General features: G+C 28.0%; 90 protein-coding genes, 8 tRNA genes, 2 pseudogenes and 2 riboswitches. Of the genes and pseudogenes, 7 read left to right on the top strand and 93 right to left on the bottom strand.

The genetic code is table 11. The features are described 5' to 3' along the window. The 3 genes from BUA19_RS05995 to BUA19_RS05985 form a co-directional block, all read right to left on the bottom strand. Nucleotides 1-1,001, bottom strand: a 1,001-nt coding sequence (locus tag BUA19_RS05995) for a flagellin N-terminal helical domain-containing protein (RefSeq protein ID WP_334292378.1), incomplete at its 3' end; no start/stop codon positions are given. Nucleotides 1,002-1,053: 52 nt separating this feature from the next. Continuing rightward, nucleotides 1,054-1,233 carry a hypothetical protein gene (locus tag BUA19_RS05990; protein WP_072724682.1) on the bottom strand — a complete coding sequence of 60 codons (180 nt, stop codon included), beginning with the start codon at nucleotides 1,231-1,233 and terminating at the stop codon, nucleotides 1,054-1,056. Nucleotides 1,234-1,243: 10 nt separating this feature from the next. Next, nucleotides 1,244-4,171 (bottom strand): DUF6240 domain-containing protein, encoded by a 2,928-nt coding sequence (locus BUA19_RS05985; protein ID WP_072724679.1) that lies wholly within the window; start codon nucleotides 4,169-4,171, stop codon nucleotides 1,244-1,246. A gap of 155 nt (nucleotides 4,172-4,326) precedes the next feature. Here BUA19_RS05985 and BUA19_RS11935 point away from each other — a divergent pair, with 155 nt between their 5' ends. Further along, nucleotides 4,327-4,734, top strand: a complete 408-nt coding sequence (locus BUA19_RS11935; protein ID WP_072724677.1) for a hypothetical protein — start codon at nucleotides 4,327-4,329, stop codon at nucleotides 4,732-4,734. 78 nt (nucleotides 4,735-4,812) lie between these two features. Next, a complete protein-coding gene (locus tag BUA19_RS05975; RefSeq protein WP_072724675.1) occupies nucleotides 4,813-5,256 on the top strand; it encodes a YaaR family protein in 444 nt (147 codons plus the stop codon). A gap of 28 nt (nucleotides 5,257-5,284) precedes the next feature. Here BUA19_RS05975 and prfB read toward each other — a convergent pair. The 47 genes from prfB to BUA19_RS05740 form a co-directional block, all read right to left on the bottom strand. Next, nucleotides 5,285-6,389, bottom strand: a protein-coding gene (prfB, locus tag BUA19_RS05970; protein ID WP_143145383.1) for a peptide chain release factor 2 whose coding sequence is annotated in 2 segments (ribosomal slippage) — nucleotides 5,285-6,313 and nucleotides 6,315-6,389 — 1,104 coding nt in all. Because the reading frame shifts where the segments join, the coding sequence is not laid out codon by codon here. A 9-nt stretch (nucleotides 6,390-6,398) separates the two neighbouring features. Continuing rightward, on the bottom strand, nucleotides 6,399-9,071 hold the full coding sequence (gene secA, locus BUA19_RS05965; protein ID WP_072724671.1) for a preprotein translocase subunit SecA: 2,673 nt from the start codon (nucleotides 9,069-9,071) through the stop codon (nucleotides 6,399-6,401). 127 nt (nucleotides 9,072-9,198) lie between these two features. After that, nucleotides 9,199-9,729 (bottom strand): ribosome hibernation-promoting factor, HPF/YfiA family, encoded by a 531-nt coding sequence (gene hpf, locus BUA19_RS05960; protein WP_072724669.1) that lies wholly within the window; start codon nucleotides 9,727-9,729, stop codon nucleotides 9,199-9,201. Nucleotides 9,730-10,327: 598 nt separating this feature from the next. Continuing rightward, on the bottom strand, nucleotides 10,328-10,525 hold the full coding sequence (locus BUA19_RS05955) for a YjfB family protein (protein WP_072724667.1): 198 nt from the start codon (nucleotides 10,523-10,525) through the stop codon (nucleotides 10,328-10,330). Between the two features lie 26 nt (nucleotides 10,526-10,551). After that, nucleotides 10,552-11,052, bottom strand: a complete 501-nt coding sequence (gene flgN / locus BUA19_RS05950) for a flagellar export chaperone FlgN (RefSeq protein WP_072724666.1) — start codon at nucleotides 11,050-11,052, stop codon at nucleotides 10,552-10,554. 8 nt (nucleotides 11,053-11,060) lie between these two features. Continuing rightward, on the bottom strand, nucleotides 11,061-11,441 hold the full coding sequence (gene fliS / locus BUA19_RS05945) for a flagellar export chaperone FliS (protein ID WP_072724664.1): 381 nt from the start codon (nucleotides 11,439-11,441) through the stop codon (nucleotides 11,061-11,063). 30 nt (nucleotides 11,442-11,471) lie between these two features. Beyond that, a complete protein-coding gene (gene fliD, locus BUA19_RS05940; RefSeq protein ID WP_072724663.1) occupies nucleotides 11,472-13,079 on the bottom strand; it encodes a flagellar filament capping protein FliD in 1,608 nt (535 codons plus the stop codon). Nucleotides 13,080-13,091: 12 nt separating this feature from the next. Then, the gene (locus BUA19_RS05935; RefSeq protein WP_072724716.1) at nucleotides 13,092-13,454 is read right to left on the bottom strand and encodes a flagellar protein FlaG; all 363 of its coding nucleotides are present in this window, start codon (nucleotides 13,452-13,454) and stop codon (nucleotides 13,092-13,094) included. Between the two features lie 188 nt (nucleotides 13,455-13,642). Beyond that, entirely contained in the window at nucleotides 13,643-14,665 is a 1,023-nt protein-coding gene (pseG, locus tag BUA19_RS05930) for a UDP-2,4-diacetamido-2,4,6-trideoxy-beta-L-altropyranose hydrolase (RefSeq protein WP_072724661.1), read from the bottom strand. Nucleotides 14,666-14,861: 196 nt separating this feature from the next. Further along, on the bottom strand, nucleotides 14,862-15,911 hold the full coding sequence (gene pseI, locus BUA19_RS05925; protein WP_072724659.1) for a pseudaminic acid synthase: 1,050 nt from the start codon (nucleotides 15,909-15,911) through the stop codon (nucleotides 14,862-14,864). Beyond that, complete coding sequence (locus BUA19_RS05920; RefSeq protein ID WP_072724658.1) at nucleotides 15,904-16,353, bottom strand: GNAT family N-acetyltransferase; 450 nt, start codon at nucleotides 16,351-16,353, stop codon at nucleotides 15,904-15,906. Before BUA19_RS05920 ends, pseI begins: the two co-directional genes overlap by 8 nt. A gap of 12 nt (nucleotides 16,354-16,365) precedes the next feature. Further along, nucleotides 16,366-17,103 (bottom strand): cytidylyltransferase domain-containing protein, encoded by a 738-nt coding sequence (locus tag BUA19_RS05915; protein WP_207645974.1) that lies wholly within the window; start codon nucleotides 17,101-17,103, stop codon nucleotides 16,366-16,368. 9 nt (nucleotides 17,104-17,112) lie between these two features. Beyond that, nucleotides 17,113-18,309 carry a UDP-4-amino-4,6-dideoxy-N-acetyl-beta-L-altrosamine transaminase gene (pseC, locus tag BUA19_RS05910; RefSeq protein WP_072724657.1) on the bottom strand — a complete coding sequence of 399 codons (1,197 nt, stop codon included), beginning with the start codon at nucleotides 18,307-18,309 and terminating at the stop codon, nucleotides 17,113-17,115. Nucleotides 18,310-18,322: 13 nt separating this feature from the next. Then, nucleotides 18,323-19,330 carry a dTDP-glucose 4,6-dehydratase gene (locus BUA19_RS05905; protein ID WP_072724655.1) on the bottom strand — a complete coding sequence of 336 codons (1,008 nt, stop codon included), beginning with the start codon at nucleotides 19,328-19,330 and terminating at the stop codon, nucleotides 18,323-18,325. A gap of 10 nt (nucleotides 19,331-19,340) precedes the next feature. Next, nucleotides 19,341-20,366, bottom strand: a complete 1,026-nt coding sequence (locus BUA19_RS05900) for an SDR family NAD(P)-dependent oxidoreductase (protein WP_072724653.1) — start codon at nucleotides 20,364-20,366, stop codon at nucleotides 19,341-19,343. A gap of 59 nt (nucleotides 20,367-20,425) precedes the next feature. Further along, a complete protein-coding gene (locus tag BUA19_RS05895; protein WP_072724651.1) occupies nucleotides 20,426-22,174 on the bottom strand; it encodes a motility associated factor glycosyltransferase family protein in 1,749 nt (582 codons plus the stop codon). Nucleotides 22,175-22,178: 4 nt separating this feature from the next. Beyond that, on the bottom strand, nucleotides 22,179-23,534 hold the full coding sequence (locus BUA19_RS05890) for a motility associated factor glycosyltransferase family protein (RefSeq protein ID WP_072724649.1): 1,356 nt from the start codon (nucleotides 23,532-23,534) through the stop codon (nucleotides 22,179-22,181). A 3-nt stretch (nucleotides 23,535-23,537) separates the two neighbouring features. Then, entirely contained in the window at nucleotides 23,538-23,891 is a 354-nt protein-coding gene (locus BUA19_RS05885) for a hypothetical protein (protein WP_084601965.1), read from the bottom strand. Further along, the gene (locus BUA19_RS05880; protein WP_072724647.1) at nucleotides 23,881-25,746 is read right to left on the bottom strand and encodes a motility associated factor glycosyltransferase family protein; all 1,866 of its coding nucleotides are present in this window, start codon (nucleotides 25,744-25,746) and stop codon (nucleotides 23,881-23,883) included. The genes BUA19_RS05885 and BUA19_RS05880 overlap by 11 nt, the downstream gene beginning before the upstream one ends. 97 nt (nucleotides 25,747-25,843) lie before the next feature. Then, entirely contained in the window at nucleotides 25,844-26,656 is an 813-nt protein-coding gene (locus BUA19_RS05875; protein ID WP_072724642.1) for a flagellin N-terminal helical domain-containing protein, read from the bottom strand. Between the two features lie 80 nt (nucleotides 26,657-26,736). After that, complete coding sequence (locus BUA19_RS05870; protein ID WP_072724640.1) at nucleotides 26,737-26,913, bottom strand: carbon storage regulator; 177 nt, start codon at nucleotides 26,911-26,913, stop codon at nucleotides 26,737-26,739. 241 nt (nucleotides 26,914-27,154) lie between these two features. Further along, nucleotides 27,155-27,325 carry a carbon storage regulator gene (locus tag BUA19_RS05865; protein ID WP_072724638.1) on the bottom strand — a complete coding sequence of 57 codons (171 nt, stop codon included), beginning with the start codon at nucleotides 27,323-27,325 and terminating at the stop codon, nucleotides 27,155-27,157. A 30-nt stretch (nucleotides 27,326-27,355) separates the two neighbouring features. Next, a riboswitch (cyclic di-GMP riboswitch) is annotated at nucleotides 27,356-27,440 on the bottom strand. Nucleotides 27,441-27,613: 173 nt separating this feature from the next. Beyond that, nucleotides 27,614-28,342, bottom strand: coding sequence for a LytR/AlgR family response regulator transcription factor (locus BUA19_RS05860; protein WP_072724636.1), 729 nt, complete (start codon nucleotides 28,340-28,342; stop codon nucleotides 27,614-27,616). 113 nt (nucleotides 28,343-28,455) lie between these two features. Then, on the bottom strand, nucleotides 28,456-29,550 hold the full coding sequence (locus BUA19_RS05855; RefSeq protein WP_072724634.1) for a LegC family aminotransferase: 1,095 nt from the start codon (nucleotides 29,548-29,550) through the stop codon (nucleotides 28,456-28,458). A gap of 271 nt (nucleotides 29,551-29,821) precedes the next feature. Further along, nucleotides 29,822-30,814, bottom strand: coding sequence for an NAD-dependent 4,6-dehydratase LegB (locus tag BUA19_RS05850; RefSeq protein ID WP_072724632.1), 993 nt, complete (start codon nucleotides 30,812-30,814; stop codon nucleotides 29,822-29,824). A 5-nt stretch (nucleotides 30,815-30,819) separates the two neighbouring features. Then, nucleotides 30,820-31,872: a nucleotidyltransferase family protein gene (locus BUA19_RS05845; RefSeq protein ID WP_072724630.1), complete on the bottom strand. Its 1,053-nt coding sequence runs from the start codon at nucleotides 31,870-31,872 to the stop codon at nucleotides 30,820-30,822. 4 nt (nucleotides 31,873-31,876) lie between these two features. Then, nucleotides 31,877-32,575 carry an acylneuraminate cytidylyltransferase family protein gene (locus BUA19_RS05840; RefSeq protein WP_072724628.1) on the bottom strand — a complete coding sequence of 233 codons (699 nt, stop codon included), beginning with the start codon at nucleotides 32,573-32,575 and terminating at the stop codon, nucleotides 31,877-31,879. Nucleotides 32,576-32,581: 6 nt separating this feature from the next. Further along, a complete protein-coding gene (locus tag BUA19_RS05835) occupies nucleotides 32,582-33,613 on the bottom strand; it encodes a lipid II:glycine glycyltransferase FemX (protein ID WP_072724626.1) in 1,032 nt (343 codons plus the stop codon). After that, on the bottom strand, nucleotides 33,606-34,664 hold the full coding sequence (locus BUA19_RS05830) for a DegT/DnrJ/EryC1/StrS family aminotransferase (RefSeq protein ID WP_072724624.1): 1,059 nt from the start codon (nucleotides 34,662-34,664) through the stop codon (nucleotides 33,606-33,608). The genes BUA19_RS05835 and BUA19_RS05830 overlap by 8 nt, the downstream gene beginning before the upstream one ends. 9 nt (nucleotides 34,665-34,673) lie before the next feature. Beyond that, nucleotides 34,674-35,339 (bottom strand): class I SAM-dependent methyltransferase, encoded by a 666-nt coding sequence (locus BUA19_RS05825; RefSeq protein WP_072724621.1) that lies wholly within the window; start codon nucleotides 35,337-35,339, stop codon nucleotides 34,674-34,676. Between the two features lie 2 nt (nucleotides 35,340-35,341). Then, nucleotides 35,342-36,346 (bottom strand): N-acetylneuraminate synthase, encoded by a 1,005-nt coding sequence (neuB, locus tag BUA19_RS05820; protein WP_072724619.1) that lies wholly within the window; start codon nucleotides 36,344-36,346, stop codon nucleotides 35,342-35,344. A 1-nt stretch (nucleotide 36,347) separates the two neighbouring features. Continuing rightward, a complete protein-coding gene (gene neuC, locus BUA19_RS05815) occupies nucleotides 36,348-37,502 on the bottom strand; it encodes a UDP-N-acetylglucosamine 2-epimerase (protein ID WP_072724617.1) in 1,155 nt (384 codons plus the stop codon). A gap of 19 nt (nucleotides 37,503-37,521) precedes the next feature. Beyond that, entirely contained in the window at nucleotides 37,522-39,330 is a 1,809-nt protein-coding gene (locus BUA19_RS05810; protein ID WP_072724615.1) for a motility associated factor glycosyltransferase family protein, read from the bottom strand. Nucleotides 39,331-39,353: 23 nt separating this feature from the next. Further along, nucleotides 39,354-39,599, bottom strand: a complete 246-nt coding sequence (locus BUA19_RS05805; RefSeq protein WP_072724613.1) for a hypothetical protein — start codon at nucleotides 39,597-39,599, stop codon at nucleotides 39,354-39,356. A gap of 108 nt (nucleotides 39,600-39,707) precedes the next feature. After that, nucleotides 39,708-40,526 carry a flagellin N-terminal helical domain-containing protein gene (locus BUA19_RS05800; protein ID WP_072724611.1) on the bottom strand — a complete coding sequence of 273 codons (819 nt, stop codon included), beginning with the start codon at nucleotides 40,524-40,526 and terminating at the stop codon, nucleotides 39,708-39,710. 62 nt (nucleotides 40,527-40,588) lie between these two features. Beyond that, nucleotides 40,589-41,419: a flagellin N-terminal helical domain-containing protein gene (locus BUA19_RS05795; protein ID WP_072724609.1), complete on the bottom strand. Its 831-nt coding sequence runs from the start codon at nucleotides 41,417-41,419 to the stop codon at nucleotides 40,589-40,591. A gap of 108 nt (nucleotides 41,420-41,527) precedes the next feature. Then, on the bottom strand, nucleotides 41,528-41,749 hold the full coding sequence (csrA, locus tag BUA19_RS05790; RefSeq protein WP_072724606.1) for a carbon storage regulator CsrA: 222 nt from the start codon (nucleotides 41,747-41,749) through the stop codon (nucleotides 41,528-41,530). A 1-nt stretch (nucleotide 41,750) separates the two neighbouring features. After that, nucleotides 41,751-42,170: a flagellar assembly protein FliW gene (gene fliW / locus BUA19_RS05785; RefSeq protein ID WP_242939251.1), complete on the bottom strand. Its 420-nt coding sequence runs from the start codon at nucleotides 42,168-42,170 to the stop codon at nucleotides 41,751-41,753. 82 nt (nucleotides 42,171-42,252) lie between these two features. Then, on the bottom strand, nucleotides 42,253-43,533 hold the full coding sequence (gene flgL / locus BUA19_RS05780; RefSeq protein WP_072724602.1) for a flagellar hook-associated protein FlgL: 1,281 nt from the start codon (nucleotides 43,531-43,533) through the stop codon (nucleotides 42,253-42,255). 16 nt (nucleotides 43,534-43,549) lie between these two features. Further along, complete coding sequence (flgK, locus tag BUA19_RS05775) at nucleotides 43,550-45,208, bottom strand: flagellar hook-associated protein FlgK (RefSeq protein ID WP_072724600.1); 1,659 nt, start codon at nucleotides 45,206-45,208, stop codon at nucleotides 43,550-43,552. A gap of 15 nt (nucleotides 45,209-45,223) precedes the next feature. Further along, the gene (flgN, locus tag BUA19_RS05770) at nucleotides 45,224-45,712 is read right to left on the bottom strand and encodes a flagellar export chaperone FlgN (RefSeq protein WP_072724598.1); all 489 of its coding nucleotides are present in this window, start codon (nucleotides 45,710-45,712) and stop codon (nucleotides 45,224-45,226) included. Between the two features lies 1 nt (nucleotide 45,713). After that, a complete protein-coding gene (flgM, locus tag BUA19_RS05765; RefSeq protein ID WP_072724596.1) occupies nucleotides 45,714-45,998 on the bottom strand; it encodes a flagellar biosynthesis anti-sigma factor FlgM in 285 nt (94 codons plus the stop codon). 74 nt (nucleotides 45,999-46,072) lie between these two features. Continuing rightward, nucleotides 46,073-46,471: a flagellar protein gene (locus BUA19_RS05760; RefSeq protein ID WP_072724703.1), complete on the bottom strand. Its 399-nt coding sequence runs from the start codon at nucleotides 46,469-46,471 to the stop codon at nucleotides 46,073-46,075. A 13-nt stretch (nucleotides 46,472-46,484) separates the two neighbouring features. Continuing rightward, nucleotides 46,485-47,201: a ComF family protein gene (locus tag BUA19_RS05755; protein WP_072724594.1), complete on the bottom strand. Its 717-nt coding sequence runs from the start codon at nucleotides 47,199-47,201 to the stop codon at nucleotides 46,485-46,487. Then, nucleotides 47,198-49,420: an SF1B family DNA helicase RecD2 gene (gene recD2 / locus BUA19_RS05750; protein WP_072724592.1), complete on the bottom strand. Its 2,223-nt coding sequence runs from the start codon at nucleotides 49,418-49,420 to the stop codon at nucleotides 47,198-47,200. The genes BUA19_RS05755 and recD2 overlap by 4 nt, the downstream gene beginning before the upstream one ends. Nucleotides 49,421-49,497: 77 nt before the next feature. After that, nucleotides 49,498-50,685 (bottom strand): methionine adenosyltransferase, encoded by a 1,188-nt coding sequence (gene metK, locus BUA19_RS05745; RefSeq protein ID WP_072724590.1) that lies wholly within the window; start codon nucleotides 50,683-50,685, stop codon nucleotides 49,498-49,500. Nucleotides 50,686-50,785: 100 nt separating this feature from the next. Then, nucleotides 50,786-50,890: riboswitch (SAM riboswitch) on the bottom strand. Nucleotides 50,891-50,948: 58 nt separating this feature from the next. Beyond that, nucleotides 50,949-51,398 carry a COG2426 family protein gene (locus BUA19_RS05740; RefSeq protein ID WP_072724588.1) on the bottom strand — a complete coding sequence of 150 codons (450 nt, stop codon included), beginning with the start codon at nucleotides 51,396-51,398 and terminating at the stop codon, nucleotides 50,949-50,951. 138 nt (nucleotides 51,399-51,536) lie between these two features. Here BUA19_RS05740 and BUA19_RS05735 point away from each other — a divergent pair, with 138 nt between their 5' ends. Further along, nucleotides 51,537-52,253, top strand: coding sequence for an ATP-binding protein (locus BUA19_RS05735; RefSeq protein ID WP_072724586.1), 717 nt, complete (start codon nucleotides 51,537-51,539; stop codon nucleotides 52,251-52,253). Between the two features lie 68 nt (nucleotides 52,254-52,321). Then, complete coding sequence (gene yyaC / locus BUA19_RS05730; protein WP_072724584.1) at nucleotides 52,322-52,831, top strand: spore protease YyaC; 510 nt, start codon at nucleotides 52,322-52,324, stop codon at nucleotides 52,829-52,831. On the opposite strand, the gene BUA19_RS05725 is transcribed toward yyaC, so the two are convergent. The 4 genes and pseudogenes from BUA19_RS05725 to BUA19_RS05710 form a co-directional block, all read right to left on the bottom strand. Next, nucleotides 52,815-53,747, bottom strand: a complete 933-nt coding sequence (locus BUA19_RS05725) for an AEC family transporter (RefSeq protein WP_072724582.1) — start codon at nucleotides 53,745-53,747, stop codon at nucleotides 52,815-52,817. The genes yyaC and BUA19_RS05725 overlap by 17 nt on opposite strands. Before the next feature lie 38 nt (nucleotides 53,748-53,785). Then, nucleotides 53,786-54,214: a 3-hydroxyacyl-ACP dehydratase FabZ gene (gene fabZ, locus BUA19_RS05720; protein WP_072724580.1), complete on the bottom strand. Its 429-nt coding sequence runs from the start codon at nucleotides 54,212-54,214 to the stop codon at nucleotides 53,786-53,788. A 113-nt stretch (nucleotides 54,215-54,327) separates the two neighbouring features. Continuing rightward, nucleotides 54,328-55,539: an RNA-guided endonuclease InsQ/TnpB family protein gene (locus BUA19_RS05715; RefSeq protein WP_072724578.1), complete on the bottom strand. Its 1,212-nt coding sequence runs from the start codon at nucleotides 55,537-55,539 to the stop codon at nucleotides 54,328-54,330. A gap of 95 nt (nucleotides 55,540-55,634) precedes the next feature. After that, a pseudogene (locus BUA19_RS05710) lies at nucleotides 55,635-55,786 on the bottom strand (helix-turn-helix domain-containing protein); the annotation flags it as partial. A 309-nt stretch (nucleotides 55,787-56,095) separates the two neighbouring features. Between BUA19_RS05710 and BUA19_RS05705 the strand changes: the two are divergent. Together BUA19_RS05705 and BUA19_RS05700 are read left to right on the top strand one after the other, a co-directional pair. Then, complete coding sequence (locus BUA19_RS05705; RefSeq protein WP_072724576.1) at nucleotides 56,096-56,905, top strand: M48 family metallopeptidase; 810 nt, start codon at nucleotides 56,096-56,098, stop codon at nucleotides 56,903-56,905. 145 nt (nucleotides 56,906-57,050) lie between these two features. Further along, the gene (locus BUA19_RS05700; protein ID WP_072724575.1) at nucleotides 57,051-58,085 is read left to right on the top strand and encodes a hypothetical protein; all 1,035 of its coding nucleotides are present in this window, start codon (nucleotides 57,051-57,053) and stop codon (nucleotides 58,083-58,085) included. A gap of 86 nt (nucleotides 58,086-58,171) precedes the next feature. Here the strand turns inward: BUA19_RS05700 and BUA19_RS05695 are convergent, their stop codons facing one another. The 18 genes and pseudogenes from BUA19_RS05695 to BUA19_RS05610 all read right to left on the bottom strand — a co-directional run bounded on the left by BUA19_RS05695 (nucleotide 58,172) and on the right by BUA19_RS05610 (nucleotide 74,822). Further along, nucleotides 58,172-58,483: a rod-binding protein gene (locus BUA19_RS05695; RefSeq protein ID WP_072724573.1), complete on the bottom strand. Its 312-nt coding sequence runs from the start codon at nucleotides 58,481-58,483 to the stop codon at nucleotides 58,172-58,174. A gap of 13 nt (nucleotides 58,484-58,496) precedes the next feature. Then, nucleotides 58,497-59,294, bottom strand: coding sequence for a flagellar basal-body rod protein FlgG (gene flgG, locus BUA19_RS05690; protein ID WP_178137458.1), 798 nt, complete (start codon nucleotides 59,292-59,294; stop codon nucleotides 58,497-58,499). A gap of 15 nt (nucleotides 59,295-59,309) precedes the next feature. Beyond that, the gene (locus tag BUA19_RS05685; protein WP_072724571.1) at nucleotides 59,310-60,383 is read right to left on the bottom strand and encodes a flagellar hook-basal body protein; all 1,074 of its coding nucleotides are present in this window, start codon (nucleotides 60,381-60,383) and stop codon (nucleotides 59,310-59,312) included. Nucleotides 60,384-60,475: 92 nt separating this feature from the next. Then, the gene (gene mreB, locus BUA19_RS05680) at nucleotides 60,476-61,498 is read right to left on the bottom strand and encodes a rod shape-determining protein (protein WP_072724569.1); all 1,023 of its coding nucleotides are present in this window, start codon (nucleotides 61,496-61,498) and stop codon (nucleotides 60,476-60,478) included. A gap of 99 nt (nucleotides 61,499-61,597) precedes the next feature. After that, entirely contained in the window at nucleotides 61,598-61,861 is a 264-nt protein-coding gene (gene spoIIID / locus BUA19_RS05675) for a sporulation transcriptional regulator SpoIIID (protein WP_072724567.1), read from the bottom strand. 104 nt (nucleotides 61,862-61,965) lie between these two features. Continuing rightward, entirely contained in the window at nucleotides 61,966-62,712 is a 747-nt protein-coding gene (locus tag BUA19_RS05670; RefSeq protein WP_072724564.1) for a M23 family metallopeptidase, read from the bottom strand. A gap of 78 nt (nucleotides 62,713-62,790) precedes the next feature. Then, nucleotides 62,791-63,768 (bottom strand): stage II sporulation protein D, encoded by a 978-nt coding sequence (spoIID, locus tag BUA19_RS05665; RefSeq protein ID WP_072724560.1) that lies wholly within the window; start codon nucleotides 63,766-63,768, stop codon nucleotides 62,791-62,793. Nucleotides 63,769-63,830: 62 nt separating this feature from the next. Further along, a complete protein-coding gene (gene murA, locus BUA19_RS05660; RefSeq protein WP_072724558.1) occupies nucleotides 63,831-65,084 on the bottom strand; it encodes a UDP-N-acetylglucosamine 1-carboxyvinyltransferase in 1,254 nt (417 codons plus the stop codon). Between the two features lie 17 nt (nucleotides 65,085-65,101). Beyond that, on the bottom strand, nucleotides 65,102-65,845 hold the full coding sequence (locus BUA19_RS05655; RefSeq protein ID WP_084601964.1) for a YwmB family TATA-box binding protein: 744 nt from the start codon (nucleotides 65,843-65,845) through the stop codon (nucleotides 65,102-65,104). A gap of 92 nt (nucleotides 65,846-65,937) precedes the next feature. Continuing rightward, nucleotides 65,938-67,644, bottom strand: a complete 1,707-nt coding sequence (locus BUA19_RS05650; RefSeq protein WP_072724556.1) for a methyl-accepting chemotaxis protein — start codon at nucleotides 67,642-67,644, stop codon at nucleotides 65,938-65,940. 121 nt (nucleotides 67,645-67,765) lie between these two features. Further along, nucleotides 67,766-68,725, bottom strand: a complete 960-nt coding sequence (locus BUA19_RS05645) for an arsenic resistance protein (RefSeq protein ID WP_072724554.1) — start codon at nucleotides 68,723-68,725, stop codon at nucleotides 67,766-67,768. A gap of 59 nt (nucleotides 68,726-68,784) precedes the next feature. Further along, nucleotides 68,785-69,675 (bottom strand): damage-control phosphatase ARMT1 family protein, encoded by an 891-nt coding sequence (locus BUA19_RS05640; RefSeq protein ID WP_072724552.1) that lies wholly within the window; start codon nucleotides 69,673-69,675, stop codon nucleotides 68,785-68,787. Nucleotides 69,676-69,812: 137 nt separating this feature from the next. After that, nucleotides 69,813-70,346: pseudogene (locus BUA19_RS12125) on the bottom strand (methyl-accepting chemotaxis protein); the annotation flags it as partial. Nucleotides 70,347-71,057: 711 nt separating this feature from the next. Then, complete coding sequence (locus BUA19_RS05630; RefSeq protein WP_072724549.1) at nucleotides 71,058-71,519, bottom strand: DUF134 domain-containing protein; 462 nt, start codon at nucleotides 71,517-71,519, stop codon at nucleotides 71,058-71,060. A gap of 85 nt (nucleotides 71,520-71,604) precedes the next feature. Then, nucleotides 71,605-71,838, bottom strand: a complete 234-nt coding sequence (locus tag BUA19_RS05625) for a DUF5320 domain-containing protein (RefSeq protein ID WP_072724546.1) — start codon at nucleotides 71,836-71,838, stop codon at nucleotides 71,605-71,607. 142 nt (nucleotides 71,839-71,980) lie between these two features. Further along, nucleotides 71,981-72,988, bottom strand: a complete 1,008-nt coding sequence (locus tag BUA19_RS05620) for a lysylphosphatidylglycerol synthase transmembrane domain-containing protein (protein ID WP_072724544.1) — start codon at nucleotides 72,986-72,988, stop codon at nucleotides 71,981-71,983. Continuing rightward, nucleotides 72,972-73,685: a polysaccharide deacetylase family protein gene (locus BUA19_RS05615; RefSeq protein WP_072724542.1), complete on the bottom strand. Its 714-nt coding sequence runs from the start codon at nucleotides 73,683-73,685 to the stop codon at nucleotides 72,972-72,974. The genes BUA19_RS05620 and BUA19_RS05615 overlap by 17 nt, the downstream gene beginning before the upstream one ends. 18 nt (nucleotides 73,686-73,703) lie before the next feature. After that, nucleotides 73,704-74,822: an MGDG synthase family glycosyltransferase gene (locus BUA19_RS05610; RefSeq protein WP_072724540.1), complete on the bottom strand. Its 1,119-nt coding sequence runs from the start codon at nucleotides 74,820-74,822 to the stop codon at nucleotides 73,704-73,706. A 250-nt stretch (nucleotides 74,823-75,072) separates the two neighbouring features. Here BUA19_RS05610 and BUA19_RS05605 point away from each other — a divergent pair, with 250 nt between their 5' ends. Next, complete coding sequence (locus tag BUA19_RS05605) at nucleotides 75,073-75,717, top strand: lipase family alpha/beta hydrolase (protein WP_072724538.1); 645 nt, start codon at nucleotides 75,073-75,075, stop codon at nucleotides 75,715-75,717. 120 nt (nucleotides 75,718-75,837) lie between these two features. Here BUA19_RS05605 and glmS read toward each other — a convergent pair whose 3' ends face one another. From glmS to BUA19_RS05500, 21 genes are all read right to left on the bottom strand, one after another. Continuing rightward, a complete protein-coding gene (gene glmS, locus BUA19_RS05600; RefSeq protein WP_072724537.1) occupies nucleotides 75,838-77,664 on the bottom strand; it encodes a glutamine--fructose-6-phosphate transaminase (isomerizing) in 1,827 nt (608 codons plus the stop codon). Nucleotides 77,665-77,884: 220 nt separating this feature from the next. Then, nucleotides 77,885-79,231 carry a phosphoglucosamine mutase gene (gene glmM, locus BUA19_RS05595; RefSeq protein ID WP_072724535.1) on the bottom strand — a complete coding sequence of 449 codons (1,347 nt, stop codon included), beginning with the start codon at nucleotides 79,229-79,231 and terminating at the stop codon, nucleotides 77,885-77,887. 95 nt (nucleotides 79,232-79,326) lie between these two features. Further along, nucleotides 79,327-80,166: a YitT family protein gene (locus BUA19_RS05590; protein WP_072724533.1), complete on the bottom strand. Its 840-nt coding sequence runs from the start codon at nucleotides 80,164-80,166 to the stop codon at nucleotides 79,327-79,329. A 269-nt stretch (nucleotides 80,167-80,435) separates the two neighbouring features. Then, entirely contained in the window at nucleotides 80,436-80,981 is a 546-nt protein-coding gene (locus BUA19_RS05585; protein WP_072724531.1) for a 2-oxoacid:acceptor oxidoreductase family protein, read from the bottom strand. A 1-nt stretch (nucleotide 80,982) separates the two neighbouring features. Further along, nucleotides 80,983-81,729: a thiamine pyrophosphate-dependent enzyme gene (locus BUA19_RS05580; RefSeq protein ID WP_072724529.1), complete on the bottom strand. Its 747-nt coding sequence runs from the start codon at nucleotides 81,727-81,729 to the stop codon at nucleotides 80,983-80,985. Next, entirely contained in the window at nucleotides 81,729-82,787 is a 1,059-nt protein-coding gene (locus BUA19_RS05575) for a 3-methyl-2-oxobutanoate dehydrogenase subunit VorB (protein WP_072724527.1), read from the bottom strand. Before BUA19_RS05575 ends, BUA19_RS05580 begins: the two co-directional genes overlap by 1 nt. A gap of 28 nt (nucleotides 82,788-82,815) precedes the next feature. Continuing rightward, nucleotides 82,816-83,031 (bottom strand): 4Fe-4S dicluster domain-containing protein, encoded by a 216-nt coding sequence (locus BUA19_RS05570; protein WP_072724525.1) that lies wholly within the window; start codon nucleotides 83,029-83,031, stop codon nucleotides 82,816-82,818. Between the two features lie 82 nt (nucleotides 83,032-83,113). Continuing rightward, complete coding sequence (locus BUA19_RS05565; RefSeq protein WP_072724523.1) at nucleotides 83,114-83,791, bottom strand: ATP-binding protein; 678 nt, start codon at nucleotides 83,789-83,791, stop codon at nucleotides 83,114-83,116. Nucleotides 83,792-83,802: 11 nt separating this feature from the next. Continuing rightward, a complete protein-coding gene (buk, locus tag BUA19_RS05560) occupies nucleotides 83,803-84,876 on the bottom strand; it encodes a butyrate kinase (protein WP_072724521.1) in 1,074 nt (357 codons plus the stop codon). Between the two features lie 18 nt (nucleotides 84,877-84,894). After that, nucleotides 84,895-85,809 (bottom strand): phosphate butyryltransferase, encoded by a 915-nt coding sequence (gene ptb, locus BUA19_RS05555; protein ID WP_072724519.1) that lies wholly within the window; start codon nucleotides 85,807-85,809, stop codon nucleotides 84,895-84,897. Then, on the bottom strand, nucleotides 85,809-86,894 hold the full coding sequence (gene buk, locus BUA19_RS05550; protein ID WP_072724517.1) for a butyrate kinase: 1,086 nt from the start codon (nucleotides 86,892-86,894) through the stop codon (nucleotides 85,809-85,811). The genes ptb and buk (BUA19_RS05550) overlap by 1 nt, the downstream gene beginning before the upstream one ends. A 358-nt stretch (nucleotides 86,895-87,252) precedes the next feature. Continuing rightward, entirely contained in the window at nucleotides 87,253-88,446 is a 1,194-nt protein-coding gene (locus BUA19_RS05545) for a CdaR family protein (RefSeq protein WP_072724515.1), read from the bottom strand. Further along, entirely contained in the window at nucleotides 88,443-89,237 is a 795-nt protein-coding gene (gene cdaA / locus BUA19_RS05540) for a diadenylate cyclase CdaA (RefSeq protein ID WP_072724684.1), read from the bottom strand. The genes BUA19_RS05545 and cdaA overlap by 4 nt, the downstream gene beginning before the upstream one ends. 203 nt (nucleotides 89,238-89,440) lie before the next feature. After that, nucleotides 89,441-89,517, bottom strand: a tRNA-Arg gene (locus BUA19_RS05535). Between the two features lie 4 nt (nucleotides 89,518-89,521). After that, nucleotides 89,522-89,595 (bottom strand) — tRNA-Gly (locus BUA19_RS05530). A 10-nt stretch (nucleotides 89,596-89,605) separates the two neighbouring features. Next, nucleotides 89,606-89,680 (bottom strand) — tRNA-Gly (locus tag BUA19_RS05525). 8 nt (nucleotides 89,681-89,688) lie between these two features. Continuing rightward, nucleotides 89,689-89,772, bottom strand: a tRNA-Leu gene (locus BUA19_RS05520). Nucleotides 89,773-89,787: 15 nt separating this feature from the next. Further along, nucleotides 89,788-89,872, bottom strand: a tRNA-Tyr gene (locus BUA19_RS05515). 5 nt (nucleotides 89,873-89,877) lie between these two features. Next, nucleotides 89,878-89,953, bottom strand: a tRNA-Thr gene (locus BUA19_RS05510). Between the two features lie 9 nt (nucleotides 89,954-89,962). Then, a tRNA-Asp gene (locus BUA19_RS05505) sits at nucleotides 89,963-90,039 on the bottom strand. A 6-nt stretch (nucleotides 90,040-90,045) separates the two neighbouring features. After that, a tRNA-Val gene (locus BUA19_RS05500) sits at nucleotides 90,046-90,121 on the bottom strand. Nucleotides 90,122-90,180: the final 59 nt, after the last annotated feature.

Below are 90,180 nucleotides of genomic sequence, written 5' to 3'. Positions count from 1 at the left end.
TTTGAAATTATTTCATCTACTACATCTTCAGCGTTAGCTTTCCCATTTATATCAATAGGTCTATTTGAGCCTACATAAGGTGCTACACTACTGTCAAAAAATTCTATTGTCTCATTCCCTATTTTAATAGTTGAACCTACTTCTGGTATAGAATCAAAATAAAAATATCCTTTTGCTGATGATGTCGCACTTTCTGCAGTCCCTGTAGCAGATGGATTAGGATTTCCTGTACTCCATCCAGACTTAAATAATCTAACCGCATTTTGGCTTCCATTTATTTCTATTTTACTCGAGCCACCAATAGATAATGTTGTTATTTCTATATGACCATCTTTATCTAAAACAGCTTTTGCAGAATCTCCCAAAGCATCATTTACAAGTTCCATAAAATTATCTAATGTAGTAGAATTATCAGTTCCAGTTAAATTAACTACTTTTTCTTCTCCATCCACCCATATAGATAACTGATCTGAAGATAAATTAAATCCACCTGCACCTACTGCTGTTAAATCCACATTTCCTCTGTACTGTGCAGACTCTCCTGTAGACATCCTATGAACCAAAGTATGACTATTTGGTCCTTCATTTCCTTTTAATATATTTCTAGTATTATATTCTGTTCCATTTGCAATTCTATTTACTTCTGAAGTTAATTGATTTATTTCATCTTGTATTGCCTGTCTATCTGAAGATGACATAGTTCCATTTGCAGCTTGAACACAAAGTTCTCTCATTCTCTGAAGCATCGAATGAATTTCACTCATGGCTCCTTCTGCTGTTTGAACAAGTGATACTCCATCTAGTGAGTTTCTAGATGCCATTTTAAGTCCATTTATTTGAGCTCTCATTTTTTCTGTTATTGCCATTCCCGCAGCATCATCACCTGCTCTATTTATTCTCTTTCCCGAAGATAATTTCTCAAGTGATTTTGATGCAAAAGCATTATTAATATTTAAAAGCCTATGTGCATTCATAGCAGATATATTATGATTTATTCGCATTAAAAACTCCTCCCTGAATTAAGTTAAATCGTCCCTGTTAGAACTCAATATTTTACTTTTTTTCATCTACCGTTTCAACAAATACTAAAACTTTAGCAACTATTTCAAAAAGCTCTTTAGGTATTTCACTTCCTAAATCTAAATTTATAAAAGATTTATCTTCCTCAATCATTTTTTCGGCTATAATTCTCCCACTTATAGCGGTAATTTTTGGAGATACTGCTCTTTTCATCAAATCACCTCTAAATTTTAACGTCTAAAAATCCTCTACTTATAATGTCTTTCTCTTTTTCTTTTGATATATCAATTATATTTTCATTATCTACTTCAAACGAAATATCATCTAAATTATATCCTGTATCCTCTAAAAGATTTTTTAATAATTCTATATGATTTTCTATATGATTTTTATTTTCAATATTATTTACTGACATTTTTATACTTAAATTATTTTTATTAACTCCTAAATAAATATTTATATTCCCCAAATTGGCTGTATCAAGGCTTAAAATTACATCCATATTGTCCTTGTTCATTTTTTTGCCTGATTTTTTTCTATCTCTAAAATACATATTGAGATTTGAAAATTGTTCATTAATAAAAATTGGAAATTGAAGTATTTTTTCATCTTTGTTAAATACATAACTTTTTTCTAATGTTTCCATTAAATCCTCGCACTTTTTATTAATAGTTTTGCTTATTTCATCATCCGATTTAACATTATGTTGTATATCTTTTAAGGTATTTGATATATCTTCATATACTTTTTTAGGCTCTAAATTTCCTTTTTTAATATGTTTTGAAATTTTTTTTACTGTTTGTTTTAATTTAAATATATTTTCTTTTGATATTCGATCATCTCTATCTTCTAAGAATTTTATAACATCTGCTATTTTATGTCCTATTTGATTTTTGTTTTTAAAAAATAACGAGGTTTTTTCAATTTCTTTTAAAGACATATTTCTATTGTTTTTCATTATAAAAGCTATAGAAGATTCTTTTTCTCTATTTATAGAATTAATATTATCAATAAATATTTTTAAAGAATTGTTTATTTTCACTTGAGATTTATCTATATCATTTTTAAATTCCTTTATATATTTAGACAAATTATCCAATTTCATATCTTCTATTTTTAATCCTTTAACTATACTATCCTTTACAATTTTACTAGTTAAATTATCTTTTATATACTTAAATTGACCATAAGCTTCATATACTCTTTGTATGTTTATTTTGCTTAAATTCAAACTATTTTGAATAAGCGCTTTTGCAACGCTAACAGCTTGATTAAATTCTTTTATATTTTCTTTTTTTACATCAAATGCACTTATATTATCTTTTACATATTTTTTTACTATACTTTCATGTTTAGAATCAAAATTTTTTGGCATTTCAATTTTTTTATTTGTATTTTTAATATTATCAGTTTTATTATTTAATAATAAATAACTGTTGTGTATATTATTTAATGTCATAGGTATTTTATTTTTAATCTGAAATGATATTATATTAAAATCCAAATTTTTGATTTCGCTAAATATTTTAGTGAGCTTATTTATAGAGCTAATTGAAGAATTTAACAAATCACTATTTTGATTTTGTTCATTATTAAGCATATTTTCATTTGTTGAATTTATAATTACTTCTTTATTGTTCTTTAGTATTTCTACCAAATATTTATTTTCTGATTTTTGTAATGTATTTGAGTTTTCTAAGATACTTTGTATTTTACCATTTAGTATATTTCTATTTTGCTCCACATGTTTAGGTTCATAAATTATATCATTAATATTACTTATTGTCTTTTGTTCTGTTTTTAGTATAACTTTTTCTATTTTACTTATTTTAAAATCTATATTTTTTTTAAGAAGAGTTAATAAGTCTTTCTCACTTACTTTTTTAAGAGTATCTATTTTTTTTAGTATATCTTCTACTTCTTTATCTTCCGTATTTACTTCAATTTTAATATTTTCAATATTTTTTATTTCATTTGCCAATTCTCTTATATCCACCTTTTCCACATCAATTTTAGATTTAATGAGAACTGCCACTTTATCACAATCTAAATTTTTAATTATATAGTTTAAAGCTTCCTTCATTTCTTTAATATTTTGTATATTTTCTTTTGTTACTTCTAATCCATTTTTTATGAATTTTTTAGCTAATGTTATATTTTCATCGACATTGATATCCATATCTTTCAAAAGAGATTTTATATCTTCTTCTAAAAGTTTAAGGTCTTTTTCTGTAACTCTATTAACTTTAGGCAAAAATTTTTCATACGCTTTAGTTGATATATCACTTACTTTATCAACTACTTGAACTACTCCTTTTTTAATAAAACTTTTTATTTTATAAAGATTATCTATTGTAACATCTACTTTGTTTTTTACTGTATCTATAAATGTTTCATCTTTTATATCCGAAAGCTTATCCAACTTATAAAATATATCATTTACTCTTTCTATGTTCTTTTTTGTAATGCTTACATTTCTTTTATACAGCACTTTTATAATATCAGTTATATCTTTTCCCATTTTACTTCCATATATCTTTTCAGCAATTTGTTCAGCTTCATCTGTTGTTAATTCTTTTTTCTTTTTAAAAATATTTAAAAAAGAAAATCCTTCTTTTTCATTTTTTATCTCATCAAGTACAGATGATATTTTCTGAAGAGAATCATTTTCAATATCTACATTTCTATCCAAAAGTTTAACTGCACTATCATAATCTAAATTTCCTATTATTTCATCTAAATAATTTTTGCTATAAACAAATGACATTATATTTTCTCTAGTAAGTTTTATGCCATGGATATTAAGTGCTTTCACAGCATTTAAATTTTCTTCATTCACTTCAACATCTAATTTTTTCAATATATCTGAGTATTTCACTATCTCATCTTTATCTACTTTTATTTCTCTAGATGTATCGACAATTTTAGAACTTATTATATTCTTTTTATCTATTACAACCGTATCTCCAACTTTTGCATCAATTTTTTCTTTAAGCTTAGCTTCAATAACTTTATTATCACCAACATCAATCTTTACTTCATCTTCATTATTTTCAATCAATGTCCCTCTTATTTTAAATGATGCATTAAAAGCAGTATACTTATCAGATACCGTATTATAAGCTATTTCTCTCGAAACTTTATCAAGCATGTATTCCACCCTTTTTTTAATTTATTTATACTTTCATATCGACATTTTTCACTTATCGCTTTAGCCAAGTAAGATTTTCCCATTTAAAAAATCTATTTTTTAAATAAATCCTATGATAAAATATAAGCATAAAAAAACAAGAGGAGTTGAATATAATGGAAAATCAAATAATCGAATTTTTAAGAGAAATAAAAAATGATATTAATGCTATAAAAAATGACGTTAATACCCTTAAAAGCGATGTTAATACTCTTAAAAGCGATGTTAATACTTTAAAAAATGATGTTAATACTCTTAAAAGCGATGTTAACTCTTTAAAGAACGATGTTAATATTCTTAAAAATGACATCGAATTAATAAAAATTCAACAAAAAGAAGACCACGAAATTCTTAAAGCTCTCGAACATAGAACTAACGAACACAAAGCTTTACTTGATCAATTAAATTATAGGGTTTCTAACGTTGAAGGAGATATAAAATCAATAAAAAATGATATTGTATACTTAGAAACTATAAGTATTCACAACGCAAATGATATAATAAAATTAAAAATAGCAAAATAATCAACAATCATTATAAAAGTTATATTTCTTTTGCCGATAAATTATAATGTAAGTCGGTAAAAGAGAGGAGCTGAAAATTTGAATAGAATCAACCAAGTAAATAATATAAATAAAACAAATAATATAAATGCTATAAAACCTAAAGAATTAAGACGTGCAGAATTTAAATCCAAATTTGAAAAAATAAAATCTGAACAAGTAAGAGAACACCTTAAAAATATATATGATAAAATAGTAGAACAATCTGATAAAATTGGTGAAAAACTTTATCTAAAAGATTTAATAGAATATAAAAAGTTAGTTAGAGAATTTTTAAATGTAGCAGTAAATAATTCTCATGTCTTTTCTCAACAAAACTTTTTAGATAGACGAGGTCGTCATAGAGTGTACGGAATTGTAAAAAATGTAGATAGAGAATTAAGTGCTCTTACTAGAGAATTTTTAAACGAAGAAGTCGATAGACTTTCAATTATTAAAAAACTTGATGGAATTAAAGGAATGCTTCTCGATGTATTCATGTAAAAGATAAGGAAGGGATATTATCCCTTCCTTATCTTTTTCTATATTTTAAATATTCATTTATAAATACATCTATATTCCCATCCATTACTCCTTGTACATTTCCAACTTCTGCATTAGTTCTATGATCTTTAACCAAAGTATACGGCTGAAATACATACGATCTTATTTGACTTCCCCAAGTAATTTGAGAATACTCTCCCTGTAAATCTTCTATTTTTTCTTTTTGCTCAAGTTCTTTTAATTCTATTAATTTAGCCATCAACATCTTCATAGCTTTATCTTTATTTAAATGTTGAGATCTTTGATTTTGACATTGTACTACTATGCCTGTAGGTAAATGAGTAATTCTCACAGCAGATTCTGTTTTGTTTACATGCTGTCCTCCTGCTCCCGAAGCTCTATAAGTATCTATTTTAAGATCATTAGGATTTATATCTACTTCAATGTCATCATCTAGTTCAGGTAGAACATCTACCGAAGCAAACGAAGTATGTCTTTTACCCGAAGTATCAAAAGGAGAAATTCTAACTATTCTATGAACTCCTTTTTCTCCTTTTAAATATCCATATGCATTTATCCCTTCTACTAATACAGTTGCACTTTTTATTCCCGCTTCAGGATCAGATAAAATATCTAATATACTAACCTTATATCCTTTGCTTTCAGCCCATCTAGTATACATTCTTAAAAGCATTTTAGCCCAATCTTGAGCATCTAGCCCTCCACTTCCCGCATGTATGGAAAGTATAGCATTATTTTTATCATATTCTCCATTTAAAAGAGTTTTTATCTTCATTTCTTCTATGTCAGAATATAAAGACTCTATTAGATTATTAACCTCTTTTTCAATAGATAAATCATCTTCTTCTAAAGATAACTCCATTAACACACCAATATCTTCCAAAGAATTTTCTAAATTTTCAAACTCAGAAACAGTTTCCTTTAAAGATTTATTTTTTTGAAGTAATTTTTGAGCTTTTTCATTATCTTCCCAAAAATCAGCTTTAGACATTTCTTCTTCTTGAGATTTTATCTCTTCTTTCATTTTAGCAATGTCAAAGAGAAACCCTCAATTCTTCTATAGATTTTCTCATACTTTCTATTTTTTGATTATATTCTTGAATGTTTAACATTTCTACCTCCTATGCATTTTTTCCGCAACATTTTTTATATTTCTTACCGCTTCCACAAGGACAAGGTTGATTTCTTCCGATATCTTCACCCTTTATTACAGTTTTTTGTTCTCCCTCATCTGTAGATAAATTATCTAAATCTACCACTTGCTTTCTTTCAATTCTTTCTTCTATAGCAAAATTATACAAATACTTAATAGTTTCTTCTTGTATAGATTTTATCATATCTTCAAACATATCAAATCCTTCAAATTGATACGCCCTTACAGGATCTTCTTGTCCTATAGCTCTAAGCCCTATACCTTGACGAAGCTGCTCCATGGCATCTATATGATCCATCCACTTAGTATCTACAACTTGAAGAAGAATTACCCTTTCTATTTCTCTCATTCTTTCTTTACCTATTTCATTTTCTCTTTGATCATATAATTTAACAGCAACATCCATTATTATACTTTTTATCTTATCTCTATCAAGTTCTTCTACATTTTCAAATACTATAGAACCTTTAGGGAGAAATACCGAATATAAATATTCTTTTAACCCTTCTAAATCCCATTCTTCTGGATAAGTCCCATCAGCAGTGTAAATATCTATAGCATTTTGAATTACTTTTTCTACCATACTCATTATATGATCTTTAATATTTTCTCCTTCAAGAACACTTCTTCTTTCTTTATATATAATTTCTCTTTGCTTGTTCATAACATCATCATATTGAAGAACATGCTTTCTTATAGAGAAATTTTTGCCCTCTACTTTCTTTTGAGCTCCTTCTATTGATTTTGAAAGTATTTTATGTTCTATAGGCATATCATCTTCCATACCTAACTTATCAACAATACCCATTATCCTTTCACTTCCAAATAACCTCATTAAATCATCTTCAAGACTTATATAAAATCTTGAAACTCCAGGATCTCCTTGACGACCAGCACGACCTCTTAACTGATTATCTATCCTTCTAGATTCATGTCTTTCAGTACCTATTATACAAAGACCACCAGCTTCTAAAACCTGCTTTTGTTCCTCATCTGTAACCTTTTTAATTTCACTATATATCTTGTTATATTCTTCTTTAGCTCGTCTTACTTCTTCATCGTCTATATCTATAGGAGATGTAACTAATGATAAAATATAATCACTATATCCTTTTTTCTTAAGCTCTTTCTTTGCTAAAAACTCTGGATTTCCTCCTAAAATTATATCTGTACCACGACCTGCCATATTAGTAGCTATAGTTACAGCTCCAAGTCTACCCGCTTGCGATACAATTTCTGCTTCTTTTTCATGATGCTTTGCATTTAAAACAGCATGACGTATTCCTTTTTTCTTCAACATAGCTGAAATTTTTTCCGAATTTTCTATAGATATAGTACCAACAAGTACAGGTTGTTTATTCTTATGTCTTTCTTCAATTTCTTTCACTACTGCCTTAAATTTACCCTCTACAGTTCTGTATATAGCATCAGGTAAATCTTGTCTTTTAATAGGCTTATTAGTAGGTATTTGAACTACATCCATACCATATATAGACCTAAATTCTTCTTCTTCAGTTTTAGCTGTACCTGTCATACCAGATAATTTTTTATACATTCTAAAATAATTTTGGAAGGTAATTGTAGCAAGTGTTTTTGACTCCCTTTGAACCTTTAACCCTTCTTTAGCCTCTATAGCTTGATGAAGTCCATCTGAATATCTTCTACCAAACATAAGTCTTCCTGTAAATTCATCAACTATTACTACTTCTCCATCCTTAACTACATAATCTACATCTCTTTTCATTTGATTATGAGCTTTTAAGGCTTGATTTATATGATGATAAATTTCTATGTTAGATATATCTGTTAAATTTTCTACTCCAAAAAACTTTTCAGCCTTAGTTATACCTTCTTCAGTCAATGCTACTGAATTCGCCTTTTCATCTATTGTAAAATCAACTTCATTTTTTAACATTCTTACAAATTGATCTGCTTCAAAATAAAGACTAGTAGATTTATTTCCAGCTCCAGATATTATAAGAGGAGTTCTAGCCTCATCAATAAGTATTGAGTCGACTTCATCTACTATAGCAAAATTCAATTCTCTTTGAACCATCTGATCTTTATATATAACCATATTATCTTTTAAATAATCAAATCCAAATTCATTATTTGTACCATAAGTTATATCACAATCATATTGCTTTTTTCTCTCTTGTGGACTTTGTCCATGAACTATAACACCAACAGAAAGTCCCAAAAACTCATATAATTTTCCCATCCATTCTTTATCACGTTTTGCAAGATAATCATTTACAGTTACTACATGAACTCCCTTTCCCGTTAATGCATTTAAATAAACCGGAGCTGTTGCAACTAAAGTTTTACCTTCCCCTGTCTTCATCTCAGCAATTCTTCCTTGATGAAGAACTATACCACCTATAAGCTGAACTCTATAATGCCTCATTCCAAGAACCCTCTTTGAAGCTTCTCTAACAACAGCAAAAGCTTCAACGAGTATATCATCTAATGTTTCTCCACCTTTTAATCTTTCCTTAAAAACATTTGTCATATTTTTAAGTTCATCATCGCTCATACTTTCAAATTTAGATTCTAACGCATCTATTTTATTAACAATTTTTTCTAATTTCTTTATTTCTCGCTTTCCTCCAAACCCAAATATATCTTCCAAAAATCCCATTCATTTTACCTCTTTTCTATTAAATTCATTAATATATATTTTAACACAGGTTCTAAAAATAACAAAGACCAGAAAATACTCTAGATTATATACAACAAAAAAAGTGGGACTAGTCCCACTTTTTTCACTATTCTTGTTCTATTATACCGTAACCCCCAGATTTACGCTTATAAACTACATTCATTTCATCAGTTTCTGAGTTTGTAAATACAAAGAAGTTATGTCCAAGTAATTCCATTTGAAGTATTGCTTCTTCTTCATTCATCGGTTTAAATCCAAATTTCTTTCTTCTCACTATTTTTATTTCATCGTCTTTATTATCATATATTCCATCTATATTTTCAAATCTTATACTACCATTGTCATGATGTTTATTTATTAACTTAGTTTTGTATTTTCTAAGTTGCTTACTCAACTTATCTACAACCACATCTATAGCTGCATATAAATTTTCTTCAGAATCTTCTGCTCTTATTATATTACCACTAATAGGAATAATAGTAACCTCTATAGTTTGTCTGTTTTTCTTAGCTCTAACAGTCGCCCTAACATCTATATCATCATTAAAATACTTTTCGATTTTTGAAAGCTTCTCCTCAATCGCCGCCTTTATCCCTTCTGTTAATTCCATATTTTTTCCCACTATAGTCAATTTCATAAAGCCATCCCCTTTCACACTAGAAAGTAATTAAACTTATTTTAATTATATTTTACCCACAAACAATTTATTAAAACAATTTTTTTGTAATTAAAATATTTAAATTTTAATTATTATTTTATTTTTAGTATATATTATACAAGGTAAATTTTTCAATATTTAATGTAAATATCCGTTGAAAATATCAGTGGATAATTTCAACATGCGCCTGTGGATAATGTGGATAAATCTGTGAATAAAGTTCATTACTGCATTTTGTTTGTGGATTTATATCCACAATAATCCACAAACCTGTTAGTTTTTTAATATTAAAAATTGTCGTAATTTATAGAATTACATAAAAAAAGAGCACCCTTCTGATGCTCTGCATAATATTATAGCTGACCTGGTCTTTGCCCCCACACTCGCCTGCTGGAGATTTCGCTTGGGTTTGCCGCACTACTATCCCTCTCGATGATTCCATCGGCAGGACTTACTTCTAAGCCGCACCATGATCGTTAATTCGTTTTTGAATTAACTTACGTGGATCCTTTTGCCTGCGACTGGCTTGGATTTTCAACCACAGACCTATAATATTGACCAGTTTATTTTATCAAATTTATAATCTTATGTCAATTACATTTCCCAAATGATGGTTTACTGATTTTTCCATGGCTTTAACATTATTATTAACCATTTCATTTATAAAACTTGCCTGTTGCTGTGATGTATCCATTACTTTTTTCATCACAGAAACACTTACTTGCTGAGCAAGTTTTGCTTGATTTAACCCAATCGACATAGCTGCTATATCCATAATTTTTCTCTCCTTAAATAATTAATTTATTTTTTATAATCAACAAAAACTCCTTGAGCATGATTATACCTACTATTATATCCCTTATAAGCTCTTGCTCCATTTTTTAAATTTTTCTTATTATTTCTGACTTTATTCAATTCCTCTTTTACCTTATCTAATTCTTCCTTTACTTTGTTGTTGTTAATTTTATCCAATTCATCTATTTTCTTAATTACATCTAATATATTTCCTACTTGATTTTTTAACTCTTTTATCTCAGGATATTTTTTAGTATCTATATTTTCAATATCAATTATCCCTAATTCTTCTTTTAGCTTTATATATATACTGTAAAACTTTTTATCTAATTCATTTACTTCTTCTATTTTTTCCTGTTTCTCCTCTACATGTCTAAGTAATAAATCCACATTATTATTTTCTAGCTCTATTTTTTGCATTTTACTTATCTCGTATATTTCATTCATCAAATTATATTTTTTTTGAGTAATTTGAATCAAAAAATTTATCAACTCTCTTATATTCATCAAACTACCTACTTTCCTCTGCGAGCTATTGCCATGGCTTGCTTCCAAGCATCTCTAAATTCAACTACAAACTCTTTTACTTCTTCCAATATCGCCTTATCTTTCTTAATATTAGCTTCAATAAGCCTTCTATGAAGATAATCATAAAGAGATCTTAAATTCTCCGATATTTCATATTTCATATCCAAAGTTATATTAAGCTCATTTATTATATTTTGTGCTTTTATTATATTACTATTAGCTTTTTCTATATTTTTTTCATCTACAGCTATCATCGCTAAATTTATAAATTTTATACATCCTTCATAAAGCTTTAAAGTAAGTTCTTCTGGTGTTGCAGTATTTATAGATTGTGTTTTATACTTTGCATAAGGATTTGCCATTGCCATATTTACTTCCCCCTATATAAGATTAATCATTTACATACCCATGCCCATTTGAGACATAAGCCATGAACTTTGAGAATTCATTTTACTCATTGCCTTTTCAAGAGCTGTAAATTGTCTCCAATATCTATTTTCAACTCTATTTAATCTATCATTTTCTCTAGATATTTGCTTTTCAATATTAATTACATCTTTATCTAATAAACTTATAGAACCACTCTTAGTTACAAAATCTATAAGTATAGTAGATTTTACTTGTCTATATAAAGATGCATTATCTCCTGTTCCAGATTTATCTATTATACTTTTCATACCAGATATAAGATCATCATAAAGCCTATTTATAAGTCCTGTTTCGGCTCTTCTTTCTTTTGCTTTATCTGGATCACTTTTAGCTTCACTTTCAGTTACATCTGAAGTATTAAATAATAGATTTATTACACCATCAACATCTTCTCTAATCGCATCTTTCAATTTCGTTTCATCAATTTTAAGTTTTCCTTTTTCTTGATAAGTTCCTGTAGTTATACCTATCTCTGTTAAAAAAGAAAAACCTGATAATTTTCCTGAATCTCCTGCATCATAATCACTATATACAGGTTCATACAATCCAGATCTTGTATTGCTCAAAATTCTAGTTATATGTTCATCATTTCTCAAAAGTCCCGATTTAGCTTTTTCTTCCCAAAGCTTTACAGTATCTTCATCCATGGCCTTTTTTTGCTCATCAGTTAAAGGTTGATAATCTCTATATCTTTTTTCCGATATTTTTTTATTTAATTTATCTATAAGTTCGTTATACTTGTCTATAAATCCTTTTATTTTATCATATACTCCGTCTACATCAGTATCAACTTTTATAGTATGAACAGTTCCTGCATCAGCTGATTTTAAGTCTATATTTATTCCATTTATAGTAAACTGATTTTTAGTGGTAGTTATAACAGCTCCATCAAAAACAACTTCTCCATTTGTTCCTTTATACTGCTCATTTAGAGTTAAATCAGTTTTTAATATACTCGAAGCACCAGTAAATATATTTCCATTATCTTCTGATATTTGAATTATATTTTCTTCTCCACCTTCTGTAGTAGATAAGAAAAATCTTTTAAAATTAGAATCATAACTAGCTTTAATTTTCAATTCATCACTATGTTCATTTATTTTATTTACCAATTCATTAATATTGCTAAAACCATCTATTGTTATTTCTGTCCCCGAACTAGTCTTAAATTTTACAACCTTCCCCGAAAGGTCAACATTCGGATCGTCAATTTCACTTAAACTTGCTTTATTGACATTTGAAGCTATTTGTCTTACTTCTATACTATGTGTTCCAGATACTGCACTAGACGTAGCAGTAGCATCAAATACATTTGTATCAGATGAAGTAGCTTTTTTCATCCACGATGCACTACTTATAGATCCACCAAATCCTACTCCAAGTTCTTTTTTAGTATCTAATATAAAATTTGCTATGTCTTTATTTATATTGTTGTAGGCTTCTTGAGTCCACTTTTTTATTTGCTTTTGCTGATTATACTTATTAAGTCTAATCTTTTCAGCATCCATAAGCTGTTTGATCATACTTTCAGTATCCATCCCTGTAGCCATACCACTTATTCTCATTATGTTTGACATACACTCTCACCCCTATCCTCTTTTGTCTACAAAAATGCCTGCTCTTTCACACATATCAGCTACCATATCTAATATTTTTTCTGGTGGTATTTCTTTTATTACTTCTTTAGTTTCATTATCTATTATTTTCACAACTATTTGTTTTGTTTTTTCATGTACAGAAAACTTTAAATGAGTATTAACCCCTATAAGTTCCTTATTTGCTTTTTCTATTGCTTCTATTAATTTTTTTTCTCCTGGAAAAGCCACATTTTCCTCTTTTTTCTCAGATTGTTTAACCATATCCTCTTTATTTTTAGGTACGTTTCTGTCATTTACAATTTCTGATTTAGATGGATTAATTTGATTACTGAACATAGAAGAATCTACTCGCATCACATACACTCCCCTTATTTTTTCTAACATTAATATCGGCAATAAATATATTTATGTTTATACTATTTCTCTCTTAATATTACACATTATTATACGTATATTAATTACATTTCTATTCATTACAAAAAAATGACTAATTAACCCTTTATATTTTTGAAGTTAATTAATCACATCTAGTATATAATACTTTAACCTATACATTTTTTCACATACTCACCTATATGTATCCTTATATTTTCTACACCAAAAGAAGATATCAATTTACTCAACTTATTATTAAAGTATTTTCTCAAACTATAATTTTTTATTAAATAATTAACACTATCTAACAATTGTATACCTTTTATATCTTCAAACCAACCTAAATTTACCATCCCATTCAATTCACTCATTTTTTCAGCTATCTTAATTTGATTATCAGCTTGCACTATCAAAATAGTAGGTATTCCCAGTACTGCTAATTCATAAGTTGTACTTCCTGCAGCAGATATAGCTATATCATTTTCAACCATTATATCTTTCATATTTGTAGGATTATAAATTAAATTAACGTTATTATTTTTATTCGCAATACACTTTAACTCACGTATACATTTAAATCCAGGACCTACAATTACATTTAATTTTACATCTAAATTTTTTAAAGAATCTAATATAAATGGAGTATAATTATTTATATCCACGCCTCCCATTGTAATTAAAATATTTCTAACTTCTTTATTAATATTAACAGGAGACACATTTCTAAATTCTTCTCTTAATAAAGTATAGTTACCACCTAACAAAAACTTAGTATTGTCAAATATTTTTTTATATTTCAAATCTTCAGCATATACATTCCCATTTATAACAATATGACTTGGATATTTATATAAATTATTATCATCTATAGAAATAAGTAACTTAACTAATTTTCTAAGTTTATGTAAATAATTATCGCTTAGCCAATAAGAATCAGTTATAATTATTTCCACACGTTCCTCATTAACAATACTTTCCACTTCTATAAGTTCCTCTTCTAAACTATTAGAACTTATATTTATATACTTAAACCCATTAGTTTCTATCATTTCTATTACTTTCTCATCTTTTTTAGTTAAAAAAACTATATCAAAATCATAATTCTTTAATTCTTTAGCGAGGGCCATACACCTCATAATATGACCCATTCCTATTTTTTGTCCCCCATCAGCTCTTATAGCTATTTTCATAACTTAATCTACCTTTCTAACCAATTCAAAAGCTTCTACATAATTCTTTCCCACTACAGTTCCCCATTTTTGAGCTATTATCTTCAATTACTGAATATTTGCCAACTAATCTACAATCTGTTATTCCAACTTCAAAAGTTATTCTATGATATTTAAGTCTCCATAATAATATATATTATTATATAACTATATTCATTTATTCAATCATCTCCCACGTTAAAGGAGTTCCTCTTTCTAAATCTTTAGAAGCTTTTTTCCCTAATACATATTCATAATATTTAGGTTCTAATCCATAAGCAGGTCTAATAACTCGTATATTATTTTCTGTTAACACTTCTCCTTTTTTTATATCTTTTACAATAAATACAGATCTTCTAAACTTTAAATTATTTCGCTCTCTTTCAGACATATTATAACTAATTTTTCCTATTGCTTTTTCTGCACTTCTAATATCTTCCACCATTTTTTTAAATTCATCCGGTTCCATAGAAAAAGAAGAATCTGGATTTACTATGCTTCTGCTTAAACAAAAATGTTTTTCCACTACTTTAGCTCCTAAAGCTACTGCACAAACAGCTCCAACAGAACCCATGGAATGGTCTGATAATCCAACTACTACATCAAATGTTTCCTGTAAATGTTGTATTGTCTTAAGATTCATATCATCAGAAATAGCTGGATAAGAACTTGAACATTTTAATAAACATAAATCATTATTTCCTTGTTCTCTTATTACTTTTACAGCTTCTTCTATTTCTCCCAAAGTAGCATTTCCTGTTGACATTATAATAGGTTTTCCTTTTGAAGCTATATATTTCAGAAGAGGTATATCAGTTACTTCAAAAGAAGCTATTTTATAAAATTTCACTCCCAAATTTTCTAGAAAATCTACAGAAGTTTTATCAAAAGGAGTAGATAAAAAATCTAATCCGAGTTTTTCTGCTTCTTTCTTCAAATCCACTTGCCATTCCCAAGGTGTATATGCTTTTTTATATAAATTATATAAAATTTCTCCTTTCCAAGTCCCTTTTTTTATTTTAAAATATTCTTTATCACAATCTATAGTCATAGTATCAGGAGTATAAGTCTGTATCTTTATACAATCTGCTCCTGATTCTTTAGCTGCATGAATTATTTCTATAGCTCTATTAAAGTCCCCAGCATGATTAGCTGACATTTCAGCTATTATATACGTAGGTTGATTTTTTCCTATTGTCTTATTTCCTATATTTATAATCTTATTCATATTCATCACCTAAATTTGCAATAAATTCTATATAATTTTCCTTTTCAAATTTAATATAACCGGCTTTTTCAAAAGCTTTAATCGAAGGTATATTTCCATATTTTACCCTTCCAATCAAAATCAAATTTGAAAATTGTGATTTTATTAATTTTAAAATTTCTGTTCCAATCCCTAAACCTCTATAATCTTTGTCTATGCTATAATTAATCATACCAGTATGCTCTTCTATATCAATTCTAACTTGCCCTATATTTTTATTGTTTAAAATACATATATATATTTTTGAATTATTTGATTCTATTTTTGATCTAAACCACTTTCTATGCTCAGAATAATCTATTTTTGATGAATTAAAAGAATTTTTTCTAACTAAATCATCATTTGCCCAATTAAATAATAAATCACAATCTTTATAATTAGCTAATCTAAGTTGTATATCCATAATATCAACCCTTTATTTAATCTTTTTTTGCTCTATATGTTCATTTATTTTAGATATTTCTGGATTTTTATTCATAAACTCAATTATTTCATCTAAATAAAAATCATGATCACCAGTATAAAATTCATCATATATCCTACTTATTAATTTAAAATCTTCTATTGTATCTAATGTCCATCTATATTTAGAATAATCTTTTTTATTTAAGTAATAATATATATTGTCTATATTTTCATATATGTATGGGGTAACATGTTCTCTTTGATAATTTCGATTTGCATTATTGTAAACTTTTTCTAAAACGTTAAAAGAAAACACCTCTACATCTAATCCTCTAGGATAAGTTCTTTTAGATAAATCCATACCTGCATTAGTTACTAATTCATAATTATTATCTAAATAAAATTTTATTATATCATCTACAACTTTAGAATCTATTAAAGGACAATCAGATGTTATTCTTACAATAATATCTGCATTGTTTTCTTTAGCAGCATAATAATATCTACTCAACACATCCCATTCACTACCTCTAAAATATTTAATTCCCATTTTTTTTATCTCTTCAATTAATACATTATCTTTTTGTAAATTTGTAGTTGCTATCACTATATCATTTACATATTTGCTTTGTCTTACTCTATCTACAACATGTGCAAGTACAGACCTTCCTTTTAGTGTTTTGAGAACTTTCCCCGGAAGTCTTGTTGAACCCATTCTAGCTTGAATAATAGCTACAACCCTTTTCAATCTAACCCCCTACTTTCTATAATAACTTATAACTTTTTTTACTGCTTCTATAACATCATCAACATCTTCACCACTCATAGCAGGAAATAAAGGTAGTGTAATCATACACTCATACAGCTTTTCAGCATTTGGACACAATCCTTTTTTATAACCTAATTTTCTATAATAAGGATGTAAATATACTGGCAGATAATGTACATTCACTCCTATATTTTCAAACCTCAAAGCTTCAAATATTTCTTTTCTAGTACAGTTTAATTTATCTAAATTAAACTTTAATATATATAAATGCCAACCTGAATTTGAATAATCTGGCTCAAACGGAATAGTTACTTCTTCCATATCATTAAAAGCTTCATTATATCTTTTTACTATCTCTCTTCTCCTATCTACAAAATCATCCAATTTATCCATCTGACTTATTCCAAGAGCGCATTGAATATCCGTTATTCTATAATTATATCCTAATTCTAATTGCTCATAATACCATGGCCCTTCTTCATAACTATTTAACAATTCCCTATCTCTAGTTATGCCATGGCTTCTAAATAAAATCATTTTTTTATATAATTCTTCATCATTAGTTACGACAATTCCACCTTCTCCAGTAGTTATCGGCTTTACTGGATGAAAACTAAAAGTAGTTAAATCTGCTAAAGAACCAACTTTTTTCCCTTTATATTCACTACCTAACGAGTGAGCTCCATCTTCTATAATCACAATATTATATTTATCAGCAATTCTTCTTATTTCATCCATATCAACAGCTTGTCCTGTAAAGTCCACTGCTATTATAGCTTTAGTTTTATCAGTTATTTTTTTTTCAATTTCCTCAGGATTAATATTATATGTACAAGGATCAATATCGACAAATACAGGCTTTCCCCCACAATAAAGTACGCAATTTGCAGACGCTGCAAATGTTATTGAAGATACTATTACCTCATCACCTTCTTTTATTCCCACAGCAAGACACGCTATATGAAGAGCTGCTGTTCCATTAGATACTGCTACTGCATACTTAGCTCCTACATAATCAGCAACTTTCTTTTCGAATTCTCTTACTATTGGACCAGTAGTCAAATAATTTGATTTTAAAACATCTACAACCAAATTTATATCTTTCTTATCTACACATTGTTTTCCATATGGTAAATATGTATCTCTAACAGGTTTTCCACCATATATAGCTAACCCTTGTTTCATTTTATTCTCTCCCTTATATTAAATCAGTTGATTTTATCCATTCCTCAGTTTCTTTTATTCCCTCTTCCAATGTATACTCAGGTTGCCATCCTAAGATATTTTTAGCCTTATCATAATTACACTTTAACTTCATAATTTCACTTTGAGGATGAATATGTTTTACATGTTCTATATTTACCCTTTCATTAGATATTAATTTTGCCAACTCATTTATAGTAACATCTCGACCAGTTCCTGCATTCAACACTTCTCCATTCACTTTATCGCTATATCCAGATTCAACAACAAATCTAGCACAATCTTTTACATATAATAAATCCCTCGTTTGTTCTCCACTTCCATATACTTTCAAAGTCTTTCCTTCTAAAGCATTTTTAATAAATATAGCTACAACTCCACCTTCTCCACCTGTCTTTTGAAAAGGACCATAAGTATTAAAAGGTCTAATAACCACTGTAGGCATTTTATAAGAATAATAATATGAAAGCACCATATTTTCAGCCGCTATTTTACTGCCACCATACGGCGAAATAGGTTTTATAGAATGAAATTCATCTATTCCTTTATCTTCGCATTTATCATAAACCATACACGTACTCATAAAAACAACTTTACACGGATGAGTAATTTCGCTTTTATCTAAAATCCAATTATCTCCATCCATTTTTGAATTCTTGCCAAACATCTGAATTTTAGCTCTTTCTAATATATTAAAAGTTCCTACCGTATCATTATAAAATGTAGTCTTAGGATCATCTATACTATCTTGTACATTTATTGAAGCAGCTAAATGATATACTATATCAAATTTATTTTCATCAAACACTTTATCTAAAATTTCTTCATCTTTTATATCTCCTTTAACAAATTCAAATTTTTCATTATCTATAAATTCGTTTATATTCTCAATCCTTCCATTAGATAAATTATCTAAAGCAACAACAGCATGTCCATCATCAAGTAATCTCTTTACAACCCATCTTCCTATAAATCCAGCTCCTCCAGTTACTAATATATTCATTTTATTCCTCCTATATCAAATTTTCACTAATTATTAATTTTCTAACTTCTTCTTTATGTATAGGCTCTTTGCCATGAGAACTATAGCTTTCTCTTTTGGCTTTATCAAATTCACAATAGTTCTTTTCATATATCCCTCTTTCAACTGAAATAGGAATTACAGCATACATATCTCCTAAATCATATGCAAATTCTGCTTCTTCTTCTGTCATCAATTCCTCATACATTTTTTCCCCAACTCTAAGTCCAATTGTTTTTATTTTAACATCATTTATGTCTATATTATATTTTTTACACGTTTCTTCAACAACAATTTCCGCCAAATCTTTCAACTTAATTATAGGCATTTTTAATACAAATACCTCTCCACCTATACCTTTTTCCGCCGCTACCATAGTAAGTTTAACAGCATCTGTTAATGTCATCATAAATCTGCTCATTCCATGATTAGTTACCGTTATTTCTCTTTTTTCTAATATTAACTTTTTAAATAACGGTATTACAGAACCACGTGATCCCATTACATTTCCAAATCTAACAGCTACAAATTTAGTTCTAGCTTTTCCCTTACTATAATTAGCTGCTTGAACTAACCTTTCTGCCAAAAGCTTTGTAGCACCATAAGCATTTGTTGGACTTATAGCTTTATCAGAACTCGTAAATAATACACATTCTACATTATGATATATTGCTGCTTTAATTACATTTTCCATTCCAGTTACATTAGTTTTTATAGCTTCCGTTGGATTATATTCACATGAAGGAACATGTTTCATAGCAGCTAAATTAAATACTATATCTATATCTTCCATAGCTCTCTCTACTCTATCATAATCTCTAACATCTCCAATTAAAAACCTTAACTTTCCTTTATGTATATCTTCTATTTCTCTTTCCATTATAAATTGTTTATATTCATCTCTACTTAATATTCTAATAACCTTAGGTCTTTGATTTAATAATTCTTTTACCAAACCTTTACCAATTGTTCCAGTTCCACCTATTATGAGTATCTTTTTACCATCATAATATCCCATAAATTACACCTTCTTATATATTTTGTCTAAATATACAATCGACAAAACAATGCATTTTTTTAACATATTTTATCTATCAACCTTTTTAAATAATGTTCCATTTTTAAAATAACCTCATATCTAGCTTTATACATACCCAAATTTCTCTTAGATATCCTAATGCTTGCCTCTCGCTCATTTTCATTTATCTTTTCTCCATAATTCAAAGTAATATTTATCATACTTGGCTGTAAACAATACACTAATAAATTATTTTCAACTTTATAACTTTCTATTAATTCATCTATTTCATCCATTCTATTTAAAACACAATTTATATCAACATCTATATTCTCATTATAATAATCAACAAGTTTCATAGATAGATTTATATTTTCATTTATACACTCTTTTATAATCTGCAAATTATCATAAATCTTATTTAATACATCTATTTTATTATTAATTTCATCACCACTAACATACTTGTATTTAACAACACTATCAATAACATTTTTAGGATTAAATTCACAACTGCAATACCTCTTTATCACATCTTCTAAAGACATAATATTTGTTCCCTTTATATCTACTCCACCTTCAGTTGCATTAATAAAGTGTTTATCATTATTTTTTTGTATAAATTCTTCAAACCAACATAAAAAACTATACAAACTCGAACTAGTTAATATATCTTCGCCATGTATATCTTTAACTTTTATCAAATCTTTTTCATTTTGATCTATTTTATTTTCGCTTATAGAAGCGCTATCACTGTGATATTTATTATCTGTATAAGCAAGATCTTGACCTATAAATACTATAGGATTACATCCTAAGTAATTTGCAATAGCTGTAGAATAATTTGCAACTGATCCACCCGATTCAATAATGTCATATTTTTCATTTTCTAATTTATATATTAAATCTTCATAGTATTTATCATTTGTAAATACAACTTTGCCTTTATAATTATTTATAAGCTTATTGTTTGAATGTATTAAAGTTATCAAAGGTATATCATTTGATATGTATTTCTCAACTAACGTATATGCAATATCATTCGGATCTATATTACATAATATATGTGGCTTAATCCCCCTTTGTAAAAGAGGTTTCAAAGTTCTCACTCCAGCTATTATCAATGCTTTATTTTGAATATATTTTAATTTGTCAATATTTTTTTCTAAAGAAGGTCCTGCTGAAACTATAATAGCAGGCTTATCTTTAAATACATTTTTTAATTTATTTATACTATTCCCTTTATTTACAATATGATAAATATTCATAATAGCATTTTCACTTATTTTATCAGCTAATATGTTAGCTGTATCAATGTGAAATAGCAACTGATCATTGTATAATTTTACTACCCTTTCTAGTTCATTGAAATATGACCTATATATATTTTCATATGAATTTAATTTATACATTTTTATATTTCTATACTGATTTTCATTTAAAATATTATTTAATAAATATTTAAATCGAGCAATATTTTCACCTATTATGATTTGTACATTTTTTTTGTTTATTACATTTTCATATTCAGAATTTTGCATAGCTATACTAAATATTTCTTTATTTGGCTCTATTAAAATTACATTGCTTTTTTCTGTTATTATTCCATATAATTGTAAAAGATTATATCCTAATCCTCCTCCAAATAAAACAAATATAGTATCTGCATTGTATTTGTTTATATCTTTAAATGTATTTATAGCTTCATTTATTGGATCATACTTACTATGAATATAAAACTCTCTACCATTATAATTCACCTTTAATGTATGTCCTCTTTTTTTAGCTTTCTCTAAATTTATAATCATAAAATTATTTCCCTTTCAATGAAATATAATTTTTTATAAAATAATCTAATTTCATATGTTTACATCCTTTAATAAAAACTCCTCCCTCTGTACAATTTATAAATTCAACATCAGGAGTATCCTTTATTTTATTTTCAATCCAATATTTAAAACTCAAAAGTCCTAAAGTTGTATTCAACACTTCTCCATTTTGACCTATTATTTTTCTCATATTAGGAAGGTTTTTCACTTTCTTTTCTTCTCCATACATATCACCTTTAGCATGATGTTCATTATTTGTATACGCTAAATCCTGCCCTATAAAAACAATTGGGTTTGCTCCAAATTTTATCGCTATATCCATAACTGCAGTGGCTACAGATCCTCCAGAATCTATCAAATACTCCTTATTTTCTATTCTATTTACATCATTACACGCAATATACTTTGGTCCTAAATATTTAGATACAGTATAAGAACTAGCAGTATCCAAAAATACCAAAGGTATATCTAAATTTTCATATCCTTCTATTTGCTTATACGTTATATCCTGTGGATCTATTATACAGAACATATTCGGCTTAAATCCTATTTCTAAAAGAGGTTTTAAAGCTGAACCTACAGCAAATACAAAAGCTTTGCCTTTTAGTTTATGAAGTAAATGTTTATTTTTATTCAAAGAAGGTCCTGCCGACACTATAATTAAAGGTTTATTTTTATATTTATTAAACAAAACTCCTATATTTTTACATTTAATATTTTTATTTTTTTCAAGATTTTCAGATAATAAATTCACCCATTTATCCGTTAAACTTTTTTTAATATTCCAATTTTCAATAACAAATTTAAAATCTTGATATTTATTAGGTATTGTTTTTATAGATGCAGTATGAATAATAAATTTACTTCCATCTATTAATAATCCTTTCAATTTAGTAGCAATATACTTTTCATCATCAGAAATAATAAGTTTTAATCTATTATCTAATAATACTTCTCTTAAATCTCTCAATATTAAAGCTAACTTAAAAACTTGTAAATTAATATCCACTACATACAACTTTTTATCTCTATCTATTTTTTTTAACATTTCTTCTATATGATACCCAAGTCCAAATCCATAAACTATATTGATATCTACATTATTGTCTATTTGAGCATTTGCAAATAAAACAGCTTCTTTTTTTGGATTATATTTACTATGTAAAAAACATTCATAACTATCTAATATATCATCACTTACAATTTTCAAAGTATAATCGCCCACTCTAGTTTTTACAATATTATACAAATTATTAGATATATTAATTTTCGATATTTTATTGAATAAATCAAAATCTATTTTTTTTAAAATATTCGCATTATTATTGTAAAAATCCATTTTTTACGCTCCAATCGTAACAAGTACTTTATCTTTCCAATTTTCTAACACTGGAATTATCTCATACTCTAACAAATCAGCTATAAGCACATAATCTCTATTTTCTAATGCATATACCATCTCCATAAGATATTCATTTATTTTAGAAATTTCTATTTTTTCTTTTTGTATATCACTTGTAATATTTATACCTTCTATTATATCATTTAAAGCTTGTATAACTTCCACTACCATTTCATTCCCTTTGCCTTCGTTTCCATTTTGGAAAAATTCAATTGTATCCTTTATATCATAAATAAGTTTTTCTAAATATTCATCAATAGTCTTTAATATTTCTAATTTTTGATTATTCATCATAAGCACTCTCCTCTAAATTTTTTATACAATTATCCATTAGTTCACATGTAATACCCACATTTTCATATATTCCTTTGTATAATAATTTGCTCTTTGTAGCTAATCTCATACCTTTTTCTCTTTCTGTTTCATTTATTTTTTCTTTTAAACTTTTGTCTAAATTTATATTTAAAATAACAGGTTCAACTAAATAATTAACCGCTATATTACTGTCCTTGTTTTTCAACATATTATTATCTATTTTTTCTAACTCAATCAGTACATCCCCCAAATTTTCAAATTTATTATTTTTATATAACTTATACATTTTCTCACTCAATTTAATTGCTCGTTTAGCATGTTTTTTTAAATTCAATATATCCTGTTTAATCTTTTTTAAATTAAATATTACTTTATCAACTTTCAATTTATCTAAATTTTTACCTTCCAGTTTATCATCTAAAATACATTTAACATCTATACATTCTCGACAGTATTTTTCTATAGTTTCATTCAATGTCAAAATATTTGTTCCACTTATTTTTGCTCCGCCTTCTGTTGCATCTATAACCATTTTATCTGACATATTTTCTATATAATTTTCAAACCATTTTAAATATGTATACAAAGGAAAACTAGTATATACTTTATCACCATATATATCTTCCACTTCTAAATGTAATTCATTTGATTTATTATTACTTCCCTCAGTCTTTGAATTTTGCGCATGACTTTTTCCTTCTGTAAAAGCTAAATCCTGTCCTACCAAAATCAAAGGATTACATCCCATATAATCAGCTAATGAAAAGCATGTATTTGCAACTGATCCACCCATAGATATAACATCAATATACTTATTCGTTATATTCTTTATCAAACCTATAGTTTCAGGACAGTTTATAAATACTTGTTTCCCCTTATGTTTTTTTATTACTTTACTATTAGATATTACCATACTAACTAATGGAATATCTCTATGTTCATACTTTAAACCATTCTTTATAACATCATAAGCTGGTTCTCCTGGATCTATAGAAACTATAATATCCGGAATAATATCATTTTCAAACAATGCTTTTAATGTTCTCCCACCAGTTATAATAACTGCTCTATCTTGTGCTTTTTTTAAATATTTTATATTTTTATCCAAAGACGGACCAGCCGATACTATAATCGCAGGCTTTTCTTTGAATATACCTTTTAATTTTTGTATCTCACTCCCAAACACAATACTATCTATATTTTTAAATAAATTTTTATTAAATTCATAAGAAAAATAATTCGTCGTATTAACTTCAACTTTATTATATATTACTGAATACTTTAATTCTTTTACTGTTTCTAAGTAAAATTTTTCATATATTTTATCATATTGAGCAAATATTAAAAATTTAATATTCGACAAATCATTTGCAGATATAAAATCTTTAAATGTCACTTTAACTTTTTTTGTATTCATACCTACACAAAAGTAAATATTTTTAGATTTTATTAATTTAGTAAAATCATTTATACTAATAGCTTTTTTAAAAATTTCTACACTAGGCTCAATAACTACAATTTTATTATTTTCTGTTAATAAATCAAACAATTTCAATATGTGATAACCCGGTCCCATACCAAATACAACGAAAATACTTTCAGCATTATATTCACCTATATTACTTATAAATCTTTGTGCCTCTTTCATAGGTGAGTATTTACTATTTATATATCTAGTACTATGTTCATCTATTAATTTCATTGAATATGTATTTTCTCTAGTTAATTCAACCTCAATTTCATAATTATCATTAAAACTCTCAATATAATCTATATAATCGCTTTCATAATGTTTTTTTAACATTTCCATATTTTCCTTGAATATTTCATTCATTTTTACACCTCAAATCAACATATATCATATATATCGTCAAATAAAGCAAAATTTTATAAAAAAAGTAGAAGATTCAAATCTTCTACCTTTTTATAAACTATCTTAATAATTGTAATACTCCTTGAGGAGCTTGATTTGCTTGAGCTAACATTGCTTGTGATGCTTGAGCTAAAATATTTGCTCTTGTTGACTTCATCATTTCTTTAGCCATATCTACATCTCTTATTCTTGATTCTGCTGCTTGTAAGTTTTCAGATGCATTGTCTAAGTTCTTAATAGTATGCTCTAATCTATTTTGATATGCTCCAAGCTTAGATCTTTCACTTGATACTTTGTTTATAGCATCATTTATTTTTGTTATTGCACTACCAGCTTTTGTCGCAGTAGAAACATCTATTGAATTTACTGATAAAGCTTTAGCATTCATTGTAGCAATAGTTAAACTAATAGTTTGACCTTTATTTGCTCCTATTTGGAATGTTTTACCCGAGAACTTTCCATCTAATAATTTTTGAGTATTGAATTCTGTTGTATCTGCAATTCTAGTTATCTCTTGTTGTAATTGATCTATTTCTGCTTTTATAGCACTTCTATCTTTTGTAACATTAGTATCATTTGATGCTTGTACTGCTAATTCTCTCATTCTTTGAAGTATTGCATGAGTTTCATCTAATGCTCCTTCTGCTGTTTGAATAAGCGATATAGAATCTTGAGCATTTCTTGATGCTTGATTTAAACCTCTTATTTGAGCTCTCATTTTTTCTGATATTGAAAGTCCTGCTGCGTCATCTCCAGCTCTGTTTATTCTCATACCTGAAGATAATTTTTCAATAGATTTAGCTTGAGCTCCTTGGGCTATACCCATTCTTCTGTGTGCATTCATTGCATTAAGATTGTGATTGATTATCATAATACATACCTCCTTGAATTTTTTATGTAGGCTTCCTTTCCCACATTTTTTTATTTATATCAAGCCCCATGGCTTAATAACTAAATTACTTCTTTAGATTTTTGTTCTTTTTCCCAGACTTCTCCTCTCATTATTTTCATCTCTCTAGGAGCGTCTATTGCAAGTCTTAATTGACCACTTTCACTTTTTACTACCTTTATTTTTATCTTATCATCAATTACTATATATTCTCCTGGCTTCCTGCCCAATACTAACATCCTGGTTCCCTCCTTATTTTTTAACAAAAAAAGACGACTAATAAACCCATTTATTATTTCTCATCCTGAGAAATTAAATAAGCTTATTAATCGTCCATGATTTTATTACATTTATCATATTAAAATTATGTATTGGTATTTTATACTTTTTCAAGACTTTTTTATTTAATGTTCCATTTATTTCTTTCATCTATTATATCGATACATTTCTCTAATACTTTATACTTTTTTTGAAAATTTTTTATAAAAATTTACGCTTTTGTTTTTCCCATTTTTCACCTCTAATTATATCCATATCCTTCGGAGCATCTATCGCAAGTCTTAACCGCCCTCTCCCACCTTCTATTACTTTTACTTTTATCATGCCACCAATTACTACATATTCACCTATCTTTCTGCCTAATACTAACATTCTTTATTCACTCCTTGAACTTAAATTTATAAAGTAAAAGGCCGGTTGCACTACTAATTCAGTATAACTTAAGTGCCCAAATAACAAGTTATACTTCATCATCTCCTTTAAAATAAAAATTCAACAAATTATTCAATCTTACTATATAATAATACATTTTCACTTGTATTATTTCAATATACATCTCGCATAAAGATCTTTTTTAAATTTACATTATATAATATTATTAAATTTTACATTTCGCGAATAATATTCAAGTATTTCACGATGTTTTTTAAATAATACATACTATTCCATTCCCTTTACTAAACCTTTAATATATTTTTTAGATAAAAAACATAATTCTCCATTACTCATAAGAATATACATATCATTTCTTTTTTTGTTTATTAATTTTATATAATTTTTATTTACAATACAAGCTTTATGAGATTTATAAAATCTTTCATCTAATTCTTTTTCTATATTTTTAAGCCTTCCATAAAACTCAATTTGTCCATCTATAGTAGATACTCTTAATTTTCCATTTATATTAGTAGTTTTTATGCTAATTATTTCATCAAGATTTAATAAATAAGTCCTATTACCACACTTAATTGTTATAAATTTATTTTCTGTTTTTAAGTATTTACTCAATATAATTTCAAAATTTTCTATCAACCTTCGTTTTATATCATCTTGTTTATCTATAAAATCTAATGCTTTTAATCTATATTTAAAAACATACATTACCATTGTTGGATGATTTGTTAAAAATATTATTTCTCCATTATTATCATATTTCCGTATTTCTCTTGCAAGTTGAATCCCATTTTTATTATCTTTAAGCTCTATATCTAAAATATAAATATTTTTTTTATCTAGATTTTGCTTTACATAATCAACTACACCTTTTGTCGAATCTTTAACAAGCCCTATACTAAAACTATACTCTTGTTTTGCCATAAAACCTTCAACTATATTCACAACCTCACTAGATATAACTCGATCATCTTCACAAATTACAAAATTAATCATTAAAAATCCAACTCCTTTTCTTTTTAAAATTAAATAAAAACATTAAAATTTTATTGCGAATAACGCTAAAATTTTAATGTTTTTATTTCGAAGTTGATTATCATTACATTATTTCAATTTTTTATAATATCACATATAATTTCTATTTCTTCTCTCTTAATTCCAACTGAACTCGGTAAATTTATTCCTTTATTAGCTAATTCTTCTGTAACAGTCATATCCAAATGCCTACACTTCATATATGGAGGCATTTTGTGAACTGGTGTAAAAAACGGTCTTGTCTGAACTCCTCTCTCTTTTAATCTATTTATAAGTTCATCTCTAGTAATACCAAAATCATCTTCTATAATAATTGAATACAACCAATAAACATTTCTAGCATATTCTCTTTCAGCAGGTATAGTAATTCCCCTTGTGTTTTCCAAAAGTTTATTGTAAACTAAAGCATTTTCCCTTTTAATACTTATGTACTCATCTATTTTTTCAAGCTGTGCACACCCCATGGCAGCAAGAATATTAGGCATTCTATAGTTATACCCTATTTCTTCATGAAAAAATCCACCGTTATCAAGCAAAGTCTTAGTCTGTGTAGATAAATATTTTACTCTTTCACCTATCTCCTCATTATTAGTAACAAGCATTCCTCCTGCACCAGTAGTTATCAACTTATTGCCATTAAAACTAAAACACCCTACATCTCCAATTGTCCCCGTATGTTTTCCTTTATATAAAGAACCCAAACTTTCTGTTGCATCTTCTATTACATATAAATTGTGTTTTTTTGCTATATCCATAATTTTATCCATATCAACAGGATGTCCATATATATGAACAACTAATATAGCCTTTGTATTTGGAGTTATAGCTTTTTCTATTTTTTCAGCATCCATTACAAATGTATCTCTGCTTACATCTACAAATACAGGATCTGCACCTACATATCTTACTGCGTTCACAGGAGATATAAATGTAAGAGATGGAACTACAACCTCATCACCTTCTCCTATTCCAAGTACTTTTAATGCAAGATGAATTGCTGCCGTTCCATTTACAGTAACTACTGCTTTTTTTATATTTAAATACCTCAAAAAATCTTCTTCAAACTTATCGACATAACTCCCCGCAGAAGATACCCAATTTGTATCTAAACACTCCTTAATGTATTTCCACTCATTTCCTCGTATTTCAGGTATACACAACGGAATCATATCTTCAACTCCTAACTTTTCTCCTCAAATTTATTACTTTTTATAAAACATATCATTTCAATTAAGTAGGATGCATATGAAAATATAAAGGAATACTCATAAATATTTTGTTAAAAAACTTGTTAAATGAAATAAAAAATTCGTTAAAAAAGCTTTGTGTCTGAGCGATAGCGAGTTTTAAAGCTTTTAGAATTTTTTATGAAATGAAACTTAGTTTTTTCAAAATATTCATTGTATGAGTGTTATTTTCGTGTGCATCCTACAATTTTACCTACACATTATAAATATCCGTTTTAAAATACTTCATATTATCTCTTATCCACTTTATAGTTTCAGATAATCCTTCATCTAAAGTATATTTAGGTGTCCAATCTGTTAGTTCCTTTATTTTAGTATTATCAGCCCACAACCTATTTACTTCACTTTTTTGAGGTCTTATTCTTTTTTCATCTGTAACTATTTTTATATCTTCACCTATTATATCTATAATTTTTTTAACTAAATCACCTATACTTATTTCATAATTAGATCCGACATTTATAACTTGACCTATAGTTTTTTCACTTTCTGCTATTTTAATAAACGCTTCTACAGTATCCTTAACATAATTAAAATCTCTTGTAGGTGTTAAACTTCCAAGCTTTATTTCTTTTTTTCCCGAAAGTATTTGAGATATTATAGTGGGAATTACAGCTCTTGCTGATTGTCTTGGTCCATACGTATTAAAAGGTCTAATTGTCGAAATAGGCATATTAAAACTTCTATAAAAACTTTCTGCTATTTTATCCGCTCCAATTTTTGAAGCTGAATACGGGGATTGTCCTTGAAGTGGATGGTTCTCATCTATTGGAACGTACAAAGCAGTTCCATAAGTTTCACTTGTAGATGTATGAACTATTTTTTCAACTTCGCATTCTCTACAAGCTTGTAAAACATTAGCCGTTCCTTCTACATTTGTTCTTACATACGCCATTGGTGATTGATATGAATAAGGTATAGCAATAAGTGCTGCAAGATGAAACACTACATCTTGTCCTTTTACAGCTTTAGAAATACTATCGTACTCTCTAATATCTCCAGTATATACATTTATTTCTTTTTTTACATTTTCATCAAAAGTATCTATCCATCCCCAACTATTAAATGAATTATATTGAACAAGTGCTGTAACATCCGCTCCAATCTCAACTAGCCTTTCAGTTAAATGACTTCCTATAAATCCTTCTGATCCTGTAATTAGAACTTTTTTTCCCTTTAAATCCAATACAATCACCTCTTAAAAATTTTAAAATAATCTTCATTTGCTCTATTGTAATCTTCAATATACCCTATATCCATCCAATATTCTGTAATCGGAAAACTTCCTATACATTTATTTTCTCTTATTATTTTCTCTATCAAAGTTGTTATGTCATAATATTCAAAATCAGGAATATAGTCTATTACTATTGGATCTAAACAGTATATTCCTCCACTTACAAAATTATTTATAGTCGGTTTTTCCGTAAGTTTTACAACTTTATCATCTTCAAGTTGTAAAACTCCATACGGAACATTAATATCGTATTTACGACTTGCTATTGTTATACAATTTTCATTTTCTATATGATAATTCATAAGTTTTTCAAAGTTGAGTTTTGTAAGTATATCTCCATTTATAACAAAAAAATGTTTATCTAAATACTGCTGAGCGAGTTTTATAGCTCCAGCAGTTCCCATTCTTTTAGGCTCATATATATACTTTATTTTCACTCCAAAATTTTGACCATCTTGAAAATAATCTTCTATAATATGCGATTTATAATTGACAGATATTAATATGTTTTTATATCCAAAATCTCTAAGCTGAATAATTATAGTTTCAAGTATCGGTCTATCTCCCACTCTTAGCATCGGCTTTGGAATTTCTTCTGTAAGAGGTCTAAGTCTAGTTCCTAACCCCCCAGCCATTATCAGTGCATAATTTTCTTTCTCTTTTGCGTTATTATGTAAATCATTAAAAAATAAAATATCTACTACCTTCATATTTTCATCTACAACTGGTATTTGCATAATTTTTTTACTTATGAATATATTTTTTATAAATGTATCAGAGTAATTTTCATGTACAAATACACAATTAGTATTAGTTATTTTTTTTGCCTTTTCCTCCAATGAAATTCCATTGAGCAATGCTCTTCTAATATCTCCATCAGTTATAGTACCTATAAGTCTTTCATTATCGTCTACTATAATTGCTATTCCCTTTGCTGTATTATCTATAATTTTCATTATTTCTTTTAATGAAAAATCTAATTTTGCAAATACATCCTGTATTTTCATATAATCACCCTTTTAAATTTTTCATATAAAACTGAGCTATATTAAAATCATCAAGTGAATCTATATCTATTGAGCTCACTCTATCCATTACATAAGGTATTGTTTTTTTCATTTCAAAATCCCTAAATTCTAATAGTTTTTCTGTTTTCGCTATGTATATTGCTCCATTTAATCTGTACAGTTTAGGAAAGTCTTGTCTTCTTGTAAAAATTTTTTTATCGTATTCTATAAAATCCTCTAAATATCCATTATCATCTATTCTTTTCATCCAAAACGGTGTATGTTCTACTTCAGTAACTGAAATTACAGAATCAACGTTTTTATCAATAATCAATTCAATCGCTTCATCTATATGATTTTTATTCCTAAGAGGAGATGTACATTGAAGAAGTAGTGTATATTCAGGGTTATAATTAAAATTTTCTTTTAATTTGTTCAAAGCATGAATAATAACTTCCATTGTAGGAGTATCATCCTTGGCTAAATTTTCAGGTCTTAAAAAAGGAATATCTGCTCCATATTTTCTAGAAATTTGTGCTATTTCCTCATCTTCTGTATTTACTAAAACTTTATTTACATATTTAGATTTTTTTGCAGCTTCAATTGTCCATGCTATTAACGGCTTTCCGTTAAAATTTTTTATATTTTTTCTAAAAACCCCTTTCGATCCCCCTCTAGCAGGTATTATTGCCAAAATTTCCATCAAAAATCACCTCTGCTTGTATAAGAGAAAATATACTGGATTTTTGTCGGGATTATTTAATAGCCATTCATCACATAATTTATTGTATATCTGTTCATTGTGAACTCTTTTTCCTATATAAAAATCCAACGTTTGTTTTGAAAAGCTTTTTTTAAATTTAAAAAGTCTATCTTGAGGATCACTTGTAATTCCACCCCCAAGGTGCATTTTTTTTAATCCAATACTTTTAGCGTATTTTATAGCTTCCATAAGCATTAAGTTGTTAGGAGCATATTTTAAATATTCACTCAAACTCCCAGATAAATGATAGTGAAAATACTGTCCGTACTTTAAAAAAAGTCCTCCAGCAATAACCTCATCATTTAAAACAACTTCAAATAAAATACAATTATCGCTTTTACTTATATTCTCAAAATACTCATCACCAAAATAATAAAATGAAGAAGCTTTGACCTTTTCCATTGTTTTATAATAAATTTTCTTAAACGCACTATAATCATTTGATTTTCTCACTTTTAATCCAAACTTTTCTGCTTTTCTTATCATATTTCTATTTTTACTGCTTATTGAATTTTCCCATATAGATTGTATGTCTTTATCTAAATTTACAATTACAGTCGTTCTATTTTTTAATATTTCTATATTATGTTTAAATATATTAATATTATCAATCAGTGGATTAAATCTTATAAATTCAGCAAGAATATTGTTTGATTTACAGTAATTTAAAAATTCATTTTCAAAAGACGATAAAAAATTTTTATCATTTGAATTAGATATAGGCCCTGTATATCCATATACAGTTTCAATATCAAAATAATCTTCTTTCAAATTTTCATTTTCTATTTTGTTTAATAAGAAAGGATATAAAGCTATTTTTTCTCCGTCTTCATATACAAAACATCTCGCTTCACTTTTTCCCCTTTTTTCGTACAATTTATGATAATCTAGTGTATAATATATATCCCGATACTCTATTGGCATATACTGTATGTATTCATTCCATTTGTTATTTTGAGATGTAAATACATTAATCATTTTTTTCTCCTTCTAAACAATTACTTATTTTAAGTAAACTAAATACAATTCTATCCATGTCATTTAAGTTATATCTTTGATCTATAGGTATTGTTAAAATATTTTTTCCTATTTCATTTTCAATATTCCAATGTATAGGACAATATATATTGTCATCCATGAGCAATTTTCTAACTTTATCTCTATTGTTTTTTATATAAATCGGAAAACCCAACGGTATAGTATTATTTAATCTATTTACATCAAATATAATTTCTACAAAATCTATTTTTTTTATTTTTTCACATAAATATTTATAGTTTTTTTGACGTTTCATTTTAATATAATCGACATCTAATAAGTTCAATAGTTTTTTTGATATATTGTTCATTCCGTATATTTCTTTTCTTTCATAATAAAATTTTTCAGCTTCTTTAAATATATTTAAATAATTTTCTTCATTTCCTATTTCATAATCTATATATAATCTTTTTTCACTTCTTGCTTTGTTTATTAACTCATAGTATTTATCTTTTATTTCTTTGTAAATTCTGTCGTTTTTAGATAACAATATACTTCCATCTATGGGAACAAATTTTCTGTAACTATTAAATACATAATCTCCTATGAAGTTGTTGTTTTCAAACCAAAGCATTTGAACTGCATCTTCTATTATTTTAAAATTGTATTTTTTTCTCATTTTTTTTAAAAATTCTATAGTTTTTCTATCATGATAAAATCCAAAATAATTTATAATATAAACCGCTTTTACATTTTTATTTGAAATTTTTTCTTTTAAAGAATTTAAATCTATAGATAAATCCTTATTTATTTCATAAAATATATAATTTACATTTTTTTCACGTAATGAGTATAGTATAGTCGGACATAAGTGATTAGGCATTAGTATAATATCACCTTTACCAATTTCTAAATCATTTAACACTGCTCTTAATGCACTTTGTCCTCCACTTAAAAAAGTAGCTTTAATCTCTTTAAAGTTTTTATTTTTTCTATCAAAAATTTCTGATGTAAACCAAAACTCTCCACCTATCGGTTTTATAAATTTCATAATCACTACCTACTTTTGAGCCTGTACTACCCAGCTTTTTATTTTTACTGTTTGATTTTCATGTGTTGTTTCAATATAATCTATTTTTATATTTTTAAATCCAACTTCTAAAAGATAGCTCCTCAATTCATCTTCAGTAAAAAAATGAACTGTTCCAACTTCACTTAAAGGCCCTTTTGTTATATTTGTATAAGTATTTTTCTCTATTTCCTCTCCAAGCCCATATCCTAGAGTTTGTGTTGAAAAAGATATTGAAAAAAATTTTCCATCGTCTTTTAACACTCTATATACCTCTTTGTATATTTTTTTTATTCCTTCTATTCTATTGTGAACTACGCATTGAATATCTATTACACAATCGAATTTTTTATCTTCATATTCTATACTACTTACATCTCCTACTGTAATTTGACTTTTTAAGTTTTCACTTTTAAGTCTTTCCTTTGCCTTGTTCACAGCCGTTTGAGAACCATCTATCCCATAAGAATTAAATCCTTCTCGACTTAAATACCATAAATTAGCTCCTGTTCCAGAACCTATTTCCAATATATGAACTTCTTTTCTATCTCTTTCATAATAGTTCCTAGCTATAAATCTTATTAATTCCTCTGGTGGATATTTTCCCCATTCTCTTTCCCTATGCACCTTTTCCCATGTTTTATCAAAAAATCCCATTTTTATACATCCTCCCAATTTATAGGTTCATCTTCAGTTAAATCTCTCTTTAGAGTTCTGCCTATTAATATGTCTATAAACTCTGGTTTTATACCATTTCCCGGTCTTTTAAATTCAAGTATGTCTTTAGTGAGTTTTGTTCCTTTTTTTAATTCTTTAGATGCTACTATGCTTCTTCTAACTTGATTCATTATTTTCAATTCTCTTTTTGTCGGTTTTTTTATCCCATTTCCAAGTAAAGCCTCTGTATTTCTTATGCTTTTTACAAATTCCTTTAATTCAAAAGGATTTAATGATGCTTTATGGTCTGGTCCTTGCATATTCTTGTCTAATGTAAAATGTTTTTCTATTATTACTGCGCCAAGAGTTACTGCTGCTATTGCAGCTTCATATCCAAGAGTATGGTCTGAATATCCCACATCTACTTTAAATGCATTTTTTAAAGTCACCATGGCATTCAAATTTACATCTTCATAATTAGTGGGATAATCTGTTGTTGCATGAAGAAGTGTAACATTTCTATTTGCTTGAGAATATATGGCATCTAATGCTTTTTCTACTTCTCCTAAAGTGCTCATTCCAGTTGAAAGTATTATTGGTATTTGTTTTTTTGCTATTTCCTTTAAATAATCTATATTTGTTACTTCCGTTGAACCTACTTTTATATAACTCACTCCTAAATCACATAAAAAGTTGAGACTATCTATATCATCTGGCGTCGATAAAAACATTATATTTTTGCTTTCACAGTACTTTTTTAATTTTGTAAAATCATCATAAGAAAGCTCTAGTTTTTTCACCATTTCAAATTGAGATTCTTCATGTCCCGTATTTTCTTTTTGATACTGAGCTTTATCAGCTTTTTTTCCTATTATCTTTTCAGTTTTAAATGTTTGAAATTTTACTGCATCACATCCTGCTTCAACAGCTTTATCTATAAGCTTATATGCAAGTTCTATTTTTCCATTATGATTAACCCCTGCTTCAGCTATTATAAAAACTGACATATTACCCTCCAAATACTAGTTTTTTCTTTAATAGTTTTTCTCCTATTTCTATTTTGCTTAAGATATCTACTATTTCCTTGCTTGTATTTCCCTCGCCATAAATACTCTTTGTATTTTTAGCTATTTCTCTAAATTCATCACTTAAAGCTCTGTTCACAGCTTTTATTATTTCTTCTTTATCATATCCACAGGAAATTATGTTTTCCGCTTTTAATCTTCCCTTTTGCCTATTTCCTATATCTACTGCTGGTATTTTGAGATAAGGCGCTTCTACTATTGCACTTGATGAATTTCCAGCAACTACTCCACAGAGTTTCATAGTACTCAGATATCTCCTTGAACCCAAACTTTTATATACATGGATATTTTTATTTTTAGTTTTAAAATATTCAAGTCTATCTATTATATATTTCCCTCCACTATCACTATTAGGATATGTTATTATCGTTTTTTTATTTAAAACATCTAACGCTTCTATTAAATTATCCATTTGATATTTTAAATCGTCTATTTCAAGTGTAACTGGATGAAATGTAACTAAAAGGGTTTCTCTATCCACTTTAAATCCAAAGTATTGCTTAAGTTCTTCACTGGAATAAAATTTCATATTTTTTATATTTTCTATTCCAGGATCTCCAACATTGTATATTCTCCAACTTTCTTCACCCATTTTTCTTATATTTTCTGCATAATATTTATTACCTGGGAAATGAATATGGGCCATTTTTGTTATTGCATGTCTTATTTGCTCATCTATTGCCCCTTCTGTAATTTCTCCTCCAGATATATGAGCTATGGGAATGTTCATAGCCATGGCAGTTGCAGCTGATGCAAATATTTCATATCTATCTCCAAGAATTAAAAGTATATCGGGATTTATTCTTAAAAATGTTTGAGATAGATTGCTCATAAGAAGTGCCATGGATTTTGCAATAGATTCCCTGCTGTCAGTTTCAAATATTATATTTATACTTTCTTCAACTTTAAATCCATCTTTTTTTATATCATCAATAGTATATCCATGTTCTTTTGACAAGTGATTTCCCGTCACTATAAGATACAATTCTAACTCTCTATGATTTTCAATTTCTTTCATCGTATTGTACAAAAGTCCATATTCTGCTCTTGTCCCTGTAACTACAACTATTTTTCTCATATCAACCTCCAAAAAGGTTTTAGTCTTTTAAAATTTTTAACGCGTACTCACAGACTTCCTGTATATACTTATATTGATTCATAGAAGATTTAACTAGTTTTCTCTGTTTATTTAAAATATCACGTTCTTTTTCCAAATTTCTTCTTATCTCATCTTGAATAGTAAATAAAAATACATCACATATTGGATGAATAAAATTATCATAAACTTCATTTTTTTCTATAATTTTATTAATTTTATCTAATTTTTTATTGTATTTAAGAACCTTATTATCATTTCTTCCTATTGCCAAATTATTTTCCATTTTAATACATACATCTATAGCATCATTAGTTAACCCAAGTATATTTTCAACTTCTCGTGATATATAATTTTTAATATTTTCTATCACATTTCTATCTATATTATTTTCATTAAAAGATTTTTCATATATACTATCTACCTTTTCAACAACACCATTTAATTTACAATATTCTTCTATTGTTTCTCTAAAAGTCTTTATTTCAGTTCCCTTTATTCTAGCTCCACCTTCAGTTGCATCTATATATAAAACATCTCCATTATTTCCTATATAGTTTTCAAAAGATATCCTTAAAGAATTCCAATTTTTATTTGTATATACATCATTTCCATAAATATCTTTTATTTTTATTCTTTCCCACTGTTCACTTTCCATGGCTTGAGAATGAACAGCTCCTTCTGCATATGCCTTTCCATCTGTATAAGCAAGATCTTGTCCAATAAATATTATTGGATTACATCCCATTTTTTTTGCAATATCTCCTGCTATTACTGAAACTGTAGCAGCCGATTCTATAACAGGTGTATTTAAATTTATCTTTTTTTCTATCCAATCCAATATAAAATCAGAATCTAATTTCATATACAATTTAGGTCCTTTATAGTTATTTAAACCTTCATAATGAATTTTAGGACTGTATATAAATTTAACATCATTCCAATTTATTCTTTTAAATATTTCACTTTCTTCTTTCGAACCATCTATACCTACCATAAAATGAGGCTTTATATCATTTTTCTGCAAAATATTAACAGCAGATCCAACTCCAAATATTAAAGCACTGTCTTTTATATCCTTTAATAAATGCATATTCTTTTTCAGAGAAGGTCCTGCACCCACAATCACAGCTGGAAATCCCGTAAATTCACCTAAATAATCTTTTATCAAAGCACTTTTTGGATATTCACTTAGGTTTTTAACAATATTTGTCAACCAGTCCTTTGCAAATACTATTTTAGTAGCAATATTATTTCCAAATAACGTAGCTTTGCCTTTAAAATCTTCTTTTAAATTATTCCACCAATCCATATATATATATCTATAACTATTTAATGCCTTAAATATTATCCCGTCTATCATTCCCTCATTATTACAGTGATATATTGAACTGCTTATGTCTTTATAATCATTTCCAATGAGAATAACTAATCTATCATTAATAAAACTCCTTATATCTACGATTGTCAAAGCTGCTAAAAATAAATTTATATCCGGTTCTACAACAACTATCTTTTTTATTTTTGTTTTTAAAAGTTCTTTTATATGATATCCTAGCCCAAACCCCAATACGCATATATTTTCTTCATCTTTTAAATCATCCATCCAAAGTTCTATTTCTCTGTCCATATCGTAATTGCTATACAGATGAACTTTTCCCTGAGAATAATTTACTATTAAATTTTTTCTACCTTTAATATCCTCTGTAAGTAAAAAATTACTTAAATCAGCTTCAAAATTATCTAATTTTTTATACAATGCAGGAAAATACTTTTGTATAATTTCAATATTCTGTTGAAATAAATCCAATGCTCTCAACTCCTAGTTTTTTATTACTTAAATAAAGGCATTATTTCAAAATAAAATATATCTGCTAAATATACATAATCTTTATTGGATAGTGCATCTATACATATATTCATTAAATAATTAATTTTTGTTCTAAATTCTTCACTCAAATTTTCATTTGATAGTTTTTTTTCTAAAAACTGAAGTATTCTACTCAAAATATTGTTATCTAAAATTTCACCTCTGTATATTTTTTCCCTAAACAACTCTATTTCATTTACTACATCCACACAAATCACCTTCATATTATTTTTTCTTTACTATTAAGTATTTACTATATTTTTTTAAATATTTATTGCACTACAAAAAAGCCAGAGTTTTCACCCTGGCTTCAATTATTATCTTAGAAGTTGAAGCACTCCCTGTGGATTTTGATTTGCCTGAGCAAGCATTGCTTGTGCAGCTTGAGATAGTATATTTGCTTTAGTTGATTTCATTATTTCCTTCGCCATATCTACATCTCTAATTCTTGATTCTGATGCTTGTAAGTTTTCACTTGCTACATCTAAATTCTTAATTGTATGCTCTAATCTGTTTTGTATTGCTCCTAATTTTGATCTAGCAGTTGAAACTTTTCCTATTGCTGCACTTATAGAAGTAATTGACGCCTGTGCATCTGTTGTAGTAGAAACAACTACATTTGAAACTCCCAATGCAGAAGTTGTCATTGCAGTTATACTTATAGCTAAAGTTTCTGCACTATTTGCACCTATTTGAAGTGTTACATTATTATCTGATAAAGTACCATCTAATAATGTTCTTGTATTGAATTGAGTTGTCGATGCTATTCTATCTATTTCTGATGTTAATTGATCTAATTCTGATTTTATAGCAGTTCTATCGGCTGCAACATTTGTATCATTTGCTGCTTGTGTTGCAAGTTCTCTCATTCTCTGTAATATTTCATGTGTTTCATTTAATGCACCTTCTGCTGTTTGTACTAATGAAATACCATCTTGAGCATTTCTTGAAGCTTGATTTAAACCTCTTATTTGAGCTCTCATTTTTTCAGAAATTGACAGACCTGCTGCATCATCTCCAGCTCTATTTATTCTCAATCCTGAAGATAATTTCTCAACAGATTTTGCTTGATTTGCTGAATTGATTCCCAATTGACGATGAGCATTCATTGCCATAAGATTGTGATTAATTCTCATAGTAAATTCCTCCCTGAATTTTATTTTTTAATTTTATTTGAGCATCCATGCTCGATTAATAACTATCTTAATAATTGTAAAACACCTTGTGGATTTTGATTTGCTTGAGCAAGCATTGCTTGTGCAGCTTGAGATAATATATTTGATTTAGTTGATTTCATTATTTCTTTAGCCATATCCACATCTCTAATTCTTGATTCTGATGCTTGTAAGTTTTCACTTGCTACATCTAAATTCTTAATTGTATGCTCTAATCTGTTTTGCATTGCTCCTAATTTTGATCTTTGTGTTGAAACCTTTCCTATGGCTGCACTTATTAATGTAATTGACGCTTGTGCTGATGCTGAACTTCCAACCCCTACAACTGATGAATCTATTGATAATGCAGTAGAACTCATAGCATTAATATTTATAGTTAAAGTTTCACCAGCATTAGCTCCTATTTGTAAAATTGCACTTCCTGTACCAGATGATAAACTTCCATCTAGTAAGTTTTGTGTGTTAAATTGAGTTGTTGTTGCTATTCTGTCTATTTCTGATGTTAATTGTGTTATTTCTGCTTGTATAGCAGTTCTATCCGCTGCAACATTTGTATCATTTGCTGCTTGTGTTGCAAGTTCTCTCATTCTTTGTAGTATTTCATGTGTTTCATTTAATGCACCTTCTGCTGTTTGAATAAAAGAAATGCCGTCTTGAGCGTTTCTCGAAGCTTGATTTAGACCTCTTATTTGAGCTCTCATTTTTTCAGAAATTGATAGGCCTGCTGCATCATCTCCAGCTCTGTTTATTCTCAGTCCTGAAGATAATTTCTCAACAGATTTCGCTTGATTTGCTGAATTGATTCCTAATTGACGATGAGCATTCATTGCCATAAGATTGTGATTAATTCTCATAGTAAATTCCTCCCTGAATTTTATTTTTTTATTTTTATTTGAGCATCCATGCTCTTTGTTTCTCATTAAATATATCGAAATTTTTTTAATATACTTTATAGTACATTTTTATTTTTTCATTAATTTTTTTAATTTTGACATATTTATTTTTCCTATTGCTTCTTTATTTTCTTCAACTACTGCTTCTTTTATTTCTTTTCTAAGTATTTCAACATCTTTAGGTGCCTTAATACCGAGTTTTACTTTTCCTTCAGATATTCCTAAGACAACTATTTCTATATCTTCATTTATAATTATGCTTTCTTCTTGCTTTCTGCTAAGTATAAGCATATCATGCACCTACCTTTTCAAAAATCATATATCTTAAAGGATATCTTTCATCTAATATTAATTGTTTTCCTTTTTTATTTTTATTATTTATAATAATAGGTGCTTGAAGATTAGTTCTCATTTCTTTTATATTCTCCGGTATTACAACTACAGTATATATAGACACATCCTTTATATCTTCTATTTCTAATTTGTTTACAGTATTTTCAGGTATTTCAAATTCATATTCAGTATTTACCAAAAACGGATTTATTATAGGAAATGTTATATCTTCTTCTATAGATTGAAGATAATCTATTACAAATTCTTCATCTTTTATTATAAAAAATTTTTTTAAATGTTCAAATCCTGGAATTCCATCTTCAAAATTAATTATTTTACTTTCATCTACTTCTATCTCTCCAAAATTTTTAGTTTTCAACAACAAAACATCCACCCTCTTTATTTTATAATTATAGCCCTAAAACCATTTTAAAATGATTTTAGAGCTAAACTAAAACAAACTATCTTATAAAATCCACAAGCGATGGCTGTATAATTCTAGCTCCTATATTTAACGATGCTTTATATATGCTATCAGCCATCATAAATTGCATAGATACCTCAGCCATATCAGTATCTTCAGTTTCAGATAATAATTTAGTGAAATTAATTTTTGTATCTTCTATCCTATTTCTTATAGTTTCCACTGTATTTGTTCTCGCCCCAACCGTAGCTCTTAATCTAGATATATTATTCATATGTGTATCTATTTCATCTAATTTTTTTGATATTTCCTCATTATCGCCTTTTTCAAGAAGACCAATAAGTTCATTCATAGTATCCATAAGTGTCTTATCCGGTATATTATCATTGTCACTGTCTACAACAGGGCCAAACACTTCATCTCCTCTTATATTTATAGATATTGATGCTGATATTCCTATATTGTAATCTATTTTTTCAGTACTTTGAGATATATTTAATTTTTCAAAACCTAAATTTTTAAGATCTAAAGTATCTGATTTAATTGCAAATTTTTGACTGTCTTTTATTTTAGGATTTTTAATTACAATTTGATTATTTTCTAATTTCACTTCAAAATTCTTATAATCTGCAGGTACAGCACTATTAAGAGCATTTTGCAAATCATTCTTTAAATCCTCTAATGTATTTGTTGTACCATCATAGCTTTTATTAGGCAATTGAACTGTATATTCACCTGTATATTTTGTTCCATCAGATTTTACAAGCCCTGTTATATTGAGCTTAAATTTATTATTTGGTGAAGCAGGTATATTTACAGGTAAATTTAAGCCATCACTCCTAATTTCCTTATCTAAATTGACAGCATTAGTTCCATTTTCATTTAAATAAGGCTCATCAGTTCTATATCCCGAAAATATATGTCTTCCTACATAAGTATCATTAGATATTTTTATTATCTGCTCTTTAATCTGCTTTACTTCAGATTGAATTTTCATTGTATCCTCAGGAGTAAGTACTCCATTTGATGCTTGTGTTGTAAGATCTCTTACTCTGTGTAATATGTTATTTAACTCTCTAAGAGATGTTTCCGTTTTATCTAATATAGAGTAAGCATCATCTACATTCCTTTTAAACTGATCATTTTCTGCTATATCAGTGTGTATCTTTAAACTCCTCGCAACAAGCACAGGATCATCAGAAGGTCTGTGTATTCTTTTGCCCGAAGCATAATCATTGTAAAGTTTATCCATTCTAGACATATTTCTGTTCATATTCATCATCATTCGATTAACCATCATAGAGTTAGTAATCCTCATTATATCACCTCGTTATCTACAATCCTACTCTTCCCATTCTATTAATTATAACGTCTATCATTTCATCTACAGCAGTAATCATTCTAGCAGATGCATTATACGCATGTTGAAACTTAACCATATTTGCCATTTCTTCATCAAGAGAAACCCCTGATACAGATTGTCTTGTACTATCTATTTGATTTACAAGAACTTCTTGATTTTGTGTCATCCTTTTTGCTTCTTGTGCATCTACCCCAATGTTAGAAATCAATGTTTTTACAAAATCATCTGGCGATCCCCAAGTAAACATATCATTTTTATGTCTTAAATTTGACATTTCAAGTATATTGGAATTATCTCCAGGCTTTGCTCTTCCAGTTCCATCAGAAATTTTTGCCGCTGCTATATTGTCAAGATCTTTATCTATGTCTTTTGATATTTTTACATCTCTTGCAGATATTTTAGAAACTTTGTACCAATTTCCATCTCCATCTTTCATTATCGTATAACCTTTATTAGCACTATTATTTTCCCAATCTTTTATTGCATCTTCCTCTGTTTTTGTAGGATTAGCATTTAAATACGTTTTTACATAATTATCTATGTCTTTATTTCCATCTCCATCAGAATCAATATCAGCTATTTTTTCAGATTCAAAGAATAGTTTTCCCGTAGAATTTTCATCCAATCCATACCCTTGCATATTTATTCTATTTATATCAGATGTAATTTTTTGAACAAATTCATTTAATTTTTGCATATAATATGGAATTCCTTTAGGCCCATCTGCATCATTCATATTATCCCTCATATCCAATTGAGCCTTTATTTTTCCTTTAAGATAACTAGTATTTATAGGAGAACCTGATTTGAATTTTAAAGAAGATATTTCAAATTCCAATCCTAACTCATCTTTATATTTATGAAAATTCTTTTCAATTTCTATCTCATCGACTTCATCATGATAAACAAGAGGATGTCCATTTATAGCAATTATAGTTTTTACCCCTCCATGTTCCCCATTACTTACTTCTTTAACTTCTACATCTACAAGTTCTGATAACTTATCTAAAATCAAATTTCTTTGATCTCTTAAATCATTAGCATTACTTCCGTCCATTTCAGCTCTTTGTATTTGTGCATTGAGTTTTGCCAAATCTTTCGCATACGTATTGATTTGATTTACAGTTGTTTGAACTTCAAAATCTGTATCTTTTATCATTTTTTCAAGCTGAGAATATGCATGATTTAAAGTATGAGTAAACTCTATGGCTCTTTCTCTAACTACAGCTCTAGTAGTAAGAGAAGATGGATCTTTAGATAACTCTTCAAATGATGCAAAAAAATTGTCCATCACTTTTCTTATTCCAGAATCTGATGGTTCATTCATTATAGCTTCTATTTGTTCAAGTGATGAACTCCTATACGACCATTGTCCATATACATTAACTTCTGATCTAAATTTTATATCCAAAAATTCATTTCTAATTTGAGTGATTTTATATGCATCAACACCAGTACCTATCATTCCCTTTCCACCTGGAGATGATAGAGGATTATCTGGTCTAAGCTCTACTCTTTGTCTAGTATATCCAGGAGTATTCGCATTTGCTATATTATGCCCTACAGTATTTAAAGCTTTTTGAGCTGCAAATAATCCCGATTTTGCTATATTTAAACCGAAAAAACCCATTTTTTACACCTTCCTTTAGTATTTAGCATCAAAAAAGCCAGTTCCACGAGAATTATATTCCACAGCCTTTTTACCATAAGTTTTAGGTTCAGGTCTTGATGTTAAAAGATTTAAATTAAGCTCTAAATACTCTAATGAAACTTCTAAGAGCTTGTTGTTGAGATTGTTTTTTTCTTCAAGCTCTTTGAGTACAGATTTTAAATTTAAAGCTATGTTCTCAATTTCACTAGCCTTGTTTTCATCTATTTTATTTACAATATCTTTTATGTTATCTATTTTTTCAATTCCTAATTCTTTTTGTATATTTGAAACTACAGCTCCTCTTAATTTTTCTAAGTGTATTATTCTTTTTATACTGTTTTGCTCTTGTACTACCATTTGATTTAATTTTTTTGTATCATTATTTATTATTACATCTTTTTTTTGAGTTGATATTTCTAAAAGTTTTTTGTTTATAGTCAATTCCTCACTTAATATTGCTATAAATTGATCTATAGGATTCATTTTAACCTCTCCAATCTATAGTGCTTTTATCTACTATAGCTTTAGCGAGTTTACCATTATCTACTTTGTAAGTTCCTTTATCTATTTGAGATTTTATTTCATTTACCTTATCTTCTCTTATATCAGGAGTATTTTTTAACGCTTCAAGAGCGAATTGAAAATCTTTACCTCTTTGAGATATTTCTATTTTATCCTCTTTAAGAGAAAATTTATTTATCTTTTCTGTTTTATTAGTCTTATATGCCTTCATAACTTTTTGAATATTGTTTATATTATTTATTTTCATAAAAAAACACCCCTTAATTAGTCTTCTACTATTAGTATCGACTAAAGGGATGATTTTCTTTACATTATTTTTATTTATTTTTTGTTAAGTTGTTTAGTATGATATCCTAATTTAGGCTTTTGGGATTCTTTTAAATTTTTTAAAGCAGATCCTAATTCTTTTTTCATTTCAGCTTTACACTTTTCACAGTATCTACCAGTTTTTATACTTACTCCACATCTTTCACATTTAAGTAATGCATTTTCATCTTCAAGTATTTCTATTCTCTCCTGTTTTAAAAACCTAATTATAGTTTGTTCTTTAACTCCTGTTTCTTCTGATACTTCTTTTACTGATGCTCCAGGATTATCGTATAGATAATCTCTTACCTTTTTAAAATCTTCATCTTCATTCCCTCTACATTTTGAACAATAAATTTGTCCATTTTCACTTCCAAACATTCTTCCACACTTTTTACAATTTACAAGCTCCAAAATATCACCTTCTTTAATATATATTTTTTCCTGTAGCAAATGTAATAACGTATATTTTTTTTACTCCACAAGCTAATAAAATCTTAGATATTTCATCAACTGTACTTCCAGTAGTGAATATATCATCCACCAAAAGTATATTCTTTTTTATTATTTTATGTTGATTGCCTTTAATTGTAAATACACCTTTTAATTCATTTTTTCTATCTTTTTTAGTGAGATTTGAAAGAAATTTAGTGTGTTTATTTCTATAGAGTATATCCAACATTTGCTTATTTGTGAATTTTCCTAAAATTTCAGATATCAATTGGGATTGATTAAATCCCCTTTTTATTTGTCTTTTTTTGTGAAGAGGAACTGGTATTATATAATCAAAATCTATACTTTCATATTCTAATTTATCTTTCATAATACTCGCAATAGGATATGCTAAATAAGTTTTTCTCCCGTATTTAAAAGAATAAATTAATTTATGTATATTATCATCGTACTCAACACAAGATAATGCTCTCTCAAAGAAGTAATCTTCTTTTTTACAATTAATACAAAATTCATCTTTATAAAATAAAGTTAAAGGCTTACCACATTTTATACATCCTTTTTTTATAAAATGTATTTCATTAAAACAATTTTTACACAAAGAATATGGATTTGTCTTTGGTATTGGATTTTTACATATTATACATTTTATATTTCTAGGATATATATAATCAAGTAAAGTACTTATCATTTAGTTAATAACCCCGCCTCTATAAATTTACTTAATTTTAATTTAAGATTAGAGTATCTGCTGTAAATTTTATTGTTATTTACCATATAATTTAAATACTTTATATCTCCTACTAATACAACTAACTTCTTAGCTCTTGTAACTGCTGTGTATAGAAGATTTCTTGTAAGAAGCATTGGAGGAGCCCACGTTATAGGTATTATTACAACTGGAAATTCACTTCCTTGACTTTTATGTATTGTTGTGCAAAAACTGTGTTCAATTTCATCAAGCTCACTGTAATCATAGCTTACAATTTTTACTTCATCAAATATTACATATATATTTCTTTCTTCTTTATCTATATGATAAATATACCCTATATCACCATTGTATATTCCTTCTCCTTTATCTTCTCCATCTTCAGTTTCCCATTTTTTAGTATAATTATTTTTAATTTGCATCACTTTATCCCCAACTCTAAAAGTTCTCTTTTGAAAACTTTCTTCCACTTTTAATTTATCTTTAGGATTTAATACATTTTGAAGATGTATATTTAAATTAAATACCCCTGTATCTCCTTTTCTCATCGGAGATAATATTTGTATATCCTTCATACTATTAAATCCATAATAATCAGGGAGTCTTTTATGTACGAGATTTAAAATTTCTTTTATTATATCTTCATTATTATTCTTCTGTATAAAATAAAAATCTTTATCTTTTACATTAAGATTTAAACTTTCCCCTTTATTAATTTTATGTGCATTTACTACAATCATACTTTCTTTTGCTTGCCTAAATATTTCATTTAATTTTACTACCTTTATAACATTTGAATCTATTATATCCTTTAATACATTTCCAGGTCCTACAGATGGAAGCTGATCACAATCTCCAACAAGTATAACTCTAGTTCCCGCTTTTACAGCTTTTAAAAGATTATACATCAGTAAAATATCTACCATCGAAACTTCGTCTATTATTATCACATCTGTATTCAATGGATCTTCTTCATCTCTCATAAATACAAGTTCATTTTCTTCAGATGAATAACCCATTTCAAGAAGCCTATGAATAGTTTTAGCTTCTTTTTGAGTTGTTTCACTCATTCTCTTTGCTGCTCTACCAGTTGGCGCTGCAAGAGATATATCCATTTTCAAATTTTCAAATACCTTTATTATAGCATTTATAGTTGTTGTTTTTCCAGTTCCAGGCCCTCCAGTTATTACTAGTACTCCACTTTTTACAGATTGAACAACGGCTTCTTTTTGATTTTTTGCAAGCTTTATATTTTCACATTTTTCTATTTTTTTAATTTCCTCTTCTATATTTATTTTTATATCTTCAAATTCATATTGAGATAATTCTATAAGTTTTTTACAAACGCCATTTTCTGATATATAATACGGAATTAAATATACATTATCTTCTATAGAACCCTTTTGAAGTTGTATTTTTTGTTCAAATGCCAATTTAATTATCATATCTCTTATATATTCTTCTTCTACTTCAAGTAAATTTGAAGCTTTTTTTACAAGCTTGCTCTTTGGCAAAAATGTATGCCCTTCACTCAAACTCTGATTTAATGTGTATATTATCCCCTGTGATATTCTATCCTTTGAATAAGGACTTATCCCCATTTTAGCTGCAATACTATCTGCTATTTTAAATCCTATCCCCTTTATGTCTTCTGCTAATTTATAAGGATTTTTTTCTACTACTTCAATAGATCTACTTTTATATTTTTTGTATATTTTAAGACAATAATTCGCACTTATGCCATATTTAGATAAATTCATAATTAAATTTCTAAGTTCTCTATTTTCTTCAAAATTTTTTCCTATTCGCTCTGCTTTTTTAGCTCCTATTCCATCTACCAATGTCAATTTTTCCGGATTCATTTGTATTATATCTAAAGAATTAACTCCAAATTTATCTATAATTTTTTGTGCCATCTTAGGTCCTATTCCTTTTATAATTCCAGATGAAAGATATGCATATATACTATCTACTGATGCAGGAGTAGATGGTAAAAAAGAACTAACTTCAAATTGAATTCCATATATTTTGTGACTTATCCATTTTCCCTCAACCTCTATAGTTTCTCCAATTGTTAAAGTAGGCATACATCCCACTATTGTTATTATATCATTTTCAAATTCAAGGGAAGCTACTGTATATCCACTTTCTTCATTTTTAAATACAATATCAACTATTACTCCCTTTATTTTTTCCATTAAAACACTCTCCCAAACATATTTCACTAAATTCATTATAACAAAAAAAATAGGGCTTTATTAAGCCCTTTCTTCTGTTATTCTCCTAATGCTTCTTTTCTAAGTATTTCAGCTTTATCTGTTCTTTCCCAAGGGAAATCAAAATCAGTTCTTCCAAAATGTCCATAAGCTGCAGTATGTCTGAATATTGGTTTTCTTAAATCTAAATCTCTTATTATAGCTCCTGGTCTTAAATCAAAATGTTTTTTAACAAGCTCTACTAATTTTTCTTCTGAAACTTTTCCAGTACCAAAAGTTTCAACCATTATAGATACAGGTTCTGCAACTCCTATAGCATAAGCTACTTCTATTTCACATTTTTTAGCAAGTCCTGCTGCAACTATATTTTTAGCAACATATCTTGCTGCATAAGCTGCTGATCTATCAACTTTAGTTGCATCTTTTCCTGAAAATGCTCCTCCACCATGTCTTGCATATCCACCATAAGTATCTATTATTATTTTTCTTCCTGTAAGTCCAGCATCTCCATGAGGCCCACCTATAACAAATCTTCCTGTTGGATTTACTAATATTCTAGTATCTACAAATAAATTTTCTGGTATTACTGGTTTTATTACATGCTCAATTAAATCCTTTTCTATTTGCTCTCTTGTTACTTCTGGACTATGTTGAGTTGATATTAAAACAGTGTCTACTCTTACAATTTTATCATCATCATACTCAACTGTAACTTGAGTTTTTCCATCTGGTCTTAAATATGAAAGCGTTCCGTTTTTTCTAACTTCTGTAAGCTTTCTAGCAAGCTTATGTGCAAGTGATATTGGAAGAGGCATTAGTTCTGGAGTTTCATCACATGCAAATCCAAACATTATACCTTGATCTCCTGCACCAATAGCTTCAATTTCATCTCTCATTTTTCCTTCTTTACTTTCTAATGCTTCATTTACTCCCATGGCTATATCAGAAGATTGCTCATCTATCGCAACTAACACTGCACAAGTATCTCCATCAAATCCATATTTAGCTCTATCATATCCTATTTCTTTTATTCTATTTCTAACTATTTTTTGAATATCTACATATCCTCTAGTAGATATTTCTCCTGAAATTAAAACAAGTCCTGTAGTAACAGATGTTTCACAAGCAACTCTTGAATAAGGATCTTGCTCAAGTAATGCATCTAATATAGAATCTGAAATTTGGTCACAAATTTTATCTGGATGTCCTTCTGTAACTGACTCTGAAGTAAATAATCTTTTCGCCATTTTTATACCTCCTATACATTTTATATATAACTTTTATTGTTGCCTTTTTTCGAAAAATTAAAGCCTCTTCCACTGGAAGAGGCTAATTTTTTTTCAAAAAACCTCATCTTCCAGAAGAAAATCTTCTGTAGGAATTAGCACCATTCCCTCTTAGGGCGGTTGCTGGGTTTCACAGGGCCTATCCCTCCACCTCTCTTGATAAGGTATCAAGATTTTATGTAATTTTCCAACTTAATATATAATACTATTTTTGATTGTTATTGTCAATAGCGAATCAAGTTGTAAGATAATGCCAATACTATAATCCCCGCTATGATATTTCCAATAAATATTCCAATTATCGCATCTTTCATTCTAATATTTAATACAGATGCTGCCATGGCTGCTGTCCATGTTCCAGTAGTCGGAAGAGGTATTCCGACAAATAAAATAAGACCTAATAGTTTTCCCTTTCTCATTTTTTTGCTTTTTTTGTTAACTCTATTGTCCAGGTAATCTCCAATTTTTTTTAAGTATTTGTTCTTTTTGAACCACTTCAACAAATCTCTGAAGAAAATTACTAAAAACGGTACAGGTAATGTCGCACCTATAACACATATTATATAAACATATACAGGATTCAAATTTAATGAAACCCCTATTGGTATTGCTCCTCTAAGTTCAATTATTGGAACTGCTGAAATAAGCAATAAATATATATACTTTAAAAACATGTATAAAACTCCACCCCTTAAACTAAATATTCAACCCACTCTATTATAACGTAAAATTTAATATTGTTGTAATTGAATTTATATTTTTTTTCATATAAACTTTTTATATGTCAAAACTCATTAAAGGAGGACTTTAATATGAAAAAAATACTAGGATGTATAAGAAGAGCGTGTGAAGATTACAACATGATACAAGATGGAGATAAAATTGCAGTGGGATTTTCCGGAGGTAAAGACAGCATAACTCTCATATATGCCCTAAAGCTCTATCAAAGATTTTCACCTCAAAAATTTGAACTTGAAGCAATTACAGTTGATCCAGGATTTAAAAATATGGATTTAGAAAATGCTAAATCTTTTTTAAAAAAGCTAGAAATTCCTTACACAATAGTAAAAACTCAAATAGCTCAAATAGTTTTTGATGAAAGAAAAGAATCTAATCCTTGTTCTCTTTGTTCTAGAATGAGACGTGGAGCAATGCACGATATGGCTAAGGAAAGAGGAATTAATAAAATAGCTTTAGGTCATCACTTAGATGATGGTATTTCAACATTATTTTTAAGTATGTTTTACGAAGGACGAATAAATACATTTAAGCCTGTTACATACTTAGATAGAAAAGATATAACAACTATTAGACCTATGATATATATACCTGAAAGCACAATTATAACAGCTGTAAAAAAACATAACTTACCTGTACTTAAAAGCCCTTGTCCTGTCGATAAAAGAACAAAAAGAGAATTTGCAAATGAAATAGTAAAAGATTTTTCTCATAAAATACCTGATTTTAGAAAAAGAATGTTGAGCTGTCTTCAAAATAAAGAACAAGTTCAACTTTGGTTTAAACCTTAATTCAATTCTTTGAGCTATTCTCATATTTTTAGCACCTCATCCATATACTTAATTAGGAGGTGCTATCTGTGTATTTAGCTAAAGCAAATTATAAAGAAGAAGATGTTATACATGTTCTAACGGAACTTTTAAAAACAATAATAAAGGATAACACAGTAATAATTTGTATAGGAACAGATAGATGCATAGGTGATTCCCTAGGTCCTTTAGTTGGAACTATGCTAAAAAACAGCGACTATAAATACCCTGTATATGGAACTTTAGATAAACCTATTCACGCTTTAAATATATATGAATCTTTATCAGATATACAAAAAAAGCATCCCGATGCTATTTTTATAGCTATAGATGCTTGTTTAGGAGAAAAGAGCAACATAGGAAATATTCAAATCAGAGAAGGTCCTATACATCCAGGAAAAGGAGTTGGTAAAATACTTCCTAAAATCGGAAATTACTCTATAGTTGCCATAGTAGATGAAATTAATGAAGATAGTAAATTTACATTCAGCAATATAAGACTTAACTTTATAATAGAAATGTCTGAAATAATAGCAACTTCTATTATACTTGCAACATAGCTACAAGAATAGGTATAGTAATTACAGAAAATAAAGTAGTTATAAATACACCTTGAGAAGCTAAAACATGATTATTCTCAAATCTAGTTGCAAATATAGCAGCATTGGCAGCACTTGGCATAGCACAGATTATAAAAGGTATTCCCAATATCAAACCATCTAAAAATAAAATTTTTTTCAATACAAAATATACTATAAGAGGAATAATCAAAAGTCTTACAAAAGATACCATAATCAAATACTTATCCTTAAAAGCTTCTTGTATTCTGGACTGAGCGAGTATTGAACCTACTACAATCATCGACATAGGAGTTGTAGAAGACCCTAAAATGTCTAAAATATCATATATAGGCTTTGGAAGTTTTATTGATAGTAAAAATAAAGTATAACCTACAATGATAGCAAACACGCCCGGATTAAAAAGTATTTTTTTTATGCTAATACTATTATCTTTTTTATAATGTCTAGACATTATAACTACACCAACTGTCCAAATTAATATATTAAAAGGCATATTAAATAACGCTGTATAAAAAACTCCAGAATCACCGTAAATAGAACTTATCACCGGATATCCCATAAATCCTACATTTGGAAATATAATCAAAAACTGTACTATATCTTTTGTTTTTCCTTCAATCTTTAATATTGCAGCGATAATACGAGAAAATAATATTGTCGATGAATATATAAATATTGATATCAATATTATTTTCACACTTTTTAGCATCATATCTTTTGAAAAATCGTACTGCATAGACTTTATTATAAGTGCAGGTAATGTTATATAAAGTATCACATTACTCAATTCTTTATTTAACGACTTAGTTACAACACCTTTTTTATTTGCTATATAACCCAAAAGTATCAATGTAAACAACATAAATATTTGATTGAATGTAGAAATAAAATCCACTGTATCACCTCATAAAATTAAGGGCTTTAAGAGCCCTTTTACTTTTCTACTAATGCAAACATTAAATTTCCACTACAAACAAGTTCTTCTCCAACATAAGCCTTAGCTTCTGCTTTTCCTATCCCTCTTCTCATCGCTACTAATTCAACTTCCATTCTAAGTGTATCTCCAGGTCTTACTTCTCTTCTAAATCTCACTTTATCTATTCCTGTAAACACTCCAAGTTTTCCCTTGTTTTCTTCAACACTCATCATAGCTACAGCTCCTACTTGAGCCATGGCTTCAACTATTAAAACTCCTGGCATTAAAGGATACTCTGGAAAATGTCCTTGAAAAAATGGTTCATTTAAAGTTACATTTTTTATTCCAACTGCTTTTTTTCCTTCTTCTAACTCTACTATTTTATCAACTAATAAAAACGGGTATCTATGAGGTATTATCTCTTTAATCTGATCTATATTAAGCACCTTTATCACTCCTTTATATCTACTAATACCTAATTAATTTATGTATCCATTTTAGCAGGTTATTAGTTTTATTAAAATTTATAAATTTTAATAAAACTATTTATCAGTCAATGTTAAACATCTACTCTGACCGGGTGTAACCCTACACCCTCTATCCCCTCTGCAAATGCTTTGGGGAATACTTTTTTTACTATTTGATAAGCTCCATTTAAGTCTGCATTAATTAATATCCCTTTATTTGATTTAAACAAACCTCTCTTAATCCTTCTTCTTTTATTGTAATTTTCTTTTATAGGTAATTCATTGTCTAAAAAACTAGTACCACTTGTATAACTTTCTTCTGTTAGAATAACATTTATTCCAACATTTTCAGCTTTATATTGTATCATTTCTATAAATCTTTGATGTGGTATACCTACAAATGACTGATTAACTTTTTTACTTAATTTACTTTCTCTTTTCCAATCTTTATTAGTACCAATTACAATAGTGTTACAATTTAAACTTAAAGTATAATCAATCACCATTTTACTAGCTTTATGTAGATAGTCTATGACCTTGTTATTTCTTTTAATAGTTAGTCTATTCATCCTATTAGTTAAATCTATCCCATTCATTCTTTTTGCAACTTTCTTAAAATGAGATAGTTTTTTATTATAGTATTGATTTATTGATTTTAGACTCTTACCATCGACAATAATAGGTTTAGCACCTACATTGTTACAAATGGTTGCTAGATTATCTATTCCAATATCAATACCTATATATCCTCTATTATCAACTTTTGGTTCTTTTATGTCAATTCTATATACCACTTCTATTATAAAATGTTTATTTCTAGGTAAAATTCTTACTTGTTGCAATTTGTTAACTTTAGTTTTTAAGGTAAAACCGTTGAAACTCTTAGGAAATTTAATTATACCATCTTTTATTTTACAATTGTTATTAGTTAATATAAGAATGTTTCTTCCATTTTTCTTTAAGTATTTTGGAAGTTTAGGTCTACCAGTATACTTATCTTTGTTTTTATTCCATTTTTTAATAGATTCAAAGAATGATTTCCAATTCTTTTCTAGTAGTCTTAAACATTGTTGAGCTGACTGTGCAACTGGCATGTTTCTATAATCATAATCCATTCCATCTTGTTTTAATAGTTTATCTAATTTAGTATAATTTATAAATTCTCCATTTTTACAAAATTGTTGTCTAATTTGATAGTTTGCAAAATTATATAAATTCTTAGACATAAAGCAAAAGTTATCTAACATATCATAATACTTATTGTTTTGTCTAATAATATGCTTTTCTACCCTTCGCACTATCATTTTCTCACCTCGCTTTCTTTTCTTTCTTTATATAAAGCCATTAACTTTCTCTCTCTTCTAATATTGCCTTTATTCTTTTACCTTTTCTTTTATTATACATTCTTATTGAATAACCTATAACACTATCCTTGTCATAATCATATCTACCATTAGATAAGGTTGTAGTTTTTATAATACCTTCTTTAACATATTTTGTTAAGGTTGGTCTTGAAATTTGTAACAACTCTAAAACTTCTTTTGCTTTCATATTTACAAATCCCCTTATTTTAATTTTATATAATAATTATAATATAATTTTAAGAATATGCAGACGTTTTTTGTTAAATTTTTTAATATTTATTATGTATTTTAGCAATATCACTTCTCACATCACTGATACACACTCAATTGCAATTTGAATTACACGAACTTCTAAACTGTTAAAATATGTATTTATCGCAATTCGTGACGCTATAATGTCAATTCATGACAAAAAGGTTTACTTTCACCAAAAAGCTATTATATTTATAGTAGATTCTCTAAATATTATTTTTAAAATAGTAAGGAGTACTAACAAATGAAAAAATTCAATAATTTTAAGTTTTATTTAGTTATTTTTATTTTAATTACTGTATATTCATCTATTATATTATTTGTAACTATAAAAAAACCTGACATATATACAGTATTATTTTTATACAGCATATTATATATTGTAATAATATTTATAAAAAATTATATTCCTTTAATTTCAGCACAAGCTTGTAAATTACAAACTATAACTGAAGGTCATTTATTTAATATGGTGCAAGAAATTTTGTTATCAGTCAATATTCAAAAGTCAAAAGTAAAATTATTCATTAGACCTCGTACTAAAAATCCTAAAATGAATGCTTCAGTACAAGGTTTCTCTAAGTATACAATTATTCTAGACGAAGAATTAATTGATGAACTGGAAACTGAAGAACTAAAAGCAATAATCTATCATGAATTTTACCATATTATAAAAAAACATGATTTAAAAAGAAGCATCATTATGATAATTTTAGGATTACTCCCAATAGCTTGTATAGCAGGTTTTAAACTATTTCAAATAGATATTAATGAAAACTTGTCATTAAAAATTACTATCTGTATATATATCCTAAGCGCTATACTAGGATTTTTACGTTACATTAGAAATCAAGAAATTGAAGCTGACATGTTTGTCATTAAATCAATTAAAAACAGTGAAAATTTAATAAATGCATTAAAAAAAATTACTATTAAAAACAAACTAAAAACTGATATGCACAAAATAAGAAAATTGTTAACTACTCATCCATGTTTAAATGACAGAATTAATTATATTAAAGAAAATTTAAATTTTCATACAAATATTTTATAGATAATTCATTTTTTGATATATATAATATATATATTTATTGCAATTCATGACACTATAATGTCAATTCATGACAAACATATTGATTTTATCAATTTATTTCGATTTAATAACATTATCTAATAAATATATAAAAGGGAGAACTACAATGAAATTCAAAAAAATATATTATATCATTTTATTAATACTTTTAAGCTGTATAAGTGCTTGCTCAAACAACCAATCCGAAAAACTTTCTAACAATTCTCGTTTTTCAAAAACTATTTTATACAACAATGAATTATACATGTGTTATAGTGAAAATACAGAAAAAAATATTTCTCAAATAAAAGTAAAAAAATACGATGATATTAAAAACAAATGGATAAATATAGGTAATAATTCTTTAAATTATAATAGTTTTAAAAACGCAATAAATATAACACCTATAGTATATAACAATGAATTATATATTTTTTGGAGCGAAGAAACAAACTCTAATGAATTTAAAATACATATAAAAAAGCTCAATAAAAAAAATAATACTTGGATAAATGCTTTAAATTATGTTGATTTAAGATATGGATCTAAAACATATCCTATAGTCTACAATAATAATTTGTATGTTTTAGTAAATGAAAAAAACAATCAAAACTCAACCACTATATACTTAAAAAAATTCGATGAAAACAGAAAAAAATGGATAGACATAAATAATTCATATTTAAATAACTATTTCAATAAAGAATATTATATAAAAGATTTATTAATTCATAATAATGAAATATATATTTTTTACATGTGTAACTCTAAAAATAATATTTTTGAAATACATGCAAAAAAATTCAATAAAGATCATAAATTAGTTGATATAGGAAATTCAGCTTTAAATTATAACAAAAATAAAAATGCAAATTATCCAAAAGCTATAATATACAATAATGAATTATATGCTTTTTGGAGTGAAGAAATCGAAAATGACAAATCTCAAATTAAAATTAAAAAATATGATAAAAAAAATAATAAATGGATTCCTATAATTATTGATTCATTAAATAATTCTAAATCAACTCGTAAAGTATTAACAGATGTCACTATTTACAAAAATAAATTATATATTTGCATAGACGAAGAAGACGAAAACAATGAATTTAATTCAAAAATAAAAAGTATACCTTTAAAAAATTTACATACAACTAATTAACATTATAAAAAACAAGTGGCAATTCATATTCTAATTCACAAAAATCAGGATATGAATTGCCACACTTTTTTTAATAAAACTCATTCTTATTTCTTTGACGAAAAATTTCTCATATTAGTTTTAGTGAATTGTTCATATATAAGCTTGGCAAGCCCTAAAGAAGAATTAGTAGATGCCTGAGTTGCTAACTCTTCTGTATAAAGATCTTCAAATATTTCTCTACCTGAAGATTTCTGCATCAATGTATCTTTAGGTACAGTTTTTTTCATCTCTTTAAACATTATTTTTACAAACTCAGCTTCTAATTCCTTACACGCTTTCATAAGTTTTTTATTATCTTTGTTATTTTGAAGTTTACTTTTTAAAACATCTAAATTATTATTAGTATTTATCTGCATTTAAATCACCAGCTTATCTTTTTAAATTATTTGCCATCTGAAGCATATCATCTGCTGTTTGAATAGCTTTAGAATTTATTTCATATGCTCTTTGAGCTGTAATCATTTTTATCATTTCATCTACAATTTGAACATTAGATGATTCTAAAAAACCTTGAAATACTTTAGTATTTCTATTTTCATCTTCCAAAACTATCTCTTCTCCCGATGCATTAGTTGCTTTAAAAAAGTTTCTTCCTACTGCTTCTAATCCATCTGGATTTAAAAAATTAACAATTTTTATTTTTCCTAGTTCTTCTACTTCTCCATCTTCATTCTTAACACTTATATTACCATCTTGATCTATTGTAAAGTCTGTATAACCATCTTCTATCACTATTTCTTCATCATCTTCTGTCAAAACTGTATATCCTTCACTTGTAACAAGTTTTTTAGTATCTTCATCTACACTCAATTTAAATGAACCATCTCTAGTATAAAGTCTTTCTCCCGATGGAGTTTCAATTGCAAAAAAACCTTGTCCATCCAAAGCAAAATCCGTTGGATTATCAGTTCTATCTGGTGTACCATTTTCAAATATCCTACTTGTAGCACTAGGCATAACCCCATGGCCTATTTGTAAATTCGAAGGACTTCCTTGACCTTCAATTATATTTGCTTTTTTAATATTTTCATATAAAAGGTCTTTAAATTCTAATCTTTGCTTTTTATATCCAGTCGTATTAACATTAGCTAAATTATTTGATATAGTATCTATATTAAGCTGTTGAGATTTCATCCCACTCGCAGCTGTCCAAAGAGCTCGCATCATAACTTATCCCTCCAATTAAACTTTTCCTATTTCATTCACAGCCTTACCCAACATATCATCATATGCTTTTATAACTTTTTGATCACTTTCATACTCTCTCAATACAGAAATCATATCTACCATTTCATTTATTGAACTCACATTAGAACCTTCTAAACTTCCTTGAATTAACTCTCCCTTAAATTGTTCTTCATTTGGATTGACATTATCTTCTACTTTATAAAGATTATTCCCCTCTTTTCTCAAAGCATTTACATTTAAAACATTAACTATATCCAACTGATCTACATAAGAATCATCTACATATAATTTCCCATCTGATGTTACTTTAAAATCTTCAGATAATGTTATTACCCCATTCTTGCCAAGTACATAATTACCATCTTGAGTAACTAATTGCCCTTTATCATTAATTAAAAAAGAACCATCTCTTGTATATCTTATTCCACTTTTAGTCTGTATCTTAAAAAATCCTTCACCTTTTATAGCAAAATCCAACTTATTATTTGTAGGTATTAATTGTCCCAACGAAAAATTAGTCTGAATTCTATCTAATCTCAATCCTCCATTTATAGTTCCTATAACATTTTTAGGTGGATTATATATTATATTTGCTATAACTTGTCCATTTGATAAAATATTACCATTAACTTTATCAATTTCTATATTTTTATCAGGAACTTGTATCCTATTTCCATTTGAATCCAAAACATAAAATCCAGTAGTTGTATCTACTCCTTTATTTATATCTCTAGTATAAGTTTTTAAATATCCTTGATTATCTACAGCAAATTTTAACGATCTATTATAACTTCTTCCCATCGGACTATCTACAGTAAAAAAGCCTTTAGGTGTTGTAACAAAGAAACCTTCTCCATCTCGTTTGACATCTAAATTGCCTTTATTATTTGGATTGCTTGGCAATTTACCATTTATTTTACTTATTAATTTTTCTGGAAAAGCTTCTGAGATTACCACATCTTTTTTAAATCCATTAGTATTAGCATTTGCTATATTATTAGCAACTACATCTAGTTTTTTCTGATTCGTCTGCATTGCAGAAGTTACAGTATAAAGGCCTCTAAACATATTATCACTCCAAAAATTTTTTCTCTATCATTTTAATATATCGGCATTAAAATAGAAAAAGTTTAATTTAAAACGGATAATTTTTTGTAGAATTATTTTCTAAAATTAAGCATTCCTCCCTTTTGCAAAACTTTTAAAGAATTTAAAGCTTCTCCTGTACCTTTTGCTACACAAGATACTGCATCTTCAGCTATATTAACTTTTATTCCAGTTCTTTCTTGTATCAATTTATCAAGTCCCCAAATTAAAGAACCTCCTCCTGTCATAATTATTCCTTTATTACTTATATCTGCTGAAAGTTCAGGTGGAGTTCTTTCAAGTACACCATGAACTGCATCTGCTATTTGAGTAACACTTTCTTCTAATGCCTCCAACATTTCTGACGATGAAACTTTTATTGTAACCGGAAGACCTGATATTAAATTTCTACCTCTTACATCCATTGTAACTTCCGGTTTTCTAGGAAAAGCTGCACCTATATTTATTTTTATTTGTTCAGCTGTTCTCTCTCCTATAAGTAAGCTATGTTTCTTTCTCATATACTTTACTATAGCTTCATCGAATTTATCTCCAGCTACTTTTATAGAAGTGCTAACAACAGTTCCGCCAAGAGAAATAACCGCTATATCAGCAGTACCTCCTCCTATATCTACAACCATATGTCCTTCTGGCTGAGATATATCAAGCCCCGCTCCAATAGCTGCAGCTATTGGCTCTTCTATTATATGAACTTCTCTAGCACCGGCTTGTTTTGTAGCATCTTCTACCGCTCTTCTCTCTACTTCTGTTACTCCAGATGGTACACAAACCATTATTTCAGGCTTAAAAAATTTAAAAAATCCTTTTTTTCCTAATACTTTATCTATAAAGTATCTTAGCATTTTTTCAGTAACATCATAATCTGATATTACTCCATCTTTCAACGGTCTTATAGCCACTATATTCCCAGGGGTTCTCCCTATCATTTTTCTCGCTTCTTCTCCAACTGCCAAAACTTTATTTTTAACTTTATCTATTGCTACAACCGAAGGTTCTTTTAATACTATTCCCTTTCCTTTTACATATACCAAAACTGTTGCAGTACCTAAATCTATCCCTATATCTGGTCTAACCATTAATATCTCTCCTATCTTTTGTTTTGTAATTATTTTACTTTATTTCCTTCTACAAAAATATACAAAAAATTTGTTTTAGTCAAGAAAAAAATGCAGGTTTTACCCTACATTTTTCCCATTATTTTTATATTTTAACTTTGTTGCCATTCCTCCCCTTATATGTCTCTCTGATTTATTTTTATCAAGTATTCTTTTTACTTTTTTAGCTAAAGATGGATTTATAGAACTCAATCTTTCAGTAACATCTTTATGGACAGTACTTTTACTTACTCCAAATGTCTTTGCAGTTTCTCTCACAGTACTTTCTTTTTCTAAAATATATTTAGCAATAATTATAGCTCTTTCCTCTATATGCGCCTTCAAAACTCCCCCTCCTTAAAGGAATAATCTTATTCATATATATGAAATTTATACAAAAAATAGAACAGGCTTAACCTTAAAATAAGGTTAAACCTGCTCTTTAAACATTAATTTAATTCTATTATAGAAAGGGGATTTATATTTTTTCCATTTTTTAAAACTTCAAAATGAAGATGTGGTCCTTCTTTACTTTCAACTATAGATGTGTTACCTACTTTACTTATTAAATCTCCACGTTTTAACTTCTGACCTTTTTTTAAATTTGTATCTAGTGATAAATTACTATATACAGTAACTAAATTTCCATCATGTTTCATCTTTACTGTAACACCATTTCTTTCATCTTTAACAACATCTAAAACTTCACCATCCATAGAAGCTTTCACAGGAGTTCCTTCCTCTGCTTTTATATCTATGCCTTTATGTAACTCCCACTGGTCTAAAGTAATAGAATAACTAGGCTCAGTATCAGAATAACCCCTACTTAACTCACCTTCAACTGGCATAATAGCACTAATTTTAACAATTTCTTTTTTAACCGTACTTTTGCTTTCTGTTGCTAGTTTTTCTTTTGCTTTTGCTAGGTTTTGTTTTGGTTTTGTAGAAGTAGGAACAGCCTTATCATTGTCTTTTATCAAATGAATTTCGTCTTCTTCACTAGCTACTTTATCATCGTCTATTAATTCTCCATGTTCATAATTTACAAATCCATTTTCAGTTGCTAAATTATCAATACTATTTTTAGTAACCCATACTGCAGTAAGTGCTACTAAACAAACGCATAAAAATAAAACCAAATAAAATCCATCTCTTTCTAATAGTTTTTTACCTTTATTTTTATTATTATTTTCCATCGTTTCCACCTCCATTTATATTTTTTCCTAATTTTTAAATTCTATACAAAAAAAGAAGGACATTTATAGTCCTTCATCTTAATATTTCTTTTCTATTTTAACTCCTTTAAAGTAATGTTTTAGAATTTCATCGTATTTATATCCTTTATTTGCCATTCCATTTGCTCCCCATTGACTCATTCCTACGCCATGGCCATACCCCTTTGTTATTATATTTACATAATTATCATTTATTTTTATTTCAAAATCAGATGAATTTAAATTAAGTATTTTTCTTACATCTCTACCTCTTATCACTTTTTTTCCTATTTTTATCTCCTTTACAGATCCTCCTTCTGTTCTAGATAGTACTTTAATTTCTTCTTTTATATTACCCGATAGTACAATATCTGCATCTTTAAATTTATTAATAAAATCTCTTTTGCTAATTTTCACATTTGAAATTAACTTAGGAGACCCCTGCTCATATGGACTATCAACAGACCTTAAATATGGAAGTTTAGCACTAAATACTTCTTCCGAATTTTCAGTTCTTCCACCACTAGTAGAATGATATAGAGGTTGTATTGTTTTTCCCTCATATACTAAGACCATTCCCCTTGTATCATCTACAGCTTTTTTTACCTTAGGCCAAAGTTTTCGCATCCACTCTCTACCATGAGCTTTTTTTAATTGCTCTATTGTCAAATATTCTTGACAATGAGTATGATCTGTACATACAATAGCGCCCTTATGTTGAGGTATTTTATCTCCTCCATTTTCCATTCTATAAAAAACATAAGACCTTGCAGCTATAGCTTGAGCTTTTAAAGCTTCTTCATTAAACGTTGCAGGCATTTCTGATGCTACAACATTATATAAGTACTCCTCTAAATCCATAATTTCAACTTTGTCTTTTCTACTGTTATAAACTTTTATATTTAGAGATTCAAATTTTTTATTTTTAACAACATCTTCATTGAATATGTAATCTTTATATATTCCCACAGTTAAAAATACTGGTATCACTATAATTACAAAAAAAACATATATAAATACTAAAAAAGGGTTTTTCATAAACTTTCCTCCTTAGATTATTTTTATCAATAAAGTTTATGAAAAACCTCGTATTATTATTCCTATTCATCTATTACTTCAATATCTGCACCCAATGCTTTTAACTTTTTGTCTATATCTACATATCCTCTGTAAATATGATGAACATCTCCAATCGTAGTTTCTCCTTCTGCAACAAGTCCTGCAAGTATCAATGCTGCTCCAGCTCTTAAATCTGTAGCATTTACAGTTGAACCTTGAAGATTTTCCACTCCTTGAACTACAGCACTTCTTCCTTCTATCTTTATATTTGCTCCCATTCTATTAAGTTCTGATACATGCATAAATCTATTTTCAAATACAGTTTCTATTACTACACCTGTTCCCTTTGCAACACTTAAAAGAGCCATAAATTGAGATTGCATATCTGTTGGAAATCCTGGATGAGGTAGAGTTTTTATATCCGTAGATTTAATTTCCTTCGGACCAACTACTCTAACTGAATTTTCCATTTCATACACTTCACAACCTACCTCTCTAAGTTTTGCAATAGTTGGTTTTAAATGGTCAATTAAAACGTTATCTATTACTACATCTCCATTTGTAATAGCCGCTGCAACCATGTAAGTTCCTGCTTCTATTCTATCTGGAATTACAGTATGAACTGCTCCTTTTAACTCTTTTACTCCTTTTATTCTTATAGTGTTAGTTCCTGCTCCTTTAATATTAGCTCCCATTTCATTCAAAAAGTTAGCAAGATCTACTATTTCAGGTTCTTCTGCAACGTTTTCAATTATAGTAGTACCTTCTGCAAGAACAGCTGCCATCATTATATTTTCTGTTGCTCCAACAGACGGAAAATCCAAATAAAGTTTAGTTCCAACTAATTTCTCTGCTTTTGCCTCTACAAAACCATGATCCATTTCGATAGTAGCTCCTAAAGACTTAAAACCTTTTAGATGAAGGTCTATTGGTCTTGTCCCTATAGCACATCCTCCAGGCATTGATATCTTTGAATTTTTGAATCTAGCAAGAAGTGGTCCCATCACCAAAAAAGAAGCTCTCATCTTTGTAACGAGCTCATATGGTGCTTCACAAGTTTTTATATTTCTAGCATCTACAGTAAGTGTATCTTCATTAAATTCTACTTTTGCTCCTAAAAATCTCAATAAGTCAGACATAACATGTACATCTTTTAAATTCGGAACTCCTTTTATTACAGATATATCTTTTGCTAATAATGTCGCTGCTATAATTGGAAGTACAGCATTCTTAGCTCCATTTATTTTTACATAACCATTTAAAGGTTTACTTTTTCTAACTACTATTTTTGCCACCTATTTTCAGTCCTTTCCTAATATTCTAATACTATAAGAGGTGTACCTATGTAAATAAAAGTCTTATCATCATATTCACTATACCTTAAAGAAACATTTAAATTTATTTTATTTCCCCCATAAGATATATAATCATTTAAATTGCTAGTGTATCCAGTTACTGATAGTATATTCTCATCTTGTATCTCTTCTTTTTTCACAGCATTTAAATTAGAAAATATATTATTCGCTATACTATTATAGCATTTTTTATCTACTTTTTCTTTAAAAGATCCTATAATACAAGAAAATATATCTACATTTCTAGAATAATTTTTTAGTATATTTTTTAATTTTAAATAATTCTTCACTATATCTTTATACACTTGATAATTATTAATGTCAACCGTAATATGTGTTTCTTCCATATTTTCACACTTTTCACTATCTACTTTAACTGATATTCCCTGTTTTTCATCATTTTTAAAATACGTATATACTTGTCTTAAATTTTTATCATCAGTTTTTGTATACTCTAAATTATCAAGATCAACCCCTAAACTTTTATTTATTTCATTAACTATTTTATCTATTTCTTCAAAACTCAAAAATTTATTATCTAATTTCACATGTCCATTAATATTATAACCTTCAAAATTAGAATTTGTTTTTTTAAACGCATCCAATATCTTATCATATCCACCTTGACTTTGTTGAGCATAAGAAGATATTACACTTAATAACAATACTATTATTATTGCAAAATAAAATAATCTCTTCATAAAAAAACCCCCTTTAAATTGTATCTATTTTCATTATTGACAATTCAAAAGGGGTTATACATGTTAATTAAAAAAAGTTATATTTAAAAAAACTATACTTTAAAATTATTCACTATTTCCATCAAATTGCCTGCTATTTCACTTAAATCCTGTGCAGTAGACGCAACTTTTTCTGATGAAGCATTAAGTTCTTCAGAAGATGCTGCCACTTCTTCTGTAGCTGCTGAATTTTCTTGAGTTACAGCACTTACACGCTCTACTCTCTCCATAACCACATCCTTCGATCTTACAATTTCGTCCATGGCATCATATGTCTTTTTCATAAGAGGTGCAATATTTTCAATAGATATCAGTATATCTTTAAATGATTTTACAGTATTTTCAACAGATTTAGTCTGTTCTTTAACAGATTTTTCTACATTTTTAGAAGTATAAATAACTTCATCAGTATCTTTTGTAATAGAATTTACTAAGTTTACAATTTTTTCAGTAGAATGTTTCGATTCTTCTGCTAATTTACGCACTTCTTCAGCCACTACAGCAAATCCCTTTCCATGTTCTCCCGCTCTTGAAGCTTCTATAGTAGCATTAAGTGCTAATAAATTTGTCTGTTCAGATATGCTTGATATCATCTCTGTAACACTGCTTATTTCCTTTACCGAATTAGTCAATGTCTCTACTTTACTAATAACTAATTCAAAAGCTTTTTTTATTTCTTCAATTGATTTAACTAGTATATCCATTTCTTTATTTCCTATACTAGCTTTGTTTTCTGCATTTTCTGTTTCATCTTTAACATTTTGAAGTTCTTTATATACATTTTCTATATTATTTGTAAGAGTTGATAAAGAATTTACTATATCCATCAAATTTTCTGATTGGTTTATACTTCCATCAGCTACTTGCTGCATAGTTTCTGCAAGTTCATATGAAGATGCCGACATTTCTTCTGATACATCAGCAAGACTTTTAGATTGATTTGTCAATTTCTTTGAATCGTCTTTTACTTTAGCTAATGTGTTTTTTAAATTTTTGACAACTTCTGCTAATGAACGATTCATTTGAGCAAATTCATTTTTTCCATTTTCATCCAATTCAACTGTAAAATCATAATTTGAAAGTTTAGTCAATACATCATTAATTTGAGTCATTGATTTTTTAAGAAATTGTAAAAACATAAAAGTAAATACTATTAAAAGAGCAATAATTGATACTGATAAAACTATAAATACTTTTCTTGCATTTTTATATAAACTATTAGCATTGTCAACAACATTTTGAGCTGTATTTACATTTAAAGACACTAATTCATCTATATTTTTTTGAGCTTCAGCAGCATAATTTATTGTTCTTGTAACTTCTTCTTCGCTTAATGTAATTCCCTGTTGTAATTTATTTAATAGTTTATTTCCCTCATTTAAATACGCTTTATAATTGTTTTCAATTTTTTTAAATAAATTTCTTTCTTCATTTGTCAAATTATAATTTCTGTATTCGTCAAATATTTTAATTAAACTAGATTTTTGTTTTTCTATATTATCTATTAAAGATTTATCATACTGCTTATAGTAAATCATCTTGTTCATATTAAGTCTCATTATATAAAATTCTGTTTCAAGATTTTTTAGTTCAAGAGAAGTAAGCATGTTTTTTTCGTAAAAAGAATTCATATCATTACTTAAAATTTCCATATTACTTAGAGCTGAATACAATATATATCCTATAGATATTGATGTGAAAATTAATATTATAAATAATAAAGAGGTGATTTTAACGTTTTTTAAAAATTTATTATACATTATTTAACCCCCCTATCATAAAGTCTTTCTAATTTATTATAATATTACTATTCTATTAATTCAACAATTAAGAAATTAAGAAAACCTCCGTCATTTATTATTTCGGAGGTTTTCTCTACTTCTATACACCTAAAATTTTATCTGTAAATTTTACATACCAAGCACCAGCTTGTACCTGAACAATATACGCTATTGCTATTATTAAAGCTATTTCCGTTCCATTTTCTTTAAAAACAGCCATGGCAATAGCTAATGCAATCGAAAGATTTCTCATTACTGTTCCATATATCAATGCTATTGCATCTTTCTTATCGAATAACAACTTAGCAATTACTGTACTAACTGTAAAGTTAATTATATAAAGCAATATTAATGGCAGTAATAAATTCACTAAAACCATCGGATCTGACATTATCGTTTTAGATTTTAACGCCATGGCAGTAAACACCATTGCAAGTACTCCTAAAGTAGACAATGGTGGAAACTTCTGCTTATACTCTTTATTGTACCTTTCTTGTCCACATTTTAAAATAATTAATTTTCTTGTAATAATACCTGCAATCATAGGTAAAAACACAACCATTAAAATTTGTTTAAAAATATTTGCCAACGGTATTTGAATAGACGTTCCCATAAAATATTTTAAATACAACGGCGAAAGTATACTACCCAATATCAATCCTATTATAGTCATTTTTATAGCTTCTGATATATTCCCATTCGCAAAGCCAGTCCAAGAAATTGTCATTCCTGAAGTAGGTAGTAAAGAAGTTAAAAGCAATCCCAAAACAATATAGGTATTATCTTTAAAAAACAAATTACCTATTGCAAATCCAATTAACGGCATAAAAACAAAATTAATTAACTGAGTTATAAACTGCAATTTTAAATTTCCTTTTTTCGCTAATTCATTTATATTTAAATTAACCATCATAGGATATACCATTAAAATAGTAAATGGCATAACCAATTTTTTTAAAAAACTCACTTCAAAATAACTTCCATAAATCAATCCCATAACCATAAATAAAGGGATGCTAATAATTAATTTTTTTTGTAAATATTTAATTAAATTCCACATAAACGTCACTCTCCACAGTAAGTCTTAGATTATCAATATTTTTAACAAATGCTCAAAATTTATTCTCCAAATAATTTACTACATTCTTCCTCATTTATAAAAACACTTGTAAATTTTTCGCATTTAAGTTTTTCTACAAACATATCGCATTTACACAAAAATAAATAATATATATTTTTACCACACCCACATAAAGTTTCAAAATTTCCCTGTCCTTTAGATATAATTAAATCAGCGTTATCAATATATCTCTTACTTTCTTCGTTAATTTCTAAAAGATCTGTACCAGCAATATCTGTTCCATTATTAATTATTTTTACATACTTATCTAAACCAACATAATAAGCATCTTCTTCTGTTGCATCATTATAGACAGGTTTTCCTCTTGTAATCAAAGTTATATTTAAATCAGGATATTTTTTTCTTATTTCCTTAATAAACAACTTATCAAAAACTATTTCTCCTGTATTATCAGATAAATATACTAATTCACTTGCATTTTCTAAATTTCTTTTAAATTTAGAATATACACTTCCACTTATATTCTGTTTTAAAGTAGTTTGTATTATATTATCGAGCATATCATCTTTTATATCATCTAAAGCTCCAAAATCTATTATATTTCCAGATATAGCGTATTTTAAAGCATCTAAAAATCTGTCTTCAGATAAATTTAACTTTTCCTCCAATTGTTTTTCCATTTTAAGTGCTAAATCATTAAAATATCTCTTTTCTTTTTCATATATATCATCAATATTTACTTCCTCTTTTAAAATTCTTAAAATTTTAGAACTGACAGTTGGTGAACTCATATTGTAATTTGCATTAACTATTTCCATTAATGCTTTTTTCATAAAATCATATTTTTTCTTTTTAGTATCTAAATATTTATTTGCTAAACTATCAACTTTGTTTACTATACACGATATACAATCTACATGTGTATTCATTCTTGTCACCCCTTATAATTTTAAAGTTTAAATTTATTTACTATCTTATCTAAATCATTTACAACTTCTTTCAAATCACTTGAAATACTTTCTATACTCTCAATTGAACCCAATTGTTTTTCCATAAAACCTGAAGTTTGTTCAGTTGAAGAAGCAAATTCCTGTGTTATTGACGAAATTCTTTGAATTGCTTCAAGTGTATCTTCTTTATCTTCATTTGCTCTGTCTATATTGTTATTTAATATTTTAATATTTTTAATAATATCATCTACTAAATCCTCAATATTTTTAAACGCCATATTAGTCTCATTTAATGCAATATCAACTTCTGATAGAGCTTCATTTGCAGCATTCATATTATCAGTTGAATTGACTATTTCCTTTTGAATTTCTACAACAATACCTTTAATATCTTCAGTAGCTTTAGAAGTTTCATTTGATAATTTCCTAATTTCCTCTGCAACAACCGAAAATCCTTTACCAGCTTCTCCTGCTCTTTGAGCCTCTATAGCAGCATTTAATGCAAGTAAATTAGTTTGATTTGATATAGCTTGTATAGTATTTATTATTTCATCTATACTTTTAGATTTTATAAATAGCCTTTCTATACTATTCTCAACTTCTTTTACTAATTTATTATTAACAACAAACTTTTCAATTAAATTTTTCATAACTTTTCTTCCTACAGCACTCTTTTTTTCAACTTTATTAAAATCATCTTCTACCATTTTGCTACTGCTCACAACTAAATCAAATTTATTTGTTAAATTTATTAGTTTTTCCACTGTTTTTTCTGTTTCACTTGCCTGTTCCAATGCTCCTTTTGATAGTTTTTCAATTGTAATTAAAACAGTTTTTATAGATTCAACAACTTCATCAGTTGCAGTTTCAAGTTTAATCGAATAATTTGTAATATAATCAGAATTTTTTTTAATAGTTTCAACAATATCTCTTAACTGCTTTCTCAAATTTGAAAGATTTTTCCCCATTTCCCCTATTTCATCTTTGCGTTTTAAAAAAGTTTGTGCATCTTTTGTATTTTCATAAATTATCAAATCATAATCATTTGCCGTCTTATTTATAAACTTTGTAGCATTTTTAATAGGTTCTAATATGTTATTCGATAAAATCATAAAAACCAATACAGATATTAACATAACAAATATAGTTAAACCTATAAATATCATCTTAAAATTACTAATACTCTGTATAAATTTTTCATCTAAAACTAAATTATTATTATGTATTAAAAGTTTTGATAAACTTATGTAAAATAATACTCCAAAAACTACACATACAAATAAAACTACCATAACCCCTGTCATTAATAATTTACTTTTTATACTTTTCATATTTTAAATTTAATCCCCCCCATTTTAAAACTATAATCTTCCACGTCTATGTCTAAAACATCTTCTACATACTTTATTTTTTTCATCTTCACTACATATCAAATTATTTTGCGAACCACAATGTGGACATTTAATGCCATTCTTTATATCTTCACATTTTTCTTTCCATTCATATCCACAATTTCGACATATAATCCTACATATATTTAAAGTATAGTTTCCTCCTTCAATTTTTAATTTTTTTCCATTAACTATACTGTCAGCTATTTTTCTCTTTGCTTCACTATATATCCTCTGAAAAGTTGAACGTGCAATCATCATCCTTTGCGCACATTCATTTTGATCTAATCCTTCTAAATCCATCAATCTAATACTCTCTACCTCTTCTACACTCATGGTTACAATTGAATCTTCAGTATTACAATCCAATGGTCCATAAAATTTTATTTCAGGAATAAATCCTACTTTTCTCCACTTTTTAGGTCTTGGCATTTTTTCCCTCCAGAATTATAAATTTTTCATAAATTAAGGAGTAAAATACTTTACTCCTTAATTTATATTATTACTTATTTATTTTTTATTTATAAGAATCTAAGTATTTATTAATATTTTTTAATTCTTCTTCTAAAAGTGCTTTTTGATTTTCAAGATATTTCTTTTCTTCATCTCTGTTCATAAAACCTCTACCTAAACCAAATCCTCTTCTGCAAAACCAATTATTTCTTCTAGCAGAATTAACATTACAAAATCCCATTCCTCTACCAGTCATTCTACCTCTACCCATTGGACCAGTTCCATCAAATCTTGGCATAAAAACAACCTCCTTTTTATTTTTGGCATATGCTCATTACAATTTTAATTATACGCTTTTTTGGGCATATGTCAATATATTTTTTCAAAAAAAAACGTCTAAAATCAAATTGATTTTAAACGACTAAAAATTATTTTTATTGTTAAATTACCCTTTTTCTCAAATCTCCTAAATGATTTAAAAATGCAACTAATCCTCCAACTACAATACTCGAATAATAGCTTATTATCCTCCATAAAATCATAGCATATACAACCAATCCATTTGTAAATAAAAATCTAAAAAATATATAAAACGCTCCCTCTGACGCTCCAATAGTTCCAGGTGTTGGAACAAAAGAAACAGCCATATATAATAAAGATTGAATAGATATAATATCAATTACAGATTTTCCCTTTAAACCAAATGCTACATAAATAAAATAAGTTATTCCAAAATAACACGTAACTTGAAATATAGCTAAAATAGAAAATTTTATAGTTTGACATATATTTTCCTTTAATTTATTTATACTAATTGTATATTCATCTAAAATCTCATTTAATTTATTTTTATATTTATTTACATTTTTAAATCTATTTATAAATTTCAATATTAAATTTAACATGTTCCTAACAATACCATCATTTAAAAACAACATAAAAATAACAACTATTACTAACATATTTACCGTTATTCCAATGTATATAAAAGGCAATGTCTTTCTTAAATTCTCAGATATATAATCCAACCTAATCAAGAACATAATTATTGAATACAGAGTTATCACTGTTTGATATATTACAAACTTCATCATAAGTATAGATGTAGATTTTCCAATAGGTATATTTTCTTTTAACATATAATAAACCTGTGCTGGTTGTCCTCCACTTGAAAATGGAGTTATGCAACTATAATATTCTCCTATCAAATTTATACTCAAAGCATTTTTAAATTTTAATTTAGAATTAACTAACCCTGATATATTTTTAAGAAGAATACTTCCAAATATCCAATTAAAAACCATGCATAACATAGCCACCCCAAAATATAACTTGTTAATTTTTGCTATTATCTGAGGAAATTTTAAAATATCATTATTATTTACTATTATCCACACAGTTCCAATTATCAATAATAATAAAATTATATAATTAAATTTCTTTTTCATAAGTATTATCTCCTTGATAAATAGTTTCAACCGTCACAAAATCATAACCATCTTCTATCAACTCAGGGATTACATTCTCTAAAGCTTTTATAGTTCTATCTGGTGCTCCTTTCGCTCCTCCACTATCATGAAGAAGAATTATATCTCCACATTTTACATTATTAATAATTTTATTAGCTATATAATCATGTGAAACCTTATCACTCCAATCTCTAGCACTAAGAGAATATAATACCGTCTTTAACCCCAATATATTGACTATAAATTGCGTCAATATATTAAACATTCCCCAAGGTGGTCTAAATAATATAGTTTTTATTCCCAACTCATTAAATATTTTTAAACTTTCCTTAAAATCTTTAATAGTTCCAAAAGGCGAACTTAACCAAGGATGCTTATGTTTTAAAGAATGTATACCTATACTATGACCTTCTTCAATAATTCTTTCAACTATCTTTTCATTACCATACATATTGTATACAACAATAAAAAAAGTAGCTTTAACATCATATTTTTTAAGTAAATCTAATAATCTATTAGTATATCTCTCATCTGGTCCATCATCAAAAGTCAATGCTATTTTTTTATCTTTTGTATTCATTCTTCTTAAAACTTTACAAGATACATATTTATTATAGTAATTAGGTATTATTGCATATACTAAAACTATAAACACCACGAACAATATAATATTCACAAAACCAATCCTCCCGTTTTAAACAATAGACTTTTCTTTAATATTTTCAACATAATCTATCAACATATCCATATTTAATTGCTTTTTAACTTCTTTTATATTTTCTCTTAATTTTTTTTTCAATCTATCGCTTATTATAAATTCCTTAACTATATTTTTAAATTCATTAGAATTTCTAACTACTATACCAACGCCACTTCTTTCTATGAAATTTGCATTTTCTAACTCTTGAGCTAAAGTAGGCTCATTAACTAACATTGGAATTTCAGAATGAATAGCTTCAAATGTGCTAACACCCCCTGGCTTTGTTATGAGGATATCAGCATTTTTCATAAATTTATCTATTTCATCAGTAAACCCTTTAACTATAGTATTTTTTAAATTCAATTTCTTAGTTAAATAATTAAACCTCTCTCTATTTTTTCCAGTTATAACTATAGTCTTAACATTTTCTAAATTATCAAGATAAGTATAAAATTCATCATTTTTTGGTAAAAGACCTAATCCCCCACCCATAATCAGTATTACAAAATCAGAATTTTTTATATTATATCTTTTTCTTATATCATCATTACATTTAACTAAAAAATTTTTTCTAACTGGTATCCCTGTTACTTCAATGCATTCTGAATCTATTCCCTTATTTATAAGATTTAACTTTATAGATTGTGTTGCAACCATATATTTATCAGTATTTGGATAAATCCACTCACAACTATCTACTACATCTGTTATACAAGTTATAAAAGGGATTTTACTTTTATATTTTTCCTTATACATAGATACAAATCCTGAACACATAGGAAAAGTAGATATTATAAACTTTGGATTTTTATTTCGTATACATTTAGCTATTTTTGATAAATACATCTTATATATTATTTTGTCCATTATCCCCTGCCCTTTAGCTCTCATTTTATAAAAATAATTATATATATCACGATTATTTTTAACCAAAATTTCATAAGCTTTATAAACCTCATCAGTTAAATGAGGATTACATATTTTAACTATATCTACAACATCTATATTCAAACTATCATCATATATTTTTAATTGCTCTTTTATTGCATTAGCTACACAAACATGACCTGATCCAAAATTTGCTGTTAATATCAAAATATCATCTCTAATCATTTTAACCATCCTTTCAAACACAATCCCCTCATCACAAGTTAGATAAAAAATTCAATATTCTACATAATTTCTAAAAAATCCTACTAAAAATAATACTAAATATTCAACATAATTACAAATTTATTTATTTTATCTAAATGTATTTTGCGCTGCTTTTATTTCTATTTTATTTTGTTAATTCATGCAAAAATAATTTCAAATACGTTATAATGTAAATATATTCACATACTAAATTCTTAGGAGATTATAAATGAATAAAAAAGTAATTTTAGTTCATGGATTCAGCAAAAATAAAAAAGATATGCAAACATTGAAAGAAAATTTAGAAAAAATAGGTTATAAATGTATATTGATTGATTTACCCTTAACATTTAAAGAAATTGAACATTGTAGCTCTATTTTTGAACAAAAAATAAAAGAAACTATATATAGTTTAAAAGAAAATGAAAAAATCAATCTTGTAGGTCATAGTACTGGCGGGTTGATAATAAGGCATTTTTTATCCAATACAAAATATGTAGATAAAATAAATAGATGTGTTTTAATATCCACTCCAAACAACGGAAGTCAATTAGCAAATATAGCTTCAAAATTATCCATAATTTTTATTAATATTTTTAAGACATTAAAATCATTAAGATCTGAAAGTGTAAAAAGTTTAAATTTAAAACATATAGAATCTGTTGAAATAGGAGCAATTGCAGGTAATAAAAACAATTTACTTTTAGGGAAATTATTAAAAACTGAAAATGATGGTAGAGTTCAGGTCAATTCTGTAAAATACAAAGAACTAAAAGATTTTATCGTTGTTCCTTATGGACATAAAGAGATTCACCATAAGTATGAAATTGCAGAATTAGTCAATACTTTTATTGAAAATGGTCATTTTAGATGATTTTAATTGTAAAAAACATATATTACAAAAATATAAATCAAGTGCTTGATTTAAAAAAGAAATATCCTATTAAAAAAAGCCATGGGTACCGTTAGCTCAACCCCATGGCTTTTTATTTTATTACTCTACTGTTACAGATTTTGCCAAGTTTCTCGGTTTATCTACATCACAACCTCTTTTCACTGCTACATAATAAGAAAGTATTTGAAGAGGTACAACAGTTAATATGCTAGATAAAATATCGCTAACCTCTGGTATATATATAACTTTATCTGCTACTTTTTCTACTTCTTTATTTCCTTCCTTAGCTAACGCTATAACAAAAGCTCCTCTAGCTTTAACTTCCTTCATATTAGATATCATTTTTTCAAATAAATAATCTTGACTAGCAATAGCAATCACAGGCGTATTTTCTTCTATTAAAGCTATAGTTCCGTGCTTTAACTCTCCTGCTGCAAAAGCTTCTGCGTGCATATAAGAAATTTCTTTTATTTTTAAAGCACCTTCCATGGCAATATAATAATCAAGTCCTCTTCCTAAATAGAAAGCATTTTGTGCATCTTTTATAGAATCCGCTATTTTTTCTATTTTATCTGCATTATTTATTATTTCTTGAACTTTATCTGATGCAAATTCTAATTCTTTTATTGTTTGTCTATAAACTTCCTCAGTTATAGTTCCTTTTTTAATAGCAAAATCAAGTGCTATCATGTATAAAGAAACAAGTTGAGTTGTATAAGCTTTAGTTGATGCAACAGCAACTTCAGGTCCTGCCCAAGTGTAGAACACATCATCAGCTTCTCTAGCTATAGATGAACCTACTACATTAGTAATAGCAAGTATTCTAGCTCCCTTAGATCTAGCTTCTTTTAAAGCAGCTAATGTATCAGCAGTTTCTCCTGATTGACTTACAACTATTAAAAGCGTATTTTCATCTACAAATGGATCTCTATATCTAAATTCAGATGCTATATCAGTTTCTACAGGTATTTTTGCAAACTTTTCTATTGCATATTTACCAACAAGTCCTGCATGATATGCTGTACCACAAGCAACTATATAAACTTTATTTATTTTTTCTAAATCTTCTTTTGTAAGTTTTATATCATCTAATTTTATTTTTCCATTTTCATCAAGTCTTCTAATTAATGTTTCTTTAATTCCTTTTGGTTGTTCATTTATTTCTTTTATCATGAAATGATCAAATCCACCTTTAGATGCAGCTTCTGCATCCCAAGTTACATGATAAATATCTCTTTTTACTTCTTCTCTATTTTCATTAAATATTTTAACTTCATCTTTAGTTAAATATACAACTTCACCATTTTCTAAAAAATACACATCTCTCGTATATTTAAGTAAAGCTGGTATATCAGATGCTATAAAATTTTCATTTTCTCCAATCCCTACAACAAGGGGGCTTTCTTTTCTTACAGCAACCAATTTATCAGGATGATCCTTTGATATAACTCCTATAGCATAAGCTCCTCTAAGTTTAGCCATGGCTTTATATACAGCATCTAATAAATCTCCTTCATAATAATAATCTATTAAATGAGCTATTACTTCAGTATCTGTCTCAGATTTAAACACCTTACCTTCTGATATTAACCAATCTTTTAACTGTAAGTAATTCTCTATTATTCCATTATGAACTACAGCTATAGTTCCATCCATATTTAAATGAGGATGTGAATTGACATCTGAAGGAGCTCCATGAGTTGCCCATCTTGTATGCCCTATTCCTAATGTTCCATTTAGAGGATTTTCATTTAAATTTTCTTCAAGTACAGAAAGTCTTCCTTTAAATTTCCTAACTTCTAGACTATCTCCTGAATTCACAGCACATCCAGCTGAATCGTATCCTCTGTATTCAAGCTTTGACAATCCATTTATTAATACATCTGTCGCTTTTTTATTTCCTATATATCCTACTATTCCACACATAAAATAAACCTCCTTAAAAATTTTAAATAATTTATTTAAGGAGAAAGGTCAGTTTACCCGGTTTTTTTTGTACATATAATCGCTTATATGTTTTGTAAAACCTTTTCGGTGGTAAACACACCGCAGGGCATCCGCCGATATTCGATAAACCCTGTTCCTCGTCAACTTAAAAATATGCAATTTTTAAGTCCTGGCGCTTTATCTAGCATGAAAATCACGCTTAAGATAACTTAGATTCAATAAGATTAGCTAAAGAAGTAGCTAAATCTTTTATTTGACCTTCCTCTTTACCCTCTAACATTACTCTTACAAGCGGTTCAGTTCCAGATGGTCTTATAAGTACTCTACCCTTACCATCTAATATTTTTTCTATTTTTTCTATTTCTCCTTTAATATGTGCATCTTCTAAATATCTATTCTTATTTTCATTTTTCACTCTAGCATTAACTAATACTTGAGGATACTTGTTCATTATACCACAAAGATTTGACAGAGATTTATTTTCATCAACTAATATAGAAGATAATATTAACGAACTTAAAACTCCATCACCAGTAGTATTATAATCTAAAAATATCATATGACCTGATTGTTCTCCTCCTAGATTATATCCTCCCTTTATCATCTCTTCTAATACATATCTATCTCCTACTTTAGTAGAAACGATATTAAAATTATTTTCTTTTGCTGCTATATGAAGTCCAATGTTGCTCATCACTGTAACTACTAATGTATCTTTTTTAAGTTTTCCTTGCTTTCTTAAATAAGATGCGCATATAGTCATTATATGATCTCCATCTACAATTTGACCCTTTTCATCTACTGCTATTAATCTATCTGCATCTCCATCATAAGCAAGACCAATATCTGCATTGTTTTTTAGAACTTCTTGTTGTAAAAGTTCTGGATGAGTAGATCCACAATTTAAATTTATATTTTTTCCATCAGGCTTATTATTAATAGTTATTACATTAGCTCCAAGTTCTTCAAAAACTAAAGGTGCAACCTCGAAAGAAGCTCCATTAGCACAATCTAATATTACCTTTAAATTTTTAAAATCAACATCTACAATAGATTTTAAATAATTAACATAATCCCTTACAGCTTCTTTTTTTTCTATTTTAGTACCTATATTTTCTCCTATAGGATTACATTCTATTTTATTCATTTCTTCTATTAAATGTTCTATTTCAAGCTCTATAGAATCATCTAACTTATATCCATCTTTATTAAAAAACTTTATTCCATTGTATTCTACCGGATTATGTGATGCTGAAATTACTACTCCACAATCTGCTTCATAATATTTAGTTAAATATGCTACTGCTGGCGTTGGAACTACACCAACACATATAACATCAGCACCAACTGACATTATCCCTGATATTAAAGCTGATTCTAACATATCTCCTGATATTCTAGTATCTTTTCCAACTACTACTTTTATATTTTTTTTACCTCTTGTAAGAACATATCCACCTGCTCTACCTAATTTATATGCAAGTTCACTTGTAAGCTCTTTATTGGCTATTCCCCTCACTCCATCTGTTCCAAATAATTTTCTCATTTCATTCCTCCTTTCAAAAAAAAACAAGGGTAAAGATACCCTTTTTAAATATATCACAAAATATATTAAATTTACAACCATAACATTTATTGACATTATATATAGCTTTCTTTAAATCCTCTTCCTCGAACCTCTTGTGTTTCGTTTATAGATATAAATGCATTTTTATCGTGTTTTTCAACTATCTCTTTAAGCTTTGGAAGTTCAATTGGATTAATTACTGTATAAATAACTTTTTTGCTGTCTTTTGAATAAGCTCCTTCTCCTTGAAGAAAAGTAACTCCTCTTCCCATTATATTCATAATATCTTTTGATATTTCCTCAGAAGAATCTGATATTACCATGGCACATTTTTTTGCATCAAGCATCATTTGAATTTTATCTAAAACTTGATATCCAACATATAAAGCAATAAGTGTATACATAGCTCTTTTTATACCAAAAACTCCTCCACCTATGCTTACTATCATCAAATTTGCTGCCATAAGGGCTGTTCCCAAATTAATATCCCATTTTTTCTTTATAAGAGCTGCTATAATATCAGTTCCTCCTTGAGAACCTTTATTTCTAAATGTAATTCCCATACCTATTCCATTCAAAACTCCACCAAATATACAAGAAAGCATTAAATCATCTAATTTTATATAATCATATATATTCGATGTAATTCCTATAAAAAAAGAATATATAATCATATTTATAAGACTATAAACTATAAAGTTTCTATCTAACTTTTTATAAGCTATTAAAAATAAAGGTATATTAACAAATAATACTATTAGTCCTATGTTTATCTTAAATATATAATTAAGTATTATAGCTATTCCTCCTACTCCTCCACTTAAAAGATGATTAGGTGCTAAAAAACCGTTAATAGCTATTGCACAGAATAAACTCCCCAAAGATAAATTTAACAACCTAAACAAGAGGTTCATAATTTCATCTCCTTAAAATTAATCTCTTTTCACTTTGATTATAACCCCATAATTTTTATAATACAACTTATTTTATTCAATATGCATGTTTTTTTTCACATCATTCATAATTTGCAATTAAAATTTCATGTTTACAGTTTATTTGTTTTTTTTATATACTTTTCATTCATTCTAATTTAAATTTTTTTACAAAAATTGAAATATAACCTTTATAAAAAATCATAAAAGGCCGCTGATTAAATCAGCGACCTTGATATTTTAAGACAAATTTATTTTTTTACAGCAGCAGCTCCCTTTTCAAGAGCTTCTTTGTTAAGTGGTATAAATTTTTCTTTACTTGGTCCAAATACTTTTTTAAATGCTTCAAGTACAGAATCAGTTTTTACTGTTTTTGTAACTTCAAGGTATGCTCCAAGCATAACCATATTAGCAACTTTTGCATTTCCAAGCTCCAATGCAATTTCATTAGCTGGTATATAATAAGCTTCAATATCTTCTCTTTCTATTTTTTGATCTATTAATGAACTATTTACAAATATTTTTCCACCAGAAACTACATCTTTTTCAAATTTTATAAGAGAAGGTAAATTCATTACTATTGCTGTAGTAGCATCATTAGTTATTATAGGAGATCCTACTGGAGTATCAGAAACTATAACAGAACAATTTGCTGTACCTCCACGCATTTCCGGTCCATATGAAGGAAGCCAAGAAACTTCTTTATCCTCTAACATTCCTGCATATGTCATTAATTGTCCCATAGACATAACACCTTGTCCACCAAATCCTGCACATATTATTTTTTCTGTTGCCATATTACTTCACCTCCTCTGGATTTCTAAAATTACCCAATTGATAATATGGCATCATATTTTCTTCTAACCACTTAATAGCATCTACAGGATGCATTCCCCAGTTAGTTGGGCAAGTAGATAATACTTCTACTATTGAAAATCCTTTCCCAGATATTTGAGTTTCAAAAGCTCTTTTAATAGCTTTTTTAGCTTTTCTTATATTAGTCGGATTATTTACTGCTACCCTTTCTACAAATACTGCTCCATCTAAAGTAGCAAGCATTTCAGACATTCTTATTGGATTACCCGCAAGTTCTACATCTCTTCCCAAAGGTGCTGTTGTAGCTTTTTGACCAGGTAAAGTTGTCGGTGCCATTTGTCCACCAGTCATACCGTATATAGCGTTATTTACAAATATAGTAGTTATTTTTTCTCCTCTCGCTGCAGCATGTACTATTTCAGCAATACCAATTGAAGCAAGATCTCCATCTCCTTGATATGTAAATACTACTTTATCAGGATGAACTCTTTTTACACCAGTAGCAACAGCAGGTGCTCTACCATGAGCTGCTTCATGCATATCACAGTTAAAATAATCATATGCAAGTACCGAACAGCCAACAGGAGCAACTCCTATCGCATCTCCTAAAACTCCTAATTCTTCTAAAACTTCTCCTACTAATCTATGTATTATGCCGTGAGTACAACCAGGACAGTAATGAGTTTGTTTTTCTGTTAAACCTTCAGTTTTTTTGAATACAACTGCCATTATCTAGCACCCCCTAATACTTCCTTAGCCTTTTGTATAATTCCATCCGGAGTTGGAATCATACCACCAGTTCTTCCATAGAAATGAACAGGAAGTCTTCCTGCATTTGCTATTTTAACATCATCTATCATTTGACCTGTACTCATTTCAACTACTAATAAGTTTTTAGCATTTGGAATTTCATCAAATGCTTTGAATGGGAATGGCCATAATGTTATAGGTCTTATAAGTCCTGCTTTTATTCCTTCTTCTCTTAAAGCTTCAACTGTGTTCTTAACAACTCTTGAAGTTGTACCATAAGCTACAAATACAAGCTCTGCATCTTCAGTTTTATACATTTCATATCTAACTTCATTTTTCTCTATTTCTTTATATTTCTTATCTAATTTAAAACAGTGATCTTCAAGTTGTTGAGGATCAAGGAATAAAGAATTAATAATATTTGGTTTTCTTTCGCATTTAGTTCCTGTTGTAGCCCAAGTTTTTTCTTTTAAATCTCTCTTTTTAGGAGGTTTAAATTCAACAGGTTCCATCATTTGTCCTATCATACCATCTGCTACTACCATAACTGGTGTTCTATAATAATCAGCAACTTCAAATGCTTCCATTACCATATCAACAGCTTCTTGAACTGTAGCCGGTGCATAAACAGGAGTTCTGTAATCTCCATTTCCTCCTCCTCTTGTTGACATGAAATAATCAGCTTGCGAAGGTTGAATTCCACCAAGTCCTGGGCCTCCTCTCATCATGTTTACTATAACTGCTGGAAGCTCAGCACCTGCTATATATGAAATTCCCTCTTGTTTTAAGGCAATTCCAGGCGAAGAAGATGATGTCATAACTCTAGCACCAGATCCTGCTGCTCCATAAACCATATTTATTGCAGATACTTCTGATTCTGCTTGTACAAATACTCCTCCTACTTTAGGCAATTCTCTTGACATATATTCTGGTATCTCATTTTGAGGTGTTATAGGATATCCGAAGAAATATTTACAGCCAGCTTCTATAGCTGCTCTACCTACAGCTTCGTTTCCTTTCATTAAAACCTTAGCCATATTTTTTCCCTCCTTAAAAAATTATATATTATTCTCTTTCTACTGTTATTACACAGTCTGGACACATAGTCGCACAATTAGCACAACCTACACATTTGTCCATATCAGTTACTGTTGCAGGGTTATATCCTTTTTTGTTTATTTTATTTCTGTCCATAACAACTATATTAACTGGACAAACTGTTGTACAAAGTTCGCATCCTTTACAGCGATCTTGATCAAAGTGTACTTTACCCTTAGCCATTTAAAACCCTCCTTAAATATATTAAACATACAAACAAATTATATATTATAAGTCTTCATCGAATTTATCTCAGACAAATAAACTACATCCAATCCTCTCTCATATACATTTTAATCGGAAATATTTCTCCTTCAATATCTTTTGGAATATCTTTTATTACTTTTTCAATACATGCTACATATTTTATAGGTATATTCTTGATTTTCGAAACTTCTTTTACCAATTCTTGACCTTTTAGTACATCTTCAACTGTGGTTTCTCTTATCAAATGAGTATTATTTATAAGTCCTGTAACTTTACATTTAGCTGATTTTTCTATTTGCTCTATATGTTTAATTATACCTTCAACAGTAGCTGTTTCTTGTCTATTTGCATTAACAACACAAAACATATCGTATTCATTTTCTTTTAAAAGATGAGAAAATCTCCCAACTATTTTAGCTCCTATAAAGTCTCCTCCTACATCCATAACATAATTATAGGATTTGTCCTGAATAGGTGCTATTACTTCTGCTGATACAGCAGGCACATCTACAGCTGCTGCTTGCACAGAACTATATATAGTTTTTATTCCTTTACTCTCTAGAATATCTCTTTTTTCTCTTGTTCTAAAATATACATTAACTATATCCAAATCTGCTATTGCTATATTACCTGCTAATTCTTCTCTCATTTTCATTACATAATTTATAGAAAATTCTGTTTTCCCACTTCCATAATGTCCTATTATAATCCTTATTCTTTTATCGTCTTTTATCATTTAATCACCTACTAATAAGTCTTAGCTTCTTCTTCTCCTCTAAGAACTCTAAGTCCTCCTTGAGCTAAAGCTATCATTTCATCCTCTCCTGGATATACTTTAACTTCTCCTATAAAAGATACTCTTTCTTGTATCCAATTAACAAACATTTTAGAATAAGCTATTCCTCCTGTTAATACTATTGCATCTACTTTACCTTTAAGGACAGTAGCACAAGCCCCTATTTCTTTAGCAACTTGATATGCCATGGCTTCATAAATAAGTTTCGCCTTTTCATTTCCTTCTTTTATCATTTTTTCTACATCTCTACCATCATTAGTTCCTAAATACCCTACTAAGCCACCATTTCCTTTTATTTTTTTCTTTATATCATTTAAAGTATATTTTCCAGAAAAACACATTTTAGCTAAATCTCCAACTGGAAGTCCTCCTGTTCTTTCCGGAGAAAAAGGACCTTCTCCATCTAAAGCATTTGCTACATCTATTACTTTTCCATTTTCATGTGCTCCTACAGATATTCCTCCACCCATATGAGCCACAATTACATTAATTTCTTCATATGTTTTACCCATTTCAACTGCAGCTCTTCTCGCCGTAGCCTTCTGATTCAAAGCATGAAATATGCTTTTTCTTTCAATTTCTGGCATACCTGATATTCTAGCAACATCTTGAAGCTCATCTACAACAACAGGATCCACTATAAAAGATGGAACATTTATTTTATCAGCTATTTCTTTTGCTATTATTCCTCCTAAATTTGAAGCATGCTCTCCCAAAACTCCAGTCTTTAAATCTTTTATCATATTATCCGTTACTTTATAAGTACCACCTTCTATAGGCTTTAAAAGCCCACCTCTTCCAACTACTGCATCTAATTCCTCTAATTTAACTCCGTTTTCTTTTACAGCTTCTTCTATTACATTTTTTCTAAATTCAAATTGATCCGATATTTTTTCATACTTTCCTATCTCTTCAGAAGAATGTCTTAAAGTTTTTTCAAATACTAATTCTTCATTATCAAATACTGCTATTTTAGTAGATGTTGACCCTGGATTTATAGTGAGAATCTTAAAATTTTTACTCATTAAAGTCTTCTCCTTTCTTTAATTATTATCATTTATTTTAGCTGCTGTTAGTACCCCAAGCGCTATAGAGTTTAATTTAGTTTCTTCATTATCAGCTCTTGAAGTTAATATAACCGGAGCTTTTGCTCCAACAATTACTCCTGCATTTTTAGAATTTCCAAAAAACACCATAGACTTATAAAGTATATTACCTGCTTCTATATCAGGTGCAAGTAGTATATCAGCCATCCCAGCAACCGGATGATTTATTCCCTTATGTTTAGCAGCTTCTACTGACACTGCATTATCTAAAGCAAAAGGTCCTCCAACAATACAACCTTTTATTTCTCCTCTTTGATTCATTTTTTCTAATTCTTTTGCATCTACTGTATCCGGCATTTTAGGATTTACTTTTTCCTTAGCACATATTACAGCAACTTTTGGCTCATTTATATCTAAAGCATGAGCTATTTGACAAGCATTTTCTATAATTTGCTTTTTAGTCTGTAAATCAGGATCTAAATTCATAGCTGCATCTGTTACGAAAAATAACCTATTATAACCTGGAAGATCAAATACCGCAACATGACTTAAAACATTACCTGTTCTAAGACCTATTTCTTTATCAAGAACTGCTTTTAAAATTATCGAAGTGTCTACAAGTCCTTTCATTACCATATGTGCTTTTTTAGTCGAAACAAGTTCTACAGCTTTTTTACAAGCCAATGCTAAATCTTTTTCTTCTATCAATTCATAATTATTTAAATCTATATTAATTTCATTTGCTATGTCTTTAATTTTTTCTAAATCTCCGACTAATATAGCATTTGCTATACCTTCTTTTCTAGCCATTTCTACCGCCATTAAAACTTCTTTATCTTGAGCACAAGCTACTGATATAGTTTTAGGCCCTCTTTCTTTAGCAAATTTAATTACTTCTTCAAAATTTCTCATTACAACTTCACCTCATTTTCATAAATTTTAGGCGTCTCCTCTTTGTTTATTACCCTTAAAGCTCCTTCATTTAAAGCTCTCATTTCATCTTCTCCTGGTTCTATTATTACAGGAGCAATAAAATCTATCATAGGTTTTATGTAATTAGTTAAATATTCAGAGTAAGCTAATCCTCCAGTAATAACTATAAATTCTACATCTCCTTTTAAAACTGTTGCCATAGAGCCTATTTCTTTTGCTATTTGATATCCCATAGCTTCAAATACAAGTTTTGCTTTTTTATCTCCTGTTTCAATCCTTTTTACAACTTCTCGTGCATCGTTAGTTCCAAGATATCCTACAAGACCACCTTTTCCTCTAATTTTTGATTTAATTTCCTCGTATGTATATTTTCCCGAAAAACACATTTTAACCAAATCTCCTACAGGAACTCCTCCTGTTCTTTCTGGAGAAAATGGTCCCATTTCATTTGCATTATTATAATCTATTGATTTACCTTTTCTTAAAGGAGCAACACTTATTCCTCCTCCAAGATGAGCAACTATCATATTTATATCCTCAAATTTTTTTCCTAATCTATTTGCAACTCTTCTTCCTACTGCTTTTATATTTAAAGCATGTCCTAAAGATTTTCTTTCTATCTCTGGCATTCCCGATATTCTCGCTATATCTTCAAATTCATCTACTGCAACGGGATCTACTATAAAGCTTTCTATATTTTGTTCATCTGCTATAGCTTTTGCTATTATTCCTCCTAAATTAGATGCATGTTCACCTTGTATTCCGATTTTTAAATCTTCTATCATCTTATCAGTTACTCTATATGTTCCTCCTGGCATAGGTCTTAAAAGTCCACCTCTACCTACAACTGCTATTAAATCATCCATTTTATATCCTTCTTGCTTTATCCAATCAACAATCATTTTTTTCCTAAATTCAAATTGATCTGATACTTTTTCATATTTTTCTAGTTCTTTTGAAGAATGAATTAAATTCTTTTGGATAACGTTTTCACACCCTTTGAACAAAGCTACTTTTGTAGAAGTTGAACCTGGATTTATAACAAGAATATAGACTCTAGACACAGTATCAGCTTTATAAAATCTATAAAAATCTAAATAAATATATAAAAATTATAGATTTTATTCATACACTCAATATTTTTACAAATATTAGTGTACATAATAGCATATCTCTACAATGCTATACCGCAAGCCAACGGTACTTTTATTCACCTCTCTTTTTTAAATCAAGCAACTAATTTTCCAAAATGAAAATGTAGAGTAGTTACTTGATTTATATTTTTATAGGTTTTCATCAACTGTTATAATCACCCCATAAAAATTTTTATCTCATATTATTATGATATATTGAAATAAAAAAAAATGCAATAAAAATTGCAATATCACTTAGCAATTTTTTTGCATTTTTTCATTCCAATTATTATTCTATAACGACGTATTTCGGCTCTATTTCTACATTTTCTACATCATATGGCATACTGTATTTTATTTTGAATTTTGCATGATTACCTTCATTTTCTTGCATATTGATAAATAATTGTATATCTTCTTCTTTTATTTTTTCCTCTAAATCTTCTAAATATGCAACTTTTACTTTTATATTATCCGGAAGATTATTTTTTGAAATATCCAAATTATGTATATCTCCTTTGAATACAATTCTATTTTTAGATATTATAAAATTTTTACTGATTATTTTAGACACATTAATTTTTAAATTCACTTTTTTTATTTCCGTTTGAATTTTTTCAGGAATATTTATTTTTAAATCTACACTTTTATCTTCATTTAAACCAGATATATCAAAATCCTCAACATATAATTCTTTTATATTATCTATATATTCATTTGGTCCTGATATAGTAATATTTTTTGGCTCTAACTCATATCCTAATAATTTGTAATTTTCATCTAAATCTCCAGTTAAATTTATTTTCAAAGGCACCTCTTTAGTTTTTAATACCTCCACACTTACATACGCATACTTATCTTTAATGTTTACACCCTCAACTTTTTTGCCGTATTTATCCAAAGGAACTATTTGTATTTTAGCATTAAAATTTTTAAATTTATTTTTTAAATTCACTTTGCAAACTAATCTATCTACTTTTTTTACTAAACTTCTAGGTCCTTCAACATATGTGTATTCGGGATTTATATTCATATTAGATATTTTAAAATCTTCTTTTAACTTATTAATCTTATCAAGTTCAATATATTTTCTTACGTACATGTTTTCTTCTACATTTAAAACTAATTTATCCGGTATAATTGTATAGGTTACATTATTAGGAACATCTATGTTTAAATCCAGTTCATTTTCTCCTAATTTAATATTTTCAAATTTACCATAAATATTTAAATTCGATTTTTGAATATCCTTTAACAAAGACCTTCTTCCTCTAAGCATTACTTTTACATTTAAATTAGATTTTGGATCTATTACCATATTACTATCTTGCAAAACATCTATGTTTGTAATTTTAACAGCTACATTATTAAAATCTTTTATTAAAATAGGATCTACTTCTGCCATTACGTATATCCATGCAAAAAAGGCAAAACATATAGATATAATTTTTATTTTTATATTCCTCTTAAAAATATTTATCATTTAAAAAATCCACCTCTTTTAAATATACTTCTATTTTCATTTTGATTTTTCAAATTTTTGTTTAGTATGCCTTGTATATATTCTTTGGATAAAGCTCTATATAGTTGTCCATTTTCAGCCATGGATATATCCCCTGTCTCTTCAGATACTATTATAGATATACAATCAGACCTTTCAGTTATTCCAATTCCCGCTCTATGTCTTGTACCGAGCTCTTTATTTAAATCTTTATTTTCAGTGAGGGGTAAAAAACATCCAGCTGCTTTTATTCTATTATTTTTTATAACAAGTGCTCCATCATGAAGAGGTGTATTTGGTATGAATATATTTACGAGAAGCTGTCGTGTTATTTTAGCATCTACTATAGTTCCAGTTTGTATTATATCGTTTATTCCAGTTTCTCTTTCTATAACAATCAAAGCTCCTATTTTTTGTCGAGAAAGAGAAAATAAAGCCTCTACCATTTCCTCTATAACCTCATCTATATCTTCATCATCAAATTCTCCTATATGCCTTATTATAAATTTTGTTCTACCTATATATTCTAAAGCTCTTCTAAGTTCTGGTTGAAAAACTATTAAAAAAGCTATTACTCCTATTTGCATTGTATTTTTTAATATCCAATTAACTACATGTAATTGTAAATATTCACTCACTTTAGTTGCTACAACAAGTACAAATATTCCCTTTATAAGTTGCTCTGCTCTTGTTTCTTTAATTAACATATATAACTTATAAAAAACATATGCAACTATTGTTATATCAATAATATCTAAAATTCCTATATTCATAATTATATCTTTTATTTCCCACAATTTTAATTGCCCTCCCGTATTTATAGTTTTACGGATTAATTATTTCACAAATTGAAATATATTTCAACAAGTAAAAAAATACACTTGTATCAAATCTTTTTCTATAAAGATGATGATTTGATACAAGCGCATAAGAAAAGGCAGGTGTTTTATACAAATACCTGCCTTAATTATTATAATGGCGTGCCTGCAGGGATTCGAACCCCGGACACGTGGCTTAGAAGGCCACTGCTCTATCCAGCTGAGCTACAGGCACATATTGGAGCGGGTGAAGGGAGTCGAACCCTCGCAGCCGGCTTGGAAGGCCGGAACTCTACCACTGAGCTACACCCGCATATTTTTTTTGGAGCGGAAGACGAGATTCGAACTCGCGACCCTCGCCTTGGCAAGGCGATGCTCTACCACTGAGCCACTTCCGCATATTTTTTGGTGCGGGTGGAGGGACTTGAACCCCCACGCACAAGGCGCTAGATCCTAAGTCTAGTGCGTCTGCCAATTCCGCCACACCCGCACTTTATTTTTTTATTGGTGGAGGGGACTGGATTCGAACCAGTGAAGGCAATGCCAACAGATTTACAGTCTGCCCCCTTTGGCCACTCGGGAACCCCTCCTCATTTGGAGCTGGCGATGGGACTCGAACCCGCAACCTGCTGATTACAAGTCAGCTGCTCTACCAATTGAGCTACGCCAGCATATTTAATTGGCGACCTGGAAGGGACTCGAACCCTCGACCTCCAGCGTGACAGGCTGGCATTCTAACCAACTGAACTACCAGGCCAAATATTGGTGGGCTCAACAGGGCTCGAACCTGTGACCCCCTGCTTGTAAGGCAGGTGCTCTCCCAGCTGAGCTATGAGCCCATTTTGGTGACCCCTAGGGGATTCGAACCCCTGTTACCGCCGTGAAAGGGCGGTGTCTT

Source organism: Tepidibacter thalassicus DSM 15285 (assembly GCF_900129915.1).
GTDB classification, from domain to species: Bacteria; Bacillota; Clostridia; order Peptostreptococcales; family Peptostreptococcaceae; genus Tepidibacter; species Tepidibacter thalassicus.
This window is presented reverse-complemented; position numbering and strand designations above follow the sequence as displayed.

Excerpts from the sequence above, each read along its gene's own strand:
- BUA19_RS05645 (WP_072724554.1), bottom strand. The coding sequence starts at position 68,725 with ATGTGGAATTTAATTAAATATTTACAAAAAAAATTAATTATTAGCATC.
- BUA19_RS05685 (WP_072724571.1), bottom strand. The coding sequence starts at position 60,383 with ATGTTTAGAGGCCTTTATACTGTAACTTCTGCAATGCAGACGAATCAG.
- BUA19_RS05795 (WP_072724609.1), bottom strand. The coding sequence starts at position 41,419 with ATGAGAATTAATCACAATCTTATGGCAATGAATGCTCATCGTCAATTA.
- BUA19_RS05905 (WP_072724655.1), bottom strand. The coding sequence starts at position 19,330 with ATGAATATATTAGTAACTGGAGGAGCTGGATTTATAGGAAGATGGGTT.
- mreB (WP_072724569.1), bottom strand. The coding sequence starts at position 61,498 with ATGGTTAGACCAGATATAGGGATAGATTTAGGTACTGCAACAGTTTTG.
- BUA19_RS05700 (WP_072724575.1), top strand. The coding sequence starts at position 57,051 with ATGAAATTCAAAAAAATATATTATATCATTTTATTAATACTTTTAAGC.
- flgM (WP_072724596.1), bottom strand. The coding sequence starts at position 45,998 with ATGAAAATAAATAATATAAACAATATTCAAAAAGTTATGAAGGCATAT.
- BUA19_RS05830 (WP_072724624.1), bottom strand. The coding sequence starts at position 34,664 with ATGAAATTTATAAAACCGATAGGTGGAGAGTTTTGGTTTACATCAGAA.
- BUA19_RS05935 (WP_072724716.1), bottom strand. The coding sequence starts at position 13,454 with ATGCGAGTAGATTCTTCTATGTTCAGTAATCAAATTAATCCATCTAAA.
- BUA19_RS05575 (WP_072724527.1), bottom strand. The coding sequence starts at position 82,787 with ATGGCTAAGGTTTTAATGAAAGGAAACGAAGCTGTAGGTAGAGCAGCT.
- BUA19_RS05625 (WP_072724546.1), bottom strand. The coding sequence starts at position 71,838 with ATGCCAAGATTTGATGGAACTGGTCCAATGGGTAGAGGTAGAATGACT.
- BUA19_RS05705 (WP_072724576.1), top strand. The coding sequence starts at position 56,096 with ATGAAAAAATTCAATAATTTTAAGTTTTATTTAGTTATTTTTATTTTA.
- BUA19_RS05585 (WP_072724531.1), bottom strand. The coding sequence starts at position 80,981 with ATGGCAACAGAAAAAATAATATGTGCAGGATTTGGTGGACAAGGTGTT.
- spoIID (WP_072724560.1), bottom strand. The coding sequence starts at position 63,768 with ATGAAAAACCCTTTTTTAGTATTTATATATGTTTTTTTTGTAATTATA.
- BUA19_RS05800 (WP_072724611.1), bottom strand. The coding sequence starts at position 40,526 with ATGAGAATTAATCACAATCTTATGGCAATGAATGCTCATCGTCAATTG.
- BUA19_RS05715 (WP_072724578.1), bottom strand. The coding sequence starts at position 55,539 with ATGATAGTGCGAAGGGTAGAAAAGCATATTATTAGACAAAACAATAAG.
- neuB (WP_072724619.1), bottom strand. The coding sequence starts at position 36,346 with ATGTCAGTTTTTATAATAGCTGAAGCAGGGGTTAATCATAATGGAAAA.
- BUA19_RS05825 (WP_072724621.1), bottom strand. The coding sequence starts at position 35,339 with ATGGGATTTTTTGATAAAACATGGGAAAAGGTGCATAGGGAAAGAGAA.
- fliD (WP_072724663.1), bottom strand. The coding sequence starts at position 13,079 with ATGTCAAACATAATGAGAATAAGTGGTATGGCTACAGGGATGGATACT.
- cdaA (WP_072724684.1), bottom strand. The coding sequence starts at position 89,237 with ATGAATATAGGAATTTTAGATATTATTGATATAACAATAGTTGCATAT.
- flgL (WP_072724602.1), bottom strand. The coding sequence starts at position 43,533 with ATGAGGATTACTAACTCTATGATGGTTAATCGAATGATGATGAATATG.
- BUA19_RS05670 (WP_072724564.1), bottom strand. The coding sequence starts at position 62,712 with ATGGAAAATAATAATAAAAATAAAGGTAAAAAACTATTAGAAAGAGAT.
- fliS (WP_072724664.1), bottom strand. The coding sequence starts at position 11,441 with ATGGCAATGGCAAATCCTTATGCAAAGTATAAAACACAATCTATAAAT.
- BUA19_RS05590 (WP_072724533.1), bottom strand. The coding sequence starts at position 80,166 with ATGAACCTCTTGTTTAGGTTGTTAAATTTATCTTTGGGGAGTTTATTC.
- BUA19_RS05835 (WP_072724626.1), bottom strand. The coding sequence starts at position 33,613 with ATGATTAATGTATTTACATCTCAAAATAACAAATGGAATGAATACATA.
- BUA19_RS05545 (WP_072724515.1), bottom strand. The coding sequence starts at position 88,446 with ATGATAAATATTTTTAAGAGGAATATAAAAATAAAAATTATATCTATA.
- flgK (WP_072724600.1), bottom strand. The coding sequence starts at position 45,208 with ATGGGTTTTTTCGGTTTAAATATAGCAAAATCGGGATTATTTGCAGCT.
- BUA19_RS05845 (WP_072724630.1), bottom strand. The coding sequence starts at position 31,872 with ATGAAAATACAGGATGTATTTGCAAAATTAGATTTTTCATTAAAAGAA.
- BUA19_RS05655 (WP_084601964.1), bottom strand. The coding sequence starts at position 65,845 with ATGAAGAGATTATTTTATTTTGCAATAATAATAGTATTGTTATTAAGT.
- BUA19_RS05605 (WP_072724538.1), top strand. The coding sequence starts at position 75,073 with ATGAATAAAAAAGTAATTTTAGTTCATGGATTCAGCAAAAATAAAAAA.
- hpf (WP_072724669.1), bottom strand. The coding sequence starts at position 9,729 with ATGAAATTGACTATAGTGGGAAAAAATATGGAATTAACAGAAGGGATA.
- recD2 (WP_072724592.1), bottom strand. The coding sequence starts at position 49,420 with ATGGAAAAAATAAAGGGAGTAATAGTTGATATTGTATTTAAAAATGAA.
- BUA19_RS05570 (WP_072724525.1), bottom strand. The coding sequence starts at position 83,031 with ATGGCTAAGGGTAAAGTACACTTTGATCAAGATCGCTGTAAAGGATGC.
- buk (WP_072724521.1), bottom strand. The coding sequence starts at position 84,876 with ATGAGTAAAAATTTTAAGATTCTCACTATAAATCCAGGGTCAACATCT.
- BUA19_RS05890 (WP_072724649.1), bottom strand. The coding sequence starts at position 23,534 with ATGGATTTTTACAATAATAATGCGAATATTTTAAAAAAAATAGATTTT.
- flgG (WP_178137458.1), bottom strand. The coding sequence starts at position 59,294 with ATGATGCGAGCTCTTTGGACAGCTGCGAGTGGGATGAAATCTCAACAG.
- BUA19_RS05855 (WP_072724634.1), bottom strand. The coding sequence starts at position 29,550 with ATGATTCCGTTGTGTATACCTGAAATACGAGGAAATGAGTGGAAATAC.
- BUA19_RS05695 (WP_072724573.1), bottom strand. The coding sequence starts at position 58,483 with ATGCAGATAAATACTAATAATAATTTAGATGTTTTAAAAAGTAAACTT.
- BUA19_RS05740 (WP_072724588.1), bottom strand. The coding sequence starts at position 51,398 with ATGTTTTTAAAGTATATATATTTATTGCTTATTTCAGCAGTTCCAATA.
- BUA19_RS05895 (WP_072724651.1), bottom strand. The coding sequence starts at position 22,174 with ATGATTATAAATTTAGAGAAAGCTAAAAAAAGAGGACATACATTAAAG.
- BUA19_RS05860 (WP_072724636.1), bottom strand. The coding sequence starts at position 28,342 with ATGATTAATTTTGTAATTTGTGAAGATGATCGAGTTATATCTAGTGAG.
- glmS (WP_072724537.1), bottom strand. The coding sequence starts at position 77,664 with ATGTGTGGAATAGTAGGATATATAGGAAATAAAAAAGCGACAGATGTA.
- BUA19_RS05735 (WP_072724586.1), top strand. The coding sequence starts at position 51,537 with ATGAAAAAAATACTAGGATGTATAAGAAGAGCGTGTGAAGATTACAAC.
- BUA19_RS05875 (WP_072724642.1), bottom strand. The coding sequence starts at position 26,656 with ATGATAATCAATCACAATCTTAATGCAATGAATGCACACAGAAGAATG.
- BUA19_RS05900 (WP_072724653.1), bottom strand. The coding sequence starts at position 20,366 with ATGGGATATTATGATGGTAAAAAGATACTCATAATAGGTGGAACTGGA.
- BUA19_RS05985 (WP_072724679.1), bottom strand. The coding sequence starts at position 4,171 with ATGCTTGATAAAGTTTCGAGAGAAATAGCTTATAATACGGTATCTGAT.
- secA (WP_072724671.1), bottom strand. The coding sequence starts at position 9,071 with ATGGGATTTTTGGAAGATATATTTGGGTTTGGAGGAAAGCGAGAAATA.
- pseI (WP_072724659.1), bottom strand. The coding sequence starts at position 15,911 with ATGAATAAGATTATAAATATAGGAAATAAGACAATAGGAAAAAATCAA.
- BUA19_RS05610 (WP_072724540.1), bottom strand. The coding sequence starts at position 74,822 with ATGATTAGAGATGATATTTTGATATTAACAGCAAATTTTGGATCAGGT.
- neuC (WP_072724617.1), bottom strand. The coding sequence starts at position 37,502 with ATGAGAAAAATAGTTGTAGTTACAGGGACAAGAGCAGAATATGGACTT.
- glmM (WP_072724535.1), bottom strand. The coding sequence starts at position 79,231 with ATGAGAAAATTATTTGGAACAGATGGAGTGAGGGGAATAGCCAATAAA.
- BUA19_RS05580 (WP_072724529.1), bottom strand. The coding sequence starts at position 81,729 with ATGGCAGTTGTATTCAAAAAAACTGAAGGTTTAACAGAAAAACAAACT.
- pseG (WP_072724661.1), bottom strand. The coding sequence starts at position 14,665 with ATGAAAATAGCTATAAGAGCTGATGGGGGACAAAAAATAGGAATGGGT.
- BUA19_RS05955 (WP_072724667.1), bottom strand. The coding sequence starts at position 10,525 with ATGGATATAGCAGCTATGTCGATTGGGTTAAATCAAGCAAAACTTGCT.
- BUA19_RS11935 (WP_072724677.1), top strand. The coding sequence starts at position 4,327 with ATGGAAAATCAAATAATCGAATTTTTAAGAGAAATAAAAAATGATATT.
- flgN (WP_072724598.1), bottom strand. The coding sequence starts at position 45,712 with ATGAATCCTATAGATCAATTTATAGCAATATTAAGTGAGGAATTGACT.
- pseC (WP_072724657.1), bottom strand. The coding sequence starts at position 18,309 with ATGAAACAAGGGTTAGCTATATATGGTGGAAAACCTGTTAGAGATACA.
- BUA19_RS05630 (WP_072724549.1), bottom strand. The coding sequence starts at position 71,519 with ATGCCAAGACCTAAAAAGTGGAGAAAAGTAGGATTTATTCCTGAAATA.
- metK (WP_072724590.1), bottom strand. The coding sequence starts at position 50,685 with ATGGCGAAAAGATTATTTACTTCAGAGTCAGTTACAGAAGGACATCCA.
- BUA19_RS05990 (WP_072724682.1), bottom strand. The coding sequence starts at position 1,233 with ATGAAAAGAGCAGTATCTCCAAAAATTACCGCTATAAGTGGGAGAATT.
- ptb (WP_072724519.1), bottom strand. The coding sequence starts at position 85,809 with ATGAGAAATTTTGAAGAAGTAATTAAATTTGCTAAAGAAAGAGGGCCT.
- BUA19_RS05840 (WP_072724628.1), bottom strand. The coding sequence starts at position 32,575 with ATGGAAATTTTGGCAATAATACCTGCTAGAGGGGGATCGAAAGGGGTT.
- BUA19_RS05865 (WP_072724638.1), bottom strand. The coding sequence starts at position 27,325 with ATGTTAGTATTAGGCAGAAAGATAGGTGAATATGTAGTAATTGGTGGC.
- BUA19_RS05565 (WP_072724523.1), bottom strand. The coding sequence starts at position 83,791 with ATGATAAAAGACGATAAAAGAATAAGGATTATAATAGGACATTATGGA.
- BUA19_RS05650 (WP_072724556.1), bottom strand. The coding sequence starts at position 67,644 with ATGTATAATAAATTTTTAAAAAACGTTAAAATCACCTCTTTATTATTT.
- BUA19_RS05920 (WP_072724658.1), bottom strand. The coding sequence starts at position 16,353 with ATGGATATACAACTTAGATTAGCTAATTATAAAGATTGTGATTTATTA.
- csrA (WP_072724606.1), bottom strand. The coding sequence starts at position 41,749 with ATGCTTATACTTAGCAGAAAGCAAGAAGAAAGCATAATTATAAATGAA.
- BUA19_RS05755 (WP_072724594.1), bottom strand. The coding sequence starts at position 47,201 with ATGATAAGTACTTTACTTGATTATATATATCCTAGAAATATAAAATGT.
- BUA19_RS05870 (WP_072724640.1), bottom strand. The coding sequence starts at position 26,913 with ATGTTAGTATTGGGCAGGAAGCCAGGAGAATATATAGTAATTGATGAT.
- BUA19_RS05880 (WP_072724647.1), bottom strand. The coding sequence starts at position 25,746 with ATGAATGAAATATTCAAGGAAAATATGGAAATGTTAAAAAAACATTAT.
- BUA19_RS05620 (WP_072724544.1), bottom strand. The coding sequence starts at position 72,988 with ATGAAAAAGAAATTTAATTATATAATTTTATTATTATTGATAATTGGA.
- BUA19_RS05885 (WP_084601965.1), bottom strand. The coding sequence starts at position 23,891 with ATGATGAATAATCAAAAATTAGAAATATTAAAGACTATTGATGAATAT.
- flgN (WP_072724666.1), bottom strand. The coding sequence starts at position 11,052 with ATGAATATAAGAGAGTTGATAAATTTTTTGATTCAAATTACTCAAAAA.
- BUA19_RS05640 (WP_072724552.1), bottom strand. The coding sequence starts at position 69,675 with ATGAATACACATGTAGATTGTATATCGTGTATAGTAAACAAAGTTGAT.